Annotated in this window: 92 protein-coding genes, 4 tRNA genes and 3 rRNA genes (2 of these 99 only partly in view); 41 read left to right on the top strand and 58 right to left on the bottom strand. The window is 28.0% G+C overall.

What is annotated here, in order from left to right; all coding sequences use genetic code 4:
- The 4 genes in view from MHO_RS02105 to MHO_RS05665 are tightly spaced (at most 10 nt apart) and all read left to right on the top strand, a layout consistent with a single transcriptional unit that may run on beyond the window.
- On the top strand, nt 1-1,914 hold the 3' portion of the coding sequence (locus MHO_RS02105) for a DNA topoisomerase subunit B (RefSeq protein ID WP_012855650.1). Its footprint begins 33 nt before the window's first position; 1,914 of the gene's 1,947 nt are visible here — the last part of the coding sequence; its start codon lies beyond the left edge, outside the window; the stop codon is at nt 1,912-1,914.
- A gap of 1 nt (nt 1,915) precedes the next feature.
- Nucleotides 1,916-2,665, top strand: a complete 750-nt coding sequence (locus tag MHO_RS05655) for a phosphotransferase family protein (RefSeq protein ID WP_012855651.1) — start codon at nt 1,916-1,918, stop codon at nt 2,663-2,665.
- 1 nt (nt 2,666) lies between these two features.
- Nucleotides 2,667-4,166 carry a hypothetical protein gene (locus tag MHO_RS05660; RefSeq protein ID WP_012855652.1) on the top strand — a complete coding sequence of 500 codons (1,500 nt, stop codon included), beginning with the start codon at nt 2,667-2,669 and terminating at the stop codon, nt 4,164-4,166.
- 10 nt (nt 4,167-4,176) lie between these two features.
- Nucleotides 4,177-4,983, top strand: coding sequence for a hypothetical protein (locus tag MHO_RS05665; protein ID WP_012855653.1), 807 nt, complete (start codon nt 4,177-4,179; stop codon nt 4,981-4,983).
- Nucleotides 4,984-5,025: 42 nt separating this feature from the next.
- Here MHO_RS05665 and MHO_RS05670 read toward each other — a convergent pair whose 3' ends face one another.
- The gene (locus MHO_RS05670; protein WP_012855654.1) at nt 5,026-7,773 is read right to left on the bottom strand and encodes a DUF885 family protein; all 2,748 of its coding nucleotides are present in this window, start codon (nt 7,771-7,773) and stop codon (nt 5,026-5,028) included.
- Between the two features lie 247 nt (nt 7,774-8,020).
- A tRNA-Ser gene (locus MHO_RS02130) sits at nt 8,021-8,109 on the bottom strand.
- Between the two features lie 259 nt (nt 8,110-8,368).
- On the opposite strand from MHO_RS02130, the gene gpmI reads away from it, so the two are divergent.
- Nucleotides 8,369-9,868: a 2,3-bisphosphoglycerate-independent phosphoglycerate mutase gene (gene gpmI, locus MHO_RS02135; protein WP_012855655.1), complete on the top strand. Its 1,500-nt coding sequence runs from the start codon at nt 8,369-8,371 to the stop codon at nt 9,866-9,868.
- Nucleotides 9,869-9,909: 41 nt separating this feature from the next.
- Here gpmI and MHO_RS02140 read toward each other — a convergent pair whose 3' ends face one another.
- The 6 genes from MHO_RS02140 to mutM form a co-directional block, all read right to left on the bottom strand.
- Nucleotides 9,910-11,787, bottom strand: a complete 1,878-nt coding sequence (locus MHO_RS02140; RefSeq protein WP_012855656.1) for an ABC transporter ATP-binding protein — start codon at nt 11,785-11,787, stop codon at nt 9,910-9,912.
- On the bottom strand, nt 11,780-13,603 hold the full coding sequence (locus MHO_RS02145) for an ABC transporter ATP-binding protein (protein ID WP_012855657.1): 1,824 nt from the start codon (nt 13,601-13,603) through the stop codon (nt 11,780-11,782). Before MHO_RS02145 ends, MHO_RS02140 begins: the two co-directional genes overlap by 8 nt.
- A gap of 48 nt (nt 13,604-13,651) precedes the next feature.
- Nucleotides 13,652-14,848, bottom strand: a complete 1,197-nt coding sequence (locus tag MHO_RS02150; protein WP_012855658.1) for an acetate/propionate family kinase — start codon at nt 14,846-14,848, stop codon at nt 13,652-13,654.
- An 87-nt stretch (nt 14,849-14,935) separates the two neighbouring features.
- Nucleotides 14,936-15,040 (bottom strand): 5S ribosomal RNA (rrf, locus tag MHO_RS02155).
- A gap of 54 nt (nt 15,041-15,094) precedes the next feature.
- Entirely contained in the window at nt 15,095-15,340 is a 246-nt protein-coding gene (locus tag MHO_RS02160) for a Smr/MutS family protein (protein ID WP_012855659.1), read from the bottom strand.
- Nucleotides 15,341-16,168, bottom strand: coding sequence for a DNA-formamidopyrimidine glycosylase (gene mutM / locus MHO_RS02165; RefSeq protein ID WP_012855660.1), 828 nt, complete (start codon nt 16,166-16,168; stop codon nt 15,341-15,343).
- Between the two features lie 77 nt (nt 16,169-16,245).
- On the opposite strand from mutM, the gene MHO_RS02170 reads away from it, so the two are divergent.
- Nucleotides 16,246-16,713, top strand: coding sequence for an L-threonylcarbamoyladenylate synthase (locus MHO_RS02170; protein ID WP_012855661.1), 468 nt, complete (start codon nt 16,246-16,248; stop codon nt 16,711-16,713).
- Between the two features lies 1 nt (nt 16,714).
- A complete protein-coding gene (locus MHO_RS02175) occupies nt 16,715-17,182 on the top strand; it encodes an RpiB/LacA/LacB family sugar-phosphate isomerase (protein WP_012855662.1) in 468 nt (155 codons plus the stop codon).
- A gap of 60 nt (nt 17,183-17,242) precedes the next feature.
- Here MHO_RS02175 and MHO_RS05675 read toward each other — a convergent pair whose 3' ends face one another.
- The 15 genes from MHO_RS05675 to rpmG all read right to left on the bottom strand — a co-directional run bounded on the left by MHO_RS05675 (nt 17,243) and on the right by rpmG (nt 33,707).
- The gene (locus tag MHO_RS05675) at nt 17,243-18,583 is read right to left on the bottom strand and encodes a DUF2179 domain-containing protein (RefSeq protein WP_012855663.1); all 1,341 of its coding nucleotides are present in this window, start codon (nt 18,581-18,583) and stop codon (nt 17,243-17,245) included.
- Between the two features lie 99 nt (nt 18,584-18,682).
- Nucleotides 18,683-20,125, bottom strand: a complete 1,443-nt coding sequence (locus tag MHO_RS05680) for a YitT family protein (RefSeq protein WP_012855664.1) — start codon at nt 20,123-20,125, stop codon at nt 18,683-18,685.
- A 39-nt stretch (nt 20,126-20,164) separates the two neighbouring features.
- Nucleotides 20,165-21,562, bottom strand: coding sequence for a replicative DNA helicase (gene dnaB / locus MHO_RS02190; protein ID WP_012855665.1), 1,398 nt, complete (start codon nt 21,560-21,562; stop codon nt 20,165-20,167).
- 25 nt (nt 21,563-21,587) lie between these two features.
- Complete coding sequence (rplI, locus tag MHO_RS02195) at nt 21,588-22,028, bottom strand: 50S ribosomal protein L9 (RefSeq protein ID WP_012855666.1); 441 nt, start codon at nt 22,026-22,028, stop codon at nt 21,588-21,590.
- The gene (locus tag MHO_RS02200) at nt 22,009-23,982 is read right to left on the bottom strand and encodes a GGDEF domain-containing protein (protein ID WP_012855667.1); all 1,974 of its coding nucleotides are present in this window, start codon (nt 23,980-23,982) and stop codon (nt 22,009-22,011) included. The genes rplI and MHO_RS02200 overlap by 20 nt, the downstream gene beginning before the upstream one ends.
- Before the next feature lie 53 nt (nt 23,983-24,035).
- Complete coding sequence (gene yihA, locus MHO_RS02205) at nt 24,036-24,587, bottom strand: ribosome biogenesis GTP-binding protein YihA/YsxC (protein ID WP_012855668.1); 552 nt, start codon at nt 24,585-24,587, stop codon at nt 24,036-24,038.
- On the bottom strand, nt 24,587-25,522 hold the full coding sequence (gene tsaD / locus MHO_RS02210; protein ID WP_012855669.1) for a tRNA (adenosine(37)-N6)-threonylcarbamoyltransferase complex transferase subunit TsaD: 936 nt from the start codon (nt 25,520-25,522) through the stop codon (nt 24,587-24,589). Before tsaD ends, yihA begins: the two co-directional genes overlap by 1 nt.
- On the bottom strand, nt 25,516-26,070 hold the full coding sequence (locus tag MHO_RS02215; RefSeq protein ID WP_012855670.1) for a hypothetical protein: 555 nt from the start codon (nt 26,068-26,070) through the stop codon (nt 25,516-25,518). Before MHO_RS02215 ends, tsaD begins: the two co-directional genes overlap by 7 nt.
- Entirely contained in the window at nt 26,070-26,468 is a 399-nt protein-coding gene (locus MHO_RS02220; protein WP_012855671.1) for a tRNA (adenosine(37)-N6)-threonylcarbamoyltransferase complex ATPase subunit type 1 TsaE, read from the bottom strand. The genes MHO_RS02215 and MHO_RS02220 overlap by 1 nt, the downstream gene beginning before the upstream one ends.
- 162 nt (nt 26,469-26,630) lie before the next feature.
- Nucleotides 26,631-27,716, bottom strand: coding sequence for a M42 family metallopeptidase (locus MHO_RS02225; protein ID WP_012855672.1), 1,086 nt, complete (start codon nt 27,714-27,716; stop codon nt 26,631-26,633).
- Between the two features lie 129 nt (nt 27,717-27,845).
- Nucleotides 27,846-30,741: ribosomal RNA gene (locus MHO_RS02230) — 23S ribosomal RNA — on the bottom strand.
- Between the two features lie 183 nt (nt 30,742-30,924).
- Nucleotides 30,925-32,442: ribosomal RNA gene (locus MHO_RS02235) — 16S ribosomal RNA — on the bottom strand.
- Together the 16S and 23S rRNA genes form the textbook arrangement of a ribosomal RNA operon.
- Before the next feature lie 276 nt (nt 32,443-32,718).
- Nucleotides 32,719-33,306 carry a transcription termination/antitermination protein NusG gene (gene nusG / locus MHO_RS05685; RefSeq protein ID WP_012855673.1) on the bottom strand — a complete coding sequence of 196 codons (588 nt, stop codon included), beginning with the start codon at nt 33,304-33,306 and terminating at the stop codon, nt 32,719-32,721.
- Nucleotides 33,307-33,318: 12 nt separating this feature from the next.
- Nucleotides 33,319-33,558 (bottom strand): preprotein translocase subunit SecE, encoded by a 240-nt coding sequence (secE, locus tag MHO_RS05690; protein ID WP_012855674.1) that lies wholly within the window; start codon nt 33,556-33,558, stop codon nt 33,319-33,321.
- The gene (rpmG, locus tag MHO_RS03015) at nt 33,558-33,707 is read right to left on the bottom strand and encodes a 50S ribosomal protein L33 (RefSeq protein ID WP_012855675.1); all 150 of its coding nucleotides are present in this window, start codon (nt 33,705-33,707) and stop codon (nt 33,558-33,560) included. Before rpmG ends, secE begins: the two co-directional genes overlap by 1 nt.
- A gap of 101 nt (nt 33,708-33,808) precedes the next feature.
- Between rpmG and MHO_RS05695 the strand changes: the two genes are divergently transcribed.
- Both MHO_RS05695 and thiI read left to right on the top strand, forming a co-directional pair.
- On the top strand, nt 33,809-35,464 hold the full coding sequence (locus tag MHO_RS05695; protein ID WP_012855676.1) for a hypothetical protein: 1,656 nt from the start codon (nt 33,809-33,811) through the stop codon (nt 35,462-35,464).
- Between the two features lie 10 nt (nt 35,465-35,474).
- Entirely contained in the window at nt 35,475-36,623 is a 1,149-nt protein-coding gene (gene thiI, locus MHO_RS02255; RefSeq protein ID WP_012855677.1) for a tRNA uracil 4-sulfurtransferase ThiI, read from the top strand.
- A gap of 50 nt (nt 36,624-36,673) precedes the next feature.
- Here the strand turns inward: thiI and lysS are convergent, their stop codons facing one another.
- A complete protein-coding gene (gene lysS / locus MHO_RS02260; protein ID WP_012855678.1) occupies nt 36,674-38,140 on the bottom strand; it encodes a lysine--tRNA ligase in 1,467 nt (488 codons plus the stop codon).
- Nucleotides 38,141-38,231: 91 nt separating this feature from the next.
- On the opposite strand from lysS, the gene MHO_RS02265 reads away from it, so the two are divergent.
- A tRNA-Arg gene (locus MHO_RS02265) sits at nt 38,232-38,306 on the top strand.
- A gap of 44 nt (nt 38,307-38,350) precedes the next feature.
- Here the strand turns inward: MHO_RS02265 and MHO_RS02270 are convergent.
- The 10 genes from MHO_RS02270 to MHO_RS05710 all read right to left on the bottom strand — a co-directional run bounded on the left by MHO_RS02270 (nt 38,351) and on the right by MHO_RS05710 (nt 48,091).
- Entirely contained in the window at nt 38,351-38,575 is a 225-nt protein-coding gene (locus MHO_RS02270; RefSeq protein ID WP_020002537.1) for a YneF family protein, read from the bottom strand.
- A gap of 3 nt (nt 38,576-38,578) precedes the next feature.
- Nucleotides 38,579-39,484 (bottom strand): MSC_0882 family membrane protein, encoded by a 906-nt coding sequence (locus tag MHO_RS05700; RefSeq protein ID WP_012855679.1) that lies wholly within the window; start codon nt 39,482-39,484, stop codon nt 38,579-38,581.
- Nucleotides 39,485-39,490: 6 nt separating this feature from the next.
- The gene (gene lepA, locus MHO_RS02280) at nt 39,491-41,290 is read right to left on the bottom strand and encodes a translation elongation factor 4 (protein WP_012855680.1); all 1,800 of its coding nucleotides are present in this window, start codon (nt 41,288-41,290) and stop codon (nt 39,491-39,493) included.
- A gap of 100 nt (nt 41,291-41,390) precedes the next feature.
- Entirely contained in the window at nt 41,391-43,874 is a 2,484-nt protein-coding gene (gene lon, locus MHO_RS02285; protein ID WP_012855681.1) for an endopeptidase La, read from the bottom strand.
- A gap of 66 nt (nt 43,875-43,940) precedes the next feature.
- Nucleotides 43,941-44,729, bottom strand: coding sequence for a nucleotide exchange factor GrpE (locus tag MHO_RS02290; protein WP_012855682.1), 789 nt, complete (start codon nt 44,727-44,729; stop codon nt 43,941-43,943).
- Complete coding sequence (gene hrcA, locus MHO_RS02295) at nt 44,730-45,782, bottom strand: heat-inducible transcriptional repressor HrcA (RefSeq protein WP_012855683.1); 1,053 nt, start codon at nt 45,780-45,782, stop codon at nt 44,730-44,732.
- Between the two features lie 126 nt (nt 45,783-45,908).
- A tRNA-Arg gene (locus MHO_RS02300) sits at nt 45,909-45,985 on the bottom strand.
- Nucleotides 45,986-45,987: 2 nt separating this feature from the next.
- A tRNA-Cys gene (locus MHO_RS02305) sits at nt 45,988-46,062 on the bottom strand.
- A gap of 201 nt (nt 46,063-46,263) precedes the next feature.
- Nucleotides 46,264-47,166 (bottom strand): hypothetical protein, encoded by a 903-nt coding sequence (locus MHO_RS05705; protein WP_012855684.1) that lies wholly within the window; start codon nt 47,164-47,166, stop codon nt 46,264-46,266.
- 19 nt (nt 47,167-47,185) lie between these two features.
- Complete coding sequence (locus tag MHO_RS05710) at nt 47,186-48,091, bottom strand: replication initiation and membrane attachment family protein (protein WP_012855685.1); 906 nt, start codon at nt 48,089-48,091, stop codon at nt 47,186-47,188.
- A 312-nt stretch (nt 48,092-48,403) separates the two neighbouring features.
- On the opposite strand from MHO_RS05710, the gene dnaE reads away from it, so the two are divergent.
- A complete protein-coding gene (gene dnaE, locus MHO_RS02320) occupies nt 48,404-51,394 on the top strand; it encodes a DNA polymerase III subunit alpha (RefSeq protein ID WP_012855686.1) in 2,991 nt (996 codons plus the stop codon).
- On the top strand, nt 51,381-52,274 hold the full coding sequence (locus MHO_RS02325; protein ID WP_012855687.1) for a 5'-3' exonuclease: 894 nt from the start codon (nt 51,381-51,383) through the stop codon (nt 52,272-52,274). The genes dnaE and MHO_RS02325 overlap by 14 nt, the downstream gene beginning before the upstream one ends.
- 26 nt (nt 52,275-52,300) lie before the next feature.
- Here MHO_RS02325 and MHO_RS02330 read toward each other — a convergent pair whose 3' ends face one another.
- The 4 genes from MHO_RS02330 to MHO_RS02345 are packed head-to-tail and all read right to left on the bottom strand — an operon-like array spanning nt 52,301 to nt 56,126.
- Entirely contained in the window at nt 52,301-53,107 is an 807-nt protein-coding gene (locus tag MHO_RS02330) for an HAD-IIB family hydrolase (RefSeq protein ID WP_012855688.1), read from the bottom strand.
- A 7-nt stretch (nt 53,108-53,114) separates the two neighbouring features.
- Nucleotides 53,115-53,423, bottom strand: a complete 309-nt coding sequence (locus tag MHO_RS02335) for a thioredoxin family protein (protein ID WP_012855689.1) — start codon at nt 53,421-53,423, stop codon at nt 53,115-53,117.
- A gap of 13 nt (nt 53,424-53,436) precedes the next feature.
- Nucleotides 53,437-54,870 (bottom strand): proline--tRNA ligase, encoded by a 1,434-nt coding sequence (gene proS / locus MHO_RS02340; RefSeq protein ID WP_012855690.1) that lies wholly within the window; start codon nt 54,868-54,870, stop codon nt 53,437-53,439.
- A gap of 59 nt (nt 54,871-54,929) precedes the next feature.
- On the bottom strand, nt 54,930-56,126 hold the full coding sequence (locus MHO_RS02345; RefSeq protein ID WP_012855691.1) for a phosphopentomutase: 1,197 nt from the start codon (nt 56,124-56,126) through the stop codon (nt 54,930-54,932).
- Nucleotides 56,127-56,417: 291 nt separating this feature from the next.
- On the opposite strand from MHO_RS02345, the gene pyk reads away from it, so the two are divergent.
- Entirely contained in the window at nt 56,418-57,839 is a 1,422-nt protein-coding gene (gene pyk / locus MHO_RS02350) for a pyruvate kinase (RefSeq protein ID WP_012855692.1), read from the top strand.
- Between the two features lie 155 nt (nt 57,840-57,994).
- On the opposite strand, the gene serS is transcribed toward pyk, so the two are convergent.
- On the bottom strand, nt 57,995-59,260 hold the full coding sequence (gene serS, locus MHO_RS02355; RefSeq protein WP_012855693.1) for a serine--tRNA ligase: 1,266 nt from the start codon (nt 59,258-59,260) through the stop codon (nt 57,995-57,997).
- Nucleotides 59,261-59,427: 167 nt separating this feature from the next.
- On the opposite strand from serS, the gene MHO_RS05715 reads away from it, so the two are divergent.
- The 4 genes from MHO_RS05715 to ftsH are packed head-to-tail and all read left to right on the top strand — an operon-like array spanning nt 59,428 to nt 65,420.
- Nucleotides 59,428-61,671, top strand: a complete 2,244-nt coding sequence (locus MHO_RS05715; RefSeq protein ID WP_012855694.1) for an ATP-dependent DNA helicase — start codon at nt 59,428-59,430, stop codon at nt 61,669-61,671.
- The gene (gene pth / locus MHO_RS02365) at nt 61,671-62,231 is read left to right on the top strand and encodes an aminoacyl-tRNA hydrolase (protein WP_012855695.1); all 561 of its coding nucleotides are present in this window, start codon (nt 61,671-61,673) and stop codon (nt 62,229-62,231) included. Before MHO_RS05715 ends, pth begins: the two co-directional genes overlap by 1 nt.
- The gene (gene tilS / locus MHO_RS05720) at nt 62,218-63,153 is read left to right on the top strand and encodes a tRNA lysidine(34) synthetase TilS (protein ID WP_012855696.1); all 936 of its coding nucleotides are present in this window, start codon (nt 62,218-62,220) and stop codon (nt 63,151-63,153) included. Before pth ends, tilS begins: the two co-directional genes overlap by 14 nt.
- Before the next feature lie 47 nt (nt 63,154-63,200).
- Nucleotides 63,201-65,420 carry an ATP-dependent zinc metalloprotease FtsH gene (gene ftsH, locus MHO_RS02375; RefSeq protein WP_012855697.1) on the top strand — a complete coding sequence of 740 codons (2,220 nt, stop codon included), beginning with the start codon at nt 63,201-63,203 and terminating at the stop codon, nt 65,418-65,420.
- A gap of 25 nt (nt 65,421-65,445) precedes the next feature.
- On the opposite strand, the gene MHO_RS02380 is transcribed toward ftsH, so the two are convergent.
- The gene (locus MHO_RS02380) at nt 65,446-66,060 is read right to left on the bottom strand and encodes a DUF402 domain-containing protein (RefSeq protein WP_020002555.1); all 615 of its coding nucleotides are present in this window, start codon (nt 66,058-66,060) and stop codon (nt 65,446-65,448) included.
- A gap of 214 nt (nt 66,061-66,274) precedes the next feature.
- On the opposite strand from MHO_RS02380, the gene trmB reads away from it, so the two are divergent.
- Nucleotides 66,275-66,883 carry a tRNA (guanosine(46)-N7)-methyltransferase TrmB gene (gene trmB / locus MHO_RS02385; protein ID WP_012855699.1) on the top strand — a complete coding sequence of 203 codons (609 nt, stop codon included), beginning with the start codon at nt 66,275-66,277 and terminating at the stop codon, nt 66,881-66,883.
- Nucleotides 66,884-66,957: 74 nt separating this feature from the next.
- A complete protein-coding gene (gene gyrA, locus MHO_RS05725; protein WP_012855700.1) occupies nt 66,958-69,693 on the top strand; it encodes a DNA gyrase subunit A in 2,736 nt (911 codons plus the stop codon).
- A gap of 150 nt (nt 69,694-69,843) precedes the next feature.
- Here the strand turns inward: gyrA and MHO_RS05730 are convergent, their stop codons facing one another.
- From MHO_RS05730 to MHO_RS02460, 15 genes are all read right to left on the bottom strand, one after another.
- Nucleotides 69,844-70,329 (bottom strand): hypothetical protein, encoded by a 486-nt coding sequence (locus tag MHO_RS05730; protein WP_012855701.1) that lies wholly within the window; start codon nt 70,327-70,329, stop codon nt 69,844-69,846.
- Between the two features lie 75 nt (nt 70,330-70,404).
- A complete protein-coding gene (locus tag MHO_RS02400) occupies nt 70,405-71,850 on the bottom strand; it encodes an Lmp related protein (RefSeq protein WP_012855702.1) in 1,446 nt (481 codons plus the stop codon).
- Between the two features lie 169 nt (nt 71,851-72,019).
- A complete protein-coding gene (locus tag MHO_RS05735) occupies nt 72,020-72,883 on the bottom strand; it encodes an ECF transporter S component (RefSeq protein WP_012855703.1) in 864 nt (287 codons plus the stop codon).
- 174 nt (nt 72,884-73,057) lie between these two features.
- Nucleotides 73,058-74,431 (bottom strand): M17 family metallopeptidase, encoded by a 1,374-nt coding sequence (locus MHO_RS02410; RefSeq protein WP_012855704.1) that lies wholly within the window; start codon nt 74,429-74,431, stop codon nt 73,058-73,060.
- Nucleotides 74,432-74,444: 13 nt separating this feature from the next.
- The gene (locus MHO_RS02415; RefSeq protein WP_012855705.1) at nt 74,445-75,809 is read right to left on the bottom strand and encodes a M17 family metallopeptidase; all 1,365 of its coding nucleotides are present in this window, start codon (nt 75,807-75,809) and stop codon (nt 74,445-74,447) included.
- 160 nt (nt 75,810-75,969) lie between these two features.
- Entirely contained in the window at nt 75,970-76,260 is a 291-nt protein-coding gene (locus MHO_RS02420; RefSeq protein ID WP_041359639.1) for a hypothetical protein, read from the bottom strand.
- Between the two features lie 62 nt (nt 76,261-76,322).
- Nucleotides 76,323-76,973, bottom strand: a complete 651-nt coding sequence (locus tag MHO_RS02425) for a uracil-DNA glycosylase (RefSeq protein WP_012855707.1) — start codon at nt 76,971-76,973, stop codon at nt 76,323-76,325.
- 2 nt (nt 76,974-76,975) lie between these two features.
- Nucleotides 76,976-77,836, bottom strand: coding sequence for a methionyl-tRNA formyltransferase (gene fmt / locus MHO_RS02430; RefSeq protein WP_012855708.1), 861 nt, complete (start codon nt 77,834-77,836; stop codon nt 76,976-76,978).
- A gap of 37 nt (nt 77,837-77,873) precedes the next feature.
- Nucleotides 77,874-79,277 (bottom strand): ABC transporter permease, encoded by a 1,404-nt coding sequence (locus MHO_RS05740; RefSeq protein WP_012855709.1) that lies wholly within the window; start codon nt 79,275-79,277, stop codon nt 77,874-77,876.
- 4 nt (nt 79,278-79,281) lie between these two features.
- Entirely contained in the window at nt 79,282-80,019 is a 738-nt protein-coding gene (locus MHO_RS02440) for an ABC transporter ATP-binding protein (protein WP_012855710.1), read from the bottom strand.
- Nucleotides 80,001-80,126, bottom strand: coding sequence for a hypothetical protein (locus MHO_RS05745; RefSeq protein ID WP_257614243.1), 126 nt, complete (start codon nt 80,124-80,126; stop codon nt 80,001-80,003). Before MHO_RS05745 ends, MHO_RS02440 begins: the two co-directional genes overlap by 19 nt.
- A 90-nt stretch (nt 80,127-80,216) precedes the next feature.
- A complete protein-coding gene (gene plsY / locus MHO_RS02445; protein ID WP_232500344.1) occupies nt 80,217-80,888 on the bottom strand; it encodes a glycerol-3-phosphate 1-O-acyltransferase PlsY in 672 nt (223 codons plus the stop codon).
- A 92-nt stretch (nt 80,889-80,980) separates the two neighbouring features.
- Nucleotides 80,981-81,358, bottom strand: coding sequence for a hypothetical protein (locus MHO_RS02450; RefSeq protein WP_012855712.1), 378 nt, complete (start codon nt 81,356-81,358; stop codon nt 80,981-80,983).
- A complete protein-coding gene (gltX, locus tag MHO_RS02455; protein ID WP_012855713.1) occupies nt 81,339-82,736 on the bottom strand; it encodes a glutamate--tRNA ligase in 1,398 nt (465 codons plus the stop codon). Before gltX ends, MHO_RS02450 begins: the two co-directional genes overlap by 20 nt.
- Before the next feature lie 13 nt (nt 82,737-82,749).
- Complete coding sequence (locus MHO_RS02460) at nt 82,750-83,601, bottom strand: variable surface lipoprotein (protein WP_012855714.1); 852 nt, start codon at nt 83,599-83,601, stop codon at nt 82,750-82,752.
- A gap of 109 nt (nt 83,602-83,710) precedes the next feature.
- Between MHO_RS02460 and MHO_RS02465 the strand changes: the two genes are divergently transcribed.
- The 14 genes from MHO_RS02465 (at nt 83,711) to MHO_RS02530 (ending at nt 102,702) form a co-directional block, all read left to right on the top strand.
- Nucleotides 83,711-85,729 carry an Mbov_0121 family peptidase domain-containing ABC transporter gene (locus tag MHO_RS02465; protein ID WP_012855715.1) on the top strand — a complete coding sequence of 673 codons (2,019 nt, stop codon included), beginning with the start codon at nt 83,711-83,713 and terminating at the stop codon, nt 85,727-85,729.
- A 58-nt stretch (nt 85,730-85,787) separates the two neighbouring features.
- Nucleotides 85,788-86,240 (top strand): rRNA maturation RNase YbeY, encoded by a 453-nt coding sequence (gene ybeY / locus MHO_RS02470; RefSeq protein WP_012855716.1) that lies wholly within the window; start codon nt 85,788-85,790, stop codon nt 86,238-86,240.
- A 13-nt stretch (nt 86,241-86,253) separates the two neighbouring features.
- A complete protein-coding gene (era, locus tag MHO_RS02475) occupies nt 86,254-87,138 on the top strand; it encodes a GTPase Era (protein WP_012855717.1) in 885 nt (294 codons plus the stop codon).
- A 1-nt stretch (nt 87,139) separates the two neighbouring features.
- Nucleotides 87,140-88,804, top strand: a complete 1,665-nt coding sequence (locus MHO_RS05750) for a type 2 periplasmic-binding domain-containing protein (protein WP_012855718.1) — start codon at nt 87,140-87,142, stop codon at nt 88,802-88,804.
- 28 nt (nt 88,805-88,832) lie between these two features.
- On the top strand, nt 88,833-90,242 hold the full coding sequence (locus tag MHO_RS05755; RefSeq protein ID WP_012855719.1) for an ABC transporter ATP-binding protein: 1,410 nt from the start codon (nt 88,833-88,835) through the stop codon (nt 90,240-90,242).
- Nucleotides 90,211-91,110: an ABC transporter permease gene (locus tag MHO_RS02490; protein ID WP_012855720.1), complete on the top strand. Its 900-nt coding sequence runs from the start codon at nt 90,211-90,213 to the stop codon at nt 91,108-91,110. Before MHO_RS05755 ends, MHO_RS02490 begins: the two co-directional genes overlap by 32 nt.
- Nucleotides 91,103-91,942, top strand: a complete 840-nt coding sequence (locus MHO_RS05760; RefSeq protein WP_012855721.1) for an ABC transporter permease — start codon at nt 91,103-91,105, stop codon at nt 91,940-91,942. The genes MHO_RS02490 and MHO_RS05760 overlap by 8 nt, the downstream gene beginning before the upstream one ends.
- A gap of 21 nt (nt 91,943-91,963) precedes the next feature.
- Nucleotides 91,964-93,724 carry a hypothetical protein gene (locus MHO_RS05765; RefSeq protein WP_012855722.1) on the top strand — a complete coding sequence of 587 codons (1,761 nt, stop codon included), beginning with the start codon at nt 91,964-91,966 and terminating at the stop codon, nt 93,722-93,724.
- A gap of 98 nt (nt 93,725-93,822) precedes the next feature.
- Nucleotides 93,823-95,169 carry an asparagine--tRNA ligase gene (asnS, locus tag MHO_RS02505; RefSeq protein ID WP_012855723.1) on the top strand — a complete coding sequence of 449 codons (1,347 nt, stop codon included), beginning with the start codon at nt 93,823-93,825 and terminating at the stop codon, nt 95,167-95,169.
- A gap of 6 nt (nt 95,170-95,175) precedes the next feature.
- The gene (locus tag MHO_RS05770) at nt 95,176-96,180 is read left to right on the top strand and encodes a glycosyltransferase family A protein (RefSeq protein WP_012855724.1); all 1,005 of its coding nucleotides are present in this window, start codon (nt 95,176-95,178) and stop codon (nt 96,178-96,180) included.
- Entirely contained in the window at nt 96,174-96,824 is a 651-nt protein-coding gene (locus MHO_RS05775) for an RDD family protein (protein WP_012855725.1), read from the top strand. Before MHO_RS05770 ends, MHO_RS05775 begins: the two co-directional genes overlap by 7 nt.
- Nucleotides 96,825-96,955: 131 nt before the next feature.
- A complete protein-coding gene (locus MHO_RS05780) occupies nt 96,956-99,193 on the top strand; it encodes an ATP-dependent helicase (RefSeq protein WP_012855726.1) in 2,238 nt (745 codons plus the stop codon).
- A gap of 1 nt (nt 99,194) precedes the next feature.
- A complete protein-coding gene (locus MHO_RS05785; RefSeq protein ID WP_012855727.1) occupies nt 99,195-100,745 on the top strand; it encodes an MHO_4530 family protein in 1,551 nt (516 codons plus the stop codon).
- Nucleotides 100,746-100,794: 49 nt separating this feature from the next.
- The gene (locus tag MHO_RS02530) at nt 100,795-102,702 is read left to right on the top strand and encodes a M13 family metallopeptidase (protein ID WP_012855728.1); all 1,908 of its coding nucleotides are present in this window, start codon (nt 100,795-100,797) and stop codon (nt 102,700-102,702) included.
- Nucleotides 102,703-102,743: 41 nt separating this feature from the next.
- Here MHO_RS02530 and MHO_RS02535 read toward each other — a convergent pair whose 3' ends face one another.
- The gene (locus tag MHO_RS02535; RefSeq protein WP_012855729.1) at nt 102,744-103,655 is read right to left on the bottom strand and encodes a nucleotidyltransferase; all 912 of its coding nucleotides are present in this window, start codon (nt 103,653-103,655) and stop codon (nt 102,744-102,746) included.
- Nucleotides 103,656-103,871: a hypothetical protein gene (locus tag MHO_RS02540; protein WP_041359647.1), complete on the bottom strand. Its 216-nt coding sequence runs from the start codon at nt 103,869-103,871 to the stop codon at nt 103,656-103,658.
- A 220-nt stretch (nt 103,872-104,091) separates the two neighbouring features.
- Between MHO_RS02540 and mnmE the strand changes: the two genes are divergently transcribed.
- Nucleotides 104,092-105,438, top strand: coding sequence for a tRNA uridine-5-carboxymethylaminomethyl(34) synthesis GTPase MnmE (mnmE, locus tag MHO_RS02545; protein ID WP_012855730.1), 1,347 nt, complete (start codon nt 104,092-104,094; stop codon nt 105,436-105,438).
- A 1-nt stretch (nt 105,439) separates the two neighbouring features.
- Nucleotides 105,440-106,771, top strand: coding sequence for a 23S rRNA (uracil(1939)-C(5))-methyltransferase RlmD (gene rlmD, locus MHO_RS05790; protein WP_012855731.1), 1,332 nt, complete (start codon nt 105,440-105,442; stop codon nt 106,769-106,771).
- Between the two features lie 33 nt (nt 106,772-106,804).
- Here the strand turns inward: rlmD and MHO_RS02555 are convergent, their stop codons facing one another.
- The gene (locus tag MHO_RS02555; protein ID WP_012855732.1) at nt 106,805-108,475 is read right to left on the bottom strand and encodes an MATE family efflux transporter; all 1,671 of its coding nucleotides are present in this window, start codon (nt 108,473-108,475) and stop codon (nt 106,805-106,807) included.
- Between the two features lie 99 nt (nt 108,476-108,574).
- On the opposite strand from MHO_RS02555, the gene ftsY reads away from it, so the two are divergent.
- From ftsY to MHO_RS02585, 6 genes are all read left to right on the top strand, one after another.
- Nucleotides 108,575-109,630 carry a signal recognition particle-docking protein FtsY gene (gene ftsY, locus MHO_RS02560; RefSeq protein ID WP_012855733.1) on the top strand — a complete coding sequence of 352 codons (1,056 nt, stop codon included), beginning with the start codon at nt 108,575-108,577 and terminating at the stop codon, nt 109,628-109,630.
- Nucleotides 109,630-109,854 (top strand): hypothetical protein, encoded by a 225-nt coding sequence (locus tag MHO_RS02565; RefSeq protein WP_020002601.1) that lies wholly within the window; start codon nt 109,630-109,632, stop codon nt 109,852-109,854. The genes ftsY and MHO_RS02565 overlap by 1 nt, the downstream gene beginning before the upstream one ends.
- A gap of 99 nt (nt 109,855-109,953) precedes the next feature.
- A complete protein-coding gene (pyrH, locus tag MHO_RS02570; RefSeq protein WP_012855734.1) occupies nt 109,954-110,682 on the top strand; it encodes a UMP kinase in 729 nt (242 codons plus the stop codon).
- A complete protein-coding gene (locus tag MHO_RS02575) occupies nt 110,682-111,233 on the top strand; it encodes a ribosome-recycling factor (protein ID WP_012855735.1) in 552 nt (183 codons plus the stop codon). The genes pyrH and MHO_RS02575 overlap by 1 nt, the downstream gene beginning before the upstream one ends.
- A 57-nt stretch (nt 111,234-111,290) precedes the next feature.
- A complete protein-coding gene (locus MHO_RS05795; protein WP_012855736.1) occupies nt 111,291-112,244 on the top strand; it encodes a phosphatidate cytidylyltransferase in 954 nt (317 codons plus the stop codon).
- A 102-nt stretch (nt 112,245-112,346) separates the two neighbouring features.
- Nucleotides 112,347-115,343, top strand: the 5' portion of a protein-coding gene (locus tag MHO_RS02585; RefSeq protein WP_012855737.1) for a PolC-type DNA polymerase III. It continues 1,317 nt past the right edge of the window; only the first 2,997 of its 4,314 coding nucleotides appear in the window; its start codon is at nt 112,347-112,349; the stop codon falls past the right edge of the window.

The following is a 115,343-nucleotide window of genomic DNA, read 5'->3' on the forward strand; positions in this document are numbered from 1 at the left end:
GCCGATAATATTCAAATATTAGAAGGTTTAGAAGCCGTAAGAAAAAGACCCGGCATGTACATAGGCTCAATAGGGTTCAAGGGTTTGCACCACTTGCTATGAGAAATAGTGGATAACTCAGTCGATGAAGCAATGGCGGGTTTTGCTACTGAAATTAAAATTAAATTGTATCCAAATAATGTAATAGAAGTTGAAGACAATGGTCGTGGAATGCCCACCGGAATTCACTCCGGAACTAAGAAGTCAGCTGTCGAAACAATTTTAACCGTGCTACATGCTGGTGGTAAATTTGATGGATCAAATTATAAAGTTTCCGGAGGATTACATGGTGTTGGTGCATCAGTTGTTAATGCATTAAGTAGTGAATTTGAAGTATGAGTTAAAAGAGATGGCAAGTTACACTACCAACAATTTAGAAATGGTGGAATTCCTGTTAAACCTTTGGAAGTAATTGGAAATGTTTCTGAAGTTGAAACAGGAACAACAATTAAATTTCACCCTGACTATACCATAATGGAAAAAGAAAATTTTGACTTTGATACAATTATTGACCACTCCAAACAAATTGCTTATTTAAACAAAGGTTTGAAAATAACCGTTGAAAATGTTGAAAAAAATATCATCAAAGTTTTTTGTTTTGAAGGTGGACTAATAGACTATGTCAAAGAACTAAACAAAGGTAAAAAATTAATAGTTCCCGAAGTTATTTATGCAGAAGGAGTTTTTAACGATAAAAACTTTACAAATGGACAAGATGTAATAGTAGAAGTTGCAATGCAATATAATGAAGCCTACACAAATAGTATTGTTTCTTATGCAAACAATATTCAAACAATTGATGGTGGAACACATGAACAAGGTTTCTATGATGCATTAGTAAGAATTTACAATAATTACGCCGAAACAAATAAACTATTTAAAACTAGCTCAGAAAAAATAACAAGAGAAGATGTTAAGGAAGGTTTAGTAGCAATCATTTCTATTAAACACACAGATCCAATTTTTGAAGGTCAAACTAAAGGAAAATTAGAAAATAAAGATGCAAGAATTGCCACAAATAAAATTCTTTCAGACTCGCTAGAACGTTATTTGAATGAAAACCCAGAAATTGCAAGAGCAATAATCGAAAAGTGTCTTCTTTCGCAACACACAAGGCTTCTTGAAATAAAGGCTCGCGAAGCTTCTAGAAAAGGTAATGGTTTAGATTTAGGTAATCTTCCTGGAAAATTAGCAGACTGTTCATCGAAAAATGCAGAAATTAGAGAATTATTTATTGTCGAAGGTAATTCGGCCGGAGGTTCTGCTAAAATGGGAAGAGATCGTTCTATTCAAGCTATTTTGCCTCTACGTGGTAAGGTTATAAATGCAGAAAAAAATTCGTTTGCTTCTGTCTTGTCAAATAAAGAAATTGCAACAATGATTCACGCCTTAGGCACAGGAATAAATACAGAATTTGATATTAACAAATTAAAATATCACAAAATTATCATTATGACAGATGCCGACGTTGATGGAGCACACATTACTACTTTATTATTGACATTCTTTTACCGTTATATGAAACCTTTAATTGAATATGGATTTGTTTATTTGGCGCAACCTCCACTATATAAAATAACTAGCGGAAAAAATGTTGAATATGCATACAATGATTTGCAAAAAGAACAAATCATGGCAAAATTAGAAGATAAAAGAAATGTTGCTATTCAACGTTACAAAGGTCTTGGTGAAATGGACCCAGAACAACTATGAGAAACAACAATGGATCCAGAAACTAGAAAAATGCTCCAAGTTCAAATAGATGATGCAGCAATTTGTGATACAGTATTTGCTACATTAATGGGAGAAGAAATAGAACCTCGTCATGATTTTATTCAAGAAAACGCAAAATACGCAAATAATATAGATATCTAATATGCTAAAGCCTCTAACTAATCAAGGTTTCACAAACAAAGTATTTTATGATGATGAAACTAATAGATTTATAAAAATAAAATCATATGATGGATTTAACCATAAAAGCGATGCATTCTTATTAAATAATTTAGATTTTTGTCCAAAGATATTTGTTGATAATAAAAAAGAACTTCAAACCGAATGAATTAATGGAATTACATTAAACGAAAGTCTTTTGACAGATGATATTTTAAAAACTATTGGAAAAAATTTAATCACTTTGCATAATTCAAAATTGAAATTTTATAAAGAAAATCAAATTGCTAGAAGATTTAATATTTATAGAAAAAAAATTTCTAGTTTAAATAGAAAAATTCCAATCCTAGATAAATACTATAAAAAAATTAATTTGTTTTTAAGAAATATTGACAATTCCGCCCCTGTCCATAATGACCTTTGACTATTCAATATGATAAAAGTAAATGATAAAATTTATTTTACAGATTGAGAATATGCTACGATGGGCGATGTGCATTTTGACCTTGCTTATTTTATTGAATCAAGCAATCTAAATGAAAAACAAGAAAAAGTTTTTTTAGATGCTTATGGTGATGATTTTGAACCCAAATATTTATTTATTCACAAAATTTTAGTGAATGCCTTAATTGTGCTATGAATAAATGCCCATGAAGTACTTCCGTTTGATGATAGTCTATATCTAAATAGAGTTGAAAAATACATGGAGCAATTAGAAAAAGAAAAAGAGTAATATGTTAAAAAGAGATTGTTGTTGTGGTTGCAAGTCAGCTGAGTTCTGCACATGCAAAAATAAAAAATCATGTATTCCTAATAATTTATATGAAAAAATTAGGAATGTTTTTGGTTATGAAGTTTTTGAAAAACTTAATAATTTAAGACCTTATTTTGACGATTTGCATAGTAGTACATATATTGGAAAACTAGATGATGTTTGAGTTCAAATAAGAATTCCTTCTGACAGTAAAATAAATTATGATAACGAAACAAAACTAGTTGAAAAATTTAAAGATTATTTTTATTACAAAGATGGATATATTATAAAAAAATGATTCCCCGGAGTAGACTTGTTTAAAGTTAAAATTGATAGTGGAATTAAAAAAGCAATATTTAATTGTGTCAAAAATTTTCAAAACCTTAATGTAGATAAGATAGAAAAATTCGATTGATTCAAATATCCTATTCAAGATGCTGAATATAAAGCATTAGTTAAAAAATATTCAAAAGAACCTTTAGTACTAAGCCATAATAACCTAAAACGTCAAAATATTCTAGTTAATAAATACGGCTTCATTAAACTAGTAGATTTCGAATATGTTGCTTTAAACAATAAATATGTAGATCCAGTAAGTCTTTATTTATTTTTAGGTATTCCAAAAGAAGATATAATTGATTTCTTTAAATTAGACCCTTCTGTATTTGATGATTTTGTTTTTTTAATGAGAGTTTACAATGAGGCAATGTATTTAAATGATTATTCAAAAAATAATTCCAAATCGTTAAGCCCTTTTGATTCAAAGAGTTTATATAGCAACAAGGATTTCTTAGAACTAAATAGATTCATTGTTCAAAAAAATCATAATAACTTTGACAATAAATTAAATATTTCTAAAATTGAAAAATTTTATTTTGTTCCACTTTGTGTTTACGAAGATGAAGATAGAACCATATGAAAATGAATCAATTCTAAACAATTAAGTTCATTCAACAACCATCAAATTAAAGTTCTTGCAAAAGCAATGAGAACGCTTCATGATTCTGATGTAGAATTTCCTGAATACATTTTATCAAAGAAAATTAATTGATATTTAGATCATATGGAAATAAAAACCTTATTAGAAGATTTAAAAGGCAATAAAAGAATCAATGAAATTATTAAATGAATCAAACAAATTAAACCGGATGCAAATTGTCATAATAATTTAAATTTCAATAACATATTCTTTAATAGTAGCGACAATTTATATATTATTGATTGATCAGTTGCATATAGAAACAATCGTTATTTAGACATAGCTTTCTTATTTGAAAATACTCAAATGACACCTGAATTAGAATCTTTATTTTGAAAATCTTATGGTATGATATGTCCAAAAGACTTTTATAAATATAGAATTATTGTTCACTTTACAGCATATTTATATAACAAATTATTAAACACTGATTTTAACGCTGCTAAGGTTAACACTAAAAGAATAAATGAAATATTTGAAAAGTTAAACATTAAAGACTAAGGACTAATAAATGAAAAAAGGCAAAGCAAAAGAAACAAAAACTATTGACGTCGACAAGCAAGAAAAAAAATCAGTTAGAATTCGTAGAGTAAAAACCGGATTTCTATTTTCAGGAATTTTAATTCCTTTAGTTTGCGTTGTCGCAATACCACTTTCATTAAACAAGAATTATTCATTAAAGCGAACCAAATATTTTACTGACGATAGAACTTTATATTCAATTGACAAAAACACTATAAAAGAAAATAATAAAACTTATAAAGTAATTACCCTAACATCTAAAAGTCTTAATGTTTCTGATATTATGAGCGAAAGCGCAAGATACATGAATATTCCACAAAAATCATTTAATAATTCCGTTACATATTCAAATAAAATCAATATTAGAACAAACACCAACTTGTTAAAAAATACAAAAATTAATGAGACAAAGGTTACAAAAATAACTAATAGTAACCAAACTATTTTTAAATTAGATTTAATTCAACTATGAAATGAAATAAACTCAAAATCTAATAATAAAATATCTGAGTTTGATTTTTTAAGCAATATCGAATCAATAAATAATGCTATGACTTACTCTTATATAAAAAATAACAAACTCTTTTACTTTGACAATAAGCAAGGATATTCTGGATATATTATTCAAAAATTCTTTGAAAATTTTGATGTTGAGATTCGTAAAGAAAATCTTAAAAATAAAAATGTTAATGTTTTAGAAGCTTTTATTTCTAGCACTATTGAATTAAACGAATCATTAACCGAAATTAAAAAAATCACTTTTGATACTAAAATTACATTAAAATATGAAATATAAAAACAGGCAAACGCCTGTTTTTATATTTATATATTCTTTGAATTATTTTATACCGTAGTGAATCTTTGTAACTTTTTCTAAAGTATCTAGAGGTAAGGCACTATTCTTTAATAGAACGTCAAAGAATTCTTTTATGTATTTGTGGTTTTCTTTTTCAACAAAGTCTCTTCTTGATAGTCCTAAGTGTTTACGTACTTGGTCGTATAGAGATAGCATCTTTTCTTTACCAGCATTGTATGAAATTGCTTGTCCAGCTAGATTTAGGTAACGTTTTGATTCAGACATAATGTCACCAATACCTAATGCTGAGTTTGCTGACATAAATCTTCTTACATCATTAATTGATGCATTTGCAGGTAAATCAGATTTTGCATCAATTCCTTGTCCATGGTATGCAGGGTCAACTGCTCTACGCATATTACGTAATTGTGCTTCGTTTAATGCTCCAAAGTATTGTAACATGTTTGTTAATTTAACTGCTCTTTGTGCATGTTCTTTTTCGTCAGTTTCACCACTTTTAGCAGTTAATGTTCAATATACTCCACCATGTAATTCTTTGATTTGTTTTATCATGTCTTCTGTAATATCTGCTTTTGTTTTTGCTGTAAAGAAGCTTGTTATTCCTTTAGCATGGCTAAAGTCAGTTGGTTTTGCATAGTAATCGTTATCTTTGTTATCGTAGTCAGGAGTTCCGTAGTATCCTGCTTCAATTCCAAATCATTCCATAAATAATGCTCAACCTTCAACGTATGAAGTAAAGTCAAATGCATTTGCACCTAGATTTTCATTGTTTTGACTTGCTAGGTGTTTACGTGCGTAGTAAATTTGGTTGTGGTGTCCCATAATTCCTTCGTGGTTAGCGAATGAAGTAACTGATCATTTTGGCAATGAGTAGTATGGGTCACAGTTGAAGTTAAATGCACCTTGAATAGAAGTTACATTTCCATTTTCATCCAAGATACGTGTATCTGAGTTATATGCTCCAACACCTTCTTGATCACGTCTTTCATATAGATATGTTACTGCTTTGTAGTCAGGAACATCTTTACCGAAGAATGATTTTCCATTCTTGATGGTTGACTTCATGAATTGATCATAAGCCTTAAATGCTTCTAAAGCTCCATAGTAGAATTGTTCGTTTGTGATTGAACCGTATTCTTTAGCCTTGTTTTCATCTCTTGTTAAGATGCCATAACCATAAGCACTTAAATTGGTCTTGTATTCTTTAAGAGTTGGATCATCAAATAATGACTTCTTGTAGGCTTCTGTGTAGAAACTCTTATCTTCACGACCAAAGAAGAATTGTTCTTGGTTTAATCATTTTGCAAAGGCTTGTAAATCGATATTGCCTTTTGCATCACGAATTGTTAATTCAAGATCTTTTACTTTTTCTGGTCCAATACCATCGGCATCATATTTAATTGTGGTCTTTCATTCTCCACTTTCGCCAACTATTAATTTAGCAACTTCTGATGCAATGGCAATCATGTTCTTTGAAACACCTTTTGATGTTTTGTATCCTGATTGATATACATCATTTGGAGTGTCTTCTGATGTGGTTGCCATTTTTGTGATTTGGTCATAAATGGTCTTTCCACTTTCAGTTTCATCACCGCCAACTTGTGAGAATCCAACGCCCTTAGCTTCTAAGTCAAATTTGGTAAAACCTAAACCATAAACTGATCTTTCAACAAGTTTTCCGTCTGCTTCTTTTGAAACTGATATTGTGTTTTCTGTTTCATTGTAAACATTTTCTTTATACAATTTAAGTTCTTTTAGATTTTGACCTAAACCATGTTTTGAAGCGTTATAGTATTCTGTAGCATAGTATTTTCAAAATTCTCTTAGATCTTTTTTATCTGTATCTGTGTTTAAATCAATCAAATCTGAAACACTAATTTCTGTTAAAGTGTCATCGTCTAAGAATCTGTTTAATTCATTTGCAAAGAATTCTCTAAGTGCTTCTTTAACATTGTTTTTGATAACAACTTTTGATAAAACTATATCTTTTTTAACAGCTTCTTGTAATCTTGCTTCTGCTTTTGCTCAGTCATCTTGATCTAAAATTGTTCCATAGAATGAGTTTGCAGCGTAAACGTATCCTGCTCCTCATCCATATCTAGATAGAACATTACGTCCACCTGCTAGATAGTTCTTTTGAACCATTTGTCAGCTGTAAATTGTTGCATCTTTTCATGCTGTTGTAATAGCATTTAAGTTTTCTTCATTGATTAATTCTAGCAAGTTAATGTATTTTTCATAGAAGTTAGCAATTGCTTCAGCTTGTTCTCTAGTTGGTTTTTCAAAGTCAACATCTTTTAATTCTTCAACATCAGCAGGATTGTTTAAAGCTGAGTCTAGTTGGTTTCTAACTTCAACGATATAGTCAGCTACGACGTCATATATTTTTTTATCTTTCTTTGCTGATAAGCTTGAAACTACAACCTTAGAAAGTTCAAATTTTTCTGTAACTTTATCGTTTATAAAGGCTTTAGTTTCTAGAATTTTACGTTCTAAAACTTTTATTTCTTTGCTAATAGCTTCCTTTTTATCTTCGGCAGCAGAAGTTAATTCATTTTCCTTAGCTGTTTTCTTAGCATTTAAGTCATTTAAATCTTTTTGATAAGCTTTAATTTGGTTTTCAACTGACTTGATGTTTAAAACACTTCTTCTTACTTCTTTATTGTGGACACCAGTTGAAATTCCTCATCCAATTAAAGGAATTCCGGCAGTTACAACTGCAGCTCCAAGAACAGCAGCGGCCACAAAAATTTTAGATTTTTTTGTCACTTTTTTATTTCCTTTCACTTAATATAAATGTATATACGTATATATTTATATTTGAGTTTTTTTATATACATATATATCTTAAAAAATTGTTGGTTATTTTAAACCTATAGAAAATTATAGAATGTATTAAATCAATGTTTAAATATATAATGTAATAATAAAATTTAGTAAAAAAAAATAACCATAAATACTTTTAAAAATGAAAAATAAAAAACAGAAGATTTTCTGCTTTTTGGTTTACTTGGTATGGCGGATAGTAAGGGATTTGAACCCTTGAATGTTAAAAACATTATTAGTTTTCGAGACTAACCTCTTCAGCCTCTCGAGCAACTATCCATTAGTTTAATATTTAGGTTTTTATTTTTTTAACTAAATTAATCTAATTATTAAAACAAAACAATTATAATAAAAATGAGTTAATATACGCAAAAATAGTAAATGTTTATTTTATTAACTTATTAAGTATATAAAATAAATTTAAATAATATTGTGAAAGTAAAATTTTATATATTTATGGTTTAACTTATTATTTATAAGTTTAGCTTTATCAACTTGCAATATTTATTATTGCAAACAATAATATAAAAGAGGAAAAATGAAAAAAATAATTCTTACAATTATCGATGGACTTGGTTTAAGAAAAGAAAGGCAAGGAAATGCTTATTTACAAGCAAAACACCCTTGCTTTGACTATCTTTTTTCAATGTGCCCTAATTCTGTTTTACAAGCATCTGGTCAATATGTTGGTTTGCCAGAGGGACAAATTGGTAATAGCGAAGTAGGACATTTAAATATTGGCGCAGGTAGAGTTGTATATACGGGATTATCTTTAATTAATAAGGCAATTGAAAATAACACTTTTAAGGATAATGAAATTTTAAATGATGTCATTGATAAAACTATTAAAAATAATACAACATTGCATGTAATGGGTTTATTAAGCAACGGCGGTGTTCATTCATTAGATTTACATTTGTTTGAAATCCTAAAATTAGCGCATAGTAAAGGATTAAAAAACGTAAGTGTTCATGTATTTGGCGATGGAAGAGATGTAAAACCACAATCAATAAAAAATTCTCTTGAAACCTTAAAAGATTTATGCCAAAAATTTGGATATAAAATCTCTTCTATATCTGGCAGGTTTTATGCAATGGATAGAGATAGTATATTTTCAAGAAATCAAGAAGCATATGATGCTATTTTAGGGCAATCAAAAAATGTTATTGAAAACATTGATGACTACATTGAAAGTCAATATAAAAAAGGAATATTTGACGAATTTTTTGAACCTGCTCAATTAAAAGACGGCGTATTTGTTAAAAATGGAGATTCAATTATATTCTTTAACTTTAGACCAGATAGAGCAAGACAACTAAGCCATATGTTTATTGGATCAAACTTATACACATACAAACCAAAAAACCAAGTACAAATTGATAATTTTGTTTCATTGATGAAATATGAAGGTATAAATAGTAAAATAGCCTTTAAAGAAATGGAAGTTGTAAATCCACTAGGCAAAGTTTTAGAAAGTAATGATATTAAACAATTAAGACTAGCAGAAACTCAAAAATATGCCCATGTAACATTCTTCTTTGATGGAGGGGTTGACATTGAATATAAAAACGAAAATAGAATTTTAGTTGATAGTCTTAAGGTTGATTCATTTGCTGATTATCCACATATGTCGGCTAAAGAAATTACAGATTCACTATTGAACAACATTGAAAAAAATGATTTTATAATAATGAATTATGCAAATCCTGATATGGTGGGTCATACCGGTAATTTGAACGCAACAATTGAAGCAATTGAATTTTTAGATTCACAATTTCAAAGAATATTAGAATATGTATCATTAAATCATGAAAATGTAACCTGATTTATTACAGCAGATCACGGCAATGCTGAAATTACAGAAGATGAAAATAATAAACCAGCAACAAAACATACAACAAGCCCAGTAATGTTTATTTGTACAGATAAAAATGTTAATTTAGGAAACGGTAGTCTTTGTGATGTAGCTCCTACAATATTAGATTATTTAAAAATCAATAAGCCAAAAGAAATGACTGGAAAATCATTACTTAAATAATAAAAAAATAGATTCATTATTCATTTGAATCTATTTTTTTATTATTCGTTTTCTTCACTAAAAGATGAATGGTATAGCTTTTCATAAAAACTACCTTTGGTCAATAGTTCTTTGTGTGTACCTTGTTCAATAATTTTTCCATCTTTAACAACTAAAATTTGGCTAGCATTTACTATTGTTGAAAGTCTATGAGCAATAACAAATGAAGTTTTTCCTTTCATTAACTCTAACATTGCATCTTGAATATTCTTTTCTGTTCTTGTATCTACATTAGATGTTGCTTCATCCAATATCAAAATATTTTTATTAGCAATTATTGCTCTTGTGATTGCAAGCATTTGCCTTTCACCTTGTGAAAAATTGCTTCCGCCTTCTTCAACTATTTCTTCGTAACCATGTTCAAGTTGTCTTATAAAATTATCAGCTTTTGTAATTTTGGCAGCATTAATGATTTCTTCATTGCTTGCACTAGGATTAGCATATCTTAGATTTTCTAAAATTGTTGTTTTAAATAAAAATGTATCTTGCAATACTATTGAAATTTGATTCCTTCAACTAGATTCATTTATTTCGCTTGATTTATAATCATCAATTTTTATTTCTCCTTCAATAGGCAAATAAAATTTGCTTAGTAAATTTATTATTGTAGTTTTGCCAGCGCCGGTAGGTCCTACAATAGCAAACACTTGACCTTTTTTAGCTTTGAATGAAATATTTTTCAATTGTAAATTATTCAAAGAATTATCATATGAAAAACTTACATTTTTAAATTCAATATCACCATTCACATTTGATATTGTAGCAAGTTTGCTTTCATCTATAGCCGGATGCATTCTAATTAAATTTAATACTCTTGTTGTTGATATTGTTGCTGTTTGAATCATTGAAATATTTTCAAAATTTTTAATTATTTGACTAGAAGTAATTTTTATATACAAAATAAATGATGTCAATGTACCGACTGTAAAATTACTATTTGAGCCAGTGCCAATTCCAGACAACGCAAATGCTCCGCCAACAAAAATTATTATTAATTGCATTATGAATGTTATTGCATTTCCATATGGATAAACTATTCCGGCATATATATTTGCTTTCAATGAAGGTTTATATAATTTTTCATTATATAAATCAAATTGTTCGTTAATAATTTGTTGACTATTCAATGAATTTATTAATTGATGTGCTGCTAAATTTTCTTCAACAAAACCGTTTAATAAGCCTATATTTCTTTGAGTCTTACCAAATAATGGAATTGCTTTTTTGATTAAAACAAAGGCCAATATCAACAAAACAGGAAATAACGCAATATATATAAGTGTTAAATATGTAGAATAGTAAAACATAAATCCAAGCGATGTTAAAGCACTAAATATCGCTGCTAATAACGAGTTTAAGGTTCCACATATTCCATATGAAACATTATCAATATCATTTGACAATATTGACATTAATTCTCCCGAGCTAACAGTATCAAAAAATTGGATTGGCATTTTCATTATTGATTTATAAGCCTTACTCCGCATTATTTCTGAGCCATAAATTCCTGCCTTAACTGCCATTGCTGAACATATAAATGAAAAGACTTTTTCTAAAATATAGCCTAAGATCAATATGCCTATTGCAATACCAAATTCAAATAAACCATTAGAATTACTATTTCAAAACTTAAAGTTTAAATAATGGTCGATAATATAACCCAAACCATATGTGGCGGCAGTTAAACACAATGAAGAAATTAATGTAATTATTATTATTAAAAAAACATATCCACGTTTGTAATTTAAATATTTAATTAGTTCTTTAAAACTTTCTGATTTTATTGCGTGTTGTTTTTTTCGAAATGCTTTTCTTTCAAATTTAGATACTTTTTTTAAATCAATATCAACTTTTAGTGGATCAAGAATATCTCTATTCATTATTACCCCCTAACTGTGAATATGCAATTTCTTTATATAGACCATCTCTAGAAATTAATTCCTCATGATTGCCACGATCAATAATTTTTCCTTGGTTTAATACTAAAATTTCATCTGCATCAATAATTGCTGAAATTTTTTGAGCAATAATAACTAATGATATTTTTTCATATTTAAATTCTTCTTTAATATTGTTTCTTACCATAGCTTCTGTTCTAGCATCCAATGCTGAAGTAGAATCATCTAAAATCAATATTTTAGGTCGTTTAATTAAACCTTGGGCAATAGATAATCTTTGTTTTTGACCGCCTGATAAATTTGCACCCTTTTGTTCAACAACATGTTCAAATTTTTCTTTAAACTTATTGATATATTCAAAGGCACAACCATTTTTTGCTGCTAATTCAATCTCTTCATCAGTGGCATTAGGTTTAGCAAGCAATAAATTGCTTTTTATTGTGCCACTTAATAAGCAAGGGTTTTGATAAACGTGAGAGATATTCTTCCTCAATGAGTCTGTATCAATTTCTTGAATATTATGCCCATCAATTGTTACTAGCCCGTCTTGAGTTTTAAAATCTAAATTTAACAATTTTGCAATAGTTGATTTTCCAGAACCAGTAGGGCCAATTATGCCTAAAACCTTACCAGGCTTTAAAGTAAATGAAATGTCTTCTAAAACATTAGATTTAGCAGATTCATAATATTTAAAAGATACATGGCTAAATTCAATTTCACCATTAACAATTAGCTTATCAGATTTGATTTTTGCAATATCTGGCTTTTTGTTCATAATTTCAAAAATACGTTTTGAGGATACATTTGCCTTGAAAATATTAAATGTAGTAAATGATGAAGCAACAACTCCAAATGTAACAGTCATAACGTAATTCATAAATGTTACCCCATTACCTATTGATTTTGAGAAATCAGCAATATTTTCCTTGCTAGTTTGCTTTCCTACAAAAAATACAATGAAAGCAATTGCTATATTTGAAATTATTTCAATAAAATTAAATGTTATAGTAAATATTATTCATGATTTGCTTGTTGTGGTTCCTCAATTTTTATTAACATTTTGAAATTTATTTCATTGAATTTGTTCCATGTTATATGATTTAATAACTTTGGCGCCTAAAATATTTTCTCTACTTTCAATGTTAATTTTGTCATACATTTCTTGTTCTTTTTTTTGAATTGGATTTCAAATGACACCCGAAATTACCATAGTTAAAGTTAATAGTGGAATAACGACTAGAAATATCATTGACAATTGAAGATTTGTTAATAGGGCAAACACTAAACCTAAGACTAGATTAAACGGCCCTATAATTAGCATCCTCAAAAAAGACATTAGTCCGGTTTGAATTCTACTAATGTCTATTGTAAATCTCGTTAGGATCTTGGCATTTGAGAAAGCTTCAATATCTTTTTGAGAAAGTTCGCCAAGATGCTTTCATAAACAACTTCTTATTTGTTTTGATCCTGCTTGAGACACATAGGACGCAAGCAATGAAGCACACATTGCTGAAATAGTTCCTATTATTAAAAACAATGCAAAATATCCTCCCAAATGCATTAACGCACTCTGATGGCTTTGACATAAAAAATTAATTCTTAGAATTTCAATTGTTATTGGTCTGTTTGTTGACAAATTATTTTGAATTAAATATGCATTTTCACCAATTAACCTTGTCAATTGTCCCAATAATATTGGCAATACTAAAAATGAAACTACTTGTAGTAATGTTAAAGATATAGTTAAAAATGACAAACATTTGAATTTGTTGGCCATTAATTTATAAAGTTTAAACATTGTTTCCTCTTTCTTTTTAAATTTGTTTTAATTATTTAATTTAAAAAGTTACCTTATATTATCATCAAAAAATTGTTTAACTTCTTTTGCAATATAAAGTTCTTCATCTGCCCTTATTATATAAATAGGAATTGAAGAATTTTTAGTTGAAATTAATTTGTATGAATCAAAATCTCTTCCTTTATTTAGTTCACTATCAATTTCTAATTTAACTAAATGAATTTTATCAATAACTGCTTGGCGAATATATTCATCATTTTCCCCCACGCCTGCCGTAAAAACAATAGCATCGATTTTTCCTTCAATCTTATTCATGTAATTAATTAAATAATCTGCTATTTTTCTTACATATAAATCTATTGCAAATTTTGCTCTTTCATTTGTTTTTTTAGCTTCTTCAACGTCACGAATATCAGAAGAAATTTTTGAAACTCCCAATAATCCTGATTCTTCATTTAACATTTTTATTGTTCTTTCAATATCTCAATTTTTATGTTTCATAATATATGGAATAATTGAACAATCAACATCACCAGAACGAGTGCCCATCATAACTCCCGCTAGTGGTGTAAATCCCATTGAGGTATCAATTGATTTACTATCTTGAATGGCTGCTAAACTTGCACCATTACCGATATGTAAATTAACAAAATTAACTTTGTCTTTATTTAAAATTTCTTGCAATTTTAATGTAATAAAGTGGTGATTCAAGCCATGGAAACCGTATTTTCTAACATTTAATTCATCGGTTATATTTGCATCAATTGCATAAGTATATGCTTCTTTTGGAAGGGTTTTATGGAATGAAGTATCAAAGTGGAATGTCATTTTAGCAAATGGTAAAATTTCTTTAAAGGCTTTTACAGCTTCAAGAGCACCAGGATTATGAACTGGTGCTAATTCAATAGCATCTTCTAAATATGCAATAGTTTGAGGGGTAACTTCTGAAGTGTCTTGTAGATGTATTCCGCCATTAACAATTCTAAAAGCAACATATTTAATTTCATTAAAATCTGAAATAATATTCTTATTAATTCATAAATTAACCAATTGTTTAACTGTTTCTAAAAAACTAGGTAATTCAATACTTACTTCTTCTTTTTTGTTATTGTAATTTAAAATAATAGAACTATTTTTAATTTTAATTCTTTGTGCAATTCCTTTGGCAATAATATTTAGATCTTTTGAATATAAGGTTCATTTAATTGAACTTGAACCTGCATTAATAATTAAAATTTTTGACATAATAGCTCCTTTATAATTTATAAAATTATATTAAAAAAAATATCTTTTAAACTTAATATGATTAAAAGATATTAAAAAAGATATAAAAAAAAGCAACGTCCTATTTTCCCATTGAGGTATCGTCGGCACTGAAGGGCTTAACTGCTGAGTTCGGAATGGTTTCAGGTGGACCCCTTCGTTATGGTTGCTACGTGTATTATTATATACTATTTTTAAATATGTAATAAAAAATTTTTATTTTTTTTATTACTTTTTAAACACTCTTATTTTTGCAAGATTATTACCAATATTTTTTCAATAATATCCTTCTTTGTCTAATAAATCTTCCGTTATTTGACGAATAATCCCACTACCAATGCCTACAATAATATCGAAGTAATTATTATATTCATCTTGTTTAAATTCATACAAAGCGTTTAAAATTGCTGCTGTTGCAGAGTTTACATCATAACCATGAAGATCTAACACCATTGGAAAAAAATTGAACTTCATTTAATATACCTTCTGACAATTAGGGCAAACATATGTACCACGTTGGTTAACTTTTAATTTAAGTGTTTTTTGGCCACAAACCTTACATTTTTTTATAGAATCACTATGAATATTTAAAAAGTCTTGATATTTTCCTTCTTGTTTATTTAATGATTCATAAGAAAATAACGTTGTTCCACCTAATTCATAACTTTTTTCCATTATTTCATTTGCATTTTTTATTATGTCTTTAAGTTGCTCTAGTGATAAATCAGAAGCTTTTGAAAGAGGATGAATTTTGGAAGCAAACAATGCTTCATCAGCGTAAATATTTCCTATACCAGCAACAAAACTCTGATCAAGTAATTTTGTTTTAATGGGCATTTTTGAATTTTTTATTTTTTTAAATAATGCTTCAATGTCAATATCTTTTGGTTCAGGTCCAAGCAAAGAAATTGGAGGAATTTTGTTATAATTTTCTAAGTTTCTTAGCATATATGTGCCAAATAAACGTTTATCTAAAAAGTGCAATTCGCTGTTGTCGCTAAAAACAAATCTAGCAACTAAGTGCTTATCAATTTCTTTTGGAGGGTTTAAATAATAACGATATTTCCCTTCCATTCTTAAATGAGAAAGTAAAACTAATTTTTCAGATAAAAAGAAAATTATATGTTTGCCAATGTTATCTATTTTTTCAATTTTTTTATCTCTTAAAATTGAAATGAAATATTGAGGGCTAAACTCTTTAAAAATTTTGGGTTTGTATATAATCAAATTTGTTATTTTTTTATTTAATATAGTATTATTAAGGGCTTTAACAACAACCCTAACTTCAGGTAATTCAGGCATAGTAAAATTATAATACTTTCGAATGACATTACTCATATGATTAACTGAAAAAATAAAAGTGTTATATAATTTAAATTATGATAAATAAATATCAAAAATTAATTATTTCAACTACAGACACAGTTTTAGGAATTGGTGGCCCTGTGTCAAAAGAAGTTGAAGACCTTATTTATGAAATAAAAGGTAGAGACCGCAATAAAAAATTAATAATATTAGTAAGTTCAATAAAACAAGCAAGGCAATTTAAGGAATGAAATTCGCAAGCAGATGAATTTGCTAAAAAATATTGGCCTGGTGCAACTACCATTGTCGTAAATAATCAAGGTTTTAGAATGCCAAACCAAAAGAAATTGCTTGAATATATTGAAGTAAATGGTCCAATTTATATGACAAGTTGCAACTTGTCAAATGCACCTGTATGTAAAACTATTGAAAATGCAAAGCAATTATTCCCCGAAGTTACTAATGTATATAATTTTGGTCCTATGACTCAAAAACCTAGTCAAATAATTAGAGTAGAAGATGGAGAAATTTTAAGAAAATAATATGAAAACGACAGTTAAGATAACAAGCGATCACGCAGGATATGACGCAAAAATAAACCTTGCAAAAAGATTGGAAAATGAAGGCTACAATGTAGAATTATTTGGCTCAAAAACAAATAACAATAGTGATTCTTATGCAGATGCTGCTATTGAATTAGTTAATGAAATTCACAAGGATGGCAATCCTGATGAAAATAAAAATGTAAAATATGTTGCATTTTGTGGATCAGGTATTGGTATTGAAATGACTTTAAACAAATTTAAAGGCATAAGAGCAGCAAGAGTTACAAATGAAAACGAATCTCACCTAGCAAAATTGCATAATAATGCTAACGTACTATGTATGGGTGGAAGATTGTTAGAAGGTAATGAAGTTGAAAAAATTTTTCATAGCTGAGAAAACACCGAATTTGAAGGTGGCAGACATCTTGAAAGAATTAAAAAACTAAGCTCAATTGGTGAAAACTAATAAATTTATAACAAAAAATAGGCTCATTTTATTGAGTCTATTTTTGTTTTTATATATATTTTATTTTTCAATCTTAGAAGTATTAAATCTTCCAGATACGTTTTCTACTTTTGATGAAGTTATTCATGCATTACTATCTGCAGCCAAAATTTCTTTCTTAATCATATTTTGTTCCAAGAACAAACAATATGTTTCAATTTTAACTGTTTCTGTATTGGTATAACCTCCCAACATACGATCAATAGTGTAAGCGTGTCAATAGTTAATTTCTTTGAATTTGTTTAAAATTAAATCAGGATTCTTGCTGTAAATTTCTAGTTTTACTTTTCTGTATTTTGGATAAATTGATGCCATGATAAATGTATATAAGAATATATATACAAATGTACAAATAATTCTTAATAATAATGCTGCATGGTTTATTGGATTTCCATTTTGAGCATGTGATATTACCCCAGTAAGTTCGCAAATTGAAATAACAACTATTGAGAATACTGCAAAGCAAATTGCGACTATTAAAGAAATTAAGCCTGGTTCTTTTTGTTTAGTTCTTGAAATGTAGTAGACAACAAAGTCTCCCCCTGCTGTTGAAGCAGAATTTTTTCAAGCAATTCCCCCTGCACATCCTCCACATAATGCTCCAAGCACTGCAAAAATGATAATTGGTCAAGTAGGATTGTTATAACCATGTATTAAATGTTGATAGAAATATCAATAAGACATTGTTTCTTGGTAGCTTAGTTGCACGCCGTTTAGAAGTATTCCATTATTTCAAGAAGGATTAAATTCAGTACTTTTTATAGTATTTCAAACGTTTGAATAATGTGTTAGATAGTTTCCATAGACATCCCATGGTATTAATACATTTAGAGAGTTAGCAACTTCGCCATGTGCTGGAGCTAATGTTGCAGAATGAGGAGCATACCAGTTTACATAATAAAACGTTATTTGACTAAAGAAGTGGCCAACTTGCGGAATTAACAATATTGATTGAAAGATAACTTGTCAAAGTAGCCAATAAGTTGTTAATATCATAAATAGTCTAGAATTTTTCTTTCAAAATGCGATTACAAAAGGTAAATTCATTGCTATATAAATATAAGCAAAATATGGTGCAGTTTGAGTTAATGTTAGAGTAATGGCTTGAACCAATGCAGATAACCCAGTTGCAACAGTGGCAGCCTTAGCCAAAAATGTTGCAACACCAATATTGTATAAAACGGCTGAAATAATAATCATGACCATTTTTTTAGGAAATTTCTTTCAAATATTAAAGAAATTTACCCCATAAGGATTTATGTCAATTTTGCCGACTGATCCCTTTTCTTTTTTGGTTTCTTTCTTTAAACGTTTACGTTCTTTAATCTCAGCAAGTTCCTCAGCTGTATGTTTTATTTTCACCTCCTTTTTATTATCGTGTATATTCTAACACTTTTTAAGTGTTTATATTTTTTATTAATCATTTTTTTAATAAAAAATACTTTTATATGACTTTAATAATTAATCTACGTATGAGGTATCAAATGAACCAATTAATCCATGAATATTTGAGATACTTATTCAGGCTTTTTTATCAACGCTTCTAACTTCTTCTAAAATTGATTCTTTTTCTAAATATAGGGCAATTGTTTCAATTTTCCCAAAATCTTGATGGTTATATCCACCAAATCCGTTGAATACATTAAATGAGTGCACATATCCAATTTGTTTGAATCTTTCAGCAACTAGTTCTGGTTTTGTGGTGTAAATATCAATTCTTACTTTCTTGTATTTTGGATAGAACTTATTTACTAACATTGAAAATACTAATAAGTAAATTGCAGTGCCCATAATTCTTACTAAAAATTCTGAAAAATCTCATGTATGCCCAATAATGTTTCTTGTATATTCTAATGAACCTATTACAATTGTTGAACATGATGAGAAGCAAATTGCAACCATTAAAAATACTGTTCCTACTGGTTTTTTATTTTTATATGCAATGTAATTAGAAATAACAGATGTACCGCCAATTGAACCACGTTGTTTTCAGGCAACTATTGATGCAAGGCCTTCCATTATTCCCCCAAGAATTGCATATATCAAAATAGGTCAATTTTGGCCATTATATATTCCATAAATTTTAGTATTTTGACCGCCTTTTAAATCAATACCTGTTAATAGACTAGGGATATTAGCAAGTGATAAAGAACTAGTTTCTTTAAAAATTAATTTTGCGTTATCAAATACCATTTTTAAATCGTTAGTTTTAAATAAGTTGGCTAGATACTTGGCAATAGCTAAATCATCTCTTGACAATGAACTGCCAGTTCAAGCTGTTTTAGTTGATATACTTAAAGCGTAGTTAAAAATATCTTGATAATTTTCTTTATTAATATAATTTAATACTCTTGTATCGAAACCATATGGATCTCAATAAAATTTGTATGTTAATCCGTTATTTGTAAAAGTTTGTCCTATTGGATCATAGAGATTAATTCTTTGATTAATGAAGTTAACAATAGGATTTGATGCTCTTCCTTGATATTCAATAAATATACATTGTACAATTAATTGGAAAAACATTCAATAATAAGTTATTACCATAAACGTTCTAGGATTTAACCGTCAATAAATGAACATTAAAGGTAAGTTAACTAATACATAAAATAAACCATAAAATTGTGCGGTTGCAGGCGCTGTAAAAGTAATTATTTGAGATAAAGATGAAGTTCCTGAAGCTATTGTTGCTGCTTTTTTTAAAAATACTGTAATTGCAATATTATATAAAAATGCACTTACAAGCATTCAAAACAACTTTTTAGGATATTTTTTTCAGACATTTATTAAATTTATTTTTTGTGGATTTAGAATTTTCATTTTTTCTAAATACCGTTGGTGTTTTTGCTCTTTAGTAAGAATGATTTTATTGATTTTAGTTATTTTTTTATCTTCTAAACTCATGTTACCCCTTTCTTTAGATTCATTTAAACTATTAAATTATTAATTTTTCTTTTTTTCATAAATAAACCTGTTGCATTCTGGTTGGAATAATAGTTGTACAATTCCAATAGCCCCATGTCTATTTTTTGCTACAATGACATTGGTTAAAGAAGAACTGCCGTTAACAATTTCACTTTTGTCAATAGCTTCTACTTTATCGTTATCATCGTTAATGTTGTGCTTATTATAATAATCTTTTCTATGTAAAAAAATAACCATATCGGCATCTTGTTCAATTGTTCCTGATTCTCTTAAATCTGACAAAATAGGAGTTTTATCTTCCCGCTTTTCAACATTTCTACTTAACTGGCTTAATGCTAAAACAGGACATTCTAATTCTCTAGCAAGTTGCTTTAAGGATCTCGAAATCTTGCTTACTTCCAATTGACGATTTTCCATACTTGCTTTTGAAGAATCTGACATTAATTGTAGATAATCAACTACAACTAGATCAACTTTATTGTTTCTAGCAAATCGTTTTGCAATGGTTGTTATATCCGAAATTGTTGATGTAGGTTTATCATTTAAATACATTTTTCATTGTTTCATTTCTGAAACAGTTCAGGCTAGATTTTTAGCATTTTCTGTTGAGATTTCATTTTTTCTCATTAAACTAATCGGAACCAAGGAATCAATTGACATCATTCTTTGAACAATTTGTGAATTTGACATTTCAAGAGAAAAAAATAGCACCGTTTTATTGTTTTTGGCAACATTATTTGCTATATTTAAAGCAAAAGCAGTTTTTCCCATAGCTGGGCGAGCTGCTAAAATTATCAAATCTCCGGGATTGGCGCCTAAAATTAATTCATCCAATGGTGGAAATCCAAAAGAAAGGCCAACGCCAATATCTGATTTTTCTTTACTCATTATTCTATTAAATAGTTCATCTGCTTTATTTCCCACTTGTTCATAAGCAGTATTTATTTCTGAAATATCTAGGTTGATTAAATTCAATTGTAAATTGGATAATAAATCTGAAATTTCATAAGGTTTGTTTTCCATAATATTTATTGAACTATTCAATAAATCTCGTAAACGATCTTTCTTGTATTGATCAATTATTTTTTTTGCATATGACTCTAGTTCAGCGCTAAAACCTGCGTTTTTAGTAAGTCAACTAATATATTCACTACCATTATAGCCAAATGAACCAATGTGATCAATTAATTTTTGGTCATTCAAATAACTCAATAAGTTGGCTATATCGAATTGTTTAGAGGCAATATGAACTTCTGAAATAGATTTAAAAAGAATTTGATTATTTTTAAAATGAAACATTTCAGGTTTTAAAATTTCAGCAATTGTTAAATAACAATTTGGTTCCCTAATTAATAAACCTAATAACGATGTTTCATTATTAATAATTGCTAATTCTCTTTCTTCTTGAATGTTCATTTTAGCCACCTCATATTTATTTTAATTATTTCTCTTCTATGATATTTATTTTTAGTGTTGCAGTTACTTGGTCATGTAATTTAATTTTTACATCATGCAACCCAAAAGTATTATATGTTACCCCTGATTCAAATGCATGGCTTGGGATTTTAATGTTGTTTTTTATTAATTCTTTTTCAATTGCTTTTGTTGTAACGTTTCCGTGCACTATATTTCCATTAGATTTTAAATAGAATTTTAAAACTAATGATTCAATTAATTGTTTGATTTCATTAGCCTTGGCTATTTGATTTGCTAAATCTTCTGCAATATTTGATTTAACTCTATCTAAATTTGCCAATGTTTGTTTGTTAATTGGTTGAGCATAACCATTTTTAATTAAAAAGTTTTTTGCAAAACCGTCTGTAACTTCAATGATTTCATTTTTTTTATGTTTTTGGTATTCTTTAATTAATATTACTTTCATTATCTTTCACACTCACTATTGCTTGTATTATATTGTCAACAAATAAATTCAAATTTTCAGTTGTTTCAGCAGCGGCTGCCCCAAAATGGCCACCGCCGTTAACTGCTTCGGCTATAATTTGAACATTTGTATTAATTCCTCTTGCTGACATTTTGTATGTTTTTGTTCCTGGTAATTTAGCAACAACAAATGCAGCTTTCCTACCATTAACTCTTAATATTTCATCTGACGCTATTGAAATAATATCTGTTGATGCTTCAATATTTTTGTATGCCAAGAAATATCCTTTTTTAATTTCTTGCAAATTGGCTAATAATTCTTGAACAATCTTAAATACTTTTTCATCGAATTTTAATGTATCAACAGATTTATCATTTTGTGCTCCTCATTTTTGCAATATTGATGCTGCTGCAAAAGTTTTAGCACTTGTTTGCTTTTTAAATGTATTAGTATCTAAATAAATTCCATCTAATAAATATTGCGCTGTATCATTATTAATTTTATCTTCTTCGTGTAACAATGTGATGATTTCTGTTAATATTTCAGAAGCAGATGACGCCGAGGAATCAATATATACATTTTCTCTATATGCTATTTCATCAGTATTTTTGTTTATTCTATGATGATCAATTATCATGATATTTTCTTTTTTTATGTTTTTAAAGACATTAGCATTTTCAATTCTAGTATCATCTGAAGTATCGCAAATTACAACCAATGTTTTTTCGTTGTTGATGCTTTCTGCTTCTTTAGGACTAATAAAATATTCTTGAGTTTCCTTCGACATTTTATCAATAACTCTTTGAGTAGTACTATCAAATGTCTTGTTTTGAATATAAGCATTCTTTTTATAGGCTAATGCTAATTGCAAAATTGCATATGTTGAACCCAAAGCATCAAGGTCTGCATTCTTATGGCCATAGGCTATAACATTTTCAATATCTTTTGATTTTATCTTTTCTAATAAGTTTTGTGCTATATAGTTTACATTTGTCCTTGATAGATTTACATCAATTTCCGAGCTTGAGCCATAGTGTCTAGCTTTTTCATTTTTTGTTAAAACTGTAATTTGATCGCCACCCCGCATTTGAGATTGCATTAGAGCATCTTTTGCTAATTTGACTAACGTATCGTATTTAAAAATACCATAACCAAATCCACCAGAAATTGATATCAAAACATCTTTAACAATTATTTTGTTTTTTACTGAAGTTATAACATTAAAACTATCTCGTTCTAATTCTTCTAATGTTTCTTTATTTGTTATTAAAAAGAATCTTCCGTTTTCGTATTGTCTATAAATAACATTGTATTTTTTAGATATTTCATCTAATAAATTTACTACAGAAGCATAAATTTTAAAAATTTCTTCTTGGGATAAAAATGTTTGATATAAATTAATATTGTCAATGTCCAATTCCCCAAACACAATTCTTTGTTTTTTATAGTCATCTAATAAATTTTGTTGAGCAGTAACATCTCTTAAAATAACTAGATTTTTTTCAAATGATATATGAACTTCGTAATTGCATCCGTCTATTTCATACATGAATTCTTGATTATCTGAAGTTCATTGTTTTATATTAAAAATATCTTTAATGTTTTTGTTGATTAAATTGTTATGAAATTTTATTTTTAAAGATTCTGATGCTCATATAATTTTTCCACTATTTAAAAATATCAAAATTCCCGTACCAAATTGATTAAATTCGCTTTGTAAATAAAATTCCAATGATTTTTTAGCTAATATTGAGTTTTTAAAATAACGTTGCAAAATAATAGTTAAATAAATTGCAAGGCCGATTAAAAATAAAGTGTAAATTGCCATTAACGCTATTTTTGACTGTTGAGTCTTTAAACAAAAAATGCCAATAAAGAATAATATTGTTGGCAAAATAAATAATAGGATAACTTGTAAAGCTATATAAATTTTTTGAATATCTTTGTTTTTCATTTTATATATATAAAATTATAATAGAAAGTTAACAATAGATTCAATTAATGATACTACAAGTCATAAAATTGCATTATTTCTTCAATACCTTGTTTTTTTTCAGATGATACTAAAAAAATATTTTCAACTGTTTTTAAAGACAAGGCTTGATTTTTAACGCAATAACGTTGAGATTGATTTGCCTTGTCGATTTTTGTAACAACTATATCAAATTTTATTTTAAGATCGTTAAGATATTCTATTATTTCTAAATCACTAGCGCTAAAACCAATTTTAGCATCAATTAATAGCAACACTTTTTTATTGTTTTTATCATTTTTAAAATAAAAGTCAATCATAAAAGAAATTTTATCTTGCAATTTCTTTGATATTTTTGCATAACCATAGCCTGGTAAATCAATAATTATTTTATTTTTGTTACTTTCAAAGTAATTAATTAATTGTGTTCTTCCTGGATAAGATGATGTTTTTGCAATATTGCAAGAAGCCAGAGAATTAATTAATGATGATTTTCCAACATTAGATCTTCCTCAAAATACATATTGTATATTGTCAGAATTAATAAAATCATCGTGGCTCTTACAACTTTTTAAGAATTTTCACATTATCTATCTCTCCTTAATAGTTCATATGCTAACCTAGCAATCATCATTGCATTATCAGTTGTATATTTCATTTCCGGAATTATGGCATTTGAATGGACATTTAAAAACATTTCTCTAATTGCTTTATTAGCACTTACTCCGCCTGCCAAAACAATTACTCTTGGATGATATTTTTTAATTGCAATTTCTAAATGATTTTTTAAATATAAGACTACTGTATTTTCAAACATTGTTGCATATTGATCAACATTGATCTCTTGTTTTCTATTGATTTGGTTATTTATAAGATTTATAACTTGTGTTTTTAATCCACTAAATGAAAAGTTTAATTGAGTTTCAGTATGTGGAATAGTAAAATGTCCTGTGTATTTATCTCTAAATTCCATTCATTTTTTATCAATAATAGGTCCTCCAGGAAAACCCAAATTTAATTTTCTTGCTATTTTATCAAATACTTCTCCGACGGCATCATCTTGAGTTTGACCTATAACTTCGTATTCATTTTTTGATTTATATAACATTAATTGTGAATGCCCACCTGAAACAATTAAACCTAAAGCAGGGTATTCAACTTCTTTGCCTATAAAAGCAGAGAAAAAATGCCCTTCTAAATGATTTAAAGGTAATATAGGTTTTTCAAGTAACATTGCTATTGCATTAGCAACAACATATCCGACATGTAAAGAACCAACTAATCCTGGTTCTTTTGTATATGCTACATAGTCAATCTTTTTAATATCAATTATTTTTTTTAATTTTTCAATTAAAATACCTATATTTTTTACATGTAATCTTGATGCTAATTCTGGAACTGTGCCTCCATATTTTCTGTGAATGTCTATTTGGCTAATTGTTTCCATTCAAATTGGTTTGTTATCTTCTAATAAAGCAAATGATGTATCATCATGAGAACTTTCTATGGCAAAAATTAACATTTTATCTCTCCTATTTGTGGATCATGCAAATAAATTAATTCGCAATTTTCAATATCATTTACTTGTTTAAATTCTTTTAAATATTGCTCTATATTTTTTGAAAAAAGCTCTTTATTGAATAAATCAAAATTGCCTAAGTTTTCTTGCATATGACATTCAAATGGATCAACAATTATTGAATAAACATTGTATTTATTGGCTTTTATATTTATTAAATTGCAATCTTCATGTTGCAATTTTTTTTGTGTATAAAATAAAGAATATGTTGGGGCTACAAATAATTTGATATTTGATAATTGTGCTACTGTTTTGGCAAAAACTAAGCCAATTCTTGCACCTGAAAAACTCCCAGGTCCTAATGTTGTATAAATTTCCGAAATTGAACTTAATTTAAAATTATTTTTATTTAATAAATAATTTAAATTTTCAAAAAATGCATCGGTTTTTTTAACTAAGTTAGCAATAAAAATACAATCAATCTCGCAATAATTTTCATCAATTAAGCTTATATAAAAATCGCTTAATGAAGTTTCAATGAATAATTTCACTATTGTTCCTCCATAACTTCAAATACATGGTTTTGTTCATTGTCAAAATAAACTTTTATTTTTATATAATGTTTAAATTTGGGCAATGTCACATTTTCTGCTCATTCAATAATTGCTAATTTATCTTCAAAATAATCTTCATAAGCAAATAAATTTGTAGTTAATTTATAAGCATCAATATGTACAAATTTATCATACACTAAAATCGTATTGAATGTGGGTGATATTACAGTCTTTGGTTCGTTTAATTTTTTTGCTATTTGACTTGTTAAAGTTGTTTTGCCTGCTCCGAGTTCGCCTATTAAAAGCAAGGCTTCTAAATTTTTAAATGACAAAATATAGTCAACTAGTTTATCTAATGGTTCGTTATTTTTATAAATAAATTTTAGATTTGACATGATTTCTTAACCTTGATAATAAAATACATTATTATTTTACCATTTATGCACCTTTTTAAGGCTTGTTACAAATAAAAAATGTATTTAAAATTTAAAAAATAAACATTAAGTATTTAAAACACAAACTTAATGTTTATTTATTTTTTTAAGCAAGATGTTATTTTATTTATATTGAATATTTTCTCAATCAGATTGTTTAAAATCAGTTAAAAATTTTGTTAACAAATCAACGGCTGCCAATAAATCACTTATGCAACATACTCCAATTGGTGAATGCAAATATCTTTGAGGTAATGAAATTGTTAATGTGGCTGCCCCACCTTTTGAAAATTGTAATTCAAAGGCATCAGTACCACCACCCATGGCTACATATTTAAATGTTGGAATATTATATTTCTTAGATAAATCAACAAAAAATTGTACCAATTTTGGATCCATCATTGTTCCTCTATCTTTTAATCTTAAAGCAGCTCCCTTATATAAAGAAACATTTCCAGGAATTGTATTAGGTGTATCGTGAGATGCAGAAGTATCAACTGCTATTGAAATGTCTGGATCAATCATAGACGCAACTGTTTTAGCTCCTCTTGTTCCAACTTCTTCTTGAACCGTACCTACTAAATATAGATCAATGTCAAGATCTAATTTTGCAACAGCTTTAGCAACAAATTCTAACACGGTTACACCAGCACGGTTGTCCATTGCTTTTCCACCAATTAAATTTTGATCATTAAATAGTATTGTTTCTCCGCTCATGTAAACTCTATCACCAACATTAACACCATGAGCAATAGCATCTTCATCGCTTTTGAAACCAAAATCAGCAAATAATTCATTTTCTGTAATTGCTTTCTTTCTTTCTTCTTCTTGCATTATATGAATACTTGTATGTCCAAATAATCCAATAAATGTTTCGTTATTTGAAGTAATTAATTTTGCTTTGGTTCCAATAACTGCACATGGTCATACGCCACCAACTGTTGATAAATATAATTGTCCTTTTTTATCAAAATTTCTTACTACATATCCAACTTCATCCATGTGTGCTGCTAATAAAACTTTAGGAGCATTTGGATTTTTAGATGGCTTGTGCATAATTAAACAGCCAAAATTATCTCTGCTAAATTCAAATCCTTCATTAGCTAATTCTTTTTTTAATTCATTAACAACTGGTTCTTCATAACGAGACATTGCTTCAATTTCCATATATTTTATTAATCTTTCTTTGAATTGATTTTCTCTTGTCATATTAATTCCTCCTTTATTTAATGTATAAGATATATTTTATAACAAATTGTATAAAAAAATAGCCATTAGGCTATTTGTTGTTCTTTGAAAACTGAATACGACTTAATTTAGATAACTATATAGAATATTACTATTAAACCAATAAATTTATTAGTACTGGTCAGCTGAATGCATTGCTGCACTTACACCTCCAGCCTATCAACCTCATAGTCTATAAGGAATTTTAAAGGGAATACTAATCTTTGAGGGGGCTTCCCGCTTAGATGCTTTCAGCGGTTATCCCTGCCGCACTTGGCTACCCAGCTATGCTTCTGGCGAAACAACTGGCACACCATCGGTGCGTCCACTCCGGTCCTCTCGTACTAAGAGTAGCTCTCATCAATATTCCAACGCCCACATCAGATAGGAACCAAACTGTCTCACGACGTTTTGAACCCAGCTCGCGTACCGCTTTAATGGGCGAACAGCCCAACCCTTGGAACCGACTCCAGCTCCAGGATGCGATGAGCCGACATCGAGGTGCCAAACCTTCCCGTCGATGTGATCTCTTGGGAAAGATAAGCCTGTTATCCCCGGGGTAGCTTTTATCCGTTGAGCGACGGCCTTTCCACGAAGAACCGCCGGATCACTAAGTCCTGCTTTCGCACCTGCTCGACTTGTAGGTCTCACAGTCAATCACACTTCTACCTTTATGCTCTTAGATACGGTTTCTGACCGTATTGAGTGTAACTTTGAACGCCTCCGTTACCCTTTAGGAGGCGACCGCCCCAGTCAAACTACCCACCACACACTGTCCTCTTCCCGGATAACGGGAACAAGTTAGAAGTTCAATGTAACAAGGGTGGTATTTCAACGGCGACTACTCTTAAACTAGCGTTCAAGCATCAACGTCTCCCACCTATCCTACACATGTTAAATCAAACTCCAATATGAAGTTATAGTAAAGCTCCACGGGGTCTTTTCGTCTAGATGCGGGTCTCCGGCGTCTTCGCCGGAACCATAATTTCACCGAGTCTATTGTCGAGACAGTTAAGAGATAATTACTCCTTTCGTGCAGGTCAGTATTTAGCCGACAAGGAATTTCGCTACCTTAGGACCGTTATAGTTACGGCCGCCGTTCACCCGGGCTTCACATTAATGCTTCGCTAATGCTAACACCTCTGCTTAACCTTCGGGCACTGGGCAGGAGTCACCCCATATACATCATCTTACGACTTAGCATAGAGCTGTGTTTTTGATAAACAGTTCCCCCTTACTATTCACTGCGGCCCACATTTTATTGTGGGCATCCCTTCTTGCGAACTTACGGGATGAATTTGCAGAGTTCCTTGACAATAGTTTTCTCGCTCGCCTTAGAATACTCATCTTGGGGACGTGTGTCCGTTCTCGGTACGGGTTTCCTAACACTTAATGTTAGAAGCTTTTTTAAGAGGCATGAAATCATCTAATTCGCTACTCAGTTGCCCTTTTGCTATGCGTCGTAACTCCCAGTTAAGTTATGCGGATTTGCCTACATAACCCAGTTGTTACTTACCCCACAATCCAATTAGTGGTAAAATTATCCTTCCCCGTCACTCCATCACATGTTAAGAAAGTACAGGAATATTAACCTGTTGTCCATCGGCTACGCCTTTCGGCCTCGTCTTAGGACCCGACTAACCCTGGGTGGACGAACCTTGCCCAGGAAACCTTCCCCAATAGGCGTCAGAGATTCTCACTCTGAATCGTTACTCATACCGGCATTCTCACTTGTAAGCGCTCCACCAGTCCTCACGGTCTGGCTTCTAAGCCCTTACAACGCTCTCCTAACGCATTTCTGCCCGTAGCTTCGGTATTGTGTTTTAGTCCCGTTGAATTATCGGCACAAAGTCTCTCGACTAGTGAGCTATTACGCACTCTTTAAACGGTGGCTGCTTCTAAGCCAACATCCTAGCTGTTTAAGAAACTTCACAACCTTTCTCACTTAACACAATTTTGGGACCTTAGCTGACGATCTGGGTTGTTCCCCTCGCGTGCATCGACGTTATCACCGATGTACCGACTGCATAGTAATACATGATAGTATTCGGAGTTTGATTATAGTCAGTACGGCTAGGCGCCGCCATTCCATATTCAGTGCTCTACCCCCATCATTTAACACTACACGCTAGCCCTAAAGCTATTTCGGAGAGAACCAGCTATCTCCAAGTTCGATTGGAATTTCACCCCTACCCACAAGTCATCCGGGCACTTTTTAGCGTACTGCGGTTCGGTCCTCCACTTAGTGTTACCTAAGTTTCAACCTGCTCATGGGTAGATCACCTGGTTTCGGGTCTATATCAACATACTAAATCGCCCTATTCAGACTCGATTTCTCTACGGCTTCGCTTTATTCTACTTAACCTCGCATGTTGACATAACTCGCCGGTCCATTCTGCAAGATGTACGCCATCACCCATTAACGGGCTCTGACTAACTGTAAGTAATTGGTTTCAGAATCTATTTCACTCCCCTCCCGGGGTTCTTTTCACCTTTCCCTCACGGTACTAGTTCACTATCGGTGTCTGGTTAGTATTTAGCCTTACCGGGTGGTCCCGGCAAATTCAGACAGGGTTTCACGTGCCCCGCCCTACTCAGGATACTGCTAGGAGATTTATACATTTCGCTTACGGGAATTTCACCCTCTATGTTTAAGCGTTCCAACTTATTCTGCTATGTACAAATTCATTAATCCATGTCGCAGTCCTACAACCCCAACAACATGTGTTGGTTTGGGCTCTTCCCCGTTCGCTCGCCACTACTTAGGGAATCATTCTTTATTTTCTCTTCCTGCTGCTACTGAGATGTTTCAATTCACAGCGTGTCTCTTCATTCGACTATGAATTCATCGATATGATAATTGAGGATTAGCTCAATTAGGTTTCCCCATTCGGAAATCCCCGGATAACAGCTTATTTCCAGCTAACCGAGGCTTATCGCAGGTAATCACGTCCTTCATCGACTTCCAGACCCAAGGCATCCACCAAAAACTCTTGCTTGTTTAATAGTTTTGTTAATTGTATGACCTATTGTTTGTCTTATAAAATATAAATATTCTATGGTTGATCTAAACTTTGAAATATTAATTAATATATCAATGTCGATATTCAGTTTTCAAAGAACCGAGAGATAAATCTCTCAAAACTGGATACAAATATTTTTTTTCCATAACGTAGGTTGTACTCCGTAGAAAGGAGGTGATCCATCCCCACGTTCTCGTAGGGATACCTTGTTACGACTTCACCCCAGTCACCAGTCCTACCTTAGGCGGTCGCCTCCGAGGTTAGCAAACCGACTTTGGGTATTACCAGCTCCCATGGTGTGACGGGCGGTGTGTACAAGACCCGAGAACGTATTCACCGCAGCATAGCTGATCTGCGATTACTAGCGATTCCGACTTCATGGAGTCGAATTGCAGACTCCAATCCGAACTGAGATCGGCTTTTTGAGATTTGCTCCATGTCGCCATATTGCTTCTCTTTGTACCGACCATTGTAGCACGTGTGTGGCCCCACTCGTAAGAGGCATGATGATTTGACGTCATCCCCACCTTCCTCCCAGTTACCCAGGCAGTATCTCTAGAGTCCTCAACTTAATGTTAGTAACTAAAGATAGGGGTTGCGCTCGTTGCAGGACTTGACCAAACATCTCACGACACGAGCTGACGACAACCATGCACCATCTGTCACTCCGATAACCTCCACTATATCTCTATAGCTTTGCGAAGGATGTCAAGAGTGGGTAAGGTTTTCCGTGTATCTTCAAATTAAACCACATGCTCCACCGCTTGTGCGGGTCCCCGTCAATTCCTTTAAGTTTCACTCTTGCGAGCATACTACTCAGGCGGATCATTTAATGCGTTAGCTGCGTCAGTGATTCTCCACCGACTAATGATCATCGTTTACGGCGTGGACTACCAGGGTATCTAATCCTGTTTGCTCCCCACGCTTTCGTCCCTCAGCGTCAGTATAGACCCAGTAAGCTGCCTTCGCCTTTGGTGTTCTTCCATATATCTACGCATTTCACCGCTTCACATGGAATTCCGCTTACCTCTATCTAACTCTAGTTTGCTAGTATCCAAAGCGAGCCGGGGTTGAGCCCCGGGATTTAACTCCAGACTTAACAAACAGCCTACGAACGCTTTACGCCCAATAATTCCGGATAACGCTTGCGACCTATGTATTACCGCGGCTGCTGGCACATAGTTAGCCATCGCTTTCTGACAAGGTACCGTCAGTCTGCAATCATTTCCTATTGCAAATGTTCTTCCCTTATAACAGCACTTTACAATCCGAAGACCTTCATCGTGCACGCTGTGTCGCTCCATCAAGCTTTCGCTCATTGTGGAATATTCCCTACTGCTGCCTCCCGTAGGAGTTTGGGCCGTATCTCAGTCCCAATGTGGCCGTTCAGTCTCTCGACCCGGCTAAACATCATAGTCTTGGTGGGCCATTACCTCACCAACTAACTAATGTTCCGCACCCTCATCTTTTAGTGGCGCCTTACAGCGCCTTTCACAACGGAACCATGCGGTTCCATGCGTATCCGGCATTAGCCATTGTTTCCAATGGGTATTCCAATCTAAAAGGTAGATTAAGCACGTGTTACTCACCCATTCGCCGCTAGGTTATTGCTAACCTCGCTCGACATGCATGTATTAGGCACACAGCCAGCGTTCATCCTGAGCCAGGATCAAACTCTTATAAAAAAATTTGAATTGGTTGATTATAAATAAAAAAATAAATTGACGTTAATGGTATTCGTATCCAGTTTTCAAAGAACTATCTCGTTGTTTCAAAACAACCTTTAAATATTATATACACTTTTTTTTATTTTTTCAAAAAAAATTAAATTTTTTAGCGATATAAAATTGCTGTTTTAAAACAGAAAAGTAAATATGTATATATTATAATTGTTTTATTTTTTAAATAATAAAAAAATCAGGATTTTTTCCTGATTCTAATATCTATTCATTATTTTATTGTTAACCTACTATTTCTAGATCTGCATAATCAAATTCAGTTGGAACTTTTCTACCAAATTGTTCAATATTAACAAAGGCTTTTTGGGTAATATCATTATTTTTAATTATTTCGCCAACTTCATCTTTGAATATTCCACTAGAAATTTTTACTAAAGCCCCTTCTTTAAAAGCAGTTTCAATGTCCCCTGCTTTAAATTTAGCTAGCAACATTGCTTCTTTATCAATCATTAATTGGAATTTTTTATCACTTATTTGGGTTGGTTTTGTTTTGTTACCACTTGAACCAATTAGCCCGGTTACATATTGAGTATTTCTAACAAGATATCATGTATCATCAGTCATTGCCATATTTAAAAAAATATAACCTTTGTACATATTTACAAATTTAACAGTAAATTCTTCGTTTCTTTGCTTCTTTTCTAATTCTTTATTTGATAGATGGGGTTCTTTAAACATCCTTATATCTTTAAAATATTCATCCATTCTTTGAGCAGCAATTTTATTTTTTAATGATTCTATAACATTTTCTTCTTTGCCTGAAACTGTTGAAATCATATATCATTTAAAATCATTATTTGTTAATTCCATATTCTTTCCTTACTAAGCCTTTATTCCTACTGAATTTCATAAACTACTAAATCCAAGGGTTATTGCAAAACAAAATGCAGCCATTAAAACTAGAAATAAAATTGTAATACCAAATCATTTTCAAGATTTTGCAGATTTTGGCCAGATAACTCTCTTTATTTCCTTTATTCAATTTCGAAATGTATATAGCTTAACTTGGCCTTTTTCTGCTTTTGCTTGCAATTTAGCTTGTTTTTTTTGTTCTCTAGTCATTATTTTTCCTCTTTGTGCAATGTTTGTTGATTACAAAATTTGCAAAATTTGTTAATCTCTAGTCTCTTTTCATTGCTTTTATTTACCGAGTAATTTTTATGCAAACATACTTGGCAGGCTAATGTAACCTTCTTTGACTTTGTATTCATAATTAGATATTATAATATATTAATTTCAAATTTTCAATCATTTTTAATAGTAATTTATATTAAATAATTGTTGCGTAAGAAATTTTATATAATTTTAAAATATGAGTAAATGAGCAATTTTGTTTTTAGTAATCTTAATTATGCTAATTGCAATGTATTTAACATTTATTTTTTATTATTTTATAAAAATATATCCCCAAGTTTTGAAATCAAAATTGGATAATTTTATTAATAAAATTTGAACATTTATTAATAAAGCAAAAAATTCTTATGACAAAATTTGCCAATTAAGTTTGAACAATGATGAATGTAAGGAACTAGAAAAACAAATTGGAATTAATTTGCATGAAGTTTGTAGTTTATACAAGGCATGTAAAATATTAAAAACCAAAGTAGACGATATTGTTTTTTTGCATATGAACAAGCATGCTTTTTGGCATTTAAAATGCACAATTCTTATTAAAAAGAAATATAAAGAAATTTATTTTAAAAGACTAGAAATTTTTAATTTACTTGAAACCATCTTTAAAAAAGTCGCAGAAATTGATAAAAAAAGTGGAAATATACAAAAAATCGTAAATAAATACAAAGTTAGTTTAAATGATTTATCAAATATAATGGCAGGCGAACATGAACATTTTCCTCAACACTTTATTGATAATTTAAAAGGCAAAAAAACAATTATACAAAAAAAATTAGTTGATTTTAATAATGATGAATATCTAAAATGAAACGAAAAAATATTAAAGCAAAATTTATTAGAAATTAAAAATTTAATCATTGAATATGCAACTTTTTATTTTAAGTTTAAAAACAATTACAAGAATTTAAATTATATTATTGAAAAATACAAAAAAAATCAACAGCTTATTAAAGAATTAAATAATATTAAACTAGAACAATTAATAAAAGAAATGTTGGAAAAAGAATTTAAATTTAATTATGAGATAGAAGTTGAAAAAATAAAAACTTTGATTAACAAATGTCAAAATTCAAAAGATATTTCAAATATTGAACAAATCATTAATAAACTATTAGCTTTGATAAATACAACTAGTATAAAAATATATAACTATATTAAAACCTTTGCTTTTCATTTAAAAATACAAAATAATATAAAAAAAATCATTGAAAAAATTGATGTTCAAAATAAAAAAATTTCTGATTTCTTTGCAAGCAAAACTAAAAAGAATTTACTAAAAAGTGAGTATTTTAACGTCTATAAGCCAATATTGAATAGCTTTATAGATATTAAAAATAATAATTGAATGGATATAGTTGAATTTATAGAGTTGAAGGGATGATTAGAATCCTTATTGAATTTGTTGAAGATTCAAAATAAAATAATAAATAAAATAGACGAACAAGAATATCAAAACAATCAAATTGAATTTTATATTGAAAACTTTAAAAGATTAACTGCCAATATAAAAGTATTAAACATTAATTTAAATCCAATAGACATTGAAAACATAAATAGTTTATTTACTTTTATTTATAAATTCAAAAATAATAATTTTTCTGCAAACGAATTGAATGACTTTTTAAGTTATTTATCTAATGAAATAAATTTTTTAAATTGCAAAATTCAATATTTTTTAATAATTAAAAATGTAGAATTTTCTTTAAGAAAAGACGTAAGTGAAAATTCAAACGCCCAAAATTTGTTTAATGAGTTGCAAAAACTTAAAGGTTATAATGATGATAAAAAAGCAATTGATTTAATATATGATTATATAGAAGAACAATACAACTAATGGAGTAAAAATGGACTACAATAAAATTTTAATTAGATATGGCGAATTGACTCTTAAAGGCGAAAATAAAAAGGATTTTATTAGGCAATTGCATAACAACCTATCTTGATATATAGAAAAATCAGAAATCAAAACCGAATATGATCGGGCATTTGTTGATTATTCGCAAAAGAACTTAGACTGCTTAAAATATATTTTTGGAATTTCTTCATATTCACCTGTATATGAAACAGAAACTAGCCTAATCAATATTGAAAATATAGTAAAAGAAATAATTAGCAAAAAACAATTTGATAGTTTTGCAATAAATGCGCGAAGACACAACAAGAATTTTTCAATGACTTCAAGTGAATTAAATATGTATTTTGGGGGTATTGTTTTAAAACAAATGCCTGACAAACAAGTTAAATTAAAAAATCCTGATTTAACTATATATATTGAAATAAGAGATCAACGTAGCTTTGTTTTTTGCGATTATTTTGACGGCTTAGGTGGCATGCCGGTATTAAGTTCTGGAAAATGCATACATCTAATTAGTGGAGGTATTGATTCACCTGTAGCAGCGAATTTATTACAAAAAAGGGGCTTAAAAATAGTGTTTTTAAATTTTATTACCCCTCCTCAAACTGATGAAAAAACAATTGCAAAAATAGATGAAATTGTTAATATATTAAAAAAATATCAAGGCAATGCTATGTTATATCAAATTAACTATAGCAAAGTGATGGAATACATCGGTCTTATAAGCAATCAAAAATACAAAATAACTTTAATGAGAAGATCATTTTATAGAATAGCAAATCTTATTGCAAAAAAAGAAAATATTAAAGCAATTTCAAATGGCGAAAATTTAGCCCAAGTTGCCTCTCAAACTCTTGAATCTATTTATACTATCTCCGAAGTTTGTGATTTGCCTATTTTTAGACCTTTAATTTCTTTTGACAAAAATGAAACTATTGCTATAGCAAAAAAAATTAACACATTAGATGTTTCAATAGTAAGGGCGTGTGAAACATGTGAATTATTTGCTCCTAAAAATCCAGTAACCAAGCCTAATAGGCAAGAAGCTTATAAATTAGAAGAAGAAGAATTACCTCTAATAAAAGAATTTGAAAATGAATGCATTGAGAATGCTATTATAAAAAAATATTCAATATAATCGTTTAAATGTTTAATAAAAAAAGGTTTGATTGAACAAACCTTTTTTTATTATTTTAAATCTTTTAATTGAGGAAATAAAACTACATCTCTAATTGAATCATTTTGAGTTAATAGCATAATTAGACGATCAATCCCTATACCAGAACCACCTGTTGGAGGCATTCCGTATTCCAAAGCATTAACAAAATCTCAATCAATTTCATTTGCTTCTTCATTGCCGTTTTCTTTTTCTAACAATTGATTTTCAAAACGTTGCAATTGATCAATTGGATCGTTTAATTCGGTAAACATATTTGCAAATTCTTTTGTTCCAATAAATAGTTCAGCACGTAGTGTAAATCTTTTATCATCAGGGTCAATTGCTGCAAGAGGAGAAATTTCAATTGGGTGTCCATATACAAATGTAGGTTCTATTAATGTTTCTTCAACATATTTTTCAAATAACTCATTGATAATGTGACCATATCTAAAGAATTTTTCAATTTTAATACCATGTTTTTTAGCTAATTCAAACATTTGTTCTTCATTTAATTTTCTAATGTCAACATTAATTTTTTCCGATATAGCATCAATCATATTGACTCTCTTAAATGGAAAATTAAATGTTATATCAAAACCATTAAATTTAACTTCTTTAATGTTGAATTTATTTATTAAATGTTTGAAAACGCCTTCAGTTCTTTCCATCATTCCTCATAAATCTGAATACGCTTCGTAAAATTCAATTGAGGTAAATTCTGGATTATGAGTTGTATCTACGCCTTCATTTCTAAATATTCTACCGATTTCATAAACTCTATCTAATCCACCAACAATCAATTTTTTTAATGGCAATTCAGTTGCAATTCTTAAATAAAAGTTTCTATTAAGTGCATTATAGAAAGTAATAAAAGGTTTAGCAGCTGCGCCTCCTAATATTGGGTTTAAAATTGGTGTATCAACTTCAATGTAATTTAAACTATCAAAATATTCTCTAATGCCTTTGATAATTTGGGTTCTCATAACAAATGTATTTCTTGTTTTTTCATTCATTATTAAATCTACATAACGTTGGCGACGTCTTTCTTCAGGATCAACTAAACCATGAAATTTATCAGGCAACGGTTTCAATGATTTTGTCAATAGAACTATGTCTTGAGCCTTTATAACCAAAGCATCAGTATTAGTTTTTGACAATGTTCCTCTTACACTTAAAATATCACCGAAATCCATTAAAGAAAAGGTTTTTGCAGAAGACTCATTCAATGTTTTTTTGTTTGCATAAATTTGCATTTGTCCACAATTATCTTGCAAAACAATAAATGGGCCACGAATAGTCATAATTCTTCCGTTAAATACAAATTCTAGATTTTGTTTGTCAAGATCTTCACGGCTTAAATTTTTATATTTTTCATTTAACTCTTTTGAATTCGCTGTTGGTTTTATAGTTTTATGAAATGCTTGTAAATTGTTTTTTTCTAATTCAGCAATTTTATTACGTCTAATTTCTTCTTGTTCACTAAGTTTTCTTTCCATAAATATTTATCACTTTCTATTTCTTAAAATATCAAAAAAATTATATATTATATGCTTTATTTTTTTTATAATTATTAATGCATAATTGCGTGGTCGCATAGCTCAGTGGAAGAGCACGAGCCTCCTAAGCCCGGGGTCGCAGGTTCAACTCCTGTTGCGATCGCCATTTTTTTATACATTTTTAATTAATTAAAAATAGTCCAAAAAGGACTATTGGGCATTCTTCATAGAACGCATAACTTGTCTGATTTGTGCTTCCGAAGCTTTTCTTCCCATTTGTTGAAACATTACACGAATCATTTTTTCAGTAACTGGTGGATTTTCTTTTAATTGCTTCTTGAATTTTTTTTGGGTTATATATACCGCAATTATTCCACCAATTATGGCAGTAATTATTGGTAATATAACTAATAACGCTATTCCTCAACCTTGCATATTCTACTTTCCTTTCAATACTGTCTTCTTTAAAATAATATATATTATAAAGGGCAATACAATTAAAACTGCGATACTTATAAAGAAAATTTTGGCATAAAATATGTGAGCTTTTCTTTTACTTTCATCAAGTTCAACAAAATTCATTCCTTGTTCATTGCCAAAGAACGATTGGATGTCCACCATTCTTTTCTTTTTAAAAATTGTACTGAATATAAATAATATTAAAACTATTCCAATTATACCACATAGTATGTAAATTAGTATTTCGGGTTTTGGAAAAGTATTATGAATTCATTTTTGTCAATCCAATAAACCCCATTTTGCATCTTTTAAACCTCAAAAAATACCTATAAACACACCGATATAAAACACAATAGCAACAACTGCTCATGTTTGTCTTACTTGTCTTATCATTAATTTCTTATAAAGTAAGGCAATAAATGGCGGTGTTGATGTCGCACCATTTTTAATTGTAATCCTATACATATCTATGCTTTTATGTATTCCTGAAAGTTCAATCAATTCAATAATAAATCTAGTTAACGAAATTACTATAAATATTGCCGGAATAATATATCAAGCCCATTTTATTTTAAAATCTTTTGCATTAGAAAAATTGAATAAATTTGGTCAAAAGTAAAGCAATAATATTGCTATAACGCTCAAAAGAAGGATACCAAAATTTCAAAGTATTGATATTTTTTTAATATTCATTTCTCTTTGAAAAACTGAATAAATTCCATTAGGAATTATTTTCTGAGGATCTTTTATTTTATAACTTAATTGTTGCAAATTTTGAGTATTCATTGAATCTTCTACCATGTGATTTTCAAAGGTACGTGTTGGAATTTCAATGTTTTTACTACTATCGCTATTATTTCCTGTTGTTGTGGGTTTAATATCCATTATTTTCTAATCCTTTCGAGAATCATCTGTTTTTAATATTGCCAAAAATGCCTCTTGTGGAACTTCAACGCTTCCTATTTGTTTCATCCTTTTTTTACCTATTTTTTGTTTTTTTAATAGTTTTTGTCTTCTTGTAACGTCACCACCATATAACTTAGCTGTAACATCTTTTCTATATGCCTTAATTGTTTCTCTTGCTATAATTTTAGCACCAATTGCAGCCTGAACGGGAATTTCAAAATTTTGTCTTGGTACTACTTCCTTTAGTTTTTCTGTTAATGCTCTACTTTTATTATATGCTGAATCTCTGTGAACAATCATTGCTAAGGCATCAATTTTCTCACCATTTAATAAAATATCAACCTTTACTAAATCGCTTTCTCTTAAACCAATGTAGTCATAATCAAATGAAGCATAGCCTTTTGAATAGCTCTTCATTAAATCAAAGAAATCAAATATTATTTCATTTAAAGGCAATTCATAAATCAATAATCTACGTGTTTCATCTAAATATTCAATATTTACATATTTGCCACGTTTAGATTGACATAATTCCATAATTGGGCCCAAATATTCTTCGGTTAGCATTATGTTAGCCTTAATATAAGGTTCCTCTATCATTTTTATATAACTTCTATCTGGAAATAGTGATGGATTTGTAATATATTGAACATCTCCATTAGTTAGTGTTACAACAAACTCAACTGAAGGAGCAGTAGCAATAATATCTAAATTAAATTCTCTTTCGAGTCTCTCTTGAAGAATATCCATATGCAATAAACCTAAAAAACCTATTCTAAATCCAAATCCTAGGGCTTTTGATGTCTCTGGTTGTCATACCAATGAAGAATCAGATAAACTAATTTTTTCTAGGGCATCTTTTAAATCATTGTAATCTCTAGTATCAACGGGATAAAATCCGGTATAAACAACTGGTTTTATTTTTTTATATCCTGGCAATGGTTCAGGGCATTGGTTTTCAAATAATGTGACAGTATCACCAACTTCAACATCTTTGATATCCCTTATTGATGCTGAAATTCAACCAACTTCGCCAGCTTGCAATTCATTTTTTTGAACTTCATTAGGGTTTTTAACGCCTAATTCAGTTACTAAATAATGCTTTTTTGTTTGCATAAAGTAAATTTCGTCGCCTACTTTTACTTTGCCGTCAAACAATCTCACATAGATAACAACGCCACGATAATTGTCAAAATAGCTATCAAAAATTAAAGCTTGCAATGGTTTATTTGTATCTGCTTCTTTAGGAGCAGGAATTTTGTTTATAATTGCATCAATTACCTTATCAATATTTAATCCTGTCTTTGCAGAAATCATAATTGCGTCAGAAGTATCAATTCCAATCATGTCTTGAATTTCTTTTTTTACTCTTTCAGGATCTGCACTAATTAAATCTACCTTATTAATAATAGGAACGATTTCTAAATTATTTTCCATAGCCATATAAACATTAGCCAATGTTTGTGCTTGAATTCCTTGAGTTGCATCAACTAGCAACAATGCTCCTTCACATGCAGCAAGTGATCTACTAACCTCATAAGTAAAATCAACATGACCTGGTGTATCTATCAGGTGAAAAATGTAATCTTTATATTTAATTTGAATAGCATTTAATTTAATAGTGATTCCACGTTCTTGTTCTAGTTCCATTGAATCTAAAATTTGAGGTTTTGCTTCCCTGGCTGAAATTGTATTGGTAAATTCCAAAATACGATCAGCTAAAGTACTTTTACCGTGATCAATGTGTGCTATTATTGCAAAATTTCTTATTTTTTCGTTTGTCATATTATTTTAAATTATATTTAAAAATGTCATACATTTAAAGAAAAATAAAAAATAACCATAAATTAGATACATTTATTAAATATCTCTATGGTTATTTTTTTTAATTATTTTTTGTTTCTTTGGCACCAAATATTTGTTCAAATATTTCGTCATAATAATGAACTGGCACAAATTCAACAACATTTTTAACTTCAGCAGGAACATCTTTTAGATTCTTATAATTATCATATGGAATAAAAATCTTTTTAATACCAAATTGAGCAGCCGCCAATGATTTTTCTTTTAAACCACCAATTGGTAGAACTTTTCCACGCAATGTAATTTCTCCAGTCATACCGATATTAGCAGGGACTGGTCTTTTAGATAAGGCACTAATTATTGAGGTTGTGAATGTTACTCCGGCACTTGGACCATCTTTTGGAATAGCACCCGCTGGAACGTGAATATGAATTGCTGTATTTTCAAAATCAAAGTCAATATTAAATTTGGCGGCGTTTGCTCTTACATAGGCTAATGCAATTTGAGCAGATTCACGCATAACATCTTTTAGTTGCCCTGTCATTTTTAAGCCTTCTTTTCCAGGGAATGTTGTAACTTCAATAGCTAGTGTTGAACCACCAAAACTTGTATATGCTAGCCCATTAACAACACCAATCTGTGCTTTATTTTCGTTTTCATCATCATCGAATTTAATTGGCCCTAAAAATTCAATTACAACTTCTTTTGTAACAACAAAACTATCGTTGATTTTTTTATCAAGAATTTCGACAACAATCTTTCTTGCTATACTATCTAAAATACGTTTTAATTCACGAACTCCACTTTCCCTTGTGTAGTAACGAACTAAAAATTCTAAAACTTCGTCAGAAATTTGAAATTGTTCAGGATTTAAGGCATTTTGTTCATACACTTTTGGAAGTAAATGTGATTTAGCAATTTCTACTTTTTCTTTAGTAGTATATGTTGAAAGTTCAAGCAATTCAACACGATCAATTAGTGCTGCTGGTATTGAATCATAGTAGTTAGCAGTAGCGATGAATAATACTTTTGATAAGTCGTATTCTAAATCCAAGTAGTGATCTTGAAAATTAACATTTTGTTCAGGGTCTAATACTTCAAGCATTGCACTTGTTGGATCGCCTCGAAAATCTGATGACATCTTGTCAATTTCATCTAACAAAATGACTGGGTTTGAAACTCCGGCTTTTTTAATTGCTGATATTATTTTTCCAGGCATTGCCCCAACATAAGTTCTTCTGTGTCCTCTTATTTCGCTTTCATCCTTAACACCACCCAATGAAACCTTTATAAATCTACGATTTAATGATTCGGCAATTGATTTAGCAAGTGTAGTTTTACCAGTTCCTGGGGGACCAATTAATGTTAGAATAGGAATATTATTTACTGGTTTGTTTGTGGTTTGACCCGTTTTATGAACGAATAATTTAGTATCAATAAATTCTTGATCATTTCCTTTTATTGGTAAATATTCAGTTTTTTCTTCCTTGATTTTAAGATGAGTTAAAACCGAAATAAATTCAAGAATTCTTTCCTTTGGCTTTTCAAGTCCATAGTGATTCTTATTCAATACTTCTCTAACTTTGTTAATATCAATTAATTCTTTACTTACTTTTCTTCAAGGTAATGCCAAGATTAAATCAATATATGTTTTAGATATATTAGCTTCCGGGCTAGATGGCATCATTGAGGCCATTCTTGATTGTTCAGATCTTAACGCTTCTAGAACATATTCAGGATATTGTTCTTTTAAAGTACTGTCTTTTTCAATGTCGTCAGCAGATTTTCCACCTTCATCATCCTTCAACATTTTTCTAATTTGACGCATTTTTTCTCTTAGGAAGAAATCTCTTTGTTGGTCTTCCATATCTTCACGTAAATTACTATTAATTTCGTTTTCTATTTTTTCAAATTGAACTTGTTTATTTGCCTTTTTAATTAGTTCATTGTATCTAGCTAAAACGTCATTGCTTTCAATTAAAGAAAGAAGTTCATCACTCAAAAAGTACTTTTTCAAAAACTTTATAAGTTGTCATGATTCAGTTTCATATTCAACTAATGATTGTTTAGGTTTGTTAGTTTCAAATTCTTTTTCTAAATCTCGAAATAAAACTGTTCCTATACCTTCGTTAATAACTTGTTTAGATAGTGAGAAGAACTTTTGTCTTATTTCTTCAATTTTTGGTAAATATGAATCATATGAATTGACTTGAATAGGCGAAATATCAACATAAAAATTGTCCTCACTATTTGTTGATTTTTCATCAACTATTGAGATTTTATTAATATTAACCGGTTCTTTTGCCTCTAAATTAACATGATAAATTCCTGATTCTTCACTAATGTTAGTAATATTAGCAAGTACGCCTACAGGAGCAATATCATTAATTGTATGTTCCTCATTTGATTGTTTATAATTTGGATTTAAAAACGTAATAACTATATTTTTATTTCCATTAAAAGCCTTTAATAAAGCTGACACTGATTTAGCTTTTCCAACTCTAATTTTGTCAGAAGTATATGGAATAATAATCTGATTTTTTATTGCTATATAAGGTAATTTCATTGTTATCTCCTTAGAAAAATGAATTAATTATTTAATATTTTATATTAAATGTTGTTTTTTATTAGTTTATTTACTAATTATTACTGAGGCAGGTTTTAAAATTCTGTTAAATAATGAATAACCATTGCTCTTTACTTCAAGAATTGTGCCAGAAGGTTCTTTAGATTCAATGCTTTCAGTAATTTGTTGACATTCAGGGTCGAATAAATCTCCTACTTTTGGTTCAATTATTTTTATTCCGTTATCTAACATTAAATTTTCAAAATCATTCTTAAGCATATCAAAGCCTTTTGCAAAATTATTAACAGCGATATTATCAGATTTTTTTGCAAAATTTAAAGCACTGTCATATTTTGTATATATCTTAATGAACTCTTCTAAAAAGTCTTGTAGGGCATATTTTTTTAATTCTGTTTTTTGTTGCAATAAATGCTCATCATTTTTTTGACGATGTTCATTTATTTTTGATTGTGCTTTTGCTTCCAATTCAATTACTTGATTTTTAAATAAAATTTCTTGTTGTGTCTTTTCTTGTTTTATTTTTTCATTAAGTTCGCCTAATTCCAAAAAATTTAGTTGCAATTTCTTAATATTTTCATTTAATTCTTGATTTTTAGCAAAAACTTCTAAATACTTAGGACTTGTTTTTTGAAAATCAATAATTATTACTTTAAAAATTTCATTATCAATTTTTAAAACTAACTCACCTTTTTCGTTTTGCTTTCCTTCCAAGATAGTTTTTTCAATATTTTTATCTAAATCAAAGCCAACAAATCCCTTATATTCAATTTTTTCATTTTTGTTAATTTTTTTAATACACTCTATATAATCATATTTTGAAATATTTTGACTCATTTATTCTCCTTTTTCTTCTTCTTTTTTAATAATACCTTCAAATAAATTTATTGCTTCTAATGATTCTTCAACGTCTAAATTTTTAGGACCTAATATACTTATTTCTTTAATATTTTTATGATTAATAAATTGAATTCTTTTTGAAATAATATTTAAATTAGGATGTGAAAAATCTAGTTTTATATTTTTTTCTTCATCAAGATTATTCTCAATTGCTTCTCAAACTGAGTGGTTTTCAATTAATTCTAATGTCTTAGCGATCTCTTCTCTGCTTATTTGTTCTGATAATATTATTACATTTTTATTAAACGATTTATTCTCCAATTTTTCTTCAAAACAAAAAATATTTTTGATAAATTTCTGCATTATTAATTCAAAATGTTTAACTTGTGTAGATAATATTGGGGCTAATGATTCAGTTTTTTTAGCAAGATTAATTAATGGAGTATCAATCAATCTTTCTTTAAATAATCTAATTGCAATCCTTAAATCATTTAATTCAATCCCACTTTCAAACTTAAACATTTTGTTTTGAACATTTCCTGAACTTGTAACAATAACAACAACTGCAGATTCTTCATCAAGCGGTGTCAACTGAATACTTTTCAATAATTCAGATTCATTGTTTGAAGTTGCAACTACGGCAAACCCTGCCATTTGGCTAACGACATTTGCTGCTTCTTCTAATGTTGTGTTGATGCTTAACCTACGCTTAGATAAAAGATCTTCAAGTTTTTCATTGAAATATTTTTTAGCATTATAAAGTAAATTTTTTGTATAGTATTCAAGACCTTTTGAAGAAGGAATTCTTCCCCCTGAAACATGTTTTTTTTCTAAAAGACCTAGTTTTTCTAATTCTGCCATTGCGTTTCTTATAGTTGCAGAGCTACAAGATAATTTAAATTTTTCAACTAATCTTTTTGATCCTACTGGTTCGCCGGTTTTAATGTACATTTCAACAATGTATCTAAAATATTTGATTAGTTTCTTATCATAATTATTGCATATAATTAAAGACTTATTTGTGCTTGTGTCAGAAGAATTTTGCCCCATGATTGCCTCTTTCAAAAAAATTTTAGCACATTTTAGCACTTTAATGCGTTAATTGCTAATTTTTTGAAAATTAATAGTTTAAAAAAACTAGGGTTTAACCTAGTTTTTAATTCAGTTTAACTGATATGGCGCGCCCGGCAGGAGTCGAACCCGCAACCTTTTGGGCCGTAACCAAACACTCTGTCCAATTGAGCTACGGGCGCATTGGAGCCACCAACCGGATTCGAACCGGTAATAAAGGTGTTGCAGACCTATGCCTTGGCCGTTTGGCTATGGTGGCAACACTGGCATGCATGTTTGCATATAGAATTATAATACATTTTATAAATTTTTAAAATAAAATTAGTAAAGAAAAAAGCGCAAGAGGGGACGCTTTAATACTATATATTTTCTTTAAATATGCAATAATTATATTATTTTTTTTAAAAAAATAGTTTTTTATTATTTTTAAATGCTTTATTTTAAACAAAAATTAATAATTTTAGAATGAAATGAACTTTTTCATTAATCTTAAGACTGTCAATTTAAGCAATGATTCAATCCGAGTTATGCCATCATTACCAGGCATTTTATTAAATATTATATGTTGCTTCGAAGAAGTAAAATCTATAGGTGAGCTCATAAAAGTGATTTTATTTTTTTGTTCACGTTCGCTCAATATATTAAATATGTTTGTAATATACCATTCCGGTTTGACTCCGATTGCAAAGCGATCTATGAATAAATAATCAACAGAAATTAAGTTTTGAACAATTGAATTAATTTCTGATGAGTTTTTTAAATTATTAGACATGAATTCAAACAAATTATTGTTGTCAACAAATGCTACGCTTTTGTTTTTCTTAGTACCAAATAAAAATGCTAAAAATTTTAAAATATTTCTTGCATTAACAAGATTTTGATCAATAAGTAACAATCCCTGATTTGATTTCATCGAAGTAATATCTTTGATTTCATTTTTTAATTCAGGTGCAAAATTTTCTAATGATTGGTTTGTATTCAATACTATATATTGAGGTTTCTTTGCTTTTGCATTATTAAAATAATAAATTCATTCATTATCCATGCTTGTTATATTTGTGAGTCAAAAGTTATTCATTTCTTTTTGCTTTCTAAAAAAACCATCGTTACTTAAATCAATTTGCAAAATTCCATTATCATCAACGAAGAGGGTTCATGTTGGAAGTTGTTTATGCATTTCAATATAGCTATAATATTTTTGCAAGTAATTCATTCCTTTTTGGATTTGTTTAGAATTTAAATTCAATTTTTCAATAATTGCTTTTACATTTGGATCGGCTAAAATTTTTGTTTTTTCAGCCTCTAAATCAATATTTTTCAAAAGAGAATTTTTAAATAATTCATCGAATATTTTGTTTTCCATTTTTTTGCTTTCTTATTTTTTAGTTAGTTCAATCATGTTCGTTGGCAAGATCTAAAAAACAATTTAAATCTTCTCTAGTAACTGATTCATCTTCATTTTTTTTGATATTTTTTAACTCTTTATTTGCATTTTGTTTTATTAAATAAACATTTTCTAATTCTTGATCAATTCTTTCAGCATCGTATAGATTTCTATGGCTAAAATCTTCGGCTATTTTTTCAATATATTTGCATACAACTGAATGGTTAATTTTAATTGAATAATAAATGAAGGCATTTATTGAAAAATTATTGAATTTCATTCTTTTCAATTTTCTAATCATTTCATTTTGGCTAAAACTTAAATTTGTTTTTGTATATTGACTAATAAATTGTTCGGGTTCTATCTTATCCTTTAATTCATCTAGGGTAATTGAATTAAAATTTAATTGTTCATTTTTTATATTTAAATCAATTACGTTTTCTAAATTAAATACTTCATAAAATTTTTTAGAAACATCATTAATTGTTGTTTTGTCAAATTGATAATTTGCATTTAATTTTAATAATTCTTCATATCTTGATTTAGTAATTAATTTGATTAACATATTAGAAATAATTTTATTGTTGCTTATTTCATTTGCATTCAAAGGAGCATTCAAACTAAAAATATAAACACCATCTTTATTTAAATAACTTTTTAGTAAGCTTAATGCTTCTAGTTTGCTACGACATTCCTCAAATTCTTGTTCATTTAATAATAAAATATCTTTAATTTCAGAAAAATTAAAAAGTTTATTTTTTGTATAAATATTTTTTAAATTATATAAAAATTGGTATAGAAATATGCTACTATGGCCTAAAATCGGAGCATAAAAAATTACTAGATTTTTAAAATCGTTTTGTGTAATTTCCCTTTCGCTTTCAATAAAAAAATTTTCAACCATATTTAGCCCCTTTCTAATTAGTCGTGTACAAATATGATAGATTGCTTAGGAAATAAAAATTAATTTTTCTTAGGTTTTTTAACAATTTAACTACTTATTAAAAAGTTATTAACAATGCACCGCATGCCTTTTAGCCTTAAAACTAGATACTTTTTAAACTATTTTTATTTTCTAACAGTAAGAAGGAATTTTTTAATGATTTTTTGGTTAAAAAATGTAATAAAAAATAGAAAAATTTTTTCTTGCAAAATAACTTTCACTATGTTTTCTTATAGTTTCGAAAAATGTTTTATTTAATAATATAATTGAAATATGAAATTAATTAACCTTCACTTAAATACTATATTTTCTTTTTTAGAAAGTACAATAACCATTAATGATTTTATTCAAGAATTACTAAATAATAATATAGAGTATTTTGGTATTACAGAACATTGCAATTTTTATAGCATGCCACATTTTTTAAATGAAGCTAGAAAACATGATTTAAAGCCTATTTTTGGTCTTGACGTAAATGTAAAAATAGAAAATAATTTGTATAGATTTATAGTTTACTGCCAAAATAAAGAATCTTTTATGAACCTAAAAATGCTTTCTTTAAACTATGGAAAAAAAGGCTATATAGATTTAGCTGAAATTAGAGATTATTCTAATTTAATATGAATAGAACATCCAATTTTTGGCTATTATAAAAAAACTAATAATATTTTAGAAATTGAAAACCATTATTTTGCAATAAGCCAATATGATATAGAAAATAGTGAAATACAAAATATTTTTGATAAGTGTTTATTAATTAATCACAATTCAATATTAAAATATGATGATAATTCAATAATTAAAACAATGTCAAATATTTCAAATAATAAAATATTTGAAAGCATTTACGAAGAATTTAAAGTTGATATTGAAACAAAAAATAATTCAAAATTAGAAGAATTAATTGAAAGAACAAACGATTTTGCTAAAAAACTTTATTTTGAAATTGAAACTAAAGGTTTCAAAATGCCCAAATTCAAAAACGACAAAAATATTGCTTCTAATGAATATTTAAAATTGTTATTATTTAAATCAATAAGAGAAAAATTTGATAAATATTCATGAACAGATGAATACCAACAAAGGTTTTTAAAAGAACTAAAAGTTATTGAAGATCTTAATTTTGCTGATTACTTTTTAGTTGTTCAAGATTGAGTTAATTGAGCAAAAAATAACAATATTAAAATAGGACCAGGAAGAGGTTCAGCAGCCGGTTCATTAATAGGCTATCTATTAAATATAACCGAAGTAGACCCTATTAAATATGATTTGATATTTGAAAGGTTCCTAAATTCTAATAGAGTTACTATGCCTGACATTGATATTGATGTTCAAGATAATAAAAGAAATGATGTTATTGAATATTTATTAAAAAAATATGGGCATGAATTTGTGGCAAATATTGTTACTTTTTCTTCGCTAGGTAAAAAATCAGCGATTAGAGATATTTTAAGAATAAACAATATTGCCCCAACATTAATTAATGAAATATCAAAAAATATTGAAAATGATGAACAAGACCTATTAGTTGAATACAATGAAAATAGAAATTTACAATTATCATTAGCAAAATTAAATCCTAATGATGAATCATTTAGCATAAGAATATTAAACCAAGCAGCAAGGATATCAGGATTTTATAGACAAATTGGCACACATGCTGCCGGATTAGTAATTAGCGACCAACCCGTCATCTCAATAGCACCAGTTCAATATAATTCTGAAAATTTTCTTCAAACTCAAATAAGTATGGAATATTTAGAAGATTTTGGGTTAGTTAAAATGGACATACTTGGTTTGAAGACATTGACGACTATTTCAAATATAGTTGATCTAATTTATCAAAATCAAAATCTTAAAATTAACTTAAAAGATATAGACTTAACCGATCAAAAAACATTAGAATTATTGAGCTCTGGCCACACAAGAGGCGTTTTCCAAGTTGAAAGTCCAATCATGATAAAAGCCTTAAGACAGGTAAAGGTAAATAATTTTGAAGATATTGTTGCAATAATTTCATTAAATAGACCAGGTCCAATTAAAAACGTTTCGGTTTATGCAAAAAGAAAATTTGGACTAGAGCCGATACCAAAAATAAATAATGAATATGATAAAATCCTTGATTCTACTTATGGAATCATTGTATATCAAGAACAAATTATGAAAATTGCTCAAGTTGTTGCTAAAATGACATTCATTGAAGCCGACAATCTAAGAAGGATTATTTCTAAGAAAAAAGTAAATGAAATGGAAGATATTAAATCTATTTTTATTGAAAGGGCAATGAAGAATGGCTATGAAAAATCTTTGGCCACGAATATCTTTAACAGCATAGAAAAATTTGCATCATATGGATTCAATAGATCTCATGCGGTTTCATATTCAATTATAACTTTTCAAATGGCCTTTTTAAAAGCTCATTACCCCTTAGAATTTTATACGTCATGTATAAGCTCGGCACACGGCTCCCAAGATACAATTGCAAAGTTCGTTAACGAGGCAAGTGAGTGTGGGGTAGAAATAGTTTCTCCTGACATTAACCTTTCTGAATCAGAGGCTATAATTAAAAATAGAAAAATTATATTGCCACTTACACTAATTAAAGGCCTTGGGCCTGAAATTGCTAATTCAATTGTTGAAAATAGATCAAAATATGGCCCATATAAAAATTTTTTAGATTTCTTATTAAAAATTTCTAGTTCTCAATCAATTGGCAAAAGTACAATTGAATTACTAATAAAGGCAAACACTCTTAGATCATTTAATTATAATCAAAACACCTTATTGAATGAGATTCAAAAAAACAATACTGATACAATGTTATTTATAAAAATGTTTAAGAATAACATTGAAGGTGTTAGCCCTAATATAATAGACTCTTATAAACCAAGTGAAATCCTTAATCAAGATATCATGTTTGAAAAGAAAAACGAAATTGAATTATTAGGTCAAGTTTATAATTTTAATTCAAGCGCAAGCAATGGAATGCCTGGACAAACTAGTTTTATAGACATGCACGTTGGAAATGAATATTTAGCAATCGTTAACTGTACAAACGTAAAGCAAAAAATTTCCAAAAAAGGTAATAACTATTTTGAATTAGATTTAGAAGCAAACATGCAAAAAATAAGAGCGTTTTATTTTACATCAAATCAAGAAATACTAAATATTAAGGGAAAAACTATCAAAGTAACTCTAGAAAAAAGAAATGAAAATATTTTTTATTTGCGTTCAATAAAGGAAGTTTTAAATGAAGAAAGATAATGAACAACTGTTGATTATAGATGGTACATTTTTAGCATACAGATCTTATTATGCAACATCTTATAACGCAACTCAAATTTTAACCACATCTGAAGGTTTTGAAACTAATGCGATAGTAGCTTTCTTTAAAACACTTTTTCTATTATTAAAGAAATTAAATCCTAAATATATTTATATAGCCTTTGATTCACATGTTAAAACGTTTAGGCATGAATTATTTCCTTCTTATAAAGATGGTAGAAAAAAAGCACCAGAAAGTTTTTATCTACAACTTGATTTAATTCAAGAAATATTAACAAATATTAATATTCAAAACCAATATTATAATGGCTTTGAGGCTGATGATATAATTGCAAAAGTTAAAAATAAATTTAATTTGAATACAATCATTTTTTCGGGAGATCAAGATTTAAATCAATTAATAGATGAACAAACAGCAATCATTAAAAAAGATAAAACTGGTTCTTTCTTTTTTCTTAATTCAAAGAATTTTTCAGAATATTATGATTTTTTGCCAAATCAAGTTATTGATTATAAAGCATTAGTCGGTGATAACAGTGATAATTTTAAGGGTGTTGTAGGAATTGGACCTAAATCTGCTAAAACTTTATTAGATGATTATAAGACTATTGAAAATATATACAATAATATTGAAAAAATAAAACCTTCAATTGCAAAAAAATTAATAGAATATAAAGAAAATACATTTCTCGATAAATATTTAGCAACCTTAAGGATAGACTTTGATTTGCAACTTCCAGAATTAGAAAATTTAGCAATATCTAATATTGCAATTTCAAACAGTGCAAAACAAATTTTTGGCAAATTTGAACTATATTCTTTGGAAAATTCTTTGAAGAATTTAATCAATAAAAAATAACAAAAGTAGGGTTTTTCCTACTTTTGTTATTTTTGAAGTTCTTGCAATGTTTTTGCTACTCCAGATTTTTTATATGAATATCCTACATAATCTGCTTTTTGCTTTATGTTCTTTGTAGAATTTTTCATCGCTACAAAGCCACCTAAATATTTTTGAGTAACAACATCATTGCCCGAATCGCCTAAGTGAACTGCTTCTTTATAATCAATATTTAACAAATCACATACAAATCGATCGCCAATTCCCTTATTAGCATTAATATCGCTAATTTCAATTGAATATCCTTTTGATACAATATGTGTTGAAATATCATGAAAAGCATTTAATAATTCATCTCTAAGTTTTATTATTCCTTTTTTTGACTTCCCAAAAGTTAAAATTTTTGTTGTTGCTGGCAATGATTGAATTTCGTCATATGTAACTTTGTTTAGCTTCTTTAATCAGGCTCTAGCAATTCTAAATTTTGTTTTTGTTCCATATATTGTATCGCCACTATTAAAAATAAAAAACATTTTTTGTGCAATTAAAATTTCAATTATTGATTTCAATGTATCAGGATTAATTTCATGGCGTTTCAAAACATTATTATTTTTATCTACAATTACTCCACCATTTTGGCAAACAGCAAACGGTGCATTTATTTTATTAGTTAAATCCAAAACAAACTTTGAATTTCCTCTACCTGTTGACAAAATAACAGGGATTCCTCTATTGTTGAAGTCCTTAGCAACCTCAACATTTTTTTCGCTTATCATAATTTGTTTTTTGCGAGGCAAATCTAGATATGTGCCATCCATATCCAAAAAATATGCCTTAGGTTTAAAATTAATCATAATTTTCCTACTTATTTAAATTGTTTAAAATTTCTTCAACTGGCAAGTATCCTACACTTTGAGAAACTAACTTACCGTCTCTATAATAAAATAACGATGGAATATGAGATACATTCATTTCTCTTGCTAAATCAATGAATTTATCTACGTCCAAATCAAAAACATTAACATCTGAATTTTCTTCTGCTAATTTTTCTAATTCTGGGCCAATCATTTGGCATGGACCACATCAAACTGCTCTAAATGCAACAATTGATTTTCCTTCTAAATATTCATTCTTTTTGAATTCTTCAACTAATTCAATAGTTTTATACATAATATTTTCTCCTTTAATATGCTCTTGCAAATAATACAAATCTTTTTGTTTTTCTATTAGTTCAAAAACAAGTATCATTTGAAACTTTTATTGGTTCTTTAAATGGAATACACCTTGTTGATGCTCCTGTTTCTTCTTTAATTTTTACTTCATCATCACCATTGCCATCAAATGCAGCATACACTCAGTGACCCGCAGCAATTGCTTCCTTAAATTCTTGATAACTATTGACAGTTACAATATTATTTTGTAAGCGTTGTTTAGCACTTTCAAATAAATTGTCTTGTATTTTTTGCAATAAGAGACTAGCAATATTTGCTGCTTCAGCAATTGTTGAAGTAATTTTTTCTAGATTATCACGTCTAACGAATAATACACTATTATTTTCAATATCCTTTGGACCGATTTCTATTCTCAATGGTGTACCATGAATTTCTGAATTTGCTGCTTTAAAACCTGGACCTTTGTTTGAAGAATCTATGTTTGCAACAATATTTTTTGCTAATAAAGCATCTTTTAATTCAAGGGCAAGTTTGTGAACTCGTTCATCCTTTGAATTAAAAATTTCTAATATATCAACTTGAGTTCTTGCTATTTTAGGTGGAATGATTATTCCTCGATCATCACCATGAGTCATAATTAGCGCGCCAATTAATCTTGTTGTTGTCCCTCAACTGGTACCATAAGGATTGATTAATTTATTTTCATTGTTTTTAAATGTTATATCAAATGCCTTAGTAAAATTTTGTCCTAAATAGTGGCTAGTACCTGATTGAAGTGCCTTTCCGTCCTTCATCATTGATTCTAAGGTGTATGTTATATCTGCGCCAGCAAATTTTTCATGATCCGTTTTGCAGCCTTCTACTACTGGAATTGCTAAATTTTCTTCAATAACATCTTTATAAACCTTGTGCATAGTCTTCGCAAATTCAATGGCCTCTTCACTACTTGAATGAATAGTATGACCTTCTTGTCACAAAAATTCCCTTGTTCTTAAAAATGGATTTGTTGTTTTTTCTCATCTTAAAACATTAACTCATTGATTATAAATTATTGGCAAATCATTGTAAGATGAAACTTCATTTTTGAATAAATCAGCAAACAACGTTTCTGAAGTTGGTCTTATAAAAAACTTTTCTGCCAATTTTTTGCCGCCTACTTCAGTAACAGTTGCAAGTTCAGGGTTAAATCCTTCAACATGATTTTTTTCTTTTTGCAATAAGCTTTCTGGTATTAAAAGAGGTAAATAAACGTTTTGAACGCCTCTCTTTTTAAATTCAATATCCATTTTTGCTTGAATATTTTCTCAAATAGAATATGCCAATGGTTTAAAAATAATGCATCCTTTTGTTGCACCATATGCCATTAAATCCCCATTTTGGATAACGTCAGTATATCAACGCGCAAAATCTTCATTTTGTGGTGTTATTTTATCTAATTTTTTCATGTAATTAATTATAAATAAAAAAGATAAAATTAAAAGCACAATGTGCTTTAATTTATTTTTTAGATTAATTTATCAAAAATATCTTCACCTGTTTGAACGGTTGGAACATTGAAATTTCTTGCAACAATATTTCCTGCAGTTCCCAAGCCTTTCAAAGGTTCTTTAAATACACATGGTGATTTGAATTTCTTTGAAAATATTGTCAATGGCAATGCTTCTCTTGTATGATCAGGGCCTTTTGTTGGGTCATTTCCATGGTCAGAAGTTATAATTAACAAGTCATCTGATTTCATTGCGTTTATCAATTTTGTTAATTTAATATCTAGCCTTGAAATATTTTGTGAATATCCTATTGGGTCTTCTCTATGTCCAAAATGGCTGTCAAATTGAACAAGATTTACAAATACAAATTGATTTTTGGTGTTTGATGAAGCAATGTCGATTGCAACATCCATATTTTCATCATCAGAAGCTGGTCCATAAACTTTGTCAATACCAACATGGCTGAAAATATCATTAATTTTACCAACAGCAACTACTTCAACGCCTGCTTTTTGTAAATCTTCTAGAATAATATGTCCTGTTGGTTTATTAGCAAAATCATGACGATTGAATGTACGGGTGAACTTTCCATTTTCATAAACAAATGGACGTGAAATAACTCTTGCTACATTTCATTCAGGTCTTGATGAACAAATTGCTCTTGCTCTCTTTGCATATTCAGTTAGTTTTTCAACACCCAATGTTTTTTCATCCCCAATAATTTGCAATGTCGAATCAGGAGAAGTGTAAATTATCATATCTCCTTTTTCAATGTGTTGCAAACCTAATTCGGCCAATATAACTGTACCTGATGCATTTCTATTTCCAATAATTTTTCTATTATCAAACGCTTTTGATAATTCTGCGACTAAATCAGCAGGGAAACCTTTTTCAATGAATTGTGGGTTTGGAACTTTTGTATAAATTCCCATCATTTCTCAATGTCCTGTCAATGTATCTTTTCCATTTGACATTTCATAAATTTTTCCCATATATGCCAATGGTTTTTTATTTCTTGGCACATGTTTTGAAGTTTCTGCTATTTCAGTAATTCCTAATTTTGTTCATGTAGGAATTTCTAGTGGCAATGCTTCTGATGCATGCAACATGCTATTTGCACCTTCATCATGAAATTCAGCTTGGCGTGGTTCATATCCAATGCCAAGACCATCTGTAACTATAAAAAATATTCTATTAAATTTTTGTTCTTGCATAATTAGTACTCCTTTTTAGCAATAACAACAATAATTTGAATCTCATACTTATTTTTTAAATTGATTTTAATTTTAAATAAAAATAATTAATGTTTTAATAAGTTAGATAAGTAATTTTACTATTAATTTACTCACTTATTATTTTATTACAATAATGAATTTAAATTTATTAACTTTCAATGCATTAATAGACTTTATATTGCCTGGCGGGCTTTCTATTGATTTTTTTGGCCTCCTGTGTGATAAAATTAATATGTTAGATTTATATATTTATTTAACAAAAGAGGTAATATGAAATTTAATGAACTAAGAACTAAAATTGTTGCAACAATTGGCCCTTCTTCAGATAATTATGACACAATGAAGAGTTTAATTGAAGCTGGAGTTACTACAATTAGAGCCAATTTTTCACATGGCGGTCCTGAAACTCATGTTAATAAATTTGAAATAGCAAGACAAATTTCAAAAGAACTAAACGTTCCAATCTCATTAATGCTTGACACAAAAGGCCCTGAAATTAGAGTTGGAAAAATGGAAAATGATGGAGTTACAATCCCTGCAAATCATATTCTAAAAATTAAAACAGATGAAAATTCATACAAGAATTTTTTAGGCACCCAAGATCAAATTACTGTTTCATATAGAATGGACAACGATCTTAAAATAGGGGATAAAGTTTTAATTGATGATGGAAAATTAGTTACAACTGTAAAGGATATTAAAAAATTTGAAATTATTGTTGAAACAGTTAATGAACATTTCTTAAAAACTAATAAAAGAATTAACATTCCTGGTGTTAACTTCTCACTTCCTTTTTTAAGTCAAAAGGATATTGACGATATTATATGGGGTGCAAAATACAAAGTTGATTATATTGCAGCATCATTTGTAAATTCTGCTAAAAATGTAAAAGAAATTAGAGACATATTAAACGCAAATGGTGGAGAAAATATTCAAATCATTTCAAAAATTGAATCTAAGATGGCAATCAATAACATTGATGAAATAATTGAAGCTTCAGACGGAATTATGGTTGCAAGGGGAGACCTTGGACTTGAAATTCCTTACTATGATGTTCCTTACTACGAAAAGAAAATAATTCGTAAATGTAGATTAGTTGGCAAGGAAGTAATAGTTGCAACTCAAATGCTAGATTCAATGGAAAACAACCCTATTCCAACAAGAGCGGAAGTTACTGACGTTTATTATGCAGTTGAATTAGGTGCAGACTCAACAATGTTATCTGGAGAATCTGCAAGTGGTAAATACCCTGTTGAAGCAGTTAAAGTTATGTCTAAAATTGCAAAAAGAGCAGAAAAAGAATATTACAATGAATTATTCTATGGCAAACAAATAGAAAAAGTAGCAAATCATCCTACTTCAAGAATGCTAATTGCTTATGAAGTTGCCAAAATCCTTCAAAGCGGTGAATACAAATTTGCCATTATATTAAGTCACACCGGAAAACTATTAAAAGAAGTTGCTAAGTATAGACCAAATGCATTTATTGTTGGAGTTGTTAGCGACAATAGATTGGTTTGAAGCTTTGGAATTACTGCTGGTGTATTCTGTGAAAAACATTCAGAAGCAGTAAGAGCATTAATCAAAAACAATCACAATGCTGCTTATAAAATTTTAGGCGAATATGGTGCTAAAAAAGGCGACAAATATATTGTAGTGGATAGTTTAAATATCACAACCCATGAATACTAATAAAAATTATTAATTTCAAAACAAAAAAAATTAGGCTTCAACTAGGCCTAATTTTTTAGTTATATTGCTTTGAAGATTTTAAAAAAATCCTTGATGTTATTTGATATAGAAATAAATAAAAAAATGTTGTCTATTGAAACAACATTTTTAAAATATTATTTAATAACTTCTTTACCCATGTATGGAACTAAAACTTTTGGAATTGTGATTGAACCATCTGGGTTTTGATAATTTTCTAAAATAGCAGCAACAACTCTATCAATAGCTAAGCCTGAACCATTCATTGTGTACGCATATTTTGTGTGACCATTTTCATCACGATATCTAATTTTTGCCCTACGACCTTGGAAATCTCTGCATATAGAAATTGAGCTTGTTTCTCTATATCTTTGTTCTGATGGAATTCATAGTTCTAGGTCAATAGTTTTTGCTGAACTAAATCCAATATCGCCAGTTGAAAGCATCATTTCACGGTATGGGATTTCAAGCAATTCAAGAATACTTTTGGCATCATTTACCATCAATTCTCATTCTTTCATTGCATCTTTTTCACTGGTTATTTTTACAAGTTCGACTTTATGGAATTCGTGTTGTCTAATTAAACCTTTTGTATCTTTTCCACTACTTCCTGCTTCTGAACGGAAACATTTTGTATATGCAACAAATTTCTTTGGTTTAGACAAATCTAAAATTTCGTCATAATAATAGTTTGTAACTGGAACTTCTGCAGTTGGTATTAATCAAAGGTCATTGCCTTGCATTTTAAATAAATCTTCTGCAAATTTAGGCAATTGTCCCGTTCCATAAAGCATATTTGAATTAACTAAATGGGCAGGCATTAATTCTTTATATCCATTTGCAATGTGCGTATCAAGCATAAAAGAGGCTAAGGATCTTACTAATTTAGCACCATCATTTTTGTATAAAACAAATCTTGTGCTTGCTAACTTCACTGATCTAACAAAATCAACAATATCTAATTTTGTTGCTATTTCATAATGAGGCAATACGCCTTTTACTAACCCTCTTCCTAAATTTGGATGTTCTTTTAAAACTACGTTGTCATCTTCATCTCTTCCCACAGGAACTTCATCATATGGCAAGTTAGGAATTTGGTATAGTAATGTATTGACTTTCTTTACCAATGTGTCGGCTTCTTCATCAATTTTTTCGATTTGTTCTTTAACTTCAGCAACTTGTTGTAATAATTCCGAGCAATCTTGCTTGTTTCTCTTATTAATTCCAATTTGTTCACTTAATTTATTTCTTTTAGCTTGCAAAGTTTCTAAATTATGAATTAATTCATTTCTTTTTTGAGCGTCTTCAAAAATTTCTTCGATAATAGCAATATTGAAATTACGTGTTGATAGTTTTTTAATAACTTCATTTTTGTTACTAATAATATATTTTAAATCTAACATTTTTAATCCTCTTTTACTTTTTAAATGCTATTATATTTTACAATATTATTAAATAAATGAAATACTTAATTTTTGTTAAATATATTTAACTTTTGCTTATTTTATATATAAAACAATAATTAATTATTATTGATAACCAAATTCTTATATTTGTTAAAATTTTAAATATGTTACAAAATAGCAATATTCAAGGTAAATTTAATAAAATAATGTGAACATCTACTGACAGTCAAGTTGTTATAGTTTCATTTTTAGTATCTTCTAATGATGGTTTGAATCCTGTTAAAGTTAATAAATACAACTGTATTTCAGTAACTTTAAAAAACAATTTATTTTCTGAAAAAAACATTACTTTAAACAGCCACATTTATGAAATATCAGTCTCTAAAAATAGTTTTTCAAAATATCCAAATAGTTATATTGCAATAGACGTTATTGAAATAAACGAAGATGAAGAATATAAACTAAACTATGTTATTAAATTTTTAAAAAGTAGTCATTTTCCTGGTATAGGCGAAGAAAAAGCAAAATTAATTGTAAAAGATTTAGGGATCGATGCTTTAAAAAAAATGGTTGAGGATAATTCAATTGATTATTCAAAATATTCAATATCAGAATTGACATGAAACTATGCTGTTGAATTTATTAAAAATAATCCAACATTAATTGAGGATCAAATGTTCTTTTTAACAAATAATTTAACGCCTTCTTTGTATGAAATAGTTGCTAAGAAATTTGAACATTTTAAAGATTTTATAGATGCTTACAAAGATAACTTTTACTTATTTTATTTAGACAATGAACGTATCTCACTTGAAGATATGGACAAATTACATAATATCTTTAACAAATTTGAACACCCTTTTAAGCCTGCAACCCACTTGTACAAATCATTTTTAAAATATCTATATAATTCTGGAAACACTAGAATTTTAAAAGATTATTTATACGACCAACTAATAAACTTTGCAAGCCAAGACACTGAATGACCTAGGGATGTTGAAACATTCAATAATAGCGTTGAATTATTGGTTCAAAATAAATATTTAATCGAGATTGAATACGAAGATGGTACATACCTTAGTGCTAAAGATGTGTTTGATATGGAAAAATATATTGTCAAAAGATTGAAACATATTGAATCTTCTTCAAACCCAAAATTCATTAATTTTATGCCAAGTGAAATGTTCCACCCTTTGCAACTTCAAGCAATTGAAACAGCACTAACTAGCAAATTGACATTGATCACAGGAAACCCCGGCACTGGAAAAACATTGATAACTAATGAAATAATTAAACAACTGCTTTCAGTTTATGATGAAGATGATTTGGCAATAGTCACACCAACAGGTAGAGCAACTATCAACATAAACAATATTCAAGAAAAAACAAATGCAGTTACTATACACAGTTTTTTAGAATGGGACGTTGATAATGACAAATTCATGATTAATGAAAAAAATGCAAAACCGATTGAATGTTTAATAATTGATGAATTTTCAATGGTAAGTGTTGATTTGTTTTATTCACTACTTAAAGGAATAAAAAAGAATTCGTTGAAAAGAATTATATTAGTTGGCGACAAAGATCAATTGCCTGCCATTGGCGCTGGTTATTTAATTAGGGATTTTATAGAAAGCAATATTTTTCAAACAATTGTTTTAAGTAAAATTTTTAGACAAGCAGAAAATTTTGACATTATTCAAGATGCTCTAGATATTAATAAAGGCAAACTACCCGAATTTAAAGGAAATAATTCTCAGTTTATTGAAACGAAACAGAGTGATCTAAAGTCAATGTTACTCTTTAAATTAAATGACTTATTGCAACAAGGCTATAGCAAGCGTGATATTGCAATTTTAAGTCCAATATATAATTACGAAACGGGAATTGACCAAATAAATGAAACATTAAATAATTTCTTTAGAAAATTAGATGGCAATGAACAAATAAAATATAGAGACCATGTTTTGGCCATTGATGATAAGGTAATAAATTTAGTTAATGATCCAAAAACAAAAGTGTTTAATGGAGAAATCGGTTATATATCTCACTTTGGCTTTGAAAACAAAAAAAATTCTTTTGAAAAGGTTTTAGCAAGTATCTCTGTTGAATTTGAAAATGATTCAAAAACTGTCTCTTATTCTAGAAAAGATTTTTTTGCTAATACATACCCTGCATATTGCACAAGCGTTCATAAATATCAAGGTAGTGAATGTAAATGCGTTATTGTAGTATTATTTTCAGAGGCTAAAAAATTATTATCCAAAAAACTTATTTATACTGCTATTACTAGAGCAAAAAAATATTGTGTTGTTATTGGAGAAAAAGAAGCTTTGATAACAGGTATAAATAATGATGATGATTCAAATAGAATAACCAATATTAAATATTTATGGAGGAACGAATAATGAAATTAATTGTTGGACTTGGAAATCCTGGTGTTGAATATGAAAAAACACGCCACAACACAGGCTTTATGGTAATTGACAAACTAGCAGAAAAATTGCATACTCCCTTAACTGAAAAAAAGTTTAATGGAATTTATTACATTGACAAAGAAGTTATTTTAGCCAAACCGTTAACCTTTATGAATAATAGCGGTGATTTTGTTAGAGCAATAAAGGATTATTACAATATTGTAGATGATGACATTATCATTGTATATGATGATTTAGATTTGCCAGTTGGAAAAGCTGTTATTAGACAAAAAGGTTCGTCTGGTGGACATAATGGAATGAAAGATATAATTGCTAAATTAAAAACTGATGAAATAAAAAGATTAAAAATAGGAATTGGACGTGGTCAGAATGTAATTAATTATGTTCTAGGCAAATTTAGCTATCAAGATTTTTGCACAATTGAAAAAATAATTGACATTGCTTCCGATGCATTAATTTCTTTTATTAGTAATGATATTAGATTTGTTATGAATAAATTTAGTGGTGAACTATATCGTGAAAACAAATAATTTAGTTGAATTACAACGTGACTTATTAAATGAATTTAATAAATACAATATTAATACCAATAAAAAATTTTTAATCGGAGTAAGTGGTGGCCCTGATTCAATGTGGCTACTTAATTTGCTTAAATCATTGAATATTGTTGTTGCACATGTAAACTACAACAAAAGATATGATAGCAATTATGATGAATCATTGGTTTCACGATTCTGTGCTGATAACAATATCCCTTTAGAAATACTCTCATTACATAACAAATATTCTAGTGGTAACTTCCAAGCTATTGCCAGAAAAGAAAGATATGATTTTTACTTTGAAATTTCTAAAAAATATCAATGTGACTATATCCTCCTTGCTCACCAAAAAGATGATTTTTTAGAATCATCTATTATGCAAGAAAATTCAAACAGAAAACCTTTATTTTGGGGTATTAAGCAACTTAGCATACTAAATAATAACGTCATTTTTAGACCGATGTTAAATTTATGAACTAAACAAGAAATTATAGACTTTTGCAATGAATATTCAATATTATTTGCAACTGATTATACCAATGCCGAAACTCATTACACTAGAAATAAAATTAGATCGAACTTAAAGAAATTAGATCCAGAGCAAAAACAAAATAAATATCAATTTTTTGTCAATAAAAATATTGAAAATGAACATATTGAAAAACAAGTTTTAGAAAGTTTTGAAAATTGAAAAAATAATCAATTCAATGTTGATAAATTAGATAAGAATTTTGTTTATATTGACCAGTTATTGTTTTATACATTAAATCATTTTTATAACAATTTAAAACTTTCATTAAATAAGATACATGGAATTAAAGATTTTTTATTTTCACAAAATAGAACAAAAAATTTTAAATTAAACGATGAACAATATATTCATAAAATTAAAAATTTACTAATATTTAAGTAATTTTATTATAATTTACATATTGAATTATAAACAAATAGAGAGGACAAATGAACAATCCAAAAGAAAAAAAACCTAGGAAAATTGGTTTGTTTGGAATAATTGGAATTTTATTTGCAATTATTGCAGTGATAACATTGGGATATATTATCAGTGATGTTGTTAAAGAAAGAATGTCTAACTTTCAAACCTTAAATTTTCTAGAAAGAGTTATTAGAGGAACTGCTAACAAAAATGATGGAAATTATATTTCTTCATGAGTTGAAGACCCTTATAACGATACAATAAATATCACTATTAGAGGTACAAATAGTTTTTTAAGATCCTTAATTGGAAATAATTATTTTATTGGCGATTCTTATAGTTTTATAGTAAAAAATGGAGGCTATATAGGTCGTTCAATATTTCAAGAATTGCCTGTATGAGCAGGTTTAAGTGGAAAATCATATATAGAAGCATTGAATTCATGTGCAACATTTAATGGTCAAGTTTTAGGAAATATTGTTGCAAGTTCAATGCCAAAACCAAGCATTGCAAGCAAATATATAATTCCCGCTTTCTCTGCTTTTGTTGGCTTAGCATTTATTATTATCATTATGGCAATGTATTTTGGTAAGGGAAGAGGAATGCTAACTGGCGGTATTGATACAAACAAATCATTAGCACAAAGAATATATTCAAATAAAAAATTCTCTGACATTGCTGGAAATGAAGAAGTAAAAGAAGAAGTAAAAGAATTAGTTGATTATCTTAAAAATCCTAAAAAATATGAAGCAGCCGGTGCTAGAATTCCAAAAGGAATATTACTAGGAGGCCCTCCAGGAACTGGTAAAACTTTAATTGCCAAAGCAACAGCGGGAGAAGCAAACGTTCCATTCTTCTTCATCTCGGCATCAAATTTTGTTGAAATGTTTGTTGGATTGGGTGCAAAAAGAGTTCGTGACATGTTTTCTGAAGCTCGCTCTCATGCTCCCGCAATAATTTTCATTGATGAATTAGACGCTGTTGGTAGATCTCGTGGAGCTGGAATTGGTGGAGGTAATGATGAAAGAGAACAAACCCTTAACCAATTACTAGTAGAGATGGATGGTATCAAAGAAAATAGTGGTATTTTAATAATGGCAGCTACAAATAGAACCGATGTTCTAGACCCTGCTTTATTAAGACCAGGACGTTTTGATAGAACTATTACCGTTGGACTACCTGATATAAAAGAAAGAGAAGCAATTTTAAAATTACATGCTAATGGAAAAAGAATTGCAAGCAATATTAATTTTGCTATGGTAGCAAGAAGAACACCTGGTTTCTCTGGAGCACAGCTTGAAAATGTAATTAACGAAGCCTCTTTATTAAGTGTTAGAGAAAATACCGGAGTTATAACTATTGAACAAATAGATGAAGCTATTGACAGAGTTATTGCCGGCCCTGCTAAAAAATCAAGAACCATTTCTGAAAAAGAAAACATTGCAGTTGCCTACCATGAAGCGGGACACGCAGTTGTTGGAATAAAAATTAAAGGCGGAAATAAAGTTCAAAAAATAACTATCATTCCAAGAGGAAAAGCTGGCGGATATAATTTAATGATGCCAGATGAAGAAAAATACAATCGCTCGAAATCAGAATTACTAGCTATAATAACTTCGTTCATGGGAGGACGTGTAGCTGAAGCAATTATTTATGGAGCAGATAATGTTTCAACTGGAGCAAGTGATGATATTGCCAAAGCAACAAATATTGCTAGAAAAATGGTTACTGAATGAGGTTTATCAGACCTAGGACCAATTAAATATGAAGAAGATTCTTCAAATCCGTTCTTAGGAAGAGACTACATGAAAAATTCTTCATTTTCAAGTAAAGTAGGCCAAGAAATTGATGAACAAATAAGAAAGATTATTTTAACTGCCGAAAAGAAAGCACATGAAATAATTACAGAAAATCGTCAATTGTTAGAATTAATTAAAGACGCATTAATTATTAAAGAAACTATTGTTGCTGAAGAAATTGAATATATAGAAAAACATATGGAATTACCTCCTGAAATAACAAATACAAAAAAAGAACTTAAAAATGAATATTCAGAAGAAGATTTCAATGAATTATTTAATGAAGTTGCTGGACAAAAACAAATTCAAGAAGATAAATACAAAGCTACTTTAAACTCTGAATTAAAGAAACATAATATTGAAGATAATAGTTCAAATAATCATTCAGAAGATTCTAATGATACAAAAAATTTAGATGAAGACAGCAACAAAAAAGACAATCAATAAAATAAAAAAGTGGAATTCCACTTTTTTATATATCTCCGCTTTCTCGCAACATCTTTTCAAGGCCGTTAACAAGTTTCTTAGAAAAAACTCCTGTTCCTTTTTGCTTTTGTTCATATAAAAAATCTAATTCTTCATACAATTTATAAATTAATTTCAATGAATAATTGTATTGACTAATTGAATTTTTAAAATCTTGCCAATCTATAACGCTAAAATCTTTATCATCATAACTTTTAATATCGATATCAAAATCAATATATTTAATTACTTCATTTTCAATATAAAAAGGGCTTGCTAAATTAATATAAATATAGTTTTCTTTAGATTTATTTAATGTAATAGAAGCATTATAAAATTTGTTTCTAGCAAAGAAAAACAAAATAGGTTCAGAAACAACTCAATTGATAGATTTTTCAGAAACTTTTGTTTTCATTAACAAAACAACTACAAAGTCAGTTAAATTTGCAACTATTTTTGCCCCTTCATATTGTCTGTATAAAGTTCCATCATATTTAAAAACTTGAATGGTTGTTAGTTGTCCCATCTTAAAAAACTTTTTATGTTTTTTTATATTTTTTGAGTTTGGTGTATCAATTGTTTTTAATAAATCATCAAAACTCTTTATACTTTCTTCTTCCATAATACTATTTAAATGGTATCAAATAAAAAACAAAAAGATTAATTAATTAAATTTTATTTTTAATATATTACAAATTTAACAACTTGCGATTTGCTGTATATGTTATAATAATTACGTGATTTAAACAAATTAAGCATTTTAGAATAAATCTATGTATGCTTTGAAAAGTAACCTTTGGTTGCTTTTTTTGTTTATTTAGTGTATTATAATTAATATGCGACTAAGATTTAATAAAAATGCAGAAACATCCTTAATGGCAAGCCCAATGACATTTAAGGATTTTCCTATTGATAATAAAAAAAATACTATATTAGAGATTGGTATGGGGAGAGGAACCATGCTTACAAAATTAGCCCTAATGCACCCCGACATAGAATATATCGGACTTGAAAAATACAGCACGCCCGCCTATTCTGCTTTAAAAAAAGCAATTGACCTCAACCTTGAAAATTTTCACATAATTATAGGAGATGCAATAAATTTATCAACTTATTTTAAAAACAAAATTAAAACTATTTGATTAACATTTTCAGATCCTTGACCTAAAAAAAGACATTATAAAAGAAGGTTAGTTTATAGAGATTTTTTAAAAATTTATCAAAACGTTTTGGATAAAGACGGAGTGGTTTATTTTAAAACCGATAATGATATGCTTTATCAATTTGCAATAGATGAATTAAAAGAAATCAATGCAAAAATCATTTATCAAACGTCTGATTTACACCATTGCAATTTCAAAATAGAAAATGTTTTTACTGATTATGAAGAAAAATTTAACAAATTAAACAAAAATATAAACTTTATTGCATTTACTTTCAATTAAAAAGGCCTATAACAAAGGCCTTTTTTGTTATAATTATATAATAATATAATTATATTGTGTAAATGGAGTAAATTATGCTTTTTGGCGAAGATGATAACAATAAAAAAGAAAATAAAAATTTTGAAGAAGATAACAGCCACGATTTAGATGAATATACAAATTTTGATGATAGAATCAAAAAAATCTTTAGTGACGATGATGAAACAAAAGCAAAAAAAATAGATGAAGAAGACGAAGAAGAAATTCCTCAAGACAAAGAAGGCTATAGAGTAGAACCCCAACTTTTAGATAAAGAAATTAATGGTTTAAAACCTGCCAATTTATCAAAAGTAATGAAAACATCATTCATTGAATATGCAATGAGTGTCATAGTTTCTCGTGCTCTCCCTGATGCCCGTGACGGACTAAAGCCGGTGCACCGTAGAATTTTATATGGTATGAGTGAACTTGGAATGTTTTATACAGCGCCACATAAAAAATCGGCAAGAATCGTCGGAGATGTTTTAGGTAAATATCACCCACATGGAGATTCATCAGTATATGAAGCTATGGTAAGAATGGCTCAAGATTTTTCACTTCGCTATCCTTTAATTGATGGACACGGTAACTTTGGATCTGTTGACGGAGACGAAGCTGCTGCAATGCGTTATACAGAAGCTAGAATGAGCAAGATTGCTGGTGCAATGGTTGATGGTATTAAGAAAAATACTGTTGACTTTATGGACAACTATGACGCAACTGAAAAAGAACCAGTTGTCTTGCCATCACGTTTCCCTAATTTATTAGTTTCTGGTTCAAGTGGTATTGCTGTTGGTATGGCAACAAATATTCCTCCTCATAACCTAGGTGAAACTATTGATGCAGTTTGTGCACTTGCAAAAAATCCAGAAATAAATGTTTTTGAATTAATGGAATATATTCAAGCTCCTGATTTTCCAACAGGTGGAATAATATTTAATAAAAAAGGATTAATTGAAGCTTATAGCACAGGTAGAGGATCAATCACCATTCGTTCAAAAGCACACATACAAGAACTTTCAAATGGAAAAAGCAAAATAATTGTTACTGAAATTCCATACGAAGTTAAAAAAACAGAAATCATGGAAAAAATTTCTGAACTTATTAAAGACAAAAAAATTGATGGAATTGCTGATTTCAGAGATGAATCAAACAGAGATGGCATTAGAATTGTAATTGATATCAAAAAATCTTTTGTTCCTGAAATTGTTTTAAATAACTTGTTCAAATTAACAAAATTACAAAGCAATTATTCGTTCAATATGATTGCGTTGGTAAATAACGAACCAAAATTGTTGAACCTTAAGGCTTGCTTAGAAGTTTATTTAAAACACCAAATTGAAGTTGTAAGTAGAAGATTAAAATTTGATCTTGAAAAAGATAGAGCAAGAGCTCATATTTTAGAAGGTTTAAAAATCTGCATTGAAAATATTGATGCCGTAATTAAAATAATTAAAGAATCAAAAACTGATCAAGAAGCACAAAGCAAACTTTCTCAAGCATTTAATCTTAGTGAAATACAAACAAAAGCAATTGTTGATATGAAGCTAGGAAGATTAACTGGATTAGCAATTGAAAAAATGAACGAAGAACTAAATGAAGTACATGAAAGAATTGCTAACTACATTAAGATATTAGGCGACCATAACTTATTAATCAATTTGATAATTGAAGAATTGCAAGAAATTAAAAATGCTTATGGCGATGCTCGTAGAAGCGATATAAATTGAGATGAATTGAGCAGCATCGACAATGAAGATTTGATTCCAAAACGCGATATTGTTATAACATTAACAAATAATGGCTATATTAAAAGACTTGATATTGAGGAATATAGAGAACAAAGAAGAGGCGGAGTTGGTGTATCAACTACAAAAACATATAAAGATGATGCAATTCAAGATATATTAGTTGCAAATACCCACACGGACTTGTTGATATTTACAGATCTTGCCAAGGTTTATAGAATTAGAGGTCACGAAGTTCCTGTTGGCACCAAACAATCAAAGGGTATTCCTATTGTTAATGTAATTCCTTCTATTCAAAAAAATGAAAAAGTTATTAAAATTTTGCCAATAAATGAATACAAACAAAATGAATATTTACTAACAGCAACTAAGAAGGGGATTGTTAAAAAAACTCCAACAATTTTATTTGAAAGTATTAACAGAAATGGAAAAATTGCCTTTGCCATTCGTGATGATGATGACAAATTAATTGATGCATTGATTGTTAAAGATGAGGATGAAATCTTTATTGCTGCCTCAAATAATAAAATTTGCCGTTTTGATTCAAACGAAATCAGATCAATGGGAAGAATGGCCTATGGTGTTAAGGGAATTAAAATTGACGATGTTGAAGACAATGTTGTTTCTGTATCTTCTTCAAACCAAGGAAAATATATATTTAGTCTTGGAAAAGAAGGATATGGAAAATTGACACTTGCTGCAATGTTTAGAAAAACTAGACGTGGAGCAAGTGGAGTTTATTCATTAAATGAAGAAAAATCTGGTAAATTAATTTATGCTGCAACTGTTCACGGAGTTGAAGATCTAATAGTTTTAACAAGCGATGGTGTTGCAATTAGATTTTCTTTAAAAGATGTTGCAATAACCGGTAGAAATACTAAAGGTGTTAAATTAGTAAATCTAAAAGGAAGAACCACAAACATTGTTGCAGCAACAAAAATTTTAGATGATGATTTAGAAGACAATGACAGAAAATTATCAGAAAATGAATTCAAAGAAATTGAATCAGATGCTGAAAATAACCTTAATCAAAAAAATGAATAATTATTAATAACAAATAAACTATAATTATTATGTATGCGTTAAAATGCATACAGATTGTAGTTGCACAGAGAGGTTTTGAAAAATAATCTCTCTTTTTTTATATTTTAAAAACCACCTTATAAAGGCGGTTTTTAAAATATAGATATTTGTTTAATTTTCTGGGTTTTGTTTTAATTCTGTAAGAAATTTCTCTAATTCTTTGTTTAAATCAAGTGATTTCAATAGTCAAGGAGTTTTATTAACTTCCTTAAAATATTCAAACATTCCTTCAGGTGCATCTTTAAGTCCAAATCATTCAACTCATTTATTGATAGATTCTAATTGATTTGAATTGTTTGGTAATTTTAACGTTAATTCGTCTAATTTAGTTTTTCATTCAGAAATTTTTGAGGCATATTTTCCGGTTTGTTCTAAGCGTTTTATAGTATCATTAACTTCTTTGTATATTGATTTATTTGGATCAATTCTGGTCATTGTCGTAGAATAAGGTCCGATCTTGCGAACTGTTGTTGTGGCTTTGTGTTCTTTAAAGTTTGATAAAATCTTTTTTCAAACAACATCACAATAAAATCATAATCTTTTTTCAACCTCTGACATTGTTTTATTAAAGTTAGATACATATTCATCAAAGGTCATATTCTTAAATAATATTTTCTTTTCTTTTGTTTCGACTACAGTGTTTTTAGATTTGTCAATTTCGTATTGGGATTGTTAAAATTTAACAGCATTTTTAGCAAATTTATTATTTCATTCGGATGAGATACCTTCAAAATAAAGTCCATCGGTTTCTTTTAAAACCTCACCACGATTATATGGAGCAGTATTTCAATCGTGAAATAGTCAATTAATCCTATCTGTGTTTATATTTCCGTCAAATATTTTTATTAAATCTTTAACAAATTTTTCTTGGATTTCCTGTATATTATTTTCATATTTTGACGCTTCTGCAATAGTTGCCAATTGACTAGAATTATTTTTAATATTTGTTAATTCTTGCAATGCCTTTTGTTTTATTTCATTTAGTTGTTGTGTTACACCTAAGAAATCTGGATCTTTTACACCACTATCTAACTTATTAAATTTTTGCAAACTATTATTTACATCATCTAGACTATTATTTATTAATAATTTTTTAGCATTAAGATATTCAACTGAAATTTCATTAATTACTTGTATTATTTCTTCTCTTGTATGTAGAGTACTAATATTATGTTTTCTAATAGATCCTTCTATTCTTTCGATGTATGCATTGTATTTATCTCTAGGGCGCATTTTATTTTCAATATATTCCTTTGCTTCTACAATTAAAGAAATTAAACTATCCCTTAATTTTTGCATATCATTTTCAACAAATTCTTTACTTTGTTTTAAAACTTCATTTAAATTAATATTTGCAGCTACTATTTCTGATTTATTAGAACTAATTGAAACGTTTCCTCGTCTTGAAACTTCTCTATTAAGATTTCTAACTATATTTGCATAATAATCGGATTTAACAACATCTTTGGCCAAAAATTCTTCAACTAATTTTCTAGTTTTTTGTAATTTTTCAAATTCTTGTTCTTTCGATTGCTTAAATTTGATCAATATATCTTCAACTTCAGAAATTTTAAAAGTTAATGATTTATTTAAATTATTTATTTCGTCTATATTATTTTTGTTAAAAATTTCTAATGCATTAATAATTTGTGAATTTAAATCTTTCTTAGTTTTTTGAATATCAACATCATTATCAATTAATTTATTGTCCAACATTCTCATAACATTAATAATATTTTCCAACTGTTTCTTTGCTGCGGCAAGTAATTTTTGCATGATTTGCTTTTGAATTTTTGCATTTAATGAATTAATCGAACTTTTTATCTTAAAAATTTCTTGATTAATATTATCAATTGGTGATTCAATGCTAATCATTTTGGAATTAGCAAGAACGTTTTGTTCTTCAATTAAATCAATTCCCTGAATGTTTTTATCTTCTAACAATGACTGCAATTCTTCTTGAAAAATTTTAAATTTCTTAAATAGTGATTCTTTTTGCGCCTTTTTATCCACTTTATTTTGACACGATCTTATTGCTACGGTAGCGATGGCAGCTATTGATAATCCGCCACAAAAAATTGCTAATGGAAGAACGATCTTTTTGCTTTTTTTGTTCATTTTTTCTCTCCATTTTTTTATTATTTTTAATATTTGTAAAATTATTTTATGTTATTTAGTGCATAAAAATATTTTTATATTAAAATAGCAAGAATGAGATCATATAAATGGAAGAAAAGGTTTATTTTTTAAAAAATACATATATATTAAGCAAATAATTTATTATCGATTAATATGAATATATTTTACTTGTATAAAATAATATTCTTTGTCTAATCATAATTATTATTGGATAGAGTACGAAAATAACTGCGGTATATATTGGTATTTCAATAAGAGTTTTTGCTATTATTGGAATCATAAATATTGGATAATAAGTTTTGTAATCTCAATTGCCTGATCTAAATCTATTATGATAATTTATATATGCAAATGGTCCTCAAAATCATCTACACAACATTAAAGTGAAAAACACAACCAACAAAATGCTAAATAAAAGTACAACATTGCTTTTTACAGAAAATTTTCTATTTTTTATAAATAAAGTTAAAAAGGTTATAGAAGATATTCAAATAAATGCCAATCCTACAATAGCAATAGATAAAACAATTCTGATTGGTATTAATTTGGTGCGTTTTACTGCTGTTTCATTTATTGGCAAATTGTTACCGTGAATTGCTAAAACTATTACAAAAATTGCTGTTATTATGCTTAAAAAACTAAATCCAATTATTCATGTAATCTTTTGTTTAGCATACATTAATCTTAATAATCAGCCACTTATTAAAGCAATAAAAACAGGCACTAACGCATATTCAATCATTCATGTGCTTATTCCTCTAATAACCTGATTTAGTGTATCACATAGTATACCTAAAAATGCACCCTTTCACGGTCCCAATGCCAAGCCGAAAATAATGAATACTGCATAAGTAATATTAATATTCATTATTCCTTTAAAAACAAATCTTTCTAAGATAGCGGCAATTATATAAATAGCTAAAAGTAAAGCAAATAAAGAAATTTCAAAAACTGTTAATTTATGTTGTTTTGTTTTTTTAATACGTCTAATTTTTTGAATAAATTCAAACATGTTTCTCCTAAAATAAACCCACCAAGGGTTTTAAATTTTGATAAATTATATTTTTAAATACGAGTTTATATATACGAGAACAGTTTTTTAAATCATAACTATTAAATTTTAACTATTTTTTAAAAAAATAAACAAAAATAAAAATTTCGGTTATTTTTCCGAAATTTTTAAGCCTTATTTTAACACTAATTCTGTCAAAGTTTTTGTCATTGCAAACATTGGTTTTTCATCAATATCATTAGTTCCTGCAACGTCTAAATGAATATATTCAATTCCTTTTGTAAATTCTTTTAAGAACATTGCTGCTGAACAAGAACCTGCATGTCCAGTATAGTCTGTATTCTTCAAATCTGCAACAATTGAACCCTTCATAAATTCTTCATAGTCCGAGTCAAAAGGCATTCTTCATATCAACTCATGTTGAATGGTTGCTGCATCACTAATTTCTTTTCATGCTTTTTCAGTTGTTGATCAAATACCTGTATATGTGTCTCCTAGGGCTGCAACCATTGCACCAGTTAATGTAGCAACATCAATTAATCTTGTTGCTTTTAACACATCAGCTCCATAGTACAAGCCATCAGCCATAACTAATCTACCTTCAGCGTCAGTGTTATTTATTTCAACAGTTTTTCCACTCATTGAAGTCCAAACTGAATCAGGTAATGATGCATCTCCATTAACTCTATTGTCAGTAATGCACATAATTGCTGATACATTTGTTTTTGGTTTTAATTGGGCAACAGATTTCAAAACTGATGCAACTATTGCAGAACCTGACATGTCATATTTCATTCCTAACATGTTGCGACCTGTTTTAATGTTGTAACCGCCAGAGTCAAAGGTAATTCCTTTACCAATTAAAACTGTTTTTTGATTTGAATCAGGATTTCCTTTATATTCAATTATTACAACTCTAGGTTCATAAACTGAACCTCTATTCACAGATAGTAATAATCCCATACCCAATTTTTCAATTTCTTTCTTTTCAAGAACTTTAACTGATAAATTTTTATATTCTTTAAAGTCTTCAACAACTATTTTAGCTAATTGTTCAGAATTTAATTCATTAGGAGGGGTAATGCCCAAATTTCTTGCTCAGTTTTGAGATTCAATTAATATTCTTGCTTTATTGAATGAATCAATTACTGATTGAGACGCTTGTTCTATAAACAATTCTATGTTGTTTGGATTTTCTTTGTATGTAAATGTCTTTTTATTGTATAACTTTGCAGCTGAGAAATTTATTCCTTTTGTGAATGCATCAACTACATCATTAATTGTTAAATTTTCTGTTACAAAAGAAGAAAGATCAATTTGATAATCGTAGGCAGCATTCAATGCTAAATCTTGTGCCAATGAATATAAAGAATTGTATTGTAATTCTTGCTTTTTGCCTAGATAAATATACGAAACTTTTTTATCAATAAAATCTGTTATTGCTTCTGTTTCTTTAACTAAAAATTCTGGCAAAATTTCATCTTCAAATATTGCTTTCAATAACAAATGATCATTGCGCTTTGTTGATAATTGTTTAATTAATTGCATACTATTCTCCTTATTATTTTTGATTTGCTGCTAATTCAACAAAGGTAGAAACTAAAATTCCTAGTCCTACTCCTTTATTGTCAGCGGTTCCTGCAATATCGCAATGAATATAGTCAACATTATTTGTAAAATGTTTTAAGAACATTGCTGCTGTATTACAATCTGATTTTTCACTGTTGTTGTAATTATTAAGATCAGCTACTTTAGATTCTTTATTTGGTTTATCATAATCATCATGTAGGGGCATTCTTCAAACCTTTTCATGAGCAATTTTTGCCGCTTTGTCAAAATCTTCTCATCTTTGTTCAGAAGTTGATCAAATTCCTGAATACGTCTTTCCTAATGCTCTTTCCATCGAACCGGTTAAAGTTGCGGCATCAATCAATAATGAAGCATTCAATTTCGAGGCACCGTAGTATAAACCATCAGCCAACACTAATCTTCCTTCAGCATCAGTATCAGTAATTTCAACTGTTAAACCACTCATTGATTTAATTACTGATTCAGGCATTGTTGGGTGTGTATCTATTGCGTTATCTGTAATCATCATTATTGCTGCTACGTTTGCTTTTAATTTTAGTTGAGCAATTGCTTTAACTGCATATGCAACAATAACAGAACCAGACATGTCAAATTTCATGCCATCCATGTAGTATCCTTTGGTGTTATATCCTCCGGTATCAAATGTAATTCCTTTTCCTACATAAACATATTTTTCTTTACTTTCAGGATTGCCATTATATTCAGCAATTAAAACTCTTGGTTCATAAGAAGAACCCGAATTTACTGCCAACATAAGTCCCATGTTATTTTTCTTGATGTTATCACGATCTAAAACTTTTATTGATAGTCCAGGAATATTTTCTAAATCTTCTTTTACTACCTTAGCGATATATTCACTAGTTGCGACATTAGGGGGTGTCATTTGCAAACTGCGGGCTTTATTTGTTGCTTCAAGAATTATTGACAATCTTTCAACTAATTCTTCATACGATTTATCAGCATAAAACAATGTTATTGTCTTTTCTTGTTTGTTTTCTTTAGTTTTTGCTGAATAAAGATTTGCATTTTTAAATGCTAATTTAGATACAAATGCTCTAAAAACTTCTTCTGTTGACACAACATTTTCTTTAACAAAAGAAGCAATATTAATTTGATAATTTCTTCTATTTGAACTTAGAATTTTGTCAACTACTTTTAAAAAACTAAAGTAGTTATCTACAGTTTTTGGTATGTAAATAAATGCTTCATTTTTTTTAAAATCTTCTGTAATATGATTATCTTTCTTGGCAATATTTAAACTAGCGTTTGAGCCTTCATAAACTGCTGTTAAAAGCATATCTTTATTACGTTTAGTTTCATAATAAATAGAATTCATTTTATTCCTTTCTAATTTTTAAATAAATATCTTTTAGATAATTAAATTATAATGATTAATATTTTTTAGAACGTAAAAACATAAAATAAAGAGAAAATTTTTAATATTTTTAATTAAATTAAAAATAATAAAAAATTAGCCTTACTAAAAGCTAATTTTATTATTTAATATTTTTAAGTTGATTAATAACTAAATCTATGCTAAATAAGATTGCGTCGCATTGTTGATCATTTAGTTTTGCAATTTCTTCATCTTTTATCATTTTCTCATATTGGTTCATAATTTCACCAGCAGATGGTATCTTTTTTGCCATATCAAGTAATTGCTTTATTTTTGATTTAACTTGTTGTTGCTTTGATGTCAATTTTGAACACGATATTGCTACTATTGGTAATGAAATTAAAGAACTTGCTCCTAAAATAGACAAAATTATTTTTTTACTCTTCTTCATAGAATATCCTTTATCTTTGTTTAATGAATTATTAGATATGATAATTATAAATATAAATTTAATTATTTTTTAGTAGATCAATCGATTTCATCTTTTGATAATGATTTAAGTTTAAAATTTATTTTTTTAAAAACGTCTGAGCCAAAAAACCCTTTATATGCAGCAAGAGGTGAAGGATGTGGCGCGTAAACTATTATTTGTTTAGACATATCAATGTTTTTTATAAAATCTCTGGCGTTATTTCCTAAAATTAAATAAATAATATTGCTATAACACGAATTAATTTCTGTTAATAAATTTTGATTGAATAGTTCTCAACCTAAATTCTTATGTGCCAATGTCTTTCCTTCAATGTTTGTTAAAATTGAATTTAAAAGTAATACACCTTGGTCTTTTCAATAATTTAGTGAAAAGGTTTCAAATGTTGAATTTGGATATTCATTTTTTATTTCAATAAATATATTCTTTAAAGATGCCGGGCATTTTGTTGCATTGCTTGAAAAACACATACCGTCTGCATCACCTTTGTTAGGATAAGGATCTTGACCAATGATGATAACCTTTAGGTTGTCAAAATCAAAATTTTTAAATGCAAAAAATACTCTGTTTGGCTTTGGCGTTACATTAGGCAACATAGTTAATTTTTTTAAGACTTCAAAATATGGTTTTGAAGTTTCTTTTTTTAAAAATTCTAAAAAAGCAAATTTTGACATTTTTAAACTCTTACTCTTTTTTTCCCTTCAAATTGATATTCTATTAAATATAAATATCCATCATTAAATTTTATTTTTAATGGAGTACTAATTTTTGTTGTTGAAGCCCGGAAGATTTTTAATCTTTTATTTTGATAAATTAAATAAGCACCTGGTTCGTCATTAAAAGCTCTGATTTTGTTTATAACACTTGAAAGATTTTCGCTTTGATCAATTCTTTCCATACCATTTAATATCTTAGGAGCAAATGTTACTTTAGATTCATCCTGAGCCACTCGATTATATTGGCCGTTGTAAATTTCAAACAATCAATTACCAAGATTTTTTGAGGCCACATCTGCTAATTTATCAAATACTTCAATTGCTGTATCTGCAGAATCAATTTTCACTTTCGAGGATTCTAGGATATCTCCTGCGTCCATTTGTTTTACCATTTCAATTAATGTTATTCCTGTTTCAATATCACCATTGAGTAATGCATATTGCACAGGCGCAGCTCCACGATATTTTTCAAGCAAACTTCCGTGAACGTTCAAGGGCATTTTTTTAGGTAATTTTAATATTGAATCAGGTATAAATTGTCCGAATGAAGCCGTAATAAAAAAGTCAAAATCCATTGCACTAAGTTCGGGCAAAATTTCTTTTATTTTTTGAGGTTGAAAAACTTTTATATCATACTGTTTGGCAAGTTTAAAAATTTCTGTTTCAATTACATTTTTGTTTCGATCTAGTTTCCTATTTGGCTGAGAAATAAATGCCAAAACATTGAACCTTTCGTCATTTAAAAGAGGTTCAAAAGTTTTGGCGGAAAATTGTCCAGTTCCCGCTAGAACTAAATTAATTTTGTTATTTATATTTTTCATATCAAAATTATAAAATAAATTATTTTTTATAAACTTATTATCTTGTATTTCAAGCAAATGTTTTTATTGACAATAAACTCAATATTACAATTCAAATTCAAGGCAATATGAAGTTCAATAAATTTTCTGTTTTTGAACCTATTTTTGTTAAACTATCATTGCTTAAAACGTTATTTGAAAATTGAATGTAACTACTGTCTAAAAATTTAAAATAGTTTGCAAATTCATTATTCTTTAACAATTGGTCTAAACCATTTTGATTGAATGCTTCAGCAATGGTTGAATATTTTAAAATTACAGGTTGATAAACATTTAAAATATTTAGTGTTTTATATTCGTTGTTAATATTAAATATATTATATTGACTATATTTTATTCCAATTGGTGTATTGGCTGGCAATGCATTATTATTTGCTAGAAATAAATCTTTTTGTTGATTCAAGAATTTCAAAATTGTTAACCTTGCAATTAGATCTTTGCTATTTGCTTCTTTCAATAAATTTGCATATTTTGTAACACCTTCAATGTATTTTTGAAGTTCTTCAATTGTATAGATTTTATTGCTTGAATCAGCACTTGAAAAAGGTTTTAATAAATCTATATTTTTTATTTCATTTCCGATGTTAAGAGTTGCCTTTATTGAAGCAATATTATACTCATTTGATAAGGATGCTTGTCCTTGAAAAGAAATTGTGTTTTGAATTATTGCACTCTTAAAGGGTGTTAAATAAGAGACATATCACATTCCTTTTATATTTGAAATTTGAGAAATAGGCAACACTTGACCCGATAAGAACATTGTGATTATTAATAGTGAACAACCGATTGCTTGAATAGTTAAGACTGATTTTGAAACGCTTATAATGAACAATCCAACAGATATACTTACAAAAATTATAATGACAAAGCTAAATATGTAACCTGGTCAAAATATCCTTGAAAACATCTCTTTAATACTGCTTCCGTATAAAGTTATATTTAGACTTGCTTCCCCTATTTTTATATTATTAATTGTTCCTAAAGAACGACCGGTTTTAAAATATTCGCAAAAAAACATTAAGGCAACTAGCATTGTTCAAAGGCCAGAACAAATCATTATAATCAAATAAAATATTGCTGTATATGCCAAAAACGATTTAGGCTTAATGCTAGAGGCGCCAATTCTTTTTAAAATTGTGGATTTTTTAAATTCAAATATTGCTGTTGGCAGTGAAATGCAGGCTATTGCCACCGGCCCAATGGTTATTGTACTTCCCAAAATCATTTCATAACCAAATATCGTTCCTAAAATAGCAACAAAAATAATTGGATAGCCGAATGCAAAAAATGGTCCTACAAATGATTTTCAAAAATGTTTATTAATAATTGCTAATATTCCTAAAAACTTGTTTTTGTTAGCCTCAGTATTATTGTTTTTTTTAATAATTTCTTTATTTTTCATAATTTTAAATATATTCCTTAAGACATAGGGATATTGATCCGTATTTTTCAATTATTTCGCTTTTCAAAGCATCAAGGACAATTCTACCTTTATTCATAATAATAATTCTATCTGCCAGAATTTCAATTTCATTTATATCGTGAGATATTAAAATCAAAGTACAATCAATTTCTTTGATATATTCATTCAAAAATGATACCAATCTTGTTTTTATTTTTATGTCAAGACCTGTACTTAATTCGTCCAATATTAACAACTTTGGTTTATTAATTATTGCAAGCAATGCATTAAGTCTTTGATGTTGGCCCCCGCTTAAGGAAGAAGCTTTATTATTTATAAATTCATCAACCCCAAAAATCTTTATAAGTTTTTGCAATTCTTCTGGTGAACTTTTATTGCCATAGATTTTGTTCATTGAATAGATGACATCATTAACCGATAAACCTTGAGGATATGAAGAATCCTGAAATTGAATTCCTATGTTTGTTTGTGCACTTTCATTATGATTTGATCCATCATTAAAATAATATTCAATATTACCTGAGGTTGGTTTTAAAATTCCTATAAGCATTTCAACTGTTGTAGTTTTTCCCGCTCCATTCCCACCTAATAGAGCAATGTTTTGATTCTTATAAATTTCGAGATTCAAATTATCTACAACTTTTATTTTTTCTTTTTTTATTTTGAATTCTTTTGTCAAATTTTTAATTTTTACCAACTTTTTTAAATTGTATTGGCGCATTTCAATTGAATTTGCTTTAATTGTGTTTTTTCATGATCTTCTAAATTACTTAAAAAATTGTCTATTATTTCTAGACTTTTATTTTTACAAGCTTTTTCATTTTCCACTATTTTAACTCCTTATTTTATATATTTCCCTTTTTGCCTAAATTATATCAATAACTTAAAGAATGAAAACAAAAACTCGTAATCAAAGAATTACGAGTCAATGTTTTTATGCTTTTTTGTTTTGCTGAAAATTTTTGGTTCTGTATGTTTAAATATTCGTTTAAAATTGGGTATATGTTTAACAACTATTATGAGTGAAGCCAATATTAAAATAATTACATGTGCGGGATATACGACATTTTGTTGCATATAGCCGAATATTGTTCCTGCATAAAATATATAAATTAAACCTAAATAAGGAATTATTCCACAACTTATTGATGAAGCAAGTGAAACATATTTTGTTGAAAAAACTAGTATTACATATATTGCTACAAAAATTAAAAATAATAGAAAATTATATGCAAGCATTATTCCAAAAAAGCAAGCTACTCCTTTGCCACCTTTAAATTTAAAATAAATTGGAAAGACGTGCCCAATTACTGCGCCAAGCCCTGCCAACATTGGAAAAATATATTCAAGATTTCTTAGATATTTTTTAATTAAAAATGCAATGATTGTTGCTAAAAAGGCCTTAAAAATGTCAAAAGCAAAAACTAATGCTGCAAATTTTATTCCAAAATTTCTTAATGCGTTTGTTGCTCCAGGATTTTGCGAACCAATTTTTCTTATATCATTTCCTCTTAATTTAGTTATTATTATTGCCAAATTAAAAGAGCCAATTAAATATCCTAATATTAAAAATATTATATTTAATCACACATATTCACCATAAAACATAAATAAATGATACACACAAGAAAAATTATTTTATAAAAACTTACAAAAAAATAGCAAAACTCTATTTTTGTTTGCTATTTTTCGGTCTTTGTTTGAATGTTAATTATATTACTTGCAATAACATCACTACCAACTAAAATATCATAATGAGCAGATATCTTGTTTCCTTCAATAAAAACATCTTTTAAATAAAAATCTAGAGAAAATTCTTGAATTTTATTGCTTACTCTTTTGTTTTTTTGTAACTCGATATATGAACCAGAATATTTTATTTTTAAAGTATCACTATTGACCAATAAATCACATTCCTGATTATTATTATCAATAAAATTTATATGAATAAATTCATCAACAACTTCTTCAGTATATGGAACAAATTCTGTTTCTATCGTTTTAGAGGGTTCATTATTGAATTCGTTTTTTGTAATTAAACTATATTTTAATAATTCCATTTAATCTCTTAAAAACTAATTCAGCCCCAAAAAGATAGATTGCCTTTGCAAGTTCAGGGCCATGTTCCTCAAATGTTGTTGCCTTTCTAATTGGCATGAACAAATCTCTTCCCTTAACATTCAAGATAGTTTTTGTTTCATCAATTGCTTTTTGTATATTTTCTATATTGAATTCTCTTGAAATTAACTCTTTATAAAAAACTTTTACAACATCTAATCTTTCCAACTCTAAGTCGCAATTTTCTTTTGGGTTTAAATAAATTTCTAAATCTTTCTTTAATGTTGAAATCGTTGGACTTGATTGTTTATAAGTTTCAACAAATAATTCATTTCATTCATGTTCTTTTGGAGAGTTTATTTTTTTAATTAACTCTTCATTAGAAATATTTTTCATATATTGCTTTGCAAATCAATCCATTTTTATAATGTCAAATTTAGATGGTGATTTGCTCAATCTTTCTGGATCAAATTTTGCAATTAATTCTTCTCTATTCATTAATTCTTGCTTATCTCCGGAAGTTCAACCTAACAAGGCTAAAAAATTCATTATTGCTGCTGCGGGATAGCCTTCATTTTTATAGTCTTCAATAAATTGTTTTAAAGTTTTATCTCTTTTTGAAAGCTTTTTTCCTTCCATATTCGTAATAATAGTTAAATGTCCAAATAATGGGGGTTCTCATCCAAATGCATCGTATATTGCTAATTGCTTTGGTGTGTTTGTGATGTGTTCTTCGCCTCTTAGTACATGTGAAATTTCCATTTGGTGGTCATCAACAACAACTGCAAAATTATATGTTGGATAACCATCACTTTTCATAATAACAAAATCTCCTATATCATCACTATTAACTGAGATTTTGCCTCTTACTAAGTCATTCCAAGCATAATCTTTATTTGCTGGCAATTTTAATCTTATTGAATATTCTTTAGCTTCTTCTCTTCTTTGCTTTTCTTCATTAGAAATTTGCAATCAATTTGGATTATAACGAAATGACGCAACGCCCGCTTCCTCTGATTGTTTATGTTGCATTGCTAATTCTTCCTCTGAATCGTATGCTTTATAAGCGTGTCCATTTTGAATTAGTTCTTCAACAAGTTTTTGATAAATTGGTAATTTTTCGCTTTGACGATATGCACCATATTTTGAATTAGGTTTTAAAGGACTTTCATCAGGGATGATACCAAGTCACGCTAAATTATTTAATTGGCTTTCTTCACCTCCGACAACGTTTCTAGCAACATCAGTATCTTCTAGCCTAAAAACAAAAGTGCCATTGAAATGTTTTGCAAATAAATAGTTAAATAATGCAGTTCTTGCACCACCAATGTGCAAATACCCAGTTGGGCTCGGTGCATATCTTGTTCTTATAGTTTTCATAATCTACCTTCTTTTATGACTTTTCAAAAATAGCAGTTATGGGTTCTGAAGCATTGCTTCAAAACGCATCCTTATTTCCCTTCATAATTCCTTTATAAAAAGGTCAAGGTGCTTCCTCAATAGAAGTATTAACATTTCTATTTTTTCCCTTAGCTAACAATGATTCAATACTTGGATCTAGGAAATCTGATTTTCAATTAGGAGCTGCTTCATTTTGTTTTAAAGTTCAATATAAAACTAAAAATAATGCTCTTGGATTATCTCGATAAGGTCAGTATCTCGAATCATTTTTTGTAGCAGGAAAATAATTAATTAATTCCTCTCACGTAAAAGAGAAAACTCTAAAATCGTAATTTGGAGAAATATTATTAAAATCTAAAAATCTGCTAAAAAATTCTCTATAAACTCTTTGCACTGGTTTTCCATCAATTACTTCGAGTTCATTATTCAATACTTCTTTCAATCTTGGATATCCATTTTCTTTGTCATAAATGTAGTTTCCGTTGGCATCTCTATCAAATTCTATTTCACCATTTTCCAATTTTTTACCCTTAAATTTTAATAAATTTCCGTTGGCATCTCTAAAATAAATTGGATTTCCTTTTTCATCTTTTAAATTTTTTGTTAATTTGTACAAGGAATCTCTTGGCGATATTGGGTTACTTACTGAATAATTATTTTTATTAAAATCAAGTGCAGAACCCTTAACGTGATAACCATATTTTTCAAATGATTCTTTCGCTTTTGAATTGAGAGTTATGGTTGCTGTTTTGTTACAACTTGCCGCAACTAGTGGCAATGCAAACATAGGAGCGACACTTCCTATACAAAGTAAAAATTTTGTCATAATTGCTTGTTTTTTCATGTTTAAAATTATACAAGTTTTTTTAATATATTAATAACCATAAAAATAAAGTTTCTCCAACTTTTCGCCATTTCAAAAAAAATAAACTTTTTCAATCAATAATTTAAATATGTGAATAAATAAACAAGACAGCGTTAAAGATTGCGCAATTTATACATTGCAAGCAATGATTTGCCACTTTTTTAAATATAAGGCAGATATAAATTTTTTAAAGAAAAACACGATATACGACGAAGAAGGAGTGTCGCTATATTCATTTAAGAAAATTTCTGATTTTGTGGGGTTTGATACTAATATTTACACAGTAGATTTTTTAAGTTTTATTTCAAATTTAAATGATATTTCATTTCCATTTGTCACAATATTGAAAAATGATAATTTTTTGCATTATACAATTGTTAAAAGAATTGATAAAACCTTTGTTTATCTATGTGATTCTGAATTTTTGAATTATAGATTAGAAATTAATGAATTTAAAAATAAATTAATAAATGTTGTAGTTATATTAAGTAAAAAATCTAAAACCCCAAATTGCACAAAAATTAACTATAATCTATATCTAACACAAAACACAAAGTTAACAATAATTAGTATATTTTTGGCAATTTTATTCAATGCTCTTATGCTTTCTTCTTCATTTTATATTAAATATGTTTTAAGCGTTTTATGATCGGAAAACGCTAATAATAGATTGCTAGCAATATTAATTATTTTTAGTTGAATTGCAATATTAAAGGCAATTACTTGATTATTTAAAAAGATTATTATTAATAAGCTAACTTTTTATTATGAAAAAAAGTTATATTTGTTAGTCAAAGAAAGATTAAAATTTGCAAGTCAAAAAGACCTGCAAAAAATTAACCAAAATGATTTTATGGCAAGAATATTAAGTATTTCAACCATTGCAGAATATAAGGCGGGTTTATTTTTGTTTTTATTTGAAAATATAATTATTTTTATTAGTTCAACACTGCTTTTAGGTCTGTTTAACTATAGAATATTATTAATTTGCTTATTAGGCATTTCAATAACCTTTGCAATCTCGTTATTCAGTTTAAAATATCAATCAAAAAAAGCAACAGAATTAATAAATTTAAAGATAAAATCAATTAAAATGTTCAATAATTATTTTTTAAATTATGAATATAGGACAAATGATTTAAATAATTCGAACTCTAAATTATTTCAATCGTTGTTTAACACTCAATATAATCTAGGAATATTTAATGAAACAAAGGATTCATTTATTACATTTATTTGAGATTTTATTCAATTAACCATTGTATTTACTGGCGCTTGATTATTTATAAAAAATAAAGATAATTTTACAAACATTACATTATATGGATCAATATCAATTTTTTTGAATTCCCCTATTGTAAATTTAGTCTTCCTGATTTCAAATTCTTCAATAAATAGACAAGGAATAATAAGAATAAAATATTTATTAGAAATCACACAAAACAAGGATGGAAATATATCATTCAAACCCCAGAAGCAAAATAAAATAAACATATTAAATACTTCAATAAATATTGGTTCAAAAAACGTTATAAAAAATCTTAATTTAACAATTAAAAACAATCTAGAAATATCAGGGAAAAATGGAGTTGGTAAAAGTTTAATTTTGAATGCTATATTTAAAGTTTATTGATTAAATCAAGGCCACATTTTTGTCAATAATATAAATTTAAAGCATATTAGTCAAAAGTCATGATTAGATGCCTGCTTTTTAAATAAAAACAATGAATATTTTTGCTATGAAAATCTAATGGATTGCATATGTAAGAAAGACAATATAAAGGAAAATATTTTTCTTAAAAATTTCAAAAAATATAATTTAAATAACTTGTTTTTAGATATGAACTTACCTCTTAATAAATATATTGAAAATGGGGGAAATAACCTATCATCCGGCCAGAAGGAATTCATAATTATAATGCGACTTTTTTGCCAGAAATATTATTTTATTCTTTTGGATGAGGCTTTTGAAAACATTACAAATGAAATTTTTCTTAAATTAAAATTTTTAATTTTAAACTACCAAGATAGGGCTATTTTTATTGAAATTAGCCATAACAAAAAAATTGTTGCAAACAAGCGAAAAATTTTCGCTTTAAAAAAATAAATATTTTTTTGTTTTTATTTAGTTTAAAAAAGAATATTATCTTTATAATTAATAAAATATGAATAGAATTAATTTTAAAAACCAAAGCTTTCATCGTTTTAATTTTATGAAAGATTTCTTAGATATTTTAGAAGAATCAAAAATAGAATTTGGTGCAAAAAAATCACTTTGTGTTGATGTAATGTTTGTAACTGCTAAAAAGATGAAAAAGTTAAATAACTTACACAGACAAAAAAACTATACAACTGATATTTTAAGTTTCCCACTAGATAGTCAAGAAGAATTAAATTTTTTGGATGAAATTGAATTAGGACAAATTATTATTTCTCCGTGGAAAATAAAAAAACAAGCCAAGGAGTTCAATCATAGTTTAAGACGAGAATTTTGTTATATTTTTGCTCACGGGATTGCTCACCTATTTGGTTTTGATCACATTACTGAAGAAGAAGCAAAAATAATGAATGGGCATGTTGATAATATAATGAATAAATTAAACATAAAGAGAATATAAAAATTGGAGAAAAATGAAAAAAGTTTGCAATGTATGCTTAATTGGGCGCCCAAATGTTGGAAAAAGCACGTTTTTAAATAATGTGTTAAATTTTAACCTATCAATAATTACGGATAAACCCCAAACAACAAAAGATAACATTAGAGGAATATACAATGATAAAGACTATCAAATCATTTTTATTGATACTCCAGGAATTCACAAAGCAGAAAATTTATTATCTGAAAGATTAAATAGTAAATCATATGAAGCTATTGAAAATTCTGATGTTGTTTTGTTTTTAACTCCCGCTAATGAAGCAATCGGAACAGGAGATAAATTCATTATTGAAAAAATAAACGAAACTAATAATGAAAATAAAATTGCAGTCATTTCAAAAATAGATTTATTAAATACAAAAGAAGAAGCAGACAAAAAAGCAGAAGAATTAAAAAAACTTGGATTTGAAAAGGTTTTTGGCATTGGACAAAATTTGCCTACTTCTTATTTAGATTTGATTAATGAAATTAAAACCTATTGCTATGAAGATGAACCTTTGTACCCTGATGATCAAATTGGGGATATAACATTAAGGTTTATGGCAAAAGAAATAATTAGAGAAACTGCTATAAACAATTTAAAATTTGAATTGCCACACTCAATTGCGGTTGAGATCGAACAATTTGATGATAAAAACGAAGATGAAGATTACAAGATCTATGCTTTAATTTATGTTAAAAAGAAGTCTCAGAAACCTATTTTAATTGGAAAAGACGGTCAAATGATTAAAAAAATCTCTATTGATTCACGACATAAAATGGAAAAAATTTTTAATCACAAAGTCTTTTTAAATATTAAAGTAAAAATTAGCGAAGATTGGGTAGATAATGAATTCAAAATAAAACAGTTAGGATATTAAGGTGAAACGATTAACTACACATAGAACGAGAGTTATTTTTATAGCAATAATTGCCTTACTAACACTTGGATTATTTTTAATAATTTTATTTTTTAAAATTAGCTCCCCATTTAAAGTAAGTATATATAACTATGAATCATACTTAGATAAGAAAATAATTACCAAATTAAAACAAAATTATTCATATCACGCCTTTACAAATCTAGATGAGTTTACGAGAGCAATAAATAATGAAAAAGCCGTTGCCGGAGTTGGAAGTGATTATCAAATTGCTCAACTAATTCTTGAAAAAAAATTAAGAAAAATTAACTTTGCAAAATTGTTTAATAATTCAAAATTTAATGATTCAACCCAAATAAAGAATCTTTATCCAGAAATTGTTAATAAACATTTTGATCTATTTGAAAAATTTATCATTAAAAAAATAAGACAAATAAATCCTAAAAACATCATTCAAAATGATTGGCAAAATATTAGTCACACCAAATTCTTACCTTTTATTTATTATGATGAAAATAACAATATTTCGGGTTTTGAAATTGATCAAAAAAAGGGAATTGACCACTTTTATGAATTTTTAATTCCTTATTTTATAATGGATAAAATGGTTGTTTATAATACAGATAAAAGTCCAAATAAATTTACTGAAAGAAGCAATTTAAAATCTAATGAAAACTTTAACGATTTAGAAAGTTTAAGTTCTTGAAAAGATATCATTAAGACGCTTGTTTCTAAATACAAAAACCCTAGAGTATATTGAACAAATTGATTTCAAGATAATGCTATGATTGGTCAATTTTATGGTTATGAATCTCTTAACAAATTAAAATATTTTTCTAAGCAAAACGAATGAGCAGATATAAATCACGAAAATTTTAAAGAGATTATTAATGATTGAGTTTCTTTAGTTAAGGATGCAACAGGAGAAAGTATAAAAAATTCTAAAACAAATAAATTAGCTACTGATGGACAAGAGTTAGTTAGTTCAATAATAGAGCCGATTAATGGCAAGGCAGATGTTTCAATTATGTATAATGGAGATGCCTTAGATGCTTATTATGGGGAAGACAATTTTAAAAAATTAGGTAATATTCCACATATTGGTTTTAAAAGGCCAAAAAATACTTATATGAATATTGATGCTTGAATAATTTCAAGAGAAACATCTGAGAACGATGCTGATAATTTATTAAAAATATTATATGAAAATGTTATAAAGGGAGCTGAATATTCACTCCAAGATATTGAAACAAAATATTTGAAAGAAGTGTTGAATCTAATATCAAAAGACAGCAAATTAAAAAAAGATGAAATTGTTAATGAGCTATTTGCAGACAAAAACATGTCTATGCCCAAAAAAATTAAAGACATTAAAAAAGATTTTTTTGCAGATTATTTTGACTATTTCAAAGAAGCATTTGAAACAATGAATTTACCCATTGTAAACAATTTTCATTCAATAAATTACACACCAGGCTTTAAAAATGTAAAAAATTTTATTGAAAAATGGTACTTTTTGAATAAAAATCAGGAAGTTGATAAAACTGCTTTGGAGATATTCAATCCAGAATTTAATAAAAAAATCAATCACAGAATTTACCAACCACTTGATTTAAATTTAAAAACAAAAATAATAGATTATTACTTTCAAAAAACAAAATCATAATATTATTTAATTTCATGTTAGGAGAAAAATGGAAAATAAAATTAAAACACCAAACAAAAAAGAAGAACCAATAATTCAATTAGTAGACGTGGTTAAAGAATTTGAAGATAAAACAGTTTTAGATAATGTTAACTTGTCAATAAATAAAGGTGAATTTATAACATTATTAGGTCCGTCAGGTTCAGGAAAAACAACCATATTGAGAATTATTGGCGGTTTTGAATGAGTTACTAGAGGTGAGGTTAAATTTTTTGGCAAAGATATCAAAGACTTAAGTCCACATAAAAGAGATGTTTCCACAATTTTTCAAGATTATGCATTATTCCCTCATTTAAATGTAGAAAACAACATTAAATATGGTCTTAGATTAAAGAGAATACCAAAAGATGATATCCCTAAAAGCTTTTACAATAAATTAAAATATCAACAGAAAAAATGAACAAAAAAAGCTTCTATCGAAATGAAGAAGCTTGATAAAACAATGGCGCAATATGAAAAGATTCTTGAAAACCAAAAACTTCCTGAAAAGAAACGGAACAAATACCAATCTTGAATTGATGACATGGATTTCAAATACTCATATTGAGAAAATTTTAAAGATTTAAAAACTGAAAATTATGAAAAAAGATATCTAACAAGAAAAATAACAAATAATGAAATGAACCAAGAAGTATCAGAAATCATGGATCTTGTTGGTTTGAAGGGAAATGAAAAGAAAAATGTTAATTTCCTATCTGGTGGTATGAAACAACGTGTTGCACTTGCTCGCTCTCTTGTTATTGAACCCGAAATTCTTCTACTAGATGAACCATTAAGTGCCTTAGATGCTAAAATTAGGCAAAAAATGCAAACATTATTAAGGGATATTCAAAAAGAATTAAAAATTACGTTTATTTTTGTTACTCACGATAGAAATGAAGCATTGCAATTAAGTGATAGAATCGCCATTATCAGAGATGGTAAGGTTGAACAATTTGCTTCGCCAAAAGATTTATATGATTATCCAGTAAATAAATGAGTAGCAAATTTTATAGGCGAATCTAATTTCTTTGATGCTGTATTTATTGATGAAAATAAAGTTAAATTTATGGGCAAAATTTTCGATACTATTCACAAGGAATTTGAACCAGGAGAAAATCTTGATGCATTAATCAGACCCGAAGATGTTTATGTTACCAAAGTAAAAGCCAAATCTAAATTTATCGGCAAAATAATTAAATCAACATATAGTGGTAGTTACTACAATTATGAGGTTTTAGTAAAAAATAAAATAATAAAAATGGAAACATCAATAAACTATGAAGTGGGTAAAGAAGTATATTTAGATTGATACAAAGATTCAATTCATTTGATGAAAAAGGATATTAAATTTGCTAAGGAACTAGCAGAACAAAACGAGATTAATAATGGAAAAACAACTGAAATCAACTTCTTATAAAGAAATAGACAAAAAAACTAAAAAAAGTAGTAAATTTGCAAAATTCTTTTTGGGTGCAAACAAATTACAACTTTCTTTGCTGATTCCTTATTTAGTATTTTCAATTTTATTTATTATTTTGCCATTAATTTTGATATTTATTTATGCATTCAAACCACTAGAAGGACAAGGCCATCTTGCAAACTGGGAAATAGCAGGTAAATCATCAACCTGAATGATTATCCTTAGATCAATCGGAACTGGAATATGTGCAGCGTTTTTTGCATTAATTATTGGTTTTCCATATGCCTATATTATTGCAAGAAGTAAATCAATGATATTTAGAACTTTAGGATTAACATTGATTCTAAGCCCGCTTGCAATATTTACAATTTCAAAAGCTTTAGCAGTTAGAGGTTTATTTTCTGCAATATTTGATGAAAATGAATTGAATAATAATTTCTTTCTAATCTTTGGAATGGTATATTTGTATATCCCTTTTATGGTAATGCCATTATATCAAGTTATTAAGGATATGCCCAACAATATAATTGAAGCATCTCAAGATTTGGGATATTCAAAAACGCAAACTGTTTTTAAAGTTATATTGCCTTACTGCATGAAGGCTATATTAAGCGGTTTTGGAGTTGTTCTTATGATGTCGGCAACATCAATAATTCTTTCAGATAAATTGTTACCAAATGGTAGTCAAAAGCAACTTATAGGAAATCTTATAAATCAGTTTGCTAACACAGCAAACCCTTACGACTTAGCAAATGCCTCTACATTAGTTATTATCACTTTAGCTGTTTTATTAACAATATATGGAATTATTTATGGAATACCTTATTTAATTTCGAAAAGAAAGCAAGGAGGAATATATGAATAAATTTAAAAAATTTTTGAAGTATTCTTATGTATTAATAATTCTTGCTTGTTTATATATTCCAATCATTTTTGGAACAATATATAGTTTTAATGCACCTTCGGATAAAGGAATATTTTCTGTAACCTCATGAAATAGAACTTCTTATGAAGCGTATGTGGAACTTTTTTCAAAATCACATTGACTTGCATTTGTTAATTCTTTTTTACTAGGAATTTCAACATATATTTTTGTTATATTACTTTCATTGATGACGGTTTTTGCACTTTGAAGGCATAAAAATAAAACAGTTAGAGCATATGTGCAATCAACATCAAATATTCCTTTAATTAATCCTGATGTTATTACTGGTTTAACGCTAGCAATTGTTTTAAATCTTATATTTTTTACCACACTAAAAGCAACCAACGAAGGATTTTTTAGGGCAATAATTTCACATACAGTAATGACTCTTCCTTATGGAATATTAATTATGTTGCCAAAAAGTGATAAATTTTCAAAAAATATCTTTGAAGCTAGCCAAGATCTAGGCTATTCAAAATTTAAAACATGATTTAAAACTTATTTTGTTTATATGTTAGGTTCAATAGGGTTTACATTTGTAATCACAATGACGCTTTCTTTTGATGACTTCATAATTACTAGAATTGTTTCAAATACAGAAACTTTGGGTACTCAATTATATGAAGGTCAATTTCAAGCATGATCGTTAGCTATTAGTGGAATATCATTACTAGTAGTTTTAATGGCAAATACAATATATGTAGCCATTAAATCTTCGCAATTTTCACATAAAAAAATATCATCAATCAATATTTCTTCAATAAAAAAATAATATAGGAGGTAATTTTATAAATTGAGATCACGAATTTTAAAAGCTATTAGTTTAATATTTTTACCCTTGGTTTTTATTGCTTTATTCCTTGCTTTTTTGGTTATAAAATCAACTAATCAATATAGACCTAGCATCTATAACTATGAATCTTATTTAGCTCCAACCATTATTAACAAATTAAAATCAAAATACAATTTCAAAGAATTTAAAGAAGTTAGTGAGTTTACGCAAGCATTATTACAAGATAAGGCTATTGCTGGAATTGGAAGCGACTTTCAAGCTGCTCAACTTATTTTAGATAGGAAGATTCAAAAAATAGATTTTAGTCTAGTTTATGGTGAAAAATACAAAGATTGAAAAGAAAGACAATTTCTATATACCCCAAATGTTAGAGAGCATATTTTAAGATTTGATGCTCTGATTTTAAATATTTTAGAATCTGATAAATCTAATAAATATAAAAACTTCGAAATAAAGAAAAATAAAGAAGGCAAACCTATAGCATTTAGAGACAAATTAAACAATAACAGCAAGGAAGTTTGGGATCATTTTTATGATTATATCATTCCTTATTTTACCCAAGATAAAGGTATAGCTTACAATATAAATCCAAAGACTAGACCAAATTTAAATATAAACAACGCTATAGAAAAGCTAGATAAAAACGACAAGATTTTTTCTTGAAATGAAATCTTGCAAATTCTAAGTAAAAATCATTACACACATTTTGGTTGAACTCATGCTTATTTAGATAACATGATGATAGGAGCGTTTAACTCTGGAGAAAATTGAGAAAAAATTTTTACTAAAAAAATCGGTGACAACAAAATTTTTGATTTTAATGAATCAAACTATAAATTAGCTATTGATTCATTTATAAATTTTGTTAAAAATTCTACCGGAAATGATATAAAAAACAATAAAAAGCATTACTTTAGTGGCGATGGTCTTGAATTATTAAATCATCTAATTGAACCAAAAACTTCTAGATCGGATGCATCAATAATGTACAATGGTGATGCATTGGATGCATTCTATTCTGAAGATAATTTTCAATCGGTTGAAAGTGGTTTAATAAGGTTTATTAGACCAAAAAACACATATATGCTAATGGATAATTGAATAATTTCAAAAAGCCTTTCAAAAAAAGAAACAACAACCTTTTTAAAAGCCATAAGAGATCATGTTATAAATATTGATAAACACAAAAATAATATTCAAAATATTGAAAAAATATTTTTTAATCAATTTAAAAACAACATGACAAAACAATTAAAACAATCTGCTGAAGCTTCTTTTTTTGAAACCATACATAATATTGACAAAACTTTAAAAAATAAGTTAATTCAAGAATTTCTAAAAAATAAAGAATTTTTCAATATAAATGAAAAATCAACTAGCTTCGAAGAATGAAATAGCAAAAAGTTTAGAGAATTTTTAAAAAATCCTACTATTCAAGAAAATTATGAGTGGTTTTTAATTTGAAGGAACAATTACCAAGACCATAATGAAGCTTTTCTATTTGATGATCTCATGTCTGATGCTTTTGCAAATAGTGAAATAGGAAGCATATCTAATTTTGATTATGTATCATATACTCCAACTGAAAAAGTAATTTATGATTTTATTAAAAAATGATATTTTGGTTCAAATAAGGTAGCAATATCAATATTCGATCAACCCGAATCAAATAACAATTACCAAGTTTTTTCATATCCAATTATTGACAATAATTTAAGAACAAAAATAATTACTTATTATTATGAAAAAACAAAGTCCTAAAATTAAAATATCTATTCATAAATGTTTAATAAGATTTACAAAATTTAAATAATATATAATTTTTAGTATAAATTAAAAATTGAAAGGAAGAAAACATCATGAACATAAAGCAATTATATAAGCAAATAAGCCAGTTGCAAGAAAATGTTGAACTTACAATTGAAGGCTGAATTATTTCAAACCGTGGAAACGATAAAATTCGTTTTATTACAATTAATGATGGTAGTACAATTGCCAACATGCAATTAGTTATTAAGGGGGATCTAGCATCAAAGAAAGAAATTTCTGAAATTGCCGTGGGCTCGGCAGTTAGTGTAATAGGTAAATTACATTTAACGCCAGAAGCAATGCAACCATTTGAACTAAGTGTCTCAAAATTTTTATACATAAACAATCCACAAGAAGATTTTCCAATCCAAAAGAAAGAAACATCTCTTGATTTTTTAAGAGAAATTCCTCAATTAAGACATAGAACAAGTTTATTTAGAGCAATTATGTTAATTAGAAACTCTCTTATGTTTGAAATTCATAAATATTTCCAATCTAAAGGCTTTTTGAATCTTTCATCTCCAATAATCACATCAAACGATGGTGAAGGAGCGGGAGAAACTCTGCTTGTTGACGATGAAAGCAAAGATTATTTTTTCAAACAAAAAGCATTTCTAGGGGTAACCGGACAATTGCACGCCGAATCATATGCTGAAGGATTTAAAAAAGTTTATACATTCGGACCAACATTTAGAGCTGAAAATTCTCACACTTCGCGTCATCTAGCAGAATTTTGAATGATGGAACCAGAAGTAGCCTTTTGTGATTTAAAAGGTATCATTGAAATTACAGACGATATGTTAAAGAATGTTATTGCAAATACATTAAAAAACTGTCCCGAAGAAATGAAATATTTGGATTCATTACAAAACAATAAATTAATTGAATCATTAAACAACTTTATCAATAAGAAATTAACAATAATTGAATATAAAGACGTTGTTGAAAATCTTAAGAACTATGTAGATAAATTCGAAGAAAAAGATATCTTTTTTGGAATGGACTTAGCTTCAGAACACGAAAAATTCCTTGCCGAAAACATCGTAAAAGGCCCTGTTGCAGTTATTAATTATCCAAAAGACATAAAGGCTTTTTATATGTATCAAAATGATGATGGCAAAACAGTCGCTGCCTTTGACTTACTAGTACCAGGAATTGGCGAATTAGTAGGGGGAAGTCAACGTGAAAATAGATATCAAAAACTTGTTGATAGAATCAATGAACTAAAAATCACTCAAGAAACATTACAATGATACTTGGACTTAAGAAGATTTGGTTACGCCCCAAGTAGTGGTTTTGGTTTAGGCTTTGAAAGACTTGTAATGTATGTTACTGGCACAAGTAACATAAGAGATGTTATTCCTTTTCCTCGTGTTGCCGGCTCAATTAAAATGTAGGTTTCTATGCAAGAAAATAATTTAACAATATTAATTCCTATATATCATCCAACTCTAACAATTAATGAGATATTAAAAAATTTATATAAACAAAAACAACAAAATTTTAATTTAGTAATCGCTATAGATAAGCCTTCTGAATCAGAACTTTACGAATTAGAAAAAGCCAAAACTTTTTTCTCAAATAGACTTCAAATAATAATCAATACAAATCACCAACACATTGATTCAATAATTAGTAGTTGCTTGAACATTACAAAAACAAAATACACATTTATTATGTATTCATATATTGAAATTGAGTATGATTTTATTTCAAAAATAAAGAAACTTTTATTAGAATTTAAAGATGTTGATATTATAAGTTTTGACGCATATACAAAGGGTATATCTTGAATGAATTTCAACAAATATCCTAAACAAAATAAAGAAATAAATATTCATATTGAAGAAGAAAATGTTGCTAAAATAATTCCTTTTATGTACAATTTTATTGCAAAAACTTCTTTACTTATTGATGCAACAAATCAACACAATAATAAACACCTTAGCGAGCAATATTCACCCAATATACTTTTTAAGACTTTAATTAATGCAAACAAAATTCTTTTAACAAAAGATATTCAAGTAATTGATTGAAATTATGATGTTCTATTGTGAAGCGTTAAATCTTTATTGGAATCTTGAAAAGACATAGAGTCTGAGTATTCGGCGCATAAATTTACAACTCCTTTTTCAGAAAGTTATTATTATCTTGCAAAATTTTTAAATATAGCATATTGTTTTGCAGGTTTTTTAGGCCAATGTCAATTTAAATCAAACACAAAAAACTATCTAACCTTGAAAAACCTTAAAAAACATTTAGAATCATTGATAAGTGAAAACATTGAAGAATGAAAAAATAGCAAAATTATCAATGATTTTTTAGAAAAAAACCGTATTCAACAACTTTTTGAATTAATACCAAATAGTAAAAAATGATCACTTATTTTTAAAAAAATAATATGATAAAAATAAATATTAAAGCTAATTTTTGAATAAGACTTGCTGCTACTTTGATAGATTTCTTGGTATTCATTGGTTTTTTAATTGGTTCTTCGTTTGCGATATTTAACTACAAGGAAGCAAAATTTTATAATTATTGATCTTATTATCTTTGAATAATAATGATAATTTTAGTTCAAAATATAATTTGAATAATCATTCCAATTTTTACCAAAGGTTATACTTTGGGTTTGTTTATTTGCAGACTAAAAATAATCAAACAGCAAAACAATAAATCGAAATTTAGCAAGGTTATTTTTGATAGGCAAAGGTTATTTAGTTTTATATGAATGATAATTTTTGCTTTATTTATGATTTTTATATCTCCCCAAACTTTTGAACAAGCAGCAAATATTTCTCAAACAAAACCTCTAGATCAACTTCAAAAGGCTTTTCTTTCAATTCCTAGTGTGCTTTCGGCATTAGCCACATTTTTAGAATTCTTATTTATTTTAAGCAATGCTAAGGGAGATAGAATTGGTTTAAATGATAAATTTTCCGGGTCCTATACAGTTTGAGCTAAAAAATATGAAGATATTGAAGAAAACAATATCGATAATTTGATTATAAAACCCATTGTTAGAGAATTACCAAAAATTGATTACAAATAGTAAAAAACAAATATTTAAATTTTGGTTAATTTTAATTGAAATATGCACACCATAGAGGGGGTGTTGCTTTTTTATATTGCACTTTTGTGATATAATTTTATAATAAAATTTGCGCATAAAAGGGGAATAAAATGATTGATTTAAAAGATTTAAACGAACAGCAAAAAAGTGCCGTTATATATAACGAAGGACCTTTAAGAATTATTGCTGGCGCTGGTTCAGGAAAAACTAGAGTTTTAACATATAAGATTGCTTATTTAATCCAAAAATTAGGTGTTCTACCTAATCGTATTTTGGCACTAACTTTTTCAAATAAGGCTGCAAATGAAATGAAACAAAGGGTATTTAATCTACTTGCAGAAGATAACCCTAGCAATCTTTCTCCTTATATTTCAACATTCCATGCAATGTGTGCAAAAATATTGAGAAAAGAAATATATAACTTTGGATATGAAAACGATTTCCAAATTCTTGATGAATTAGACCAAAAAGAAATATTAAAAATTGTTTATTCAGAACTTGATATTTCACCAACAGAATTTACATTCTCTTCAATAATTTCATTTATTCAAAACAAAAAGAATTCAATCGAATATTTAAACAACTCAATTAACGATAATAACGAACATTTTAATGAAGACTCAGATTCACAAGAAACACAAGATGAAAAAATCAAGGCAATAAAAGAAAAAATTTACGAACGCTACCAATTACACCTTGAAAGATCTCACTCCCTTGATTTTGATGATTTGTTGGTGTTTGTATACAAATTATTTTATGAACCAAAATTCAGTTTTGTAGCCGAAAGATGAAAAAAGAGATTTGATTATATTTTAATAGACGAATTTCAAGATACTAGCATTTTGCAATATAGAATAATGCAAAAACTTGCAAATGAACATTTAACCATTGTTGGTGATCCAGATCAAACAATTTATTCTTGAAGAAATGCTGACATAAACATTATTATGAATTTTGATAAGGATTACCCAAATTCAGTTACAGTAAAACTTGAAGAAAATTACAGATCAACCAAAACTATTTTAAGAGCAGCAAACAACTTAATTTCGCATAATAAACTTAGATTAGAAAAGAAATTATTCACTGAAAACGAAGAAGGCGAAAATATTGAGTTTTATTGTGGTTTTAATGACGAGGCCGAAGCTAGATGAATAGCAACAAAAATTTCAGAATTAAAAAGAAATCGAGTTCAATTAAAAAATATTGCTATTTTATATAGAACCAATAGTTGTTCAAGAGCAATTGAAGAAGCCTTAATCAAAGAAAATACAATATATAAATTATTTGGCTCTATTAAATTTTACCAAAGAGAAGAAGTAAAAGATGCCCTAGCATATTTAAGAGTTATTCATGATGGAAGCGAAATTTCGTTATTAAGAATAATTAATAAGCCTTCTCGTAAAATAGGGAATGTTACAATTGAAAAACTTCTTTCTGCTTCTAAAAAATACAACTTGGGACTTTTTGAATATCTAGAAACTCACTTTAACCAAATTCAAAAAGAATTGCATATTTCTGGCGATACGCTAAAAAACTTAGCAAACTTTATCAATGAAATCAGATGAGCTAGAAGAGCAATTCAAACAAATGCAATTCACTTAACCATAAAAGAATTAATCGTTAATAAAATAAAATACTTTGATGAAATAAAAAACTCAGAAGAAGAATATGAAAATAAAATCGACAACTTCAATAGTTTAATTGAAGCCATTGCTGAATGAGAAAAGAAAAACCCACAAGGTTCTATTGATGAATATTTGCAAGAAATAACTCTAATAACAGATAGAGATGTTGAAGATGATGCCGCAAGTTTCGTTTCACTAATGACTGTTCACAACTCAAAAGGGCTTGAATTTGATTATGTATTTGTTGCTTGCTTAGCAGAAAACATTTTTCCACTAAAGAGGGCCATATCGATTTCTCCACAAGACGATTTTACTTTTTTAAATTCAAAAAATTTCAAAGAAAACATAGAAGGATTAGAGGAAGAAAGACGTTTGGCTTATGTAGCAATGACTCGTGCTAAAAAAAGATTAATGCTTTCTTTCTCAGTTGGCAGAAATGGTATAAATAGAAAAAGTAGATTCTTGTCTGAAGCAGGAATAAACGAAATTAGAACAATTAAGATTGCCAATAACTTCTCAATTGCAGCAGAGCAAGAAACAAGAAATAACGATTTAATAGTCGGTGATTATATTATTCACAACACATATGGAAAAGGGTTGATTATAGATATGGTTGACAACGTTATTGAAGTTAAATTTGAAAATGATAAAAAGATTCGCAAATTATCAAAAACCCACCATTCAATTAAAAAATACGAAGATGATGAAAGCCTAAATAGTTAAAATGTATAAATACATAGCAATATGAATCTTTCTAATAATTTTATTCTTGGCCGTATCAACCGTATTAACGATATATTACGTTATTATTAGACAAAAGAAGATAAATGCTCAAACAGGATTTTTTGTATTTAAAATAGACAGTACAAAAAACAGAATAAAAATCGAAGGCGATATAAATTCAATTAACAAAATACCTAAATATTTATGAAAGATTTTAAGTATAGATGGTCAATGGGCAAAACTAAATAACTTCTTAAATATTTTTGATTCAGGTGATAAGCGCCTATTACTAGATAATATAAAGAAAAAAAACTTCTTTAAACTAAAAACAAGGATAGCAGAAGAATCATGATCTAACTATTTTTCAAAAGTAGATATTGAGTTTAACAATGTTGTAAATGATGAAATTATGGGAACATTTGCATGAAGAGACATTGACATTAAAATGGATAATGTTTTCAATAAAGAAATTCATGATTTGTCTTATATTCCAACCATTGAAAATTATGAAGGCTTGTTTTTCTTTTTAAACAAGAAACACATTACTGATATAAATGCTTTTTTAGATCTGTTTAAAGATTTAGGAAAACAACACAATATTAATGGCTTAGAAGTTGTATATGAATGAAATGTTCTTTGCATTTTGTTTAATCATGATAAATTAGGTATTGAGAAAGCAAAATTTCTTGCACAAAAATTCATTGATATTGCAAAACTATACAACAAACTTTATTTTAAACTTTGTTGATTTGATTCGTATATAATGAATAAAAAAACATTGGATAACGTATTTACATTCTTTGATTATTTAAAATTAGAAACATTTGAAAAAAATGCATATAACTTTCAAAAAATCCCAAGCAATATTTGAACCGAGCAAAACTTTCAAAAATTTTGTTTAACATACGAAAACATTATTTATAATCTAAGAAACAATTTCTCTATTTCACTAAAAAATATTTCGCTAAAAAATGCAATTGGCGATAAAACCGAACTTAGAAGGTTTGGACTTCCTAAGATTTTTAATTCATTAAAATTAAACAAAGATTATGACTATTACCTAGAATTTTTAGACATAACTAGATTGTTTTATAATGTCTTTTATGAAAAAATCGGTGAACTACATCCTAAAAATGCAATATTAAAAATTAGTGATTCAATATTTGAAACATTAGATATAAACGTTATTAAAAAAATCGGGGTTGAATTTCCAACATTTATTCAATCAATAAAATTATTATCAGCAGAAAGAATAAAAGACATATCCCAAAAAATTGTTAAACTACAAGGAACGAAACTCAATTTTTGTCTCGAAATTAAGGATATTGATTCAACAATAATTTCTCTGGTATCCCCTTGAATTAAATTCATTTGAATAGATGAAGAACTAACCTCTAGATTAACCGAACCTAACATTGTTTTATATCTAAATACCTTATTAGATAATGTAAAAAATCTAGGTATTAAAGTTATTTTTGAAAAATTAGACTACAAAACATACAGGAAATTATTTTATAAACACACATCGATTATTTTATATACGACCAATTAGCGTTTTAATATAAAATTATTAAAAAATTCAAAACAAAAAAGGACAAAACATGAACAAAAAACTTATTCCAATAGATTTCTTTGATGCAATAAATAAAAAGTGGGTAGATAGCCACAAAATCCCTGATTCTAAAAGCTCTATAGGTTGCTTTGCACAATTAGATAAAAATATTACCACATTAACTAAAAAAATATTAAATACATGAAGTGAAGATGCTTCAACAATTCCAAACGACCCTATTATCAATCAATTAGTAAAATTTTATAACTTAACCAAAAATTGAAAATTACGTTATCAAGCGCAATTAAAGCCAATTAATAAATTACTTTCAAAAATTAATTCCTTAAATTCTTGAAAGGATGTTGAAAACAATTTTTTGGAATTGAAATTATCTAGTTTAAACACCCCTTTAATTTTTTCAGTTTCAACAGATTTTAAAAACAGCGATGTTCAAACTCTTTATTTAGATGTAAACTCTACAATTCTACCAGACAAAAGTTTTTATACTGATCCTGTTAAAAAAGAAAAATTTATTAATGTTTGAAAAAATATGGTTTTAAAACTTTTAAATAAGATCGACAAAAACGAATCTAAAAACAATTTAATCATTGAAAATGCTTTAAAATGAGATGAATTAACTTCTTCATTTTTAAGAGATTCAGAATTCTATTTTGATATGGTTAAAATTTGCAACACTATTTCAACAAAAGAATTAACCCAAAACGTTAAAACAATAAACATAGAAAATATATTAAGGCAATTAATTAAATGTTTCCCCGAAGAAATAAATGCTATTGATCCAAATTCTATAAACATTGCAAAATCTTTAACTAATGAAGAAAATTTTGAATATTATAAAGCAAGTTTAATTATTGATGCAATATTAACTTATGCACCTTATTTCGATTATTCAACAATTCAAATTGCTTCTGAATTTAATTTAGCAATAAACGGAAACAAAAAAATTGAATCAAAAGAAAAATATCAAATTAAACAAGCAAAACATTTTTTTGATATTCCTTTTGGAACTTACTATGGTAAAACCTATTTTGGATTAAAAAACAAGCAAACGGTTGAACACATGATAAAAAGCATGATAGGCGTTTATAAAGAACAGCTAGCAAAAAACTCTTGGTTAAGTAAACAAACAAAAGAAAAAGCAATAACAAAGCTTAACTCAATCGGTGTTTATGTTGGTTTTCCTGAAATAATTCAAGATCACTATAAATATTTAATAGTTGAAAAATTTGATGGATACAATGATTTATTTGAAAACGTTTTAAAGTTTAACAAAATTTTAGCTGAACACATTTTATCTGAATACGGAAAAACAGAAGACAAGAACCTTTGACATATGTCACCTGCTATGGTTAACGCCTATTATAACCCTTCAAAAAATGTAATAGTATTCCCTGCTGCAATCTTACAAAAACCTTTCTTTAGTGCAGATCAATCCTCTTCATCAAATTTTGGTGGAATTGGTGCTGTTATTGCCCATGAAATATCACACGGATTTGACAATAATGGAGCAAATTTCGATGAAAAAGGAAATATGATTAATTGATGAACAGAAGAAGATAAAAAAGCTTTTGAAATCAAGACAAAAGAAATGATTAATTTATTTGAAGGTAGAGAAACATCTGTTGGTAAATGTAATGGAACATTAACCGTTTCAGAAAACATAGCAGATGCTGGTGGATTATCGTGTGCTTTAGCAGCAGCAAAATTAGAAAAAGATTATAACCCTAAAGATTTTTATATAAATTTTGCAACAATTTGAAGAACAAAATACCGTCCAGAATTACAATCATTATTATTAACTATTGATTGTCACGCTCCTGCCAAATTAAGAACAAATGTTCAAATACAAAACTCTGATGATTTTTATACAACTTTCAACGTCAAAAAAGGCGACCAAATGTATTTACCACCTGAAAAAAGAGTAAAAATTTGATAATTCTAAACACAAAAAAAGCAACCGCACGGTTGCTTTTTTAATTAACACAAATCTTCTTTCTTTATTCCTAAAAGAACATACAACATCACTCGTTTAATTCTGCTATTTGTATATCTTTTTGAAGTACATAAATCAACAAATTCATTATAATTTTTTGCTATTTCAATATTCTTTTTAAAAAGATTTTCCATTCCCTCGGATACTAATGCAATATTTGCTAGTTCTTCTTTGGAATAATTTTGTACCTTTTGTTTAAACTCATTATATTTATCTTCAATTTTTGAAAAATTTTTAGGAATGTTTATCGGTGTGAACATTGAAACATCTTCGCCTTCTTCTAACATTTTTCGTATCATTGTTGCCGAAGCATAATTATTATTTGCTATTAACGAATTGTGTGGAGCTGTTCTTTTTATGCAAAACGGTTTTACTGATAAATTATTAAAAACTATATATTTGGTATATTCAAACCCTAAAATATCTTGTGGTATATTTTCAACACCTATTAATTTTTCTAGCGACAAGAAACAACTCAAAACATATGATTTTCCTGTTTTTAAATTCATTCTTACATCTTTGTTATATTGATCAAAATTTTTCTTTATTACGTTTGCTGCGTTTAAATATTTTTTTATATCATCAGTGTCAGAAACCCCAAAAACTAAATAATCAATACCTTCTTTTATTAACAAATCTATTGATTTTTTAGCAAAAATATGGGCTGCTTGTGTAGATGCAAAAAAATCTAATTCAACAACTTTTGTTGCTCCATATTCAAGCGCAATGTTTTTTCTAACTTCAAAAGGTAAACATGCTATTTCGCCCCGTTGAACATAATCGCAAGATAATGCAACAATTATTTCAGGATCTTTGAAGATTTCTTTAATTTTATTAATTAAATAAATATGCCCATTGTGAAATGGGTTAAATTCAGCTATTATTCCTATTTTCATTTATTTTTTCTTTAATTCATCAAGGCTAATATCGCAAAAATCTTCAATAGAGCTATCTTCTCAATAATTTAATTCCACAGTTTCTTGGATCTCAATGTTTTTTTGATCGCCTTCACAATTTTTGTTTGAATCAAAATCTTCGAACATCACAATATCGCTTTGTTCTTTTTCTTTTTTTATTTGTTTTTTCTTGCTTGTTTTCTTTTTATTAAACATATTTAAATTATATCATTGCAAAAAATTACTTTTGTTTTTTTAATTGTGTGATTAAAATGTTAATAAATTTTTTCGAAATTTCTTTTTAATTTTAGTTGTTTTTTAAATTGTTAACATTATAAACATAGCTTATTATATTTATTAATTTAACAAAGCAAACCAATAACACCTAACATTAAACAAAAACATTTTTATATATTATTTAATATATAATTAAAATATGAAAAATAATATTCAAGATACAATAGTTGCTATTTCTTCAGGCAATGTAAATCAAGCAATATCTATTATCAGATTATCTGGTGAAGATTCAATTGAGATTGTTAAAAAAGTTTTTAGTGGTAAAGTCGGAAAAGATAAGACAATTACTTACGGAAATATCATTGATAATATAACAGGAAAAATCGTTGATGAGGTATTAGTTAATTGGTTTATTGGTAATAAAAATTATACTGGAGAAAATACCGTTGAAATAAATGCTCATGGTGGAATTGTTGTAACAAACAAAATACTTAATCTATTAATTGCTAATGGTGCAAGGTTGGCAAACAGAGGAGAATTTACAAGGCGAGCATTTTTAAACGGAAAAATTTCGTTAGATAAAGCCGAAGCGATAAATAGCTTAATTCATGCAAAAACAAATAAACAAGCAGAAATTGCTATTTCTCAATTTAATTCTAAGGACAATTTAATTATTGAAAATTTAATTAACGAACTACTTACTATAATTTCATTAATCGAAATTAATATTGATTATTCTGATTATAACGATATAAAAGAAATGGATGCTAACACCTTAACAAGTCAATTATCAAAATTTAATAGAAAATTAGATTCTATAATTAATAAATCAGAAAATGCTTGCGATATTTATAAAGGAATAAATGTTGCGATAGTAGGAAGACCCAACACTGGTAAATCATCACTTTTAAATTCTTTAATTGGTTCACAAAAAGCAATAGTAACAAATATACCCGGAACAACAAGAGACGTGGTAGAAGGCGAATTTCAGATTAATGGTTTTTTATTTAATTTGATTGATACAGCGGGTATAAGACAAACAAAAGATCTTGTTGAATCAATAGGTATTGAAAGATCTAAAAACGCAATAAAAGAAGCCAAAATTGTAATTCATATGCACGAACCATTTATTAAAGAAAATGAAGAAGATCAAATAATTAAAGAACTCTCAAAAGGTAAGGTATATATACCGGTAATGAACAAGCAAGATCTTTTAAACAAAGATCAATATCCTAAGAACATGGTTTTAATCTCAAGCAAAGAAAATAGTCTATGAGAATTAAAAAATGCGTTAGTAAAAAATTACTTGAATATTGATTTAGATGACCCTCAAATAATTTTTAATAATAGAAAACTTTCGTTATTGAAGCAAGCGAAGATTTCTATCAATACTGCACTAGAATCACTAAGTCAAGGTTTAGGCCCTGAGGTGGTTATTTTAGATATAAACGAAGCTTGAGGGTCATTGAGCGAAATACTAAATAAAAAGCACGATAATGAAGCCCTACTAGATAATATATTTAGCAAATTTTGTTTAGGAAAATAATATGTATAAAATAAACGACAAAATAGTTGTGAAAGCAACAGAACTAAGTTATGAAGGCTATGGGGTTGTAAGAAGTGATAAACAAACACTTTTTGTTGAAAATCTCTTACCTGGAGAAGAAGCAGAAGTAGCCATTTATAAATCAAATTCAAAAATTGCTTATGGACGTACAGTTAATTTGATAAATAAATCAAGTAAAAGAGTTGAAGTTGTTGAGAAAGAATTGTTTGAAAGCGGTGCAGCGCCATTGATGGTTTTAAGTTACGAAGATCAATTAAAATTCAAACAAGAAATTGTTAATAATTTAATAAAAAGAAATATTGGATTTCAAAACATCGAACAAATTCAACCTAGTCCAAAAATATTAAATTATAGAAATAAAATAACCTTACATGTGAATTATAAAAACAATAATATTTATATTGGTTTCTATAAAAAAAACAGCAACAAACTAGTTATTCAAAATTCGCTTCCTCTTTGTCATGATGAACTTGATAAATATTACAAAGAACTTATTAGTGCCCTAAAACAACAAATTTTATCAAAAGATAATTGAATAAAAGAACTTAAACTTAGAAAAATTACATTGAGGCATAGTAATTGAAGCCATAATATTGAAGTTATTTTTATTATTGAAAATCCAAATAAAAAAGGTTTTGATTTATTGAAAAATAATTTGATTTTCTTATTGAAACCCAATGTAATTTCAATACAATGCCAATATATTAAAGAATCTAAAGATATATTCACTTCTTTGTATAAATCAATGCCACAACAATTTAATATAAACAATAAAATATTCAATGTGAACAATGATTCTTTTTTTCAAGTAAATGAAGAACAAACTAGTTTAATATATAATCAAATTAAAAAGTTCATAGATCAAGAAAATTCAACAAAAATAATTGATGTTTATTCAGGCGTTGGTAGCATTGGAATATCTGTTTGTGGCAATGACTCTCAGCTTGAATTAATTGAAATAAATAAATCAGCATGTGAGTGTGCAAAAATTAACATAAACCAAAATTTGATTAATCCAAAACTTGTGGATATAATAAATAGTTCAGCACAAGACTTTTTTAATAAAAAAGAAGCAGAATATTTTGAAAAATCGATAGTTATATTTGACCCACCAAGAACAGGTTTAACAAATAAAGAAATTAACATGCTAGAAAAATGCAATAGTGTAATTTATATGAGTTGCAATCCTCATACAATGATTAGGGATTTAAAATATTTTGAAGAAAAAGGGTATAGAATCGAAAGGCTAATACCTTATGATATGTTTCCTCAAACTTATCATATTGAAATGTTGTCGCTTTTAAAAAAATAAAAATTAGGTTTAATTAAATTACCTAATTTTTATTTATAACTTTTTAGCATATTTATACCATTTTCTTGTGCTTCAACGAATATTGAATAGCAATGTTCTTGTGAATGCATCTAATAATGTTGCTCCCGTCATTAAAAACATGAAGGTGGCAGGACTGAAATAATGATGTCCTAATTGAATATACACAACAAGATATACAGCGCTCAATTGAACACCTAGCATAGTTATTAAAGAAACTAAATTTGGCATTCAAACATCGTTGGCACCTCATAAAGCCCTTAGGGTTGTAAGGTTTCCTATATCTAGAACAGCTCTTAGCATCATAATTCCCATAACACCATACCCAACAGAATTAATTATTTGAATATCTATTGAATAAAGTCTTAGCAAAGGCCAGGTTAATGAAACTCCTAATATTGAAAATAATGACTGTGCATAAAAGCCAAACTTTAATGCACTATTTCCGAGTTCATGAGCAGCTTCAAAATTTTGTTTTCCAATTTCGTTTGCAACAATTGCGCTTGATACATAACCCAAAGCAATCATTACTGCATTAAATATGTCATAGGAACTATTTACAGCTCTTCACAAACCAATGAATTGTTCATTCTTTCCTTCGAATCCCATCGGAATTGCTCTCGCAAGAAGATATTGGCCTATGAATCAAATTCCTGTTTCAAAAGCAATAGGAAGACCTAACTTAAGAATGTTTTTAACATATTTTGTATTCCATGTTTCTTTAATTGAAATTTTATTGTTTTTTGTTATAAAGTGATAGGAAATTGAATAATCAATTGTTAAATGAAATATTGCCCCCAAAATTGGTTCAAGTGCAACCATTATAAAAAGATCTTCATTTGAAATCTTTCAAGGTAAAAACATAATTAAATAAGTTCAACTTGCACGTACAAATATACTGGTAATTAATCCAAATATTGAAAATTTATTTTTTTCAACAGATTGTAAACTGGCCGTAAAAATAACGGCTATTGAATATATGAATATGTCGCAAGTGGTTATTCTTAAGAATTTTATAGCCATTGTTGTTTCGGAAGTTACTGAAACCTTAAAAGGATTTGTATTAACTAGGGTAATTCCATTTATAGTTCCACCGTATAGCACCTTATTAAATTGATTCATTCTAGCTAAATCATTTATAGTGATGTTGTGATTTTTCAATAATTCAATGTTTGATTTAAAAAGATCTACACCTTCCTTGTTTTTTCAACCAAAAAGAGGAATGTTTTTTGTTCCAGAAGCTTGTAAAACTATTGGTGCAAGTCCAAACATAATAAAATAGACACAAGTATTTATTATTAATGATACATAAACGGCAGACCACAAAGCTTTTGGTATGTCTCTTATTTTGCTTTGTCCAAAAAGATTTGAGCATAAGACTAATGTTCCGCTTTGGTAAATAATAGGAATAAAGGTTATCATTTTGTAAACAGTTAATATTTTTGCAATCATATAAAAATAAAAACCATTGTATGAACCATCGGCGTGATAGACTTTTATATAATGCGAAGAAGCAAGAGAAGAAACTACCGATACTAAAGCAACAAAAAGTGTCTGAAAAAAGATTGGTAAAGTCAATTTGAAAATATACTTAAAGTGTTTAACTTTAAATAATTCACTTGATTTTTCAATAAAAATACTTAAACGATTTGTATTTCTTTGTTTACTGTTTTCTTTCTTTCTCATAACTCGTTAATTCTAACATATAAATTAAAATCCATTTAAACAACTTTATTATAATGTAAAATTTATATAAATAACGCTAAAATTTGCAAGGAGATTTACATGGGATTTTGATCAAACTTAAAAGATAAATTATTTGGTACCAAAGAAGAAAGAATAGCCAAAAAACAAGCAAAAATTGAAGCAAAAGAACAAAGACAATTAGAAAAAGAATTAATTAAAAAAAATAAGTTAAATACTTATATTGCAGGTCTTTCAAAATCAAACTCTTCATTTAATGAGCATATAAAAGAATTGCAAAACAAGCATAATAAAATTGACGAAGAATTTTTTGAAGATTTAGAAGAAATGCTGATTATGTCTGATATTTCAATTAAGCTAGTGCAAATAATTATTAACGAATGTAAAAAAGAAGTTAGAAACGAAAATATAACTGATCCAAAATTAATAAACGAGATAATTGCTGATAAACTGTTTACAATTTATACATCAAATTCTGTTGTCGATACAACACTTAATATTAAAGATAATAGGTTGAATGTAATATTAGTTGTGGGTGTCAATGGTTCAGGAAAAACTACGTCAATATCAAAAATTGCTAAAAAATTAATTGACGAGGGTAAAAAAGTATTGATTGCTGCAGGTGATACATTTAGAGCAGCGGCAGTTGAACAATTAGAGATTTGAGCAAAAAGAGTTGGGGCTGATATTGTAACACCAAACGAAAACGAAGTGGATCCGGCGGCGGTTGTTTATAGGGCAATCGATATAGCAAAATCAAAAAAATACGATATATTGATTGTAGATACTGCGGGAAGGTTGCAAAATAAAGTAAATTTAATGAACGAACTTGCCAAAATCAATAGGGTTTTAGCCTCTAAAATTCCCGATGCACCTCATGAAAGTTTATTAGTTTTAGATGCAACAACCGGACAAAATGGTGTAATTCAGGCTAGGGTATTCAAGGAATCTACACCATTGACTGGAATCATTCTAACAAAAATGGATGGAACCTCAAAAGGTGGAATTGTTTTAACAATCAAAGATGAGATTGGTTTGTTTGTAAAATACATTGGTTTAGGTGAAAAAGTTGATGATTTAGCGGAATTTGATTTAGATTCTTATATCTATGGTTTGACAAAAGGTATTAACGAATAATGGAAACAATTGAAGAACGAGATTACTATGTAAAGTTGTTTGAAAAATATGGTGATTTATTACCACAATCTCAAAAACAAGCTCTACAATTACTTTTATATGAAGATTTGTCATATGGGGAATTAGCTCAAGAATTAGCAATGTCTAGACCAGGGGCTTACGACGCAGTTAAAAAAGCAAAATTACACTTAAAACAAATTGATGAAAAGTTAAAACAAAGTTAAAAAATTTTCTATTTTTTGTTATTAAACAAATAATTTATGAAAATAATTAAATTTAATATATAAAATATATATAAATTATTAACCAATAAAGAGGGAAGAATGTCTTATAAAAGAGTATTGATTAAACTTTCGGGTGAGGGCTTAGCAAATAAAGGTAAACACCTTGCAATTGATTATGAATTAGTTGAAAAATTTGCAAACCAATTAAAAACAATAATTAGTAGAAATATTGAAGTTGCGATTGTTGTCGGTGGCGGTAATTTTTGAAGAGGAACAAGTGCCGAAAAAAATGGTATGCAAAGGGTTAGAGCAGATTACATTGGTATGTTAGCTACAACAATGAACGCGCTAGCTTTGCAATCAGGATTTGAGAGATTGAATTTGCATTGTAGAGTATTATCAAGCCTAACAATGGACCCAAAGGTTTGTGAAGTTTATATAAACGAAAAAGCTAAAAAATACCTAAGAGATGGAGAAGTTGTAATTTTTGCAGGAGGAACTGGACGTCCATTTTTTACAACCGATACAGCCTCAACATTATTCGCTAGTGAAATTGATGCGGATGCAATATTGATGGGAAAAAACAACGTTGATGGGGTGTATGATAGCGATCCAAAATTCAATAAAGACGCCAAAAAATTTCCAATCATTACATATGATGAATTACTAGAAAAGGAATTGAAAGTTATTGATCAAACCGCAGCATCAATGGCAAAGGAAAATAATATTGATATTTTAATATTTGATATTAATGAAGAAGATTCTTTAATAAGGGCAATAGAAAATAAAATACCTAACACAATAATAACTAGAGAAAGGGAAAAATAATGGAATTAGACAGTTATCTTTTAGAACTAGATGAAGAAATTAGCAAATCAATTGTTAACTATGAAAATCAATTAATGAAAGTTGTTATAGGTAGGGCAAATCCTGTCTTAATCAGTAAAATTAAATTAGAATATTATGGTTCACCAATTTCGGTAGAAGAAATAGCATCTATAACCACTTCAGGACCATTACAATTAATTGTTAAGCCATATGATATGAGTGTGCTAAAAAATATTGAAAAAGCAATCATGGATAACAAGATAAACGTTTCAATAATAAATGAAGGACACCAATTGAGATTGCAATATCCTCAAATGACCACTGAAAAAAGAGTAGAAATGACAAAGCAACTTGCTTCAATAACCGAACAAGCAAGAATAGGCGTAAGACAAGCAAGACAAGATATCAATAAAAAAATAAAAGCAGATAGCGACCTTTCAGAAGACATTCAAAAACATTATCTAGATAATATTCAAAAAGAAGTTGATAAATCAATAGAAAAAATCAATGAAATGTCAAAAACAAAAGAAAAAGAACTTTTAACAATATAAAATGCTTCGGCATTTTTATTTTTAATTAATCTTTTATTTATTTATAATTATTAAATAATGAAAAATCTAAAAATTAGAGCAAGATCTGCAATTATATTATTTAGTATATTGATTCCACTGCTTATTTTAACTTATTTTGTTAAAAGTTTAGGAGTGGCAATTTATATGTTTTTTAGCGCGTGGGCTTTGTATGAAGTTATTTCACACAACCAAAACAAAAGATCTGTTAATTTAGTTATATCCTTACTTTCAACATTAATTTGAATAATACCAATTAATTGATTTTTAAAAGATTGAGGAACATTTTGAGAAATGTATAGCAATGGGCATTGAGTCTATGGCCTTGATAGAGATACATTGATTTCAATAATAAAAAACACAATATTTTTTAAATCAAATGCCTGGTCTGGTGCTCCGGGGTTGGGCTTAATATTAGTTTTCTTAATAACAACATTCTTACTTATTGTTGATGTAAAGAGTCAAAAAAATGCTAAGAATTGGTTTAAGAACTATTTCATTACAATATTCGCCGTTATATTTATTCCATCAAGTTTTAAACTAATTTTTATGTACAACGTGATGAGTTTGTATTGACTATTCATATTATTTTTAATTCCTATTGTGTGTGATAGTTTTGCTTATTTAATTGGTAGACTTATAGGAAGAAAAATAATTAAGTTTGGCTTTGCACCTCACATAAGTCCTAAAAAAAGTTGAGAAGGAGCCATTGCCGGATATTTTATAGGGGCCTTGTTTGTCTTTATATTTATGGGAATTAATTTCGGAAACTCTGATTCAATAAAAATATTAATAAATCAAAAGCAAATTATTACGGCCGTTTTTGTTCTTCCTGCAATTTCTATTATTGGCGATTTAGTATTTTCAGGAATAAAAAGAGCTCAAAATATTAAAGATTTTTCTGAATTAATAGCGGGTCATGGAGGAATTATGGACAGATTTGATTCGCTATCGTTTAATACGGTATTTTTAACTTTTATATTAATGATTTAAGTAAAATAAAATAAAAAAATCGTTATTACTTTTTAACGATTTTTTTATTAATATTAATATAATTAATAATAAAACTATTTAATGTAAATGAGGGGATAATTTATGCTTGATAAGACTTTTGTGCAATTATGCAAAGAAATAAAATTTGAATTTGATGAACAACAATTTTATGGTGCAAAAGTTTTGAGTGTTGAATCAAACTTAAATGAATGGAAATTTAAGATTGCCTTTGCAAACCATATTGACATTGAACAATACAAACAATTTAGAGAAAAATTAGTTAAAAGATTTGGCAAGGTTGAATTAATCTTGGCTATTGAGACAATTATAAGAAATAAACAAATTATTGTTGATTATTTAAATTATCTAATAGAATGTAACCCCAAGAAATATTGGCCTTTTGTAAAATATAATTATTCATGTATAACTACTTCGGCAATTGAAATAGATGAAAAAACATTAACACTTTCCTTACTAACAAATGAAATTTATGAAGTTTTTAAAAGTAATAAAGATCTTTTTAAAGAAGCGCTTGCTTCAATAGGATTTGATTTTTATAATGTAGTTTTTAATTTGGGATTGAACAATAAAAAAAGCGTTGCAAGTAAAAAATTAGATGGTTGAATTGAACAATTTAACAATTTAAAAGATAATGAAAATAACTTAAAAGAAAGCTTTTCAAAATCTAATTTTTATTCTAAAAAAGAATCAGCAAGACCAATTGAGATGGATTTAACTACGGCAAACGAAACGTTTGAAGAAATAAAAATAACCACAAAAGGAGAAGTTTTTTTTATTGAAAGCAAAGTGCTAAAAAACAAAAAAATTCTATATACGCTAAAGATTTCAGATTATAAAGAAGCTATTCTTGTTAAAAAATTTTATGATTCCGAAAACGAAATACCTGATATAAAGGTAGGGGACACGATTATTGTTACTGGAAAATTAAGTGATGATAATTTTACAAAATCAAAAGTTTTAATAGCAATGGGCAAGGAATGCTTCATAAAGACAGAACCATTACAAAAGCTTATTGAAGATAATGAAGACAATAAAAGAGTTGAATTAGCCGCAAGATCTAATATGAGTGCTCAAGATGGAATTTCAACACCTTCTGACTATATTGACGCCGCCAAATTTTATGGTCATAAGGCTATAGCATTGACCGACCTCGATGATGTACAAGGATTCCCTGAATTTTACAACTATGCTAAGAAACAAAAGGATGTTAAGCCAATATACGGCGCAACATTAAGTACCATTGATTCAGATAAAAAATTCTTCTACAATTTTAAAAATTTCAACTTAAAAGAAGAAGAATATGTTGTGTTTGACCTTGAAACAACAGGATTGAGTCCAAGATTGGATGACATAATTGAATTTGGTGCCACTATTGTAAAAAATAATACTATTACTCAAAAAATTCAATTCTTTTTGCAAACAAAACGCGAACTATCAGCCTTTACTGTTGAAAGCAGCCACATTAATAATGAAATGTTAAAGAACGGTTATGCACAAGAAGAAGGCATTAAAAAAATTTATGAAATATTAAAGGATAAAATAGCGGTTGCTCACAATGCAAACTTCGATATAAATTTCTGCAAAGAAAAATTTAGCAAACTTGGCCTTGATAATTCTAAAATTTTTGGCCTTGATACATTGGCCTTATCTTATTTTTTAAATCCCGATGAATTTCGTCATTCTTTGGGTTATGTTGCTAAAAGATTCAATATTATTTATGATACAACTGTTGCCCACCGTGGTGATTACGACGCTAATGTTTTGGCTAAGATTTGAATAAAAATGATTGACAAACTTGCAAAAGATTACAATATCTTAAACTCACAGGATTTAAACAATGTCGATAGCCAAAAAATACTTTCTCATAAATTTACATACGAAACAAGAATATTAGTAAAAAATCAAGCTGGCCTTAAAAAATTATTCAAAATTATTTCGCGTTCTTTAACTTCTCAATTTAAAAAAAATCCACAAATTTACTTTGATCAATTGGGCAATGATGAAGATTTGTTTTTTGGATCAGCAACAAATCAATCATATGTTTGAGACCAAGTATTCACTGGAACAAATGAAAATTTGCTAAATTCACTAAAATATTATGACTATATTGAATTACCTCCTATATCATCATTTCAATATATGATTGATAGTAATCACGTTACGTTAGATGAATTAAAATTTTTGTATAAAGATTTAATTTCAAAAGCAAAAAGTTTAAACAAAATGTGCGTTGCCGTTTCTGATTGTAGATATATTTATAATTATCAAAGATTAATTCATGAAATTTACATTGAGGCCCCAACTTTGGGGGGTGGGCTTCATTGGCTTAAGAAGAGGCCATCTCATCCGGAATTTAGATATTTAACAACAAGAGAGATGTTAAAAGAATTTGCTTTTTTGAATGATAGTTATTTAATTAATGAAATAGTAATTGAAAATCCAAACAAAATTGCTAATGAAATTTCATCTAATATTCAAGTTATTAAAGATAAATTGTATGTTCCGACTTTTGATAACTCACCTCAAAAATTAAGAGAAGTTGTTTATAGGACTTTAAAAGAAAGATACGGGGATAATCCTGATCCCATTATAGTTAAAAGAATTGAAAAGGAATTAAACCCAATTATAAAGTATGGCTATTCTGTTATTTATTGAATAAGTCATAAATTAGTTAAAAAAAGTAATGAAGATGGTTATCTAGTAGGCAGTAGAGGAAGCGTTGGTAGCTCAATTGTTGCCAATCTAGCGGGTATTTCAGAAGTAAATCCCTTACCGCCACATTATTTATGCAAAAATTGTAAATATTTTGAATGAAACAGTAATAAAGAAATTTATTCAGGTTGAGATTTGCCTGACAAGCATTGTCCAAACTGCAACTCAATATTGTCGAAAGATGGGCATAATATCCCCTTTGAAACATTCCTAGGATTTGAAGCAGATAAAGTTCCTGATATTGATTTGAATTTTAGTGGTGAATATCAACCAACAATTCACAATTATGTTAAAGAATTGTTTGGAGAAGCGCATACATATAGAGCCGGTACAATAGCAACCGTAGCAGAAAAAACAGCATATGGA

The sequence above is a fragment of the Metamycoplasma hominis ATCC 23114 genome (genome assembly GCF_000085865.1).
Lineage (GTDB): Bacteria > Bacillota_I > Bacilli_A > Mycoplasmatales > Metamycoplasmataceae > Metamycoplasma > Metamycoplasma hominis.